Genomic DNA, 81,592 nt, shown 5'->3' with positions numbered 1-81,592 from the left:
CGTACCGTGGCGTGGAGCGTGGGGTGCTCTTGACCGTGACCGACCTTGTGGGCTTGACGCAGGAAGCGGCAACCATGCCGCTGACCGTTCTTAACCGGGCCCTACAGGACTGGGTCGATCTGCATCGGGCTGCCCTGCGGGAGAGCGCAGGGCGACTCCGCGCGATAGCGGGCGACAACGTGATCTCGACGCACACCTCGGCTGACGCCGCCGTCGACTTCCTGATGTCCCTCCAACGCTTGGTCACCGCTTATAACACCGACCCGGAGAAAGTGGGCCGGCGAGTCGCGTACACAGCGGTCATAAATCGTGGCGACCTCTTCGTCCCGGACTACGGGGTGGCTGGTCCGTTAGTCAGCGGAGCCTTTCGGATGCTCGGTTCGATTCCTGCCGGGGCGAAGGTCATCAGCCAGGCCGTCTTCAGGTCACTCACCCGGAACCAGGACCTGTTCGACGCGGAGGGAACGTCCCTCGCGGCGACACCCGGTGAACAGCGGTTCCATTCACTGAGGATCAAGCAGTGAAACTGCGACAGAATGGACCCCATGTCCGCTGAGGCCGTCACCTTCGCTGCGTCGATAGCCACCCTGTCGGTTGCGCATCAGCTAGGTGACCATATCTTCCAGAGAGATCTGGAGGCCGCGCACAAGGCTGATGCCGGATGGTCCGGCTGGCGGCGCATGGCAGTCCACGTCGGTGTCTATCACCTGGTCGCAACCATAATGCTCCTGGTTACCGCCGTCGTCCTAGACCTCAGGTTGTCTGTCGCCGGTGTCGTTGTCGGTCTAGCTTTCTCCGCCGCCTCCCATGCTCTAATCGACAGGCGGTGGCCGGTGCGATGGATTCTCCAGCACCTGGAAGCGCCCGCGTTCGCCGAGCGGCAGGTACCCGTCAGCGGGATGTACCTGGCGGATCAGGCTCTGCACTTAGGTGGGCTGTGGGTGTCCGCGCTGCTCATCGCCTGTCTCTGAGACGCCCCTCAACCGCCTATGAGTGACTAACTGGGGACGATGGGACAAGGCAACGCCTGACGACTATGGACAGTTGTGGACCGCGTACGCAGCTCCAAATACGTCCAGACATCGCTCACGCAGTCATGATTGCTCCTTGGCACGAGAGAAGAGGTTGCTGGTTCGACCCCTGCGTCGCCCGCGAGAACCTAGGCGCCATCTGTCCCCGTAGAGCGCGTGTCGCGAGCGTTCGTTATTTCTGCCCGGAGGGCTGAGTCCCTGAGCCCAACGGTGCGGTGGTTGCGTTCGGCTACATGCTGTTGAGCCGGCGCGGCAACGCTTGACTGGTCTCGCGGCTATTGCTGTTCGTTCTCTTGAATTTCGGTCCGGCGATCGGCTCGGGGAAATCCGCTTGGTCTAACAAGACGGCGACGCAAGGTCGCGTGACGCCGAGGGGGTGTGGTGGGGCGGACTGATCGATGTCGCCACCTTCGACCGTCTCCGACTCGACGCGTGCCGTCATGCTCTCGGTTAGCCGGTTCGGCTGCCCGAACGAGATGGGCCCACGCCGTGCCTATCCCGGCCGCGGAAGACCAGTTCAATGCGGTGGGGCCGCCTCGGCGACCCCACCGTCTTTCAGGCCGCCGTGCGGCCGGCGTCGACGGCGACCGTTGCGCCCGTCATGAATCCGGAGCGGTCCGAGGCCAGGAAGGCGATGACCTCCGCGATCTCCCCCGGCGCTGCGAGCCGCTTCAGCAGGGTGGTGGACGCTACCTGCGCGGCGCCTTCCTCGCCCATGGCTGTCATTACCATGTCGGTGCGGGTCGGGCCCGGTGAGACCGTGTTCACCCGAACCCCGGCCGGGCTGAATTCCGCCGCCCAGGTGCGGGTGAGTGCCTCCAGCGCGCCCTTGGTCGCGCTGTAGGTCGACAGGCCCGGCATCCCGACGCGGGCCGCCATCGTGCTGACATTGATGATGCTTCCCGCGCCCTTGGCCACCATCGCCGGAGCCAGCGTCGCGGTCAGCAGGTACGGCGCCCGTACGTTCGCCGCGAACGCCTCGTCCAGCCCGGCAACCGTCTGCTCGGCTGTCGGCGCGATCGGGAACAGGGCGGCGTTGTTGACCAGAACATCGACGTCGCCGGCCGCCGCGGCCAACTTGCGCAGTGATTCCACCTCGGTCAGATCGGCGGAGACGAACCGGGCCACGCCGCCCGCCTCGACGATCTCCTTGACCAGCGACGCACCGCGCTGCGGGTCACGGCCGGACGCGATGACCTGAGCGCCCCGCGACGCCAGCAGTCGAGCGGTTGCCCCGCCGATGCCGCCGGTGGCGCCGGTGATGAGTGCGATCTTCCCAGTGAGTTCCACGGACGGACCCTTCCTCGAAAGCGATTGGATCACGTGCTCCACAATCACGGGCAAAAAATGGATCGTCCAATCCAAAACGGGGTAGTGTGTCCCGCGTGACAGGGAAACGGCTCACCGCCAAGGGCGAAGCAACCCGCCGCCGGATCGTCGCGGCGGCCGCCCAACTCATGTACGAGCAAGGCATCACCGCCACGACCATGGAGGACGTCCGGGTCGCGACCGGCGCCAGCAGCTCGCAGATCTACCACTACTTCGCCGACAAGCAGGCCCTCCTGCTGGCCGTGATCGACTATCAGACCGAGGCGGTCCTCGATCTGCAGGCACCACACCTCGACCACCTCGACACGATCACCGGCCTCCGCGCCTGGCGCGACCTGCTGGTGGAAAACCAGAAACGACTGCAATGCCGCGGCGGCTGCCCGATCGGAACGCTCGGCAGCCAAACCGCCGAAACCAACCCCGAAGCCCGGCTCGCCGTCGCCTCCGGCTACCTGCGCTGGGAAAACGCGATCCGCGCCGGCCTCACCACCATGCACAGCCGCGGAAATTTGACCGGGAACCCCGACGACCTGGCCTTGGCGTTACTCACCGCGCTGCAGGGCGGGCTGCTCATGACCCAGATCCACCGCAACGTACGACCACTGGAAGTCGCCCTGGATACCGTTCTGGATCACATCGCGTCACTGTCCGGTGGATCGCGTGAGTAGATGGCGCAGCCCCGCTCTTCGCTGCCAGGATCGAGCGCATGGACGAGAAGATCACGCCGATCCTTCGGGTGGACGACGCTCATGTCTCGGCGGGCTGGTACGCCCGACTGGGTTTTGTCAGGCAGTGGGAGCACCGTTTCGAGCCGGGCTTTCCGTTGTTCCTCAGCATCGCGCGGGGACCGATGCAGATCTTCCTGTCGGAGCATCGCGACGACGCCCGGCCCGACACACTCCTGTACCTCAACGTCAGTGATCTCGAGGCAGTGGCCACCGAGTTCGGGGTCGCCCTGCGGGAGGCCCCTTGGGGACCCGAGATCCACTTGCTGGATCCGGACGGAAATCGTCTCCGGATAGGGCGCACCTGAGCACCCGGCTTGCACTCAGGCTGTGGTGGGGGTGCGGACGGTCGCTCGCTGGGGCCAGACGCAGCAGACGACGATCGCGAGGATCGGGAGCAGCGACAGGATGGCGAGCGGCTCGGCTCCGAAGAACACGAAACCGCCCCAGTACACCGACGGGCCGTGGCCGTTGCGGTTGGTGTTGGCCAGCAGGGAGCCGGTGGAGGTGGGGATGTTGCCCAGGCAGGCCGGCGCCAGCATCAGCAGGGTGGCAAGGCAGAGTCTTGCGTACGCCCGCTGCCGGCCGGGACCGTAGCGGCGCATCCGCTTCGAGGTGTACAGCCCGAACAGGGCGCCGAGCAGAGCGCCGGCCAGGCCGCCGAGGACGGTGTCGCGCAGTTGGCCGGACGGCTCGGCCCACATCAGGTCGAAATTCAGGGCGGACGGGGTGGATTCGGCCACGGTGATCTGCACTGCGGCGAGATAGCCGGTGCGCGTGCCGGTCACCTCGGCGAACTCGCCGGGCGCGGTCGACGGACCGATGTGGCGGACCACGGTGCGCACGTCCTGCCAGCCGTGTGCGCGCATCTGCCGGGTGACGGCGGCGGCGACCTGCTCCACGCCGGTCTGCGGGGGCATCATGCCGGTCACACTCGTACGGCCGGCACGTACGCCGGTTCCGCCCTGCAAAGTGTTCTCGCTGTACGGGTTCCAGAAGGTGTGCCGCCCGTACTGGTAGGCCTGGTTGTCGAAGGGGACCGGCAGCACCGTGGGGGCAAGGCTGATCGCTGTGCTCCGGTCCGGCGTCATCGGGTCCACGTCCCGCCAGGACAGCCACGAGCCGAGCGCGATCCCGCTCAGCCCACCGAGCACGGCCGCGACGGCCGCGATGACGAACGCTCTGCGCCCGAACTCGGCGAGACGTCGGCCGAGACCATGCCCCAGCAGCAGCGCGGCCTCCCGCGGGGCCGGCCGCGAGCGGCCGGGATCAGCGGCGTCGAGCAGGGTCGCGAGAATCTCCGGACCACGCTCCCGCCGGTACGGTCGGGGGTAGGCCAACAGCCACCGCCGGTACCTGCGGGCCAGCCGCGCGGTACGGATGTCGTCGGGCATGTTGATCCCTTCCGGGGTCGGCGACGGCACCGTGGGCCGATTCACGCGGTGCGGGGAGCGCGGGCGGGCCGGGCTCCGCTCAACCGTCGGGTGACCATCCGCGCGTCGCGGCGCATCTGCTCGGCCTCGGCGGCCAGTGCGGCGATGCCCGGCTCGGTCAGCCGGTAGTAGCGGCGGAGCCGGCCGTCGACGGTCTCCTCCCGGTCGACCTCGACGAGGCCTTCGTCGTCGAGCCGGTCGAGTGCCGCGTACAACGTGCCGGCGGCGAGGCGTGTCCGGTCCGCCGACAGCCGCGCTACTTCCTTGATCACCGCGTACCCGTGCAGGGGGGCCGGAGCGAGCGCCGACAGGATCAGAAAGCTCGGTCGCCGCATGCTCGCCATGGCCGCGAATATACAGTTGATCGTCCTATCAGTGAACCCGGGCGTCGATGAAGTCGGCGTGGTGATCGCGGGCCCACTGGCGCAGGGTGCGGCCGGCTCGCCCGGTCAGCTCGCGCACGCCGGACCTGACCCGGTCGGGCTCGGCCACTGTGTCCGACCAGTAGTCGAGCAGCATGGCGAGGATGTCCTCGGGGATGAACCGGCCGACGTCCGTGCGGAACTCGTCCGGGCTGATCTCGACGAGCGAGATGTCGCGGCCGACGGCGGCGACCTGCTCGGTCCGGGTGAGGGCCCGCGGGCCGGTCAGCGGGTAGATCCGGGCTCGGTGCCCGTCCTGCAACAGCGCGGCGGCAGCAGCGTCGGCTACGTCGGCCTCGTGGATCGGGGCCTGGGCGGATCTGAGGTACGGGGCCCGGACGGGCAGGCCGGCTTTGATCGGCCGGGCCCACGAGAGCAGGTTGTTGGCGAAGGTGCCGGGGCGCAGGATCGTCCAGTCGGTGGCCCGGGTGGTCACGGCCCGCTCGACAGCTGCATGGTGGCGGTTGCTGACCGACCCGAGGTCGCGGGGGAATTCGCCGGCGGCGGCGAGGGAGGACAGCACGACGAAGGTACGGACCCCGCCGGCGATCGCGGCCGTGACGAGTTCGTCGACACCCTGCTCGACCGGGAAGACGAACATCCGTTCCACGCCGTCGAACAGGTCCGCGGTGATCGTCGAAGGATCAGCGAGGTCGGCACCGACCACCTCGACGCCGTCGGGCAGCCTCGCGTCCGCCGGCTTGCGACTGACCGCGCGCACTCGTGCGTCGCCGTCGAGCAGAGCGTCGACCAGGTGACGCCCAACCGCGCCGGTGGCTCCGGTGACCAGAATCGGCATGGTGATCCACTTCTCTTCGCAGCCATGGCCGATGTCCCCGGCCCGCCGCGACGCTATGGCCCGGGTGGAGCTGCGCGGTCGGCGCCGCGCAGCTCCCTCCGGCCACGGGCTACAACGCTCGGAAGCCGTCGCCCTCCCACACGTAGGCGGCCGAGTCGGTGGGTAGCGTGAGGACGGCGGCGCCCACGGCGTCCGGGTCCGGGCCGCCTCGCCGGCCGTACGCGGCCATCGCGATCTCCCCGACCCCCGTGCCCGGGGTGATCGTCGGCAGCACCGTGGTCATCGTGATGCCGAGATTCCTGGCCTCGGCCGCCGCGTAACCCGTGATCATGCGAATGGTGGCCTTCGCGCCGGCGTAGCCGCCGCTGAGCGGTGAAGCACCCAGCAGTTCGGCGGCGCTGCCGAACACGATCACCCGGGAGCCGGGCGCCAGGGGCAGGCGCATCGCGGCGCGCAGCCAGCCGAAGGCGATCCGTACGTCGGTGTTCCAGTTGGTGGCGAACGTCTCCCAGGTGTGCTCGGTCAGCGGCCGCATCACCGGCACCGCCCCGGCCGTGACCACCAGCAGGTCGGGTCGGTGTTCGGCCAGGACCTTGTCGGCGAACGCCTCGTCGGTGGCGTCGCCCGCGACCGGACCGGAGCGGGCCACGGCGGTCACTCGCGCGCCGGCCGTGCGGGCCGCGTCGGCCACGGCCCGGCCCAGGCCGCGGCTGCCGCCGACCACCATGACGTTTTTCTGTTCCATCGGTTCCTCCACTGCATCGGTTTCAGTGGTGGAGATCCGGCTCGGCGGCGAGACTCACCGGCTGCCCGAAAATCGGGAAGAGTTCCGGCTGCAGGAAGATGTGGATGTGCCGGATTCCGTCCGGGTCCACGTCGAGCACCTGGATCGCGTGGGCGTGCGTCCCGGCGTAGAGCGCGAGGGTCGGCTGTCCGTTCGCCGGCGGGGTCACCGGGTGCACCGTGAACCAGCCACTGCGCCGCAGCACGCGGGTGTCCAGGAAGCCGAGCACCGCGTCCCGCCCGGCGAACCAGGTGGCGTGCGGCGGCATCTCCAAGGTCACGTCGGCCCGCAGGACAGCGGCCAGGGCGCGTACATCAGCCTGCTCGAACGCTGTCACGTAGCGAAGCAATCGGGTTTTGATCTCGGGGTTCTCGGGGTCGCTCAGGGCGGCCGGGTCGGGCGCCTCCCGCGCCATGCGTTCCCGGGCCCGCAGCAGAGCGCTGTTGACCGCGACCGTCGTCGTGCCCAGCGCCGCCGCCACCTCGTCGGCCGGCAGTTCGGCGACGTCCCGCAGGATCAGCGCTGCCCGCTGCCGCGCGGGCAGGTGCTGCAACGCCGCGACGAAGGCCAGCCGGACGCTCTCCCGCTCGCCGGACACCGCCGCCGGGTCCACCGGCAGCGGACCCACCCAGCGCGTCCCCGCGCTTGCGGACCGCGCCGGCCGGTGCCACTCCAGCTCCGGTTCGCCCAGACCGGCGGGCAGCACCCGGCGTGCCCGCTGCTCGACGAAACGCAGGCAGACGTTGGTGGCGATGCGGTACAGCCAGGTCCGCACCGACGAGCGGCCCTCGAACTGGTCGAACCCGCGCCACGCCCGCAGGAACGTCTCCTGCACGGCGTCCTCCGCGTCCGCCGCCGAGCCGAGCATCCGGTAGCAGTGCACCAGGATCTCCGGTCGCAGCGGCCCGGCGGCCTCGGTGAAATCCATGTCCATGCGCAGACCTCCTTCACCCGTACCGATCCGGCCGCGCCCCGGAAATCACCGGCCCGCCACCCGGTGGATGCGATTAGCCTCCTCGGGTGGACTACTTCTTCTACGGCCGGGACCGGGACGGTGCCGGGGAACTGCGTTGGCAACTCGTCGAGGAACACTGGTCGTTCATGGACCGTTTCGCGGACGGGATGATCGCGCGCGGCCCGACACTGACCGACGACCTCGACCGGGCCACCGGCAGCGTGCACATCGTGGACCTGCCCGACGCCGAGAGCGCGCGCGTCTTCGCCTTCGAGGAGCCCAACTATCTTGCCGGGATCTACCGCCACGTCCTGGTCCGGCGCTTCGTCGACCTGCTGGGCCGCACCATGTGGGACTTCCCGGGCGGCCGGGACGACGACGGTCGCCGCCACCTGATCCTGGCCCACGCGAAGCCGCTGACGGACTGGCCCGGAGCCGAGCGGACGGAGCCGATCCTGGAGCGCGACCAGCTCATCGCCTTCGGGCGGCTGCTCTCCGAGAACGGCGAGGACTGGGAAGGCATCGCCGCGATCGGCGAGTTCCCCGACCCGGAGGCTGTTCGCGCCCGGTTCGCCGCGACCGGCGCCTACGAGAAGATCGAGGTGCTTCCCTGGACCTTCGGCGGCCGCCGTCCGGTAGCGGCGGCGGTAGATTCAAGTCTGTGACTTTGCCTGCGGGTGGCGCGAGGCACTGCGCCGTTTTCATGCCGATGCTTGCCGGCTTCGAGGAGGCTCGGGCCGGCGTGCGGCGCGGAGTTCGAGCCGGCGGTGCCGTCATGCTCCGCCTCGAGGAGCTGCTGCCCGACGTCGAGTGGCAATTGTGGCTGATCAGCACTCTTCGGCAGGCCACCGCCGCTGTCGTCGACATCACGGACCACAATGCCTTCGTCATGTACGAGCTTGGGCTCGCTCACGCTCATCGGCTTCCCACGCTGTTGATCGTCGACTCCCGCAACGAGCGGGTGACGCCCACCGTCCTCGGCACGCCCTTCCTGCCGTACGACGTCGACGATCTCGGGTGGTTCGAGAAGCAGCTCGCCTCGGCCGTCTCGCGGCTGTCGACCGGGTCGGTCTTCTCGCCCTCCTACGAACAGGCGCTGTCACTCGCGACGAAGTTCTCGGCCACCACCGGTCAGGCGGTGGACACCGTCTCGCGGCGGGAGTTCGCAACCCGGCTCGACGTCGCCACCGGGCGGGGTGACCTTCCTCGCCGGCCGGTCGGGGTCGGTGACGCGGGACCCACCGGTGCGGGTGCGGCGCTCCATCTTCTCGCCCGGGTCGTCAAGAACGCCGACGACGTCCGCCTCATGCGGTCGCTGTGGGACTGGTCGACCCGCGTCGACATCCAGCGTGCGTGAGCATGTCGAGCTCACCGCAGGTGTATGACCTGCTCGTCGACCACGCGTCGACCGACGGCGTGGTTGCCGCCGCGTTCGCGGACCGGCTGCGCCACGCGGGGATGCGCCTCTGGCTGCCGGGGCTCAGCACCGCCGACGCGACCCTTCCCGGCACGGAAGTCGAGTCGGCCCTGCCTTCCTCGCGCGCGGCCGTTCACCTGGTCGGCGCCTCGGTGCCGGCATCGGAAGTGCTCGCACCTCGGCCGATCGTGGTGCTGGCGCCGGGGTCGCCGGTCTCACCCCGAGTGGTCGGTCGGTCCGTCCCGGACGGGATCGTGGTTGATTTCCGCGACGGCTTCGACGTTGCCCGACGCTGGTCGGAGCTGGCGGCGGCGATGCCTGCTCGATCCGGCCCGCCGCTGCACCATGCCGCGTTGAAGGACCGGACCGCGGCCTCCTACGACCGGATCGCCGAGAAATTCGCCGCTCGCTGGTTCGACCATCCACCCGTGCGTCCCCTGGAGATGTTCGCCGGTCATCTGCCGCGGTCCGCGCGTGTCCTGGATGCCGGGTGCGGACCCGGACATCATGCGAAGTGGTTCGCCGAACGGGGCCACGACGTCGTCGGAGTGGACATTTCCCAGGGCATGCTGCGCATCGCGCGCGCCCGAGTGCCCACCGCCGCCTTTCTCCGGATGGACATCCAGAACCTGCGGTTTCCCGCCGCCACCTTCGACGGGATCTGGTGCGCCGGTGCGGCCATGCATGTTCCGCGCGAGGAGATCGTGGCTGTCTTCCGCGGCTTCCGGCGGCTGATCCGGCCCGGCGGGGTCGTCGGCATCAACATGCAGATCGACCGGCGGAGCGAGATCGTGAAGTACGACGGCGACGTCCGGTTCTTCGAGTACTACCGCAGCCATGCCGAGCTCACCCGGCTCGCCGCCCGGGCCGGGCTCGACGTGGTGGCCGTCGATGTGGGCGTGACGAACCGCAATACGCATGGCTTGGACATGCTGCTGACCTGGGCCACTTTGGTCGCCGTTCGTGCGCTTCCGCGACCACCTGGCCTGTAGTAGATTGACGGAATTCGCCCATCGAGGCCCCACTCCTCCACCATGTGAGCACATGATGAATCAGGAACAGCTCGATGATCGCCTCGGCGAGTCCGCTGCTCTGATCGCTGCCGGTGACTTCACCCGAGCGCGGACTCTGCTGGTTGAAATCACTTCGATCTTCCCGGGCTCGGCCGAAGCGTGGAAGAGCCTGGGAGTGGCGGCGGAAAAGCTTGGTGATCCGCTGGTGGCCGAACGGCACCTGAAGCATTCGCTGGAGCTCGATGAGGCGGACGGCGACGCCTGGTCGGTGCTCGGTGGTTTGTATTTTTACGATTTGGGCCGGCACGAAGATGCGCTCAGGTGTTTCCGGGCAGGTCTCGCCATCGACCCGGCCGACACCTACCCGCTGATGAACTATCTCACCGTCGAGGCCGTCCGCAGCGGGGGTGACTCACTGTTGCGAGATCACGGTGTCGCGCTGAAGGAAAGCGAAACGCGCTGCATCGACCAGATCGAACAGGGCGTCAACCTGCCGTGGTGCCATTTCGATCTCGGTCAGGCGCTGTTCTTCCAGGGGCGACATGAAGAATGCCGGTCGGTTCTGCAGGCGGCTTTCGGGCACGCCGGCAGCTGGCAGGTCACGTCCGCGAGCTTGCCCTACGAGCGACTGAGCGGAACCGCCGAGTTCGCGGCTCCGGCGCGCGCGGTTCTCGCCCTGTTCGCGGCAGCTCGGCCTGCCGAGACGACGACCTGATGCCGTCGGCCGACAGTCGGGCCTGTTTCGTCATAATGCCTTTCGGACAGAAGACCGACGTCGGTGGCCACCGCGTCGACTTCGACCACATCTACGACGATTTCATCGTTCCGACGATCACCGCCGCCGGGCTGACCAGCGAGCGCTGCGATCGCATCGACGAGGCCGGCAACATCCACCGGAGGATGTTCCAGTTGATCTGGGCGGCGGAGGTCGCTCTGGTCGACATCAGCCTGCTCAATCCGAACGTCTTCTACGAACTGGGGATCCGCCACGCACTGCACCGCTCGGTCACGATCCTGATCAGGCGCAAAGGCACCGGCGTTCCGTTCAATGTGTCGAACTTGGACGTGATCGAGTACGACGAGACCGATCCGAGCAGCCTCGCCGCCGCGCGCCAGAAGATCGTCAACTCGATCAAAGCCGGTTACGAGCGGGGGCACGTCGACAACTATGTCAGTGAAGTCCTCGACCTCAGCATCGCTGACATCCCGAAGCGCATCTCGGAGCGCCGGAAGTTCTGGTACAGCATCGACGGACTGGACACGAAGCGGCTCTGCGTCATCACCGGGGACCTGCGCAACATCCAGGGCATCGACATCTGGGTGAACTCCGAGAACACCAATATGCAGATGGCCCGCTACTACGATTTCTCGGTGTCCAGTGTGATCAGGTACGAAGGGGCCGAGCGGACAATCACCGGGCAGGTGAAGCAGGACCTGATAAACAACGAGCTGCAGGATCTGATGAACGGGGAGTACAGCGTTCCGCCGACGCACGTGATAGCCACGTCGCCCGGAATGCTCGAGTCGAAGAACGGTGTCAAGAAGGTTTTTCACGTGGCCGCCGTGGAAGGTGGGATCGGCCAGGGATACCGGGTTGTCGAATCGGTTGAGCGATGTGTGGTGAACGCCCTCAGGATGGCTGACTCCGCGGCCGGCGACGAGGAATGGCGGAGCATTCTCTTTCCGCTGCTCGGGATCGGCACTCGGCTCGCCTCGCCCCGCGAAACGGTGCGGTCGCTGATCGCCGCCGCCCACAGTTATTTGCGGGACTATCCACAGTCCCGCATCGAGGAAGTCTATTTTCTCGCCTGGAGTGAGGCGGAGCTCGAGCTCTGTCGCTCGGTCCTGGCCGGCGACCGCCGCGTCACGGCGGCGGCGGGCCGGTGAGCGGGCCGGACAAGCCGCCGGGCCGGCCTGGCGGCCGACCCGGCGGGGTGGAGCGATGTTGTCAGCTGCAGGCCGCCCCGTTGAGGGTGAAGCCGGTGGGGGCGGCGCTGTTTCCGCTGTGATTGGCCTGGAAGCCGATCGTGGTCGAGCCGCCGGGTGGGATGGCTCCGTTGTAGCCGGCGTTGGTCGCGGTCACCTGGCCGGAACTGGGGGAGAACGAGGCGTTCCAGCCGGACGTGATGGTCTGGCCGGAGCCCAGGTTGAACTTCAGGGACCAGCCGTTGATCGCCGTCGAGCCGGTGTTGGTGATCGTGATGTTGTCGGTCAGCCCGGAGTTCCAGGCGCTCACCGAGTTCGTCACCTTGCAGGCGCCCGCGGTGCCGCCGGGAGTCGTCGGCGGGGTCGACGGCGAGGTGGGCGGGGTCGACGGCGAGGTGGGCGGGGACGACGGCGAGGTGGGCGGTGAGGTGGGCGTGGTGGGCGACGTGCCCTCGCTCACGGTGATGTTGGAGCTTCCGCTGCTCTGGTAACCCTCGGTGGCGAGGATCTGGTAGTCGTGCTGGCCCAGGGTGAGACCCAGCCGCGACCACGCGTTGAAGTGGTTGGCGGTGGTGATCGTGCCGCCCGTACGGTGTTGCTGGCGCACGCTCCAGTACTGGTAGAACGTGGCGTTCCCGATGATCGACGGCTGGTTGACCCGCTGCGTGCGGTAGATGTCGTAGGTGCTGCCGTCGGTGGTCACCGAGCCCAGCCGGGTGGTTCCGGAGCTCGGGTTGTAGTTGCCGAAATTCTCGACGATGTAGTACTCGATGAGCGGGTTCGTCGTCCAGCCGTACAGCGCGAGGTAGCCGTTTCCGTTCGGGCTGAAGGAGCCCGAGTAGTTGACGGTGTGGCTCGAGCCCGGCTTCCAGCCCTTGCCGACGACGGTGTTGTTGATGCCGCTCCACTGGACGGAGTACGAGCCGCCGGCACCCAACTTCATGGTGACGTTGCCGTTGTCCTTCCAGTACGAGAAGAAGTAGCCGTTGTGCGTGCCGGTGAGGTTCGACGTGATCGTGCGGTCGGCCTCGGCGTGGGCGACGCCGGCCAGGTTGATCGAAGCGACAGCCAGCAGGACGACGCCGGCGGCGCAAATAAGGAGCCGGCGGAGCGAGGGGACGGTGGAGTCGTTCACGCGCGTGCACCTTCCTCTGAGAAGAATAGATGGAGGTGGATGCAAGCAGTATTGGGTGACGGTCAAAACGAGTCAACAAGTTACGGCCAAAACCCGTAACTTTCAGACCCGGAACTGACCGACCAGCGTACGCAAGCCGTTGCTCAGCGCGGCGAGCTCCTGGGTCGCCGCCTGGATGTCGATCACGCCGCTCGTGGTGTGCTGGGCGCCCGACGAGATGGTGGCGATGCTTGTCGCGATGTCCGCCGAACTCGTCGTCGACTCCCTGATCGTGCGGCTCATCTCGGTCGTGGTGGCGGTCTGCTCGGCCACCGCCTCGGTGATCTCCGACTGGAACGCCCCGAGCCGTGCCGTGATCTCCACGATCTCGCCTATCGACCCGGTGGCCGTCGCGGTGTCCTGCTGGATGCTCTGCACCTTCGCCACGATCGCGTCGGTGGCGCTCTCGGTCTCCTGGGCCAGCTCCTTGACCTCGCCGGCGACCACCGCGAAGCCCTTGCCCGACTCGCCCGCCCGGGCCGCCTCGATGGTCGCGTTGAGGGCCAGCAGGTTGGTCTGCTGGGCGATCGCGGTGATGGCCTTGACGATCTCGCCGATCTCCTGGCTGGAGCCGGCGAGTCGGCTGATCAACTCCTGGGTGGCCCGCGCCGCGGTCACGCTCTGCTCGCAGACCTGGCCGGCTTCGGCGGCGCTCCCGGCGATCCGGGCCAGCGAACCGCCCATCGCCGAGGTGCCGGCCGCGACCTTGCGTACGTTCGCGGCCACCTCGTCGGCGGCCAGCACCACTTCGCCGGACTGCCGGGACGTGGCCTTGGCGTCGACCATGATGTGGATCGCGGTGGCGGTCAGCCGCTCGCCGGCGTGCGCGACCGTCCCGGCGCCGGCGCCGATCTCGCGTACCGTCGCGGCGATCTTGTCGACGAACTTGTTGAACGAGCGGCTGAGATCGGTGAACTGGTCGTGCCCGGTGATCTCGAGTCGCCGGGTCAGGTCCCCCTCGCCCTCGGCGATGTCGGCCAGGCGCTCCTGCAACGCGCCGAGCGGCCGGATGATCGACAAAGCCATCACCACCGCGAGTACGGCCGAGGTGAGGACGGTCAGCAGACCCACCAGGGTGGCGACGTGGCCGGCCCGGTCGGCGGTGCGGTCGGCTCGGCTGTGCGCGACCTGCTCGTGCTTGCGCGCGCTGGTGAGCAGTCGGTCGACGCCACCGGCGATCACCGCGTACAGGTCGAGGCCGGGCCCGGCGACCAGGTCGTTGGCCCGGTCGACCTGGTCGGCGGTGCCGGCCCGGTAGGCGGCGATCACGACCGTGTCCATGTCCTTGAACTTCTCGAACGCCGTGCGGATCGTCACCACGTCGGCCTGCTCGGCCGGGGTCAGCGGCAGTGCCGCCGTCTCGGCCAGTTCCCGGTCGAACGCGGCGGTCGAGCTGAGGAAGGCGGACCGTTCCGGCGCCGAGTCGCGGGTGGCGCCGGTGGCCCCGCGCACGATGTTGAACGCATAGCCGGCCTGCCATCCGCTCACGTCGGTGACGCGGTACTTGAGCTGTTGGACAGCGTTCAGCTGGGCCTGGGACCGGGCCAGGGCCTCGGCCGTGGTCCGGGTGGTGTGCGCCGACCAGACGGCCGCGACCCACATCACGACCACGCACATCGCCAGGATCAGCGATCCTGCCACCAGTCGGGTGGTGACCCGCATTCGCCGGAGCATGCTCACGTCAGGTCACGCTATCGGTATGGATGCGGCTGAAACCGACTAATCGCCTAGAGGGCGGGTGCTGGAGCCAGAGAGCGGGTGCTGGAGCCAGAGAGCGGGTGCTGGAGCCAGAGAGCGGGTGTTGGAGGAGATGGCGCGAAGGCAAACACACTCCCCGCCACTTCTAACGTATATCGCACATGGGGGCTTGCGGCAAGACCCCGGTGGTGACGGAGAATCGTCGGCCTAGGTCTGAAATCTGCCTAAAACGGGAGCTGATGACGTGAGTCCGGTTACTGCCAGTGTTTTTGATCTTCAGCAGCACCCGGCCAAGGCTGACCCGGCGCTGGTCGCCGACGACGAGCGGCACTTCGCGGACATCGCGCAGAGTCTGGCGGGGCTGGTGGCCGAGCTGACCGACCGGCTCGACGCCGTCCGGAGAAGTGCCGCCGGCAAGGGGCGTCAGGCGGTGGATCGCGACCAGGAGGTGCGGCGGCTCAGCGCCCGGCTGCGCACCCTGCGCCGCTTCAGCCTCGACCTGTGCCTCGGCCGGATGGTCGGGGCGGACGGCCCGATCTACATCGGCCGGCTCGGACTGACCGACGGTGCCGGCCGCCGGCTGCTCGTCGACTGGCGCTCGCCGGCCGCCGAGCCGTTCTTCGCGGCCACCCACGCCCACCCGATGGACCTGATCACCCGTCGGCGCTACCGCTGGAACCGCGGGCGCGTCACCGATTACTGGGACGAGGCGTTCAGCGCCGACGCGCCGGAGAGTGCCGCCCTCGACTACGAGTCGGCGTTCATCACCAGCCTGGGCAACAGCCGCGAGCCCCGGATGCGTGACGTGCTCGGCACCATCCAGGCCGACCAGGACGCGATCATCCGGGCGAGCTCCAGCGGCGCGCTGATCGTCGACGGCGGTCCGGGCACCGGAAAGACCGTCGTGGCCCTGCACCGCACGGCCTACCTCCTCTACACCGATCCGCGTCTGCACCAGCGGCGGGGCGGGGTGCTGGTGGTCGGCCCGCACCAGCCCTACCTCAACTACATCGCCGACGTGCTGCCCAGCCTCGGCGAACAGGACGTGCAGACGTGCACGCTGCGGGATCTGGTCGCCGAGGGCGCCGCGGCCGGGCCGGAGAGCGATCCGGCGGTGAGCCGCCTGAAATCCTCGGCCGCGATGGTCGGGGCGATCGAGGCGGCGGTCCGGTTCTACGAGGAGCCGCCGACCACGACGATGACGGTCGGCGGCGAGGAGGCGGACATCCGGGTGACGGCCCGCGAGTGGGCCGCGGCGTTCGAGGCGGCCGAGCCGGGCACCCCGCACAACGAGGCGCGCGAGCAGGTCTGGGCCGAGCTGATCGAGATCCTGGGCGACCCCTCGTTGAGGCAGAACCAAGATTTGCGTACGGCGTTCAACCGCGCCTGGCCCCTGCTCGAACCCACCGATCTGGTCGCCGACCTGTGGACGGTCCCGGCGTACCTCCGCAAATGCGCGCCCTGGCTGAGCCCGGCCGAGGTGCGGCGGTTGCAGCGGCCGGACGCCCGGGCGTGGACGATCGAAGATCTCCCGCTGCTCGACGCGGCCCGGCAGCGCCTCGGCGACGCCGAGGCGGCCCGGCGCGGCCGCCGCGACGCCGCCACCCTGGCCGCCCAGCGGGAACGGATGGACCATGTCGTCGACGATCTGCTCGCGGCCAACGCCCACGACGACGGCGAGGGGCTGTGGTCGATGCTGCGCGGTGCCGACATGCGCACCTCGCTGGTCGACGAGGCGGAGATCAGCCGGGTCGACCCCGACCGGCTGGCCGGCCCGTTCGCGCACGTCGTCGTCGACGAGGCGCAGGAACTGACCGACGCGCAGTGGCAGATGTTGCTGCTGCGCTGTCCGTCCCGCAGCTTCACGATCGTCGGCGACCGCGCCCAGGCCCGGCGCGGCTTCCCCGAGAGCTGGCCGCAACGCCTGGCGCGGATCGGCCTCGACCGCACCACCCTGGCGTCGCTGACGATCAACTACCGCACCCCGGCCGAGGTGATGGCCGAGGCCGAGCCGGTGATCCGGGCCGTCCTGCCCGACGCCAACGTGCCGACGTCGATCCGCGGCAGCGGCATCCCGGTCCGGCACGGTTCCACGGCCGAGCTGGACAAGATCCTCGAGGAGTGGCTGGCCACCCACGACGAGGGCACCGCCTGCGTGATCGGCACGGTCGAGCGCCCGGGACCCGGCCGGGTCCGCCGGCTCACCCCGGAGCTGGCCAAGGGCCTGGAGTTCGACCTGGTCATCCTGGTCGACCCGGAGAGTTTCGGCGACGGCGTCGAGGGCGCGGTCGACCGTTACGTCGCGATGACCCGGGCCACCCGCCAACTGGTGGTGCTGCGCGGCTGAGCCGGTGGCGGCCGCCCGGGAACGCCGGAGGCGCCGCTCAGCGGAAGCTCACGGCGGTCAGGTCCTCCGCCGCTGCCCACAACCGGCGGCCGATGGCCGGGTCGGCGGCCTCGCGGCTCAACCGGGCCTCGGTCACCCGGCCGCGCGTCTCCCGCAAGCCGGCCGGTCCGAAAAACTGTCCACTGTGTACGTCCGGGCCGAGCGCGGCGCGCAAGGTCGGCTGCGCGCCCCGCTCCACCGGCTGGGTCACCAGCAGGCCGGCCGACGCGAAGATCCGGCCGAGGCGGCCGCGGTGCGCCCAGGCGCGCGGGGTCAGGTTGGTGCGGGTCAGACCGGGGTGGGCCAGCAGGCTCAGGATCGGGGAGCCGGTGGCGCGGAGCCGGCGGTCGAGTTCGACGCCGAAGAGCGTGGTGGCCAGCTTCGACCGGCCGTACGCCGCCGCGGCCCGGTAGTCGCGCTCGAACATCAGGTCGTCGAAGTCGAGGCGGGCCCGCTTGTGGGTGATCGAGCTGAGGCTCACCACCCGCGCCGCCGGGGCCTTGGCCAGCCGGTCGAGCAGCCGGCCGGTGAGTGCGAAATGGCCGAGCATGTTGGTGCCGAGGTGCAGTTCGAAGCCATCGGCGGTGGTGCGGCGTGGACCGAGGAGCACCACGCCGGCGTTGTTGATCAGCAGGTCGATCGCCGGGTGCGGCAGGTCGGCGGCGAACGCGCGTACCGAATCGAGCGAGGCCAGGTCGAGCTCGCGCACCTCGACGCTCCCGCCGATCCGGCGAGCGGCCTGGCGGCCGGCGGGGACGTTGCGGACGGCCAGCACGACGTGGGCGCCCTGCCGGGCCAGTTGCGTGGCGGTGACGAAGCCGATGCCCGAGTTGGCGCCGGTGACGATGGCGTTCAAGGTGGTCATGGGGCGACGTTAAGGCTGATCACGATCGGTCCGGTCGTACCGGCCAGCCTAGGAATGGCAGACCTACCCACCCGGTCCGGCCAGGCGGCACACTTGCGGCATGACCCATCCGTACGCCCGTGAGCTCGGCGATTTCCTGCGGGCCCGCCGTGCTCGGTTGCATCCGGCCGACGTCGGGCTCGAACCGGGTGGCCGGCGCAAGGTGGCCGGGCTGCGGCGCGAGGAGCTGGCCCTGCTGGCCGGGCTGAGCACCGACTACTACCAGCGGATGGAGCAGGGCCGCGAGGTCCGCCCGTCCGACGACGTGCTCGAGGCCCTCGCCGGCGCGCTCGGCCTCGACGACGCCGAGCGCCGGCACCTGTTCACCCTGGCCCGCGCCGCCCGCCGGCCGATGCCCGCGCCCGTCGACCGCACCCCCGAGCGGGTGCCGCCCGGCACCCGGCGGCTGCTGCGGGTGATGGACACCCCGGCCGTGGTGCTCGGCCGGCATCTCGACCTGCTCGACTGGAACCCGATGGCCGAGGCGCTGCTCGGCGATCCGGCGGGCCACCCGCCCGACCGGCTCAACATGCTGCTGCTGATGTTCGACGACACCATGACCGCCCAGCGGAGCTGCCCCGACTGGGAGCAGCAGGCCCTCGACTACATCGGCATGATGCGGGCCGCCGTCGCCACCGACCCCACCCACCCGCGCGCCACCGCGATCGTCGGCGAGCTGAGCATCCGGAGCGCCGAGTTCCGGCGGCTGTGGGCAAGGCATGACGTACGGGCGTCGGTCAGCGGCTCCAAGACCTTCCGCATCCCCGAGGTGGGCGAGCTGGTGCTCGACTGGGACACCTACCCGCTGCCCGGCGATCCCGGCCCGGTGATGCTGGTCTGGACAGCCGAGCCCGGCGGCCCGCACGCCGACCGGCTGCGCCTGCTGGCGAGCCTGCGGGCGGTCAGTGCGGATAGGCGCGCGGGACCCGGGTCGAAGTCATCTCCGCGCGAAACGCCTCGAGCCGAGTGATCACCTGCCGTCGCCCGACGGTGTTCTCGATGCGGTCCAGATAGAGGCACCGGGCGGCCAGTTTGTCGAGGTCGACAGTGAAATAGACGGCCATCAGCGGGTTGACGAACAGCGTGCTGCCGCTGGTGCGCCGGGTGAACTGCACGTTCCCGAACGCCCCGCTGGTCGCCGCCGCGATCTGCCCGTTGACGATGCTCGGCCGGTCGGGCGTGGCCGCCGCGGCATGCGCCACCGCGTCCCGGTAGAGCACCGCCTCCCGGCCCGCGCCCGGGATCGACAGCGCCCCGAGATAGCCGCCGTCCCGGTCGAGCGCCGCGAGGTTCTCCAACACCTGCACGTGGTTGACCCCGTCGTTGGCGTCGATTCCGAAGCCGAGACTGGTCACGAGTTTGACCGGCACGTCGAGCGCGGTCACCGCGGCCACGCTGGTGAGGTCCTCGACGGGCGTGCCGAGCGAGTTCTCGTCACCGCGGAGCAGAATGTCGGTCCCGCCGTCGACCAGCACCACCGCGTCAAGATTCAACTGCTCGATCAGATACCGGTACGCCGCCCGTAACGGCTGCACGCCCGACGGCGGGAACGCGTAGACGGTCGACGGCAGGTCATGCTCGGCGAGCCAGCGGGACAGCGCCCCCTCCGGGAAATACCAGTCCGGACTGGTCGTCCCGGGGGTGATCGCCACGACGTTGTCGGACGGCCACGACTCCCGGCCGACGAGTTCGAGTTCGGAGAACGACAGGCTGGCCAGGTGCACCTCGACACCCTGGTCCCAGAGCGCGATGGCGAGCGGCAGCCCGGCGTAGACGTCGAAGCCCCCGCCGGCCCCGGCGATCAGCACCCGGCGGGCCGGCGCGAGGGCGGCGAACAGTGGGGGAGTGGCCAACGAGAACACCGGTCAATGATGAGTCACCTCGGCCGATCTCGCGGACCTGCGCGCCGGCTCGGCCGGAAATGCGTTTCGGCGATTCCGCGCGTTCCCTAAGATCTGCCCTGATCAAGGGGGATGACAGGGTGAGCGGTTTCCAGCAGTTCGTGACGGACGTGACCACACGTCTGTCCGCGATGTCCAAGGGCGAGTTGTTCGTCGTCGGCGACGGCCTCGACCGGGACTCGCTCTGGCTCACCTTTCTCGATTCCTTTCCGGCCGGCTCCAATCTGCGCTTCCGTGAGCGGTCCGAGTACGACTGCTCGACCTGCCGCGTTTTCGTCAAGCACTTCGGCAACGTCGTCGAGATCCACGACGGGCAGGTCCGTACCCTCTGGTCCGGCGTGTCCACATCGGACCCGGTCTTCTCCGTCGTCGCCACCGCGATGGACGAGTTCGTCGGCACGCTGCCGCTGTCCGGCATCTTCCGGTCCACCGAGGCGCAGTACGGAGCGAAGACGACCCGGACGCTGCGCGACGGGCAGGTCGAGGTGTGGCACCACCTGCACGGCCGGGTGGAGAAGCGGCACCGCACCGGCGACGTCGGTGCGGCCCGGGGCGACTTCGACGCCGCGGTGCAGGTGTTCCAGCGTGGCCTGGCCGAACTGAGCCGGCCCGCGCTGGACACCGTCGTCGACCTGATCGACGACAACGCCCTCTACCGCGGCACGGAGCATCGCCGGGCGGTGACCGAGTTCCGGTCTCTGCAGAACCGGTGGACGCAGGCAACCGACCGGGAAGCCTTCGTGTTCGCCAACGCCCTGAACCCGGTGGCCCGGTTCCGTAACACGGTGCTCGGCACCCTCGTCCAGGATCTGTCCGCGGGTGTCGACCTGGAGCAGGCGGTCCGGTCGTTCGAGACGAAGGTGGCACCGCAGAACTACCAGCGCCCCACGGCGCTGATCACCCCGGCCATGGTGAAGGCCGCCATGAAGACCATCGACGAGCTGGGCATCGAGGAGTCGTTGCAGCGCCGGTTCGCCCGGCTGTCCGACGTGTCGGTCAACAACGTGCTGTGGGTCGACAACGACACCCAGTCGCGGATGAAGGACGGCATCGAAGGGCTGCTGATGCGGGCGGCCACCACCGGATCGGCCGGTTCGCGCCGGGACGCGAAGCCGGAGCAGGTTCCGGTGGTCACCTTCATGAAGGACGTCCTGCCCGGCGCCGCGGCCATCGACCTGTGGGTCGCCACCAGCCACGAGCCGAACTTCGTCAGTCTCACCACCGGCCGGAACCCGACCGCCCCGCGGCTGTTCACCTGGGACAACGATTTCGCCTGGTCGTACGGCGGAAACGTGACCGACTCGATCAAGGAGAAGGTCAAGCGGGCCGGTGGCAACGTCACCGGCAAGCTGCGGGTGAGCCTGTCCTGGTTCAATCACGACGACCTCGACCTGCACGTGTTCGAACCCGACGGCACCCACATCTGGTACCAGGAGAAGCGCGACAAGCTGGACGTCGACATGAACGCGCACGGGCCGTTCTCCCGGGAGCCGGTGGAGAACGTCACCTGGGCCCACCAGGTCGCCGACGGCGAGTACCGGATCGAGGTGAACCAGTACCGCAAGCGGGACAGCTCCCCGATCGGCTTCATGATCGAGACCGAGAGCGACGGGAAGGTCGAGCATTACCGCTACGAGCGGGCGGTCGGCCACAAGCAGACCGTCGAGGTGGGCCGGATGACGGTGGCCGGCGGGGTGATCACCGCATTCCGGCCGGGTAAGGACATTCAGCCGGGAAACGCGAGCAAGGACCTGTGGGGCATCACCACCGAACAGTTCGTGCCGGTCTCCACCCTCATGTACTCACCGAACCACTTCGACGACAACGAGATCGGCAACCGCCACTACTTCTTCATGCTGAAGGGGTGCGTGAACGACCAGCCGACCCGGGGGATCTACAACGAGTTCCTCCGCCGCGACCTGCAGCCGCACCGCAAGGTGTTCGAGGTTCTCGGGGACCGCAGCAAATGCGAGCCGTCCCCGGACCAGCTGTCCGGCCTCGGCTTCAGCTCCACCGTCCGCAACTCGGTGGTGGCCAAGGTGACCACGACCGGTGGCCGGCGCCGCCTGCTGAGCATCCAGTTCTGATCCGTCACCCCGACCACCGAGGAAGGCGACCGTGACCATTTTCGAGAAGGCCACCCGGGAGAAGTTCCGGTACCCGTCGACCAAGGGACTGCTGACCACCGAACAGCTGTGGGAGCTTCCGCTGACCGCCAAGTCCGGCTTCAGCCTCGACGACGTGGCCAAGGCCGTCAACGCCGAGCTCAAGACCGTCGACACCGAGTCGTTCGTGGCCACCGAGGCCAATCCGGCCAAGGCGACCCTGGAGGCCAAGCTGGCGGTCGTCAAGCACGTCATCGCCATCCGTCTGGCGGAGGACCAGGCGGCGAAGGCGGCGGCGGCCAAGAAGCTGGAGAAGGAGAAGCTGCTGACGGTCCTGGGCCGCAAGCAGGACGCGGTCCTGGAGAACCTGACCGAGGCCGAGCTGCTGGCCCGGATCAACAACCTGTAGCCCGACGACGCGGATCAGCGCCGCGAAGCGCTGATCCGCGTCGCCCTGATCAGGCGGTTCCGCCGTAGACGCCGACCTCGACGGTGTCGACGAAGCCGCAGCCGGAGAGCTGGCTCGGGCAGGTGCCGCCCTCGTCGGCCACCTGGGTGCCGAGCATCGTGTAGCGCACGAACCGCACGGCGGCGGTGCCGGCGGTCAGCGGGACGGCGTTCATCCGGTCGCGGTCGGCCGGGCCGAAGTGGCCGGTGGCCGCGGTCGTCCAGGTGGTGCCGTCGGTGGACGTCTCGACCCGGTAGTCGCCGGCCGACGAGCTCGGGTCGTCGCCGCAGTTGCCCGTCGGGTTCACCGCGATCGACGTCACGTCGACCGCGGTCGGCAGCTGGATGGTGACGAACCGGGGGTCGATCGCGGTTCCGCCGGTCAGCACCGCGTCCGAACTCCACCCGGTGCCCTGGGACATGTCGATCGTCTGGGCGGGGCCGCAACCGTAGTCGCTGTAGTCGTCGCCGTTGAAGTCGGTCAGCTGGGCACCGCCCCGAGAGGCCGCCCAGTCGCGCCGGACGGTCCAGTCGACGGTGGCCGGTGCCTTGCCGACGGTGACCGTCTTGACCTGGCGTTCGAAGCCGTTGCCGCTGGCCGCGACCTTCGGGTAGGTGCCGACGTAGACGTTCTTGATCTGGTAGTGGCCGTTGGCGTCGGTGACCGCCGCGTAGGAGCCGGCGAAGCCCGAGCTGTGGCCGCCGAAAGTGACCGCCACACCGGCCGCCGGCTGGCCGGTGCCGTCGTTGGTGACGGTGCCGGAGACCGAGCTCTTCGGCGAGCGCGGCGCCGGCGGGAGCGAGAAGTCCTCGGCCGGCGCGGTGTCGGAGCCGTCGACACTGGCCGCGAAGAAGCCCATGCCGCGGTTGGCGAAGACCTTCCAGATCGCCTTCTGGTGCCGGCCGGACGCGACCACCAGGTCGGCCATCAGGATCGAGTTGCGCATGTCCAGGTAGGACGGATCGGCCGGGCTGAGCTCCATGGCCCGGGTGACCAGCGACTCGCTGAGCCGGCTGCCGAGCGCGGTGCGCAGGTCCCACAGGGTCTGGGCCCAGATCTCGCCGTCGGCGTGCACTTCGGCGCCGCGGCGCGAGATCTTCCCTAAGTCACCGTACGTGTAACCGCCGGGTCCCGCCGTCGCGGTGCCGGCGCAGACCGTCGCGGGTGCACCGACCGGGCAGTCGAGCGGCTCGGTACGGATCGTGTTGGCCCCGCCCGTGGAGTACTCGAAGACGACCAGCTCGCCGGGCTTGGCGGTGTCCTTCTCCAGCCCCTTGCTCTGCAGGTAGTCGTAGGCGTACCAGTCGCTCCAGGCCTCGCCCATCGCCCCGGACTGCGGGCCGTTGAGGGTGGACACCCCGGCCGCGTCCACGACGAGCCGGTTGGACAGGCCGTGGGTGTATTCGTGGTAGACCGACGACGCCTCGTTGCCGGTGTCGGACGCCACCCACGGGTCGGTCGGGTCGTTGGCGGCCGGCTGCAGGTACATCTGCATGGTCGGCGGGGTGCCGTCGGGCGGGGTGGCCATGTTGGCGTTGTCGACGTGGTTGCCGTCCGGGAAGCCGTTGTCGGTGTCGGCCCCGTCGAGATCGTTGACCTCGACCTGGTCGCCGTCGCGGGTCTCGAAGTTGCCGGCCGCCCGGGTGAACCCGATCGGCGCCGCCTGCAGGTGGTCGTGGAACACCGAGGTGAAGTAGAGCAGCTGGGTGGCGGCCATGGCCCGGTTGTCCTGCCACGAGTAGGCCACGAACGGGTCCCACGTGCAGCGGTACTGGGCCGAGCAGAGGCCGCCGGCCTGCGCGGTGAAGTCCTTCATCGGGTAGCGGAAGTGGCCGGGCGAGCTCGGTCCGACCTCTTCCCCGGCGCCGGCGACGTTGTCGTCGTCGACGTCGGAGAACACGTGCGAGGAGTTGCCGGTGAGGGTGGTCGCGGTCGGCGACAGCCACTTGCGCAACGAGACCGGCCGCTGCTTGCCGCCGGCCGGCGCGCCCGGGTAGTTGTCCCAGACCAGCGCGTCGGGGCCGGCCTCGTGGTCGGTCAGACTCTGCCGGTAGAGGATGCGGCCGGTCTGTGCGTCGACGACGTGCAGGTAGCCGGTCTGCATGGTCAGGGTCTGGTAGCCGAGCCGCAGCCCGGCCGTGGTCGGGAAGGCGACCAGGTGGGCCTTGTCGCTGGGGGTGGTACGGGTTTCGCGGGCGTCGCGGCGGGCCGTGTCGAGCGCCTGGCTCCCGGTGAGCCGGGCGCCGGCGAGGGCGGCCGGCATCTGCCGGACGGGTGAGCCGGTCATCTGGATCAGCGCGCCGTTGCGGGCGACGTCGGCCCGGATGCCGTTGCCGAACACCGGCACGTCCCCGACCCGCTGCAGGAAGCTGAGGTGATGGGTGCCCTCGACGTCGACGTAGTCGCGGCGCGGTTCGAGGGTGGCCGGGTCGACCCCGAACAGGTCGGCGTGGGCCTTGAGGTAGTCCTGGGCGACCCGCACGGCCGGCTTGCGCGACGGGCCGGTCAGGAAGCCGTCGAGCTTGGCCACCTGCCGGGGCGTGCTGGTGAGCGGGTCCAGGTCGACGATGCCCTGGTCGCCGAGTTCGGTGCGGAGGTCGCTGAGCGCGGGCGACGGCTCGGCCACCAGGCGGGCGGCCTTGGCGGCGAGGGCGCCGGTGACGGCCGGGTCGCGCCGCGCGTCGTAGTCGGCCGGCGCCGACGGGGCGGCCGCCCGCTGGGGGGCTGCCCGGTGCGGGGCCGCCAAGGCCGGCACGGCGGGGGTGATGCCGACGGCCAGCACCACACTGCCGGCGACGGCGAGGGTGCGTCTGATGTGTGTCTTCACCCGGCCAGACTGGCAAAGCCATTGATCAACATCAACTGTTGTGATTACTTCGATCGATTTGCCGGGGGCCGGTCGCGCACCACGTCCCACACCGCCTTGCCGCTGGCGAGGTAGTCGCGGATCCACTTGTTGGTGGCGAGGACCCAGCCGCAATGGCACGGGGCGACCACGCCGTCGGCGTCGATGCCCAGGTGGCGGCACAGCGTGACGGCCCGCCGCACGTGGTACGACTGGGTGACCACGAGCGCCCGTCGCACGCCGTACACATCCCGGGCGCGGATGCACGTGTCGTACGTGTCCAGGCCGTACGGGTCCGGCACGATCTTCTCGGCCGGGACCCCGAGGGAGACCAGATAGTCGGTCATGGCCGCCGGTTCGTTGCCGGAGGCGCCGTTGCCGTCACCGGAGACCAGCAGCGTGCGGGCCCGGCCGGTGGACACGAGCAGGGCCGCGGTCTCGAGCCGGCCGGCCAGCCGCGGGGACGGTGCACCGTCGACGACCTCGGTGCCGAGCACGATCGCCACGTCGGCGACGGGGGCGTCACTTTCCGCGTACACATGGCCTTGGGCGGACAGCGAGGTCCATGCCCAGGGGGAGCTGACGGCAAGCAGCGCGGCGGCAGCCGCGACAATGACGCGGCGACGGATGATCATCATGACGGGGTTCAGGGTAAGACCCACGGGCGACCGAATGGTGCTATACATCGATCTCATGGGGGAGCGATGACCGACATCAATGTTCTGGCCGTACAGCAGTGGGTTAACGCCACCTACCAGGCCGCACCCGGCTATATTCGCTGCCCGGAGGACGGGCTGACGGGTTGGGCGACCGTGCTGTCGCTGACCCAGGCCCTGCAGTACGAGCTGGGCATCCGGCCGACCGTGCAGAATTTCGGGCCCGGCACGTTCACCGCGGTCAAGAAGCGCAACCTGCTGCCGCTGGCCGAGACCAACACCAACCTGATCCGCGTCTACAACGCCGGCCTGTGGTGCAAGGGTTACTGGGCGTCGACCGACCTCGGCGTGTGGAGCACCCAGTCGCAGTCGTCGCTGGCGCAGCTGTTCACCGACGCCGGCATCGCCTACGGCAACCAGGGCTGGCCGCACATCTGCAAGGCACTGATGCGGATGGACCAGTTCCGCCTGGGCGGCAGCGGCGATCTGACCGTCCAGAAGCTGCAGCAGCGACTCAACTCGCGCTACACGGTGGGGCTGGGCATCCCGGCGATGAGCCTGGCCCCGTGCGACGGCGTCCCGTCCCGTGACCTGCAGAACGCCCTGATCATGGCGGTGCAGTACGAGATCGGCGTCGACATCAACTCGATCAACGGCTACTTCGGACCGGGCACCCAGGCCGGCCTGAAGACCAAGGGCTCGGTCTCGCCGCTGCCGTCCGATCTGCGCTACCTGTTCCGGTCGGCCTGCTACCTCAACTCCCCGGTGCCGCCCGGTGTCGCCTACCAGCCGATCGACATCGAGACCGGCGACCCGACCCCGAGCCACCTGGCCTGGCTGCGGGCCTTCCAGCAGTTCACCCAGATCCCGCAGACCGCCACCAACGACTTCGCCACCTGGGCCGAACTGCTCATCTCGACGGGCGACTCGACCCGGCCGGGCGCGGCCTGCGACGGCATCGCCGAGATCACCGCGGAGCGCGGCCAGGCCCTCTACGCGGCCGGTTACCGCATCGTCGGGCGTTATCTCGACGAGCACCTGCCGCCGACCGACCCCTATTACCTGGGCAAGGCGCTCAAGCCGGGCGAGCCGCAGACGATCCTGAACGCCGGGCTCCGGCTGTTCCCGATCTTCCAGTACAACGGCACCGTCCTCGCCAACTTCACCTACGACAAGGGGTACGACCAGGGCGCCGTCGCCCACAACAAGGCGGTCGAGCACAAACTCCCGGCCGGCACGTGCATCTACTTCGCGGTCGACTACGACGCCCTCGACGCCGATGTGGACAGCAACGTCAAGCCGTACTTCCAGGGGGTGCAGGCGGCGCTGGCCGCGGCCGGCAACCGCTACACGTTCGGCGTCTACGGCGCCCGTAACGTCTGCACCCGCATCTCCCGCGAGGTCGGTGCGAAGTGGTCCCTGGTCGCGGCGATGTCCTGGCAATACTCCGGGAACCTGGGCGTGCGCATGCCGGAGAACTGGGCGTTCGACCAGATCCGCGAGTACGAGCTCCAGCCGGGCTGGGGTCTCGACCACGATGTGTGGCGCGCCGACGGCGATCCCGGTGTGTCCAGTCTCGACGAAGGGATCTGATCTTGGTTACCCGACGTACTCTCTTCGGTGCCGCCGCGGCCGCCGCGACCGGTGCCGCCGTCCTGGGTCCGGTGACCACCGCGGACGCCGCCGGGCGCACCACGTTCAACGGCTGGCGGATCGACCCGGCCACGGTCGCCGAGCATCGGATCGAGGGCTCGACCGCCACGGTCACGGTGCGCACGGGCGCGGTCGCCGCCGTACTCCTGCATGTGGCCCGCCGTTGGCACTACGAGATCGCCCCGCTCGACACCGGCGAGGGTGGCGGCGTCGCCGCCTTCACCCACGAGACGATCGTCGGCGCCAACTTCGAGACGGCCTATCTTTCCGGTACGGCCATCGCCCTGCACCCGCACGCCTATCCGCTCGGTGGCAGTGAGCAGCTGTGGCCGCACCAGGAGGCGATCGTCCGCGACATCCTCGAGGACCTGGCCGGCACGGTGGCTTGGGGCGGCGACCTGAAACCGGCCAAGGTCGGCCACTTCCACCTCGCCGTCGGTCCGGAGAGCGAAGCCCTGGCGGAGGTCGCCGCGCGACTCACCCGGGCCCGCACGGCCGGCGCGGCTAGCCGTCTCTGAGCCGGCCCTTGTGGTCGCCCAGCAGCGCCGCGCCGAGCGGGGTGATGGTGTGCAGCACCGCCTTGCCGACCCGGCTGGTGTGAATCAGCCGGGCCGCACGCAGCACCGCCGTGTGCTGGCTGACCGAGGCGGCGCTGACCCCGACCCGGCGGGCCAGCTCGGAGGTGGTGCTGCCGTCACCGATCGACTCGAGCACCGACGAGCGGGTCGGCCCGATGAGCGCGGCCACGGCGCTCGCCGTCATCTTCCGGTCGGCGACGAGCTCGGGGTCGCGCGGCACCGGATAGACGAGCACCGGCGGCAGCGAGGGGTCCCGGAGCACGTCGGGCTGGCCCCACGAGAAGTACGACGGGACGAGCCACAGCCCGCGCCCGTCGAGCGACAGGGTCTGGTCGAACGGGGTCTCCACCTCGAGCACCGGCGAGTTCCACCGCATCATCGGCTTGAAGCCGGCGAGCAGGCCCTCGTAACCGTCGTCGAGCAGCGCCCGCGCCCGCCGCGACCGGTCGGCTTCGACGTGCGCCTGCGCCTCGGCCCAGAACGGCTCGACCACGGCGCGGTAGTGCGAGTGCATCGCGCCGGCCAGCCGCTCGAGCATCGGCACGTCACCCTCGGCGAGCTCGCGCATCCACGACGGGGTCGGCTCGCCGAGCCGGCTGAGCTCGATCATGTCCTGCTTGAGCCGGGCCTTCGGGGTGCGCAGCAGCGCCTCGAGGCCGTCGGACAGGCCGCTCCGGCCCTCGGCGGGGGTGAGGAAATCGGGGTAGTAGCGCCCCCGGATCAGCGGGACCAGCAGATCGAGGTCGGCCCGCCGGCTGGCGCGCACCGCGTGCTCACGCCACCGACCATAGATCGGCGCCGGGCCGGGCCGCTGGAGGCGGAAGACGCTGAACACCGTCTCCCACATCGGATCGGGCGCAGCGGCGATCCGGACGCGGCCGATGTCCTCCGACGTGAAGAAAATGCGCAACACAGCAGGATTTTACTCGCCGCCCTCGGCAAGGCCGAGCCGCCGCCGCGCGTGCCCCGGCCCTGACGGTCCCCCGTACCTAACAACCGCCGTGGCAGTCAGCTCGCCCGGTGGCCGGCTCGACCGGAAAACCATCGCCGGGCCGAGGTGCCGGTAACAAGTCCTTTAACGTGTCGCTGAATAGTTAAGAGTGCAAACTGTGGTAGTTCGTGCACTTCAGGAGCCGGATGTCCGATCTCACGGAGGCAGCGATGTCGACCGCCCGGAGCTACGCGGAGTTCGCCGCCCGGGAGGCACACCGCAGCTCCCCGGCCTATGCCGAACTGTCCGTCGCCGTCGCCCGCGACCCGGGTGTGCTCACCCTGCTCGACTCGCTGCCGCCGGCCAAACGCCAACCCAATCTGCTGTACGCGGTGGTCACCTACCTCGGCGGCCCGGTCACGTCGGCGCCGCCGTTCCTCGACTTCGTGCGTTCGAACTGGCCGCGGATCGAGCCCGAGATGCGCACCCGGGCGACCCAGACCAACGAGGTGGGCCGGTGTGCGCTGTTGTTGCCGGTGCTCGCCGCGCTGCCCCAGCCACTGGCGCTGCTGGAGATCGGCGCGTCGGCCGGCCTCAACCTCTACCCCGACCGGTACGCGTACCGATATGGAAGTTTTGATCTCGGGGAGAGCACCGTGGTGCTGGACTGCGAGCTGACCGGCGCGCCGCCGCCGACGACGCTGCCGCGGGTCGGGTGGCGGGCCGGACTCGATCTCAACCCGCTCGACATCACCGACCCGGACGACGCGCGCTGGCTGGAATCGCTCATCTGGCCCGAACATCACCACCGGCGCGACCGCCTGCGGGCGGCGGCCCGGATCGCCGCCTCGGCGCCGCCCGCGCTGCACCGAGGCGACCTGGCCGAGGACCTGCCGGCGCTGGCCGCGCAGGCGCCCGCGGACGCCACACTCGTCGTTTTCCACACCTCGGTGCTCTATCAGGTGCCTTCCGACCGGCTGAGTGCTTTTTCCGATTGCGTACGCGATCTGCCGGGCCACTGGATCTCCGTCGAAGGCCCGGCCACCGTCGCGTTCGATGGTCTCCCGGACCCGCCCGACGAGACGCTCTTCAACGTTCTCGCGCTGGACGGGCGCCCGCTGGCGTGGGCGCACCCGCACGGCCAGGGCCTGCACTGGTTCGCCTGACGCCGCCTTCGCCGGTCTACTTGATGCCGCTTTCGCTGGTCTGCGTGGTGCCGGCTTCGCTGGTCTGCTTGATGCCGGCGATGATCAGGTCGATGCCGGCCAGGAACTGCTCGCGGTCGTCGTGGTCGCGCAGCTGGCCGGCGATGGCTCGCGCGAACGGGAACTCGGCCGGGTCGAGGCTCGCCCACAGTTCCGACTCGGCGCCGATCACCTCCGACCGAGTGGTGCCCCAGGTCTGCGCGCGGGCGTTCGCGGCGTTCTGCCCGGCCACCCCGAGGATGTAGTTGAGCAGCGCGGAAGCGGCGTAGAACAGGGCCTCCGCCGGCACCCCCAACGCCTGCACCTGTTGCCCGAGCCGCTCGAGGATGCGCAGCGTCGTGCGTTGTGAGGTGAGACGGGCGAGCTGTCCGCCGATCCACGGGTGCGCGTCGATCGCGTCGAACACGTCGATCGCGACCGCCCGGATCGCCTCCTCGGGTGTGCGGCCGGCGGCGGTCACCCCGGCGAGGGCGCCGTCGGTGGCCGCCGCGAGCAGTTCGTCCTTGTTCGCCACGTGCCAGTAGATCGCTCCGGCCCCGGTCTTCAACCGCGCACTGAGCGCACGGAAGGTCAAACCGCTCTCGCCGGCCGAGTCGAGCAGCTCGACCGCCGTCTCGACGATCCGTTCTCGGGACAGTCCGTCCGTGTTCCGCGCCATGCACCATCTTGACATGCCTGGAACGGCGTTCCACACTGGGTTCTGGAACGCCGTTCCAGGGATTTGAGGAGGTTTTCATGAGTGTTGATGTGATGCCGGCGCGAGCTACCTCGCTGCGTGCCGTCTGGCCGGCCATTCTCGGGTTGTCGGTGGTCTTCCTGGTGGAGATGCTCGACAACTCGGTCCTCAACGTCGCGCTGCCGACCATCGCCCGCGACCTCCACGCCACCGCGGCCGACCTGCAGTGGATCACCAGCGGTTACTCGCTGCTCTTCGGCGGCCTGATGATCGCCTTCGGGGCCATCGCCGACCGGTTCGGCACCCGCCGCATGATGCTCGTCGGCCTGGTCCTGTTCGCGCTGGCCAACCTGGCCGTGCTTGTCGTGCGCACCCCCGGCGAGCTGATCGCCGTGCGGGCCGCGATCGGCGTCACCGCCGCCATGACCGCCCCCGGCACCATGGCCCTGTGCTTCCGCCTGTTCGACGCGGAGAACCTGCTGATGCGCGCCACCGGGGTGATCTCCTCGGTCGGCCTGATCGGCCTGGCCGCCGGCCCGACCCTCGGTGGCCTGCTCCTGCAGGTCTCGTCCTGGCAGACTCTGCTGGTCATCAACGTGCCGATCGCCGTGCTCGCGATCGGGTGCATCGGCTTCGGCATCCCCGCCGACGACGCGACGAACCGCAACCGCACCCCGCTCGACCTGCTCGGCGCCCTGCTCGGCACGGCCACGATCATCCTCGCCCTCTGGTCCGCCACCCTGGTCGTCGAGAACGGCTGGCTCACCGCCGCGCCGGCGTTGATCGGGGCCGTGCTCAGCGCCATCGGGTTCGTCGTCCGGGAACGCACCACCGCCCACCCGCTCATCGACATCGCTCTGATCAAGCGCCCCACCGTCTCGGCCGGCCTCGCCTACCAGGCCGCGCTCGGCCTCGGCATGGCCGCCCTCGCCTACAGCGTCACGCTCCAGCTGCAGCTCGTCTGGGGCTGGTCGCCGGCCGAGGCCGCCCTCGGCAACCTCCCGCAGATCGTCGTGATGCTCGCGATCGGCCCGTTCGTGGAGAAGATCGTCGACCGGCTCGGCGCCGGCGTGGCCGGTCCGCTCGGCGCCGCCGCGGTCGTCGCCGGCCTGCTCATCTACGCCCTCCTCGGCCGCGACAGCTACGCGTGGATCGCCCTCGCGCTGGCTGTGGCCGCCGCCGGCATGCGGGTAGTCATGATCATCGCGACCGTCACCGTCATGCGTGGCCTGCCCGAGGACCAGACCTCGACCGGCGCCGCCCTCAACGACACCGGCCAGGAGGTCGCCAGCAGCGTCGGCCTGGCGGTGACCGGCACGATCGTCGCCGCCGTCCTGGTCGGCTCGCTCACCGACGTCGGCACCAGCGCCGCCGCCACCCACTCGTTCGAGAACGCGATCACCGCCGCGACGCTGTCCCTGACCGCCGTCTGCGCCGCGCTGTCCGTCTGGGCCGCCCGTCGCGCCGCCTCATGAGGTCGCGATGAACCCGGACCGAGCGGCGAGCATGGCGCAGAACAGGGCGCCCTGCTCAACCGCGTCGTCCAGGGCCACATGGCGGTGCGGCAGATCGTCGAACCACGCCCGCGGCATGCTCCGCTTGGTGGTGGCCCGGAACTCGGTGCCGAGCAGAGCCATCGCGTACGTCTTGAGGTCGAGCGCCGAATGCGAGAACGGGCTGGCCCCGGTGAACCGGATGAGATACCAGTAGACGAACATGAAGTCGAACGCCGCCGGATAGCCCACGAACACCGGCTTGCCCGGCAGTCCGCCGAGCCACTTCGCATAGCGGACCATCGCCTCGGCCGGCTCCTCGGGATTCTCCCGGCAGGCCCGCCACGCGTCCGGTTGCGTGGCCCACCAGGCCATCGTGTCGGGATGTCCGGCCGCCCCCGGCAGCGTCACCAGGTTGGCGCTGAAAGTGCCAACCAGTTCCTTCCCCGCCGTGTACGCCGCCGACGCGAAGCTGAGCATCGAATGCGGCCCGGGAATCGGCCCATCGGTCTCGACATCGGTGCTGACATAGATCTCCGGTCGTGCCACGCGTCAATCATCCTGTCCGGCGAGAGCGACCCCCGCGGCGGCAAAGCCGACGCCGAGGACGACCGTGAGAAGAACGTTCCGCGCTGATGGCCGCGCGAGTCCGCTGTAGGCCGCGGCGGGCGCATCCTCCGTGAAAAGGGGCCTTGGCGTGCTTCGGACAGCCCTTCCGCACACGAAAAAGGGCCACTCGGAGGGGTGGGCGGTGCCGGGAAGCTGGGTCAGGCGCTGGCGCGGACTCGCTCGGACAGGGCGGGCCAGAGGGCCGGAGCGGCGCCGATGGTCAGTTCGGTGGTGAAGTCGTGGGTGGGGCCGCCCAGGGTGACGCCGGCTTCGCGGGCGATCAGGGCGCCGGCGGCGATGTCCCAGAGGTTGGTGTCCAGGCAGACGCCGCCGTCCAGGCGGCCGGCGGCCTGGTAAGCCAGGTTGAGGGCGGCGGGGAGGCGGCGGATGTCGCCGCTGTGGGGGAGCAGGTCGTTGAGGACGCGGCCGGCTCGGGCCTTGGTCCGGGGGTTGGGCTGGAAGCTCACCCCGATCAGGGCCTCGGCCAGGGGGCGCTCGCTGGTGGCGAGCGTCGGCTCGCCGTTCAGGGTGGCGCCGGTGCCGGTGATCGCGCTGAAGGTCTCGTCGGCGACCGGTTCGTGGACCACCGCGACCAGCGGGCGGTCGCCGTCGTAGAGGGCGATGCAGACGGACCACGGGCCGGTGCGGCTGATGTAGTTGCGGGTGCCGTCGAGCGGGTCGATCACCCATTTTCGGCCGCTGGTGCCGGGGTGGCCGTGGCCCTCCTCGGCCTGGATCGCGTCGTCCGGCCAGGCCGCGGTGATCGCGTCGACGATCAGGCGTTCGCTGGCGATGTCCACGTCGGAGACGACGTCGTTCGCGTGTGCTTTGGGCGCGCCCACTCGCAGTGTGTCGCGTCGCTCCAGCTGCAGCCGGCCCGCTTGAACTGCCAGGGTGACTGCCAGGTCATGTGCTGCTTGGAGATCCATCCCGAGCACGCTAGCCGATTCGGCCGGCCGGGACCGGCTTGGCGAAGAAGACCCGGCGATATCCGTGCTGGGTGCCGCGTCCCGTCTCGGTGAATCCCCGGCGCGCGTAGTAGGTGAGGTTCTCGGTCATCGCCTCGTTGGTGCAGAGCCGCACTTCGGGGCGGCCCAGTTCGCGGGCGCGGTCCTCGGCGTACTCGAGGAGCTTTGATCCGACGCCGCGCCCCTGCGCCTCGGTGGCCACCGCCAGGGTTTCCACCTCGAGAAAGCCGGGGTGGGTGGCGCACTGCAGCACACCGACGATCCGTCCGTGGTCCTCGACGACCCGACAACGACCTTCCGCGACCGGTACGGCGTAGTCCGCTCCCATCGGCGCCGGTTCCTGCCCGATGCGCGGCACGTAGTGCAGGAAGGCACCGCGGACGAGGGCCTGGATGAGCGCCACGTCCGCGGTCCCGGCCGGCCGCGTGGTCACGCCGGCGGGTAGCCCTGCGCGGCCGGGTAGCCCTGGGCCCAGTGCGGCACCGCGGGGGCCGGTTTCCGAGTGAACCAGTCGCGGGTCGCGCGCGGCACGCTCAGGGTGAGCAGGGCCGTCACGGCGGCCGCGAGGATCGCCACCCCGGCGAACGGGATCTGCCCGCTCAGCGCGGTGACGAGGGTCATCAGGCTGCCGACGAGCATTGTGCTGATCAGGATCGGGAAGCTGGTGATCCACGCCCACATCCGGCCCCGGCGGACCTGGTCGGCGAGCACCAGGATGAAGATCGAGAAGATCAGCACCACCGAGTTGAGGACCAGGAAGACGGTACGGGCGCCGGCGGTCCAGTTCTCCTGGCCGAGGTTGACCACCACGCCGTAGAGCACCCGGCCGGCGCTCAGCACGCCGACGATCGCGAGCACGCTCGCGCCGATCTCCACTATCTGCGGTCGCGGTTCTGGCATCTTTCGTAACTCCCCCGTGTATCGAGCCTTGTCGTTGCGGGCCCATCTTAGGGGTGGCGCCCCCACCGGGTCAGTAAGCTCGGCTGCGGATCCGGATGAAGGGAAGCGGCACATGCGCGTCGACCATGCGGTGGTCTCCGGCACGTTCAGCCTCGACGGCCAGACGTTCGACGTCGACAACAACATCTGGGTGGTGGGCGACGACACCGAGTGCGTGGTGATCGACGCCCCGCACGACGTCGACGCGATCATGGCGGTGGTCGGCGACCGCGCCGTCCGGGCGATCGTCTGCACGCACGCCCATGACGACCACGTACGCGTCGCCCCCGCCCTGCGGGCGCGCACCGGCGCGCCGATCCTGCTGCACCCGGCCGACCGTCCGCTCTGGGAGCTGACCCACCCGTCGGTGGCCTGGGACACCGACCTGTTCGACGGCGACAAGGTCGAGGTGGCCGGCGGCACCCTGACCGTTCTGCACACCCCGGGCCACGCCCCCGGCGCCGTCTGCCTCTACGCCCCCGAGCTGGCCTGCGTGTTCACCGGCGACACCCTGTTCCAGGGCGGCCCCGGCGCGACCGGCCGGTCGTACTCCGACGCCGATCTGATCGTCGCCTCGATCCGGTCCAAGCTGTTCGCCCTGCCCGGCGACACCGTCGTGCACACCGGCCACGGCGACGACACCACCATCGCCGCCGAGCGGTGATCACGCTGCGGCTGACCGACTAGATCACTTCGCGGCCAAGGTCGAGCTCGCTCGCCGCTCTCAGGTGCCGCTGGTGAGCTTCACGTTCGGCGTACCGGATCGGGCTGTCGTCTCCGCGCCGCGGGCCGCGGGCCGTGCCGTACTCATCACGGTGACCTCGGCCGACGAGGCCCGCGCCGCCCTGCTGGCCGGCATCGGCTTCACGGCCGCCCGCCCGGCGCCGGTCGGCGAGATCGTCGAAGAACTTCTGCGCCGGTGACAACCGGAAGCTGAGCCGTCCCCGTCCAAGAGGTGACGAACCTACGGAAGGCAACGGAATGCGGGACGGGGCACACGAGGACTACGTCGATTATGTCACCGTGCGAATACCCGCGCTGCGGCGACTGGCGTACGTCCTGGCCGGTGACCCCCATCGCGCCGACGACCTGGTTCAGCAGACCATCACCACGCTGTACGTGAAATGGCGGCGTGCGCAGGCCGCCGACAACCTCGACGCGTACGTGCGAACCATGCTGGTGCGCACGTTCGTGGACGAGAAAAGGCGGGCTTGGGCGAAGGTCCGGCTGTTCCGGGAGATGCCCGAGCCACCCCCGTACACCGAGGGTGGTGCCGAGGATCGTCAGGTTGTCCGCGCCGCACTGGGCCAGGTGCCCAAGCGGCAGCGGGCCGTGCTGGTGCTGCGGTTCTTCTACGACCTGCCGGTCGAGGAGGTGGCCGGCGCGCTCGGCTGCTCCACCGGCACGGTCAAGAGCCAGACGGCGCGTGGTCTGGCCACCTTGCGGCGCCTGCTCGCTGAGCGGGAACCCGCCTTGAAGAACTGAGGAGCGTCCATGTCATCCGAAATCGAGCTACTGCGCTCCCTCGACGACGAGCCACCCATTCCCTCCACCGTTGATGTCGGCGGTGCGGTCGAGTCCGGGCGCCGCCGCAACCGGCGCCGGGGCTTGGGGTACGCCGGGGTCGCGGTCCTGACCACCGCCGCCCTGACCGGGGTGGCGGTGTCCGGGGTGTCGAGTCCGAAGACCCCGGCGAAGCTCGCGGCGAAGCCCTCGGTCTCGCCCAGTTTCCGGCCCACGTTCACGATCCCGGGCACGCCCGGCTGGACGGCCCCCGCCGCCCCCGCCCCGACCAGCTGCACAGTCGCCAAGCTGCCGATGCCGGCCGGGGTGCCGATGGCGATCGCCGGGGCCGCCGACCCGTCCGGGCAGTACGTCGTCGGCCGCACCTACCCGAAGGGCGGCGGCTATGTGGCCGCCCTCTGGCACGGCGACAAGATCACCAAGGTGGACCTGCCCGGCGATCTCGAGGAGAACCTGAGCGACGTCAACTCGGCCGGCACCGCCGTCGGCTGGAGCTTCAACGCCAAGGGCGAGGTGCCGTTCGTCTACGTCGCCGGCAAGGCCCGGAAGCTCGCCGGGCCGGCCAACGGCAGCGCCCAGGCGATCAACAACGCCGGCGCGATCGTCGGCAGCGACAGCGTGGGCGGACCGCGGGCCGCCTCGAACGCGCTGCTCTGGCCGTCGGCGACGGCGAAACCGATCAAACTGCCGGTGCCGGCCGGGGTGCGGGACGCCACGGCCAGCGACATCGACGAGGACGGCACCACGGTGGGCCACCTCGACCTCAAGACGCCGTACGTCTGGTTTCCCGACGGCACGCACCGCAAGCTCCCGTTGCCGACCTATCAGGGCAAGACCGCGGTGGCCGCGCGGGCGTTCTCGATCCGCAACGGGATCGCGATCGGGGTGGCCGACGAGATCGACGGGGCGAAGGGCCCCGGCAAGGGCCAGATGTGGGCGGTCAAGTGGAACGTGCGTACCGGTGAGGCCACCGTGCTCGACGGTTTCGACATGCGGCCGGACGCCATCAACGCGCAGGGCTGGATGGTCGGCATCGACAAGTCGGGCTACGCGATCCTGTCCGCCGGCGGTGCGCCGATCCGGCTGCCGATGATCGCCGACCACAAGCCGGGTGACCTGACCAACATCCCGAACGCGATCAGTGACGACGGCCGCACCATCGTGGGCCAGTCGGACAACGCGAACGGGGTCATCCAGGCAGTGAAGTGGACATGTCACTAGGAAGGTGGTTGTAGGACACAGGGACTGCTCAGTGACCTCACAGAAAACCGACGCACAGTAGTGGCAGCTACCCCGCTCGGTAACTGGAGGACACATGCTCGCCCTGGTCAGCTTCCTGCTTCTGCTGTTCCAGCTGCTCCTGGTGGTGCGCGCGATCCTGGACTGGTCCGTCGCGCTGGCCGGCCCGATGACGGTCGGTTCGGTCCGCTACCAACTCACCCGCGGCGTGACGGCGGTGACCGAGCCGGTGCTCGCCCCGGTGCGCCGCCTGATCCCCCCGCTGCGCGTCGGCGGCGTCGGGATCGACCTGGCCTTCATCATCGTCTTCTTCGCCGTGGTGATCCTGCGTTCGTTCATCTAGAAGCGGGGTATCCGGGCCGGCTGTGCCTCATCCTCTACGGGGGATGTGCCGGGCACGATCGGCCCGGATTTCTGTACGTCAGCGCCCGTTGTCCGCTTCGAGGGACCCCTACCACGCGGTCGCGCCCCTGATGCGTCCCGGCGGCCGGTACGGCATCTCCGACTCCACCTGGGCGATGCACCTGATCGGCCTCCAGTAGGCGCTGCCCGGCACCGGCTACCACGCGTCGTCGGTGTGCCAGCCGATGCTGCGGGCCAGCAAGGACCAGCGCGAACTCGACCGGCTGGCGGCGGCCGGGGCGGCCGCCGACTCCGCATACGGCGAGATCCTGGGCGTACGCTTCGCCGGTCGCCGCGAGACCGAGGTCGCCGCCGACCTGGCCGCCCTCCTGCGCCGGTTCGGCCACGAGCAGGTCGACTTCACGGTCGTCGGTTCCGGTCCCGACGGCCCCAGCAGGCCGCCTTCGAGGCGGTCAAGCCGGGCGTGCCCAGCGAGGAGATCGACTGGGTGGCCCGCCAGGTGATCCGCGACGCCGGCTACGGCGAATACTTCATCCACCGCACCGGCCACGGCATCGGCGTCACCACCCACGAACCGCCGTACCTGGTCGCGGGGGAGAAGCAGCCACTCGTACCCGGCATGTGCTTCTCCATCGAACCGGGCATCTACCTGCCCGGCCGCTTCGGCGTACGCCTCGAGGACATCGTCACCGGCACCGAGGACGGCGGCCGGCGCCTCAACCACACCGAACACGCCCTGGCCGTCGTCGCTCAGGCGGTTTTCGGCCGGGTCAGGTCGTAGACGGTGCTGCCGCCGACCGTGGTCGAGGTGTAGTTGTCCGCCACCCACTGACTGATCGACTGCCCGTCGCCGCTGCCACGACCGCGACCGCCGAAGCCACCGCCGATGTAGTAGCGGACCTCGCCCGCCTTCACGTAGGCCTGGAACTGGGCGAGCGTCGGTGACGGGTCGCTGCCGGTGAAGCCGCCGATCGCCATGACCGGCTTGCCGCTTCCCAGTTGGAGCGGGGCTGCTTGCATGGAGCCGTTCGTGGCCGCCGCCCACCTGTTGTTCGTCGCCTTGAGCAGCGCCACCACTTCGGAGCTGACCTGGCCGCCGCCGAAGCCGCCAGTGCGCCTGCCGCGGCTACCGCTACTCCGCCCATCGTCCGGCGCACCATCGTCCGGCGCGCCGAGGTCAGGCGCGCCAAGGTCAGGGCCACCGGCGTCGCCGCCGGGGAAGCCGCCGCCCGGGACGGCTCCACCGCCGGGGAAGCCACCGCCGGGGAAGCCGCCGCCCGGGACGTCGCCACCAGGAAAACCGCCGCGGGGGAAGCCGCCGCGGCCGAAGCCGCCGCCACCCGACGAGCCGGCCGGGCCGGAGGTGGGGATCGAGCCGCTGTGTGCGACCGAAGCGGTGCCGACTCCCCAGGCGGCGGTCGCCGCGCCGGTGGCGGCCACGGCAACTGCCGTCACCAGCACTACGCCGGCGCGGCGGAGCAGCTTGGCGGGGAGCAGGAACGCCGCGCCGGCCACGAGGCCGGCGATCAGGATGAACCAGCGCAGGCCGGGGGCCCAGGACAGCCGGCCCAGCAGGACGAAGTCCCAGACGGCGGTGGCCACGACCATCGTGGCCAGGCCGGCTCGGGCGAGGACCTGGTCCCGGCGGCCCCACAGCACTCGGGCGCCGATCGCTACCAGGGCGGCGATGCCGGGCGCCAGGGCCACTGTGTAATACGGGTGCACGGTGCCGCTCATGAAGCTGAACACCAAACCGGTGACCAGCGTCCATCCGCCCCAGAGGACGGCGGCGGCGCGGGTGCGGTCGGTGCGCGGTGCTCTGGCCGTGAAGAGCAGGAGCGCGACCAGCGCGATCAGCGCGGCCGGCAGGAGCCAGGATATTTCCGGGCCGAAGCTGGCGCCGAACATCCGGCCGATCCCGGTCTGCCCGCCGAAACCACCGAAGCCGCCCCCGAAACCACGAGCGCCGGCCCCGCCGAGATCGCCGGCCCCACCGGAGCCGAGGCCGCCGGGGCCGCGACCGCCGCCGCCACCGCCGTTGCCGTCGCCGCCGAAGATGCGGCCGAGGCCGTTGTAGCCGATCGCCAGCTGCCAGAGAGTGTTGTTGGTGGATCCGGCGATGTAGGGCCGGGAGCCGGCCGGCCACAGGGAGACCAGGAGCACGAACCAGCCGCCGGAGATGATCAGGGCCAAGCCGCCGAGGAGCAGGTCGCGCAGTCTCTTCCCGAGGCTGGTCGGGGCGGCGATCAGATAGACCAGCGCGAACCCGGGCAACACCAGGAAAGCCTGGAGCATTTTGGTGAGGAAGCCGAAGCCGAGGAGTACGCCCACCAGGGTGAGCCACTTCCACGATGCGGTCTCGACAGCCCGGACCGTGGCGTAGGCGGCGGCGACCATCAGCAGCACGAGCAGGGCGTCGGGGTTGTCGAAGCGGAACATCAGCACGGCGACCGGGGTCAGGGCGAGGGTGGTTCCGGCGATCAGCCCGGCCACCGGACCGAACCAGCGGCGTACCGCGTTGTGCAACAGCCACACGCCGGCGACACCCATCAGGGCCTGCGGGACGAGCAGGGCCGAGCTGTTCACTCCGAAGAGGCGCATCGACAGGCCCATCACCCACATGGCCGCGGGTGGTTTGTCGACGGTGATGGCGTTGCCCGCGTCGAGGGAGGCGAACAGCCAGGCCTTCCATGATTGTGAGCCGGCTTGGGCGGAGGCCGCGTAGAACTCGTTCGCCCAGCCGGAGGCGGACAGGTTCCACAGGTAGAGCACCGCGGTGCCGGCGAGCAGCACCCACAGTGCGGGCCGGGCCCAGGCGCGATCGCCGAGCGGGGAGCGGCGGGACGGCTCCGGGTTCTCGACGACCGGGTCAGGGTCGAGGGTCAACGTCATGGTGCCCACTTTTGCCCGTTGTGCTAGCCGCTCTCTAGGAAGAACCTGTGAGCAGCCTGTAGATCTTGCTTGAGGTTACGCGGTGATTACGCCCGCTTTGAGCACCCGCAGGGCCGACGACACTGTTTCGGCCATGGCGGAGCGTGCCGACGACAGGTAACGGCGTGGATCGACCAGGTCGGGCTGCTCGCCAAGCGTCGCCCGGACAGTCCCGGTGAACGCGGTGTTGAGCGCGGTTCCGATATTGATCTTCGCCATTCCGCCGCGCACCGCCGCGGTCAGCTCGTCGTCCGGCACGCCCGAGGAGCCGTGCAGCACCAGCGGCACCGGCACGGCGGCGGCCAGCCGGGCGATCAGCTCGTGGTCGAGGCGGGCGCTGCGGGTGGTCATCGCATGCGACGATCCGACCGCGACAGCGAGCGCGTCGACGCCGGTCGTGGCGACATAGGCGGCCGCCTCGGCCGGGTCGGTGCGTGCCCCCTTGGCATGGGCGCCCCCCTTGCCACCGATCTCGCCGAGCTCGCTCTCGACCCAGAGCCCGGCGGCGTGGCAGCGGCGTACGGCCGAGGCGGTGGCCGCGACGTTGTCGGCATAGGCCAGCCGGGACGCGTCGTACATGACCGATCCGAAGCCGTTGGCGGCCGCCTGGCCGAGCAGCTCATCGGACTCGACGTGGTCGAGATGCAGTCCCACCGGCACGCCGGCGGACGCCGCGATGGCCCGGGCGGCGGCCGCGATGGGCGCGAGGCGGTCGTGGTGGAAACGGACCGCGTTCTCGCTGATCTGCAGGATCACCGGCAGCCCGGCCGCTTCGGCGCCGGCCACGATGGCCTCGGCGTGCTCGATGGTGATGACGTTGAAGGCGCCGACCGCGCCGCCGCCGGCGTGCGCGGCGGCGACCAGCTCACCGGTGGGTGCGAGCACGAGGACCTCCAGGTGCGGTTTCGGGGATGACAGCGCGGGCGGTGGTGCGCGTCTGCCGGTAGACGTCGGGATCGAAGGCGCCGGCGACCGGCGCGGCGACGGCCGCCGCGCTGAGTGCGACGGCGTCGGCGAGAAGTTCCGGCCAGGGCGTGCGGTCGCGCAGACCGCGGCTGAGCGCGGCGACGCAGGCATCGCCGGCCCCGGTCGGGTTTCCGTCGAGGGGCACGGGCGGAGCGCACTCCCACACCTCGTCGGGGGTGACGGCGAGGAGCCCGCCGGCCCCGCGCGACACGACGACCGGCCCCGCCGCCAGCCCGCGCACGGCCGCGACGATCGACCCGGTGGCGGGCCCGCCCGGTGGTGCCGGGGCGGGCCGGGAAGCGGGTGCGAGGGCCGCCAGTTCGTCGGCGTTCGGTTTGGCCAGGGCCGGGGCGGCCAGCAGGCCGTGGCGCAACGCCGGGCCGCTCGTGTCGAGCACGGCGGGGACGCCGGCCTGCTTGGCGAGAGCGACAAGCGTCGCGTACGCGTCGAGCGGCACACCCGGCGGGAGTGAGCCGCTGAGCGTGACCACAGTGGCCGGACCCAGCAGTTCGTGGAACTCGTCGAGGAACAGCGCCCACTCGGCCGGCGTGACCGTCGGGCCGGGCTCCCAGAAGCCGGTGGCGTCGCGGCCGTCGACCACCGCTACCGTACGGCGGGTCTCGCCGCCGATCCGCACGAAGCCGGCCGGTACGCCTTCGTCGTACAGCAGCGCGGCGACCCGGGTGCCGGTCGCGCCGCCGAGCAGACCGGTGGCCAGGACCGGCTCACCGAGGGTGTGCAGCACGCGGGCCACGTTGAGGCCTTTGCCGCCGGGGCGCTCGGCGACTGTGGCGACGCGGTGGGTGCCGTGCGGGACGAGGGCGTCGACCGCGTAGGTCAGGTCGAGGGCCGGATTCAGGGTGACAGTAACGATCATGATGATTGCCCCGTCTCATGCCGGAAAATGACCGAACGTGCCGGTGCCAAGCGGCAGCCGTACGCGTACCGTGCTGCGGGATCGGAGAGACTGGAGGCGGTCATGGCCGAGTTCGATGTCCTGGTGGTCGGCGACGCCAACCCCGACCTGCTGCTGCGCGGTGACGTGCGCCCCCGGTTCGGCCAGGCCGAGCAGTTGCTCACGGCGGCCGACCTGGTGCTCGGCGGTTCGGCGGCGATCACCGCGGCCGGCTGTGCCCGGCTCGGGTTGCGCACCGGGCTGCTCGCCGCGGTGGGCGACGACGTGTTCGGCGGGCTGGTGCGCGCGCAGCTGTCCGCGCTCGGGGTGACACTGCTGGCGGTCGACGGCCGGGGCGCCCCGACCGGCCTGACCGTGGTGCTGTCCGAACCGGACGATCGCGGCATGCTCACACTGCCGGGCACGATCGCGGCGCTGCGTCCGTCCGATGTGAGCGACGACCTGCTGGCGTCGGCCCGGCACCTGCACGTGGCCTCGCTGTACCTGCAGCCGGGCCTGGCGTCGGGCCTGGCCGAGGTGTTCGCCCGGGCACGGCGGGCCGGACTGAGCACGTCGCTCGACACGAACTGGGACCCGGCCGAGCGCTGGGAGTCGATCGCGTCGATCCTCGAGCACACCGACGTCTTCCTGCCCAACGCCAACGAGCTGCGCGCGATCGCCGGCCTCGACGACGTCGACGAGGCCGCCTCCAAACTGGTCGCCGGCGGCCCGACCGTGGTGATGAAGAACGGCGCGGCCGGCGCCAGGGCCTGGTGGCCGGGCGGCACCTGCGACGCCCCGGGCCGGGCGGTCGAGGTGGTCGACACGACCGGGGCCGGGGACAGCTTCAACGCCGGTTTCCTGGCGGCGCGGCTCGGCGGCCTGGCCATCGCCGAGGCGATCGGCTGGGCCGCGGTGGCGGGTTCGCTGAGCACCCGGGCGGCCGGTGGCACGGCCGCCCAGGCGACGCGGGCGGACATCGTCAGCCCTTGATGCCGGTGAAGGTCATCGTCGCGATGAACTTCCGTTGGGCGAACAGGAACGCCAGGATCAGCGGCATGGTGGCGAGCACGTTGCCGGCCATCAGCTGCGACCATTCGGTGCGGCGCATGCCCTGGAAGTTGGCCAGCCCGACCTGCAGCGTGAACGTGTGGTCGTCGGAGATCGCGACGAGTGGCCACAGCAGGTCGTTCCAGCTCCACAGCAGCGTGATGATCGCCAGGGTGGTCAGGGCCGGTTTGGCGAGCGGCAGCACGATGCTCCGGAACGTCCGCCACGGCCCGGCACCGTCGATGAGCGCGGCCTCCTCCAGTTCGGCCGGCAGACCGAGGAAGAACTGCCGCATCAGGAAGATGCCGAACGCCGAGGCGAGCCACGGGACGTAGGCGGCGGCCAGGGTGTCGACGATGCCGATCCGGGCGAACATCAGGTAGGTCGGGATCATCAGCAGCTGGATCGGGATCATCACGGTCGCCAGGATCAGCACGAACGCGAGTCCGCGACCGGCGAACTTGAGCCGGGCGAAGCCGTAGCCGGCCATCGAGCACAGGGCCAGATGGCTGATCACTGCGATGCCGGACACAAGCACCGTGTTGGCGAACCAGCGCAGCGCCGGCGTCTCGGCGAACAGGTGACGGTAGCCCTCGAGATGCAGGCTCGTCGGGATCAGTTTGGGCGGGAACTGGTTGATCTCGGCACTGCTCATGAAGCTGGTGAGCAGCATCTGCACGAGCGGCAGCACGAAGATCAGCGCGAGTGGCATGAGCAGGAGATGCCAGGGGCTGAACGGGAGTTTCCAGCGCATCAGAACACCTCCGACCCGCGGCGCCGCGAATACCAGATGACGAGCAGGGACAACAGCAAGGTCACCAGGAACAGCAGGTACGCGGCGGCCGCCCCGTATCCCAAGCGCTGGGTCTGGAAGGCCAGCTCGTAGATGTAGTAGACGATCGTCTGGGTGCTGTTCAGCGGCCCGCCGCGGGTGGTCGTGTAGATCAGGTCGAACAGCTGCATCGCGGTGATCGTCTGCCAGATCGCCGCGAACACCGTCACCGGCCGCAGCTCCGGCAGCGTCACGTGCCGGAAGACGCGCCACTTCGAAGCACCGTCCATCCGCGCCGCCTCGATCAGATCGCGCGGGATGTCCTGCAACGCCGCCAGGTAGATGACGGTGGTGAAACCGACCTCGCCCCAGAGCGCGATCAGGCAGATGATGTAGATCGCCTGGTGCGGGTTCTCCAGGAACTGCTGCTGCGGCAACCCGAGGTTGCGGAGCAGGTCGTTGGCCACGCCGAACTGCGGGTTGAAGACGAAGCCGGCCAGGATGCCGGTGGCCGCCGCCGACGCCACGTAGGGCACGAAGATGCAGGTGCGGTAGAAGCCGATCAGCCGGATCTTCTGGTTGAGCGCGATCGCGATCACCATGCCGAGCCCGATCGAGCCCGGCACGAACAGCGCCGTGAGCAGCAGGGTGTGCTTCGTCGCCGCGATCATGTCGGGGTCCTGCAACAGCAACCGGTAGTTGCGCCAGCCGACCTCGGTGGCCGGCGCGATGCCGTTCCACTTGGCCCGCGAGATGAAGAACGCCCACACCGCCGGGAAGATCGACAGACCGATGACGATCAGGGTGGCCGGGCCGGCGAAGGCCCAGCCGGTGAGATTACGACGGACGGCGCGGCCACGCGGCTTCTTGACGGCGGCCGAGGAGCGGGGAACCGCGAAGGTGAGCGCCATCAGTTGGTGATCGCGTCGACGGACTTCTTGGCCGCGGTGTCCAGCGCCGCCTTGGGCTGGGCCTGGCCCTGGAGCACGGCGGCGATCGCGTCGCCGACGTTGCGGGACAACACCTCGTAACCGGGCGCGGTCGGCCGGGCCTGCTTGGCGTTCTCGAGGTTGGCGAAGAACTTGTCGCCGCCCGGATAGTCCTTGACGTAGGCGGCGAACTCCGGCGAGTCCTTCTCCGACTGGCGCAGCGGCAGGTTGCCGACCGCGAGGTTCCATCTCGGATCGACCGAGGCGCTGGTCAGCCATTTCACGAAGTCGCGGGTGGCGCCGGCCCGGTTCACGTCGCCGTGGTCGAACAGCACCCACAGGTCGGGGCCGGAAACGGTCTGGTGGTCGCCGTGGTAGCCGGGCAGGTTCACCACCCCGTACGCCAGCTTGGCCTCCTTGATCTCCAGGAGGGACCAGGGGCCGGACATCATCATGGCGACGTGTCCGCTGTTGAACAGGGGTGCGTATTTCTCGTCGGTCTGGTCGAGGTACATCGACTTGTCGTCGACCGCCATCTGGCGCAGCGTCTCGAGCGCGGCCACCCCGGCGTCGGAGTTGAAGGCCGGCTTGTCGCCGTCGAGGATCTTGCCGCCGTGCTGCCACAGGATCGGCCACAGATGCCAGGTGGTGTCCTCGCTGCCGGAGACGGAATAGGCCGTCCCGTAGGTGTTCGTCGACTTGTCGGTGAGCTTCTTGGCGGCCGCCCGGAAGTCGTCCCACGACCAGTCGTCGGTCGGATAGGCCACGCCCTTGGCGTCGAACAGCTTCTTGTTGTAGACCAGCGCGAGGTTGTCCACCAGCGCCGGGACGCCGATGACCTTGCCACCCGAGGTGGCCACGGCACGAGCCGCGGGCGGGAAGTCGGTCCAACCGAAGGACGGATCATTGACGTACGAGGTGAGGTCCTGCGCCTTGCCGCTCGCGCCCAGATCGCCCGCCCAGTTCCCGTAGGCGTACGAGATGTCGGGGTAGCTGTCGCTCGTGAATCCGGCGGAGAGCTTGGTGAGCAGGTCGTCGGTCGTGGGCGCGCCGGGCGACACCTTGATCGTGACGTTCGGATGGGCGGTGTGATATTCGGCCGCGAGCTGTTCGGCGACCTTCTCCTGCTCCTCGGGCTGGCCCGTCCACCAGGTGATCGTGACCGCCGCCTTCGGGTCGTAGCCGGCCGCGGCGTCCTTGCCGGAGTCGGTCGTTCCGCCCATGCAGGCGGAGAGGGTCATCGCGGCACCGAGGCCGCCTGCCAGCAGCCGGAAAGCCCGGCCGCGCCGAAGGTTGGTCATCTCAAAGCACCTCGTCAGGGGGTTAGGACGACGGATCGGGTGAGCAGTCGGGGGTGATCGGGATCGAGGCCGCGGTGCGCGGCCATCGTCAGCGCGAAGCGCTGCGCGAGCACCAGCTGGGCGAGGGGGTCCTGTTTGCTGCGGTACGTGGTGGCCCCGGCCGCGCGAGCCACCTCGTCGAGGGCGGGGTCGGTGTCGCCGAACGACCAGACCAGCGAGTTGCGGCCGGCCACCGCGACCGGACCGTGCCGGAAATCCTTTGCCGGGTAGGACTCCGAGTAGGCCTGGGCCGCCTCGCGGACCTTGAGCGCGGCCTCGTTGGCCAGCCCGACGGTCCAGCCGGTGCCCAGGAAGACCAGGTGTTCGATGTCCGCGGGGTCGGCCGGCAGCGACGCTTCGAGCGCGTCCCGGGCCTGCTCGATCGCTTCGGTGAGGTCCTCGCCGAACGCGTGCCGGGCGAGCGCCAGCACGGTCGTCGGGAACCGGGTCTGCACGACGCTGCGCTCGTCGGCGAAGTCGAGCACCAGCTGGGTGTCGGTGAGGTTGTCGACCGGCTCGCCGCGGACCGCGGTGATCGCGACGGTGCGGGTCGACGCCGGGACCAGCCGCAGTGCTTCGAGCACCTCGGTGGAGGTGCCGGAGCGGGTCACCGCCACGATCCGGTCGTAGCGGCGGTGCGGGCGGAACTCCGACGCGCAGACCGCGTCGGTCTCCCCGAAGCCGGCCCGCTCGCGCAGCTCGGCGAGGCTCTGCGCGACGAACCACGAGGTGCCGCAGCCGAGCAGGAGCATGCGTTCGCCGGGGGCGATCAGCTCGTTGGCCTGGTCGGTCAGGGCCAGGCTTCGCTGCCAGGTGTCGGGCTGGCTGGCGATCTCGGCCGCGGTGTCATTCATGTCCGAGGATTATGCTCGTTTGTTTTCGCTTCACAAGATGTGCGCATCAAACGAGCATTCTCAGATGAGCGCTTCCGGCATCAGGCTTCCGTGCGCCGCGGTCAGTTCGTCGCACAGCTCCCAGATCTGGTCGACGGTGAGCGTCGCGGCCGTGTTCGGGTCGAGCATCGCGGCCTGCCGGACCATCCGCTTGTCGCCGGTGATCGCCGCCCGCACGGTCAGCTGCCCGACGTTGACGAAGCCCCGGTTGACCGCGGCGCACTGCGCGGGCAGAGCACCGACCCGCTCCGGGCGTACGCCGAGCCGGTCGACCACGCACGGCACCTCGACCGCGTAGTCCTCGGGCAGATTGCTGATCAGGCCGCGGTTGGCGACGTTGCCGTGGATGCGGCGCATGGTGCCGGTGACCATGCTGTGGATAACCTGCGGGGCATATTCGGTGGCGTCCCGGGTGAGATCGAGCTTCTCCTTGTTGATCATCGCCTGCCGGACCGCCCGGTACTCGGCCACGTTGTCGGCGCTGATGCGCAGGTAGTCGCCGACCGGGAGGCGCAGCCGCTCGATCTCCGCGTCGTGGTGCAGATACCACGGGACGTACTCGGCGGAGTGCTCGCTGGTCTCGGTCGGGAAGTAGCCGAGCCGTCGGTACATGTCCATGCGTACTCGTCGGCGCAGTTCCGGGTCCTTCGCCAACAGCGCGTCCAGCTTCGGATAGAGCGACTCGCCACGGTGTTCGAAGCGCAGCAACCAGGCCTGATGGTTGACGCCGGCGCCGGTGTAGTCGATCTCCTCGAGCGGTACGTGGAGCAGCTCGGCCAGGTCGTGCACGGTCCAGAACACCGAGTGGCAGAGCCCGACCGCCTTGACCCGCGGTGCTTTGGCGGCGAGGTAGGCGATGTTCATGGCCATCGGGTTGGTGTAGTTGAGGAACCAGGCGTCTGGGCAGATGTCCTCGATGTCCCGCGCGATCGCGTCGAGAACCGGGAAGGTCCGAAGTGCTCGGAAGATGCCGCCGATCCCGAGGGTGTCGGCGATCGTCTGCCGCAGGCCGTACTTCGCCGGGATCTCGAAGTCGCGCACGGTCGCCTCGTGCATGCCGACCTGGATCGAGTTGATCACGAAGTCGGCATCCTCCAGCGCCCGCCGCCGATCCCGCGTCGCTTTGATCATCGGGTGGCAGCCGAGCTGGTCAGCGGTCTGCCGGGCGATCGCCTCGGCGGTCTCCAGACGTTCCGGATCGATGTCGTGCAGGGCCAGGGTCACGTCGCGCAGCTCGGGGAAGGACAGGATGTCGGCCAGCAGTTCGCGGGTGAAGACCACGCTGCCGGCGCCTAGGAAGGCGATCACAGTCATGGGCGGATTCTTGGCGTAGACGCCATAAACGCGCAAGACGATCTGGTGTATCGCTTGGAAACGGACTATGTTGACTGCTCGTTTGATCAGCACCGATACGAGGAATTCATGAGTTCGCTCCGCCGGGCCGACCGCGTTTCGGCCATCCTCGAACGCGTCGCCAACCACGGGTCGGTCGACGCCGGCCACCTGGCCGACGAGTTCGCGGTCTCGCCCGCCACCATCCGCCGTGACCTGCAGGTCCTCGAGGACCAGCGGTTGCTGTCGCGCACCCACGGCGGCGCGATCGCCGTCGACGTCGCCTACGAGCTGCCGGTCCGCTACCGGGTCGGCCAGCACCGCGAGGAGAAGGCCCTGGTGGCCAAGACGGTCGCCGCGCTGCTGCCGAAGGGCCCGCTGACCCTCGGCATGACCGGCGGCACCACCACCCACCTGCTCGCCCGGCTGCTGGCCGAGCGGGTCGACCTGACCGTGGTGACCAACGCCCTCAACATCGCCGCCGAACTGGCCCTGCGGCCCCGCCTGAAACTGATCATGACCGGGGGCGTCTCCCGCACCCAGTCCTACGAGCTTGTCGGCCCGATCGCGGACCAGGCCCTGAAAGGCCTGAACATGGCGGTCGCGGTGGTCGGTGTCGACGGCATCAGCGCCCGCGGCGGCCTGACCACCCACGACGAGATCGAGGCCAACACCAACGCCACCATGATCCGCCGGGCCGACCGGGTGATCGTGGTGGCCGACGGTTCCAAGGTGGGAAAGATCTGCCTGGCCGGCATCTGCCCGATAACCGACGTATCGATGCTGGTCACCGACTCGTCCGCGGACGCCGCGGGCGTGGAGGCGATCCGCCGGGCGGGCACCGAGGTGGTCGTGGCCGGCGCCTAGTCGGCGCGCTTGTCGTCGCGGTTGCCCACGGAGACCCGCCGTTGATCGGGCCGGTTTTCGCCGGGCTGGATGTCGTCGGGCTGGATGTCGTCGGCCGGTGGGGCGGTCATGCTGTCCTCGGGGCGGTGCCGGGGGCTTGGGACACGCGCCCGTTTCTCGCTCGGCAGCAGCCGGCCCAGTCGTTGCCCGGGGATCTCGATGTAGCGGTGGGTCAGCCACGACGCCCCGAGCAGAGCCGCCATGAAGGCCGCCGCCGCCGGGATCTCGGCGAGCCCGTGGATGTGGTCGCGCAACCACGGGCCGGTGAGCTGGATGACCGGCACGTGCAGCAGGTACAGCGAATAGCTGACCAGTCCGATCCAGGCCAGCGACCGGGGCACGCGCCGGTGGCGGCAGGCGAAGCCGAGCGCGAACGAGCCCCCGATGATCACCAGGGTGAGCACCGCACGGGTCAGGTAGATCGGCGTGAGCGCGTCGAGCGAACGCAGCTCGGCGGCCCAGTTGACGAGGCAGGCGACGCTGACGGCGACGATGGCGACGACCGCGTGGCGCCGGCGGATCTGACCCTTCTCGGCGCGGTAGATGGCGGTACCGGTGAACATGGTCGCCGGGATCAGCAGGCCGTCCCACACGTGCGACGGGTGTTGGTTGCTCAGCAGCAGGGTCAGCACCAGGGCGATCAGCGTGAGAGCCCCGGCCACGACGGCCACCCGGCGTCTGCTGAGCAGCGCGGCCAGCCCGGCGATCAGGACGCCGGCGATCACCACCGGCAGTGCCGGCGTGATCATCTGACGCGGGGTGAGCGGCACCGTGGCCACCGCGGCGACCGCGAAGATCACCGCGATCAGGGCGCTGGCCCGGTGCAGGCCGAGCGCGAACAGGGCGGCCACCAGCAGGTAGAACGCCATCTCGAAGGTGAGCGTCCACATCACCGGGGTGACCAGGTCGAAGCCGGTGAACTGGGGGAGCATGGTGAGGTGGGCGACGGTGCCGGCGACGGGATGCCGCTCGAGGTACGGCGCGACCGGCAGCACCACGACCACGGCCAGCCCGACCGCGAGGTAGAGCGGGTAGAGCCGGGTGAGGCGGGAGATCCAGAAGCGCCGCAGGTCGCCGTGGCGCTCCAGGGAGGCGGGCACGATGTAGCCGCTGACCAGGAAGAAGAGCATCACGCCGGCGACGCCCGCGTTGAGCCAGTCGGTCGTCGCGGCCCGGACGTCACGCAGCAGGTAATGGGTGAAGTGCGCGTAGACCACGAGCAGGGCGGCCACCGCGCGCAGCGCATCGAGCCAGGCCATTCGGTGATGCGCTGCGGCGGGCATCCGCGAAGGATACTCAGTAACCCACTCGGAAGGTCGCGTCCTGTTTTTCGGTGGCGGTGCTGATCGGGTCGATGCGCAGCACGTAGTTGTAGTGCCGCAGGTAGCGGTCCGGGTAGTTGTACGACCGGAACGACGTCCACGAGCTGTCGGCGAGGCCGGCCACCTTGTAGAACGTGGCGTCACGGGTGAAGGCGGTCGTCCCGTCGCTGGTGGCGAGCTGCACGGCATAGTCGTAGTGCCGCAGGTACCTCGTCGGGTAGTTCACCGACTGGAACGACACGCCGGCGCTGTCGGCCAGGCCCGGCACGATCTTCCACTGCTGGTCCGGCCACTGGTCGAACGGGTATTCGTCGATCCGGGCGACGTTGTCGTAATGCCGTAGATAGCGGCCCGGGTAGTTGTACGACTTCACCCGGTTCCAGGCCGGCGAACCCCACTTGGTGGTCAGGTTCGACATCTCGGTGGCGGTGAGCGGCGTGATGCCCAAGTGCTTGGAGTTGAGCGGCTGGGTGTAGGCGCGGTCGTTGAGCAGCGACCAGCTGCCGGTCGACAGCGCGCTCGTCGACCAGGCGAAGAACCGACCGTTCGGGCTGTACGTGTCGCCCCACAGCGTGTAGCCGTTGCCGGACAGCGCCGGTACCAGTTGTGGCGCCTCCACGCCGCGGCCCGGGTTGATCACACCGGTGTACGTGGTGAAGCTCTTCGGGTTGAGCGTCGACGACCGGGCGCCGAACAGCCCGCCCGTACCGCGGTAGTAGAAGTAGTTCACCCCGCCCTGGCTGACCAGGTTGCCGTCGATGACGTCGGTGCCGTTGTCGAAGAACACCTGGCCCTCGGTGGCGGTCCGGAAGTCGGTCGTGTAGCTCACCATGATCACGTTGTGGCCGCCGACCACCGCGGAGTAGATCACCCCGTACTGGTTGCGGCTCGCGTCCCAGTACGCCTCGGGCGCCCACGAGTGGGTGGCGAGCGAGTGCACCTTCATCCGCCGGTAGTTGGTGAAGGTGCGCAGGTCGGTCGAGTCCCAGACGTGGACGTACTGGCTGTTGACGCTCCAGTCGGTGCCGTTGAGATCGGTGGCCAGCACCTCGAACGTGCCGTCGGTCTTGCGCAGGATGTACGGGTCGCGCAGCCCGAGCGTGCCGGCCGTCGGGGTGGCGACCGGGTTGTTCTGGTTGAGCGGGGTCCAGTTGAGGCCGTCACCGCTGACCGCGATGTGCAGTCCGTAGTTGGCGGCGGACATGTTGGGGGACTCGGTGAAATACGCCATGGCATAGCCGGCGTAGGTGGCCGCGGCGGCGGGGGAGGCGGCGCCGAAGACCACCGCGAGCAGGGCGACGAGGACGAGGCCGCCGAACTTTCGCGAGGTCGACATGGATGTTTACGTTAACAACGATCATTATCAATGGAAAGAGGCGACCGATTCCATCCCGGTGTCGTACCTCTTCCACGTGCCCTTGCCCGCCGACTTGGCGGCGTACATGGCCACGTCGGCCCGCCGGATCAGCGCCGAGACCCCCTCGCCGGGCTCGGCGGCGGCGGCACCGATGCTCGCGTTCGCCGTGATCGGGGCACCGGCCACATCGACCGGTTCGGCCAGGGCGTCGAGCAGGCGCTGAGCCGTCTCCTCCGCCTCCGGGCCGGTGCAGCCGCGCAGCAGGATGCCGAACTCGTCACCACCGAACCGGGCCGGCAGGTCGCCGTCGCGTACCGCGGTCCGCATCTTGTCGGCCACCGAGATCAGCAGTTCGTCCCCGGCCGCGTGCCCGAACGTGTCGTTCACCTGCTTGAACCCGTCCAGGTCGAGGAGCAGCACCGAGGTCTGCACCGGGTCGGCCGCCAGCGCCGCCTCCACCTGCTCGTGGAAGTGCGTGCGGTTGGCCAGCCCGGTCAGCCCGTCGGTGAGCGCCTGGCGGCGCAGCCGCGTCTCGTGTTCCCGCAGCTGCTCGATCAGCTCGGTGTTGTCGTGGAACGCGACCAGCTGCCGCCCGGCGACCAGGGCGCAGATCAACCCGAGTCCGACCACCACGCCCCACAACCGGAAGTCCACACCCTGTGGCATCACCACGACCAGGGCCACGAAGGCGAGCGCGATCGCGCCGTACGGCAGCAGGCTGTAGGGCTTGCGCCGGCGATCGGCGAACGGGGCCGGGTCGAAACGGGCGATCGTGACCTGGATGCGGGGGCCGAGCGCGATCAGCATCGACGGCATGAGCCGCACCAGGTAGACGTACGGCGGCAGCTCCGCGCCCGCGGCCGGCTCCATGAACACGCCGATCGCGGTGACGGCGCCGGCGAGCATCATCGAGATGGCGGCGGACCGGCGCATCGGCGCGTTCCCGCTCAGGATCAGCTTGACCGCCGCGAAACAGGCGGTGATCGCGGCGGCCGCCAGTCCCAGCGTGGTGAACAACGCCTGTCCGGGCCGCACCGCGAAGCACCAGGCCATCACCGCGCCGGCGACCAGCACCGAGGCCGAGTCCAGCCAGAACGCCAGCCGGGCCCGCCCGCTCCGGCCGGGATGCGGGTGGAGGAGCATCGCCACCACGACGACCACGAGCCCACCCGCGAAGAAGGTCGACTGCACAGCGCCGCCGGCCGTCGACCAAGTGCCCGGTTCGTCGACGAACGTAAGGACCGTCTGGAAGGTGTCGCCGATCAGGAACGAAGAGCTCACGCCGGTCAGGATCAGCCAGAACCGGCGGACCGGCCCGGTCGCGATCCGCGACACCCGCCACGAGCAGTACGCGAACAGAGCGTCCAGCGGCAGTTGAAACGCCCAGAACGTGCGTACCTGCCAGACCGTCCAACTCTGCAGGGCGAAGAAGAGGATGGCCGCGATCACCATCCACGCCACGGCGGCGCCGATGAGCGGATCGCTCCGCAATCGCTTCGCACCCCCCACGGCGTCCCCATCGACAGTTGGGCGCCCGGCTTGAGGACGAACTCGATAAATCCGATCTTTGCCGGGCTTTCCGGCGGCCGGCCCGGCGGCTGCCGTAGCCGCTCGTGGCCCTCCCGGGGTGTGACCGGCGTGGCCGGCGCGGCAAAATTAACGAAGGGTTATTGTGACCGCATGCGTGCACGTCTCTCGGATATCGCCCGACAGGCGGGCGTCAGCGAGGCGACGGTGTCGCGGGTCCTCAATGATCGCCCCGGTGTCTCGGCCGACACCCGCCAGGCAGTTCTGACCGCCCTTGACGTTCTCGGCTACGAACGTCCCGAGCGCCTGCACAAACGCAGTGCGGGCCTGGTCGGCCTGATCGTTCCCGAGCTGGAGAACCCGATCTTCCCCGCGTTCGCCCAGATCGTCGAGTCGGCCCTCGCGCAGACCGGCTTCACCCCGGTGCTCTGTACCCAGACGCCGGGCGGCGTGACCGAGGATGAATACCTCGAGATGCTCCTCGACCGCCAGGTGAGCGGCATCGTCTTCGTGGCCGGGCTGCACGCCGACACCACCGCCGACCATGATCGTTACCAGCGCCTGATCGACCGCCCGTTGCCGGTCGTCTTCGTCAACGGCTTCGCCGACGGCATCTCCGCCCCGTTCATCTCCTGCGACGACAAGCAGGCGGCCGAGACGGCGGTCGCGCACCTGGCCGCGCTGGGTCACGAGCGCATCGGTTTCGTCTCCGGCCCCCAGCGGTTCCGGGCGGTGCAGCGAAAGCTGGACGGCTACCACAGCGCCATGCGCCGCCATGTCCCGTCGTACGGACACCGCCCGCCCGACGAGCTGGTGGCGCTGACGCTCTTCGGCGTCGAGGGTGGCGAGGTGGCCGCCGGTCAACTGCTCGACCGCGACGTCACCGCCCTGGTCTGCGGTTCCGACCTGATGGCCCTGGGGGCGATCCGGGCCGCCCATCGCCGTGGCCTGCAGGTGCCGCGCGATCTGTCGGTGGTCGGCTTCGACGATTCCCCGCTCATCGCCTTCACCGACCCGCCCCTGACCACCCTCCGGCAGCCGGTCGCCGCGATGGGCAACGCCGCGGTTCGGGCCCTGGTCGACGAGATCCACGGCCACGCGGCCCCCCGCTCGGAATACGTCTTCCCGGCCGAGCTGGTGGTCCGCGGTTCGACCGCTGCCGCCCCGCCGCGCCGCCTGCCGAAGCAGACACACATCCCAGCGGCCTGACCGTTCGCCCGGCCGCCGCCGAGGACGTGGGAGTGGGCTGGGATTTCGCATGATCGAGCTTGGGTAAAGAGGGAGTGAGGACGGCACCCGGTGGCGGCCGAGTGCCGTCCTCCCGTCGGTCAGGTGAAGCGGGCGGCGATCCACGTCGCCACCGCGTCCGCCGACTGGATCACGGATGAGTCGTGGGTGGCGCCGGCCAGTTCGGTGTAAGTCACCGGCTGGGCGTAGGCCTGCAACTGCGGCAACAGCAGATCATGCGTGATGAAAACCGGCACCGCCTCGTCGTCGGTGCCCTGCACGATCAGGATCGGTGCACTCGGGGAGGTCTGAGCCGGGTTGTCGTAGTGCGCGAGCTTGGTGACCACCGCGTCCGGCAGCGCCCCACCGACCAGGAGCTGCTCGGCCGTCAGGTTCTGATAGGCGGCGAGGATCTGCTCGAGGCACCCGGTGTTGAGGCTCGACGTCTTGGTCTTCGCCTGGGGTGCCAGCACCGAGTTGGGGCTGAACGTCGGGTCGACGGCGGCCAGCCCGTACAGGCCCATCACCAGGTAACCCTGTCCGGGAGTGCCCGGGATCAGCGGGGCCAGGGCATCCACGTTGGAGGCCGGCGCGATCGAGGCGGTGCCCTTGAGCACCAGGTTGCCGTCATAGGACGGGGCGATCTGGCTGGCGAACAGCGCGGCCTGCCCACCCTGCGAATGCCCGTCCACCACGTACTGCGTCGACAGCGCGGAGTCGAGGTTACGCGCGGCCTTCACACTGTCGATCACCGAGCGGGCCTCGCTGCCACCGACCAGGTAGGGGTGGGCCAGCGGCGTGCCGAGCCCGGGGAAGTCGGCCGCGGCGACCGTCCAGCCCTTGCCGAGCAGGGCGGCGACCGCGACGCGCGCCTCGGGCCAGAAGACGCCCTGGTTGTTCGACGGCGCGCACTGGTCGGCCAGGCCGGTCGAGCCGTGCGCCCAGGCCACCGTGCGGTTCTTCTTGTTGCTCTTGGGCGTGAGGATCAGTCCGGTGGCGGGGATGAGCAGGCCGTTGAGGTCGGTCGTGAGGTATTGGATCCGCTTGCCGGTCGCCAGCGGGCTCAGCTCGGCCGGCAGGGTCGCGGTCGCCGAGGTGAGCACCGTGCCGGGGAGCGAGCCGGCTGCGGCCGGCCCGGTCGGGGCGACGGCGATGCCGCAAACCGCCAACAATGCGACCAGTAGTAAGCGCGAGCGTGTTTTCACGCGCACTCCATTCCCGTGAGTAGGGTTGATGATCAGAGCCGGGGCAAAGCGTATGGGGATTACCGACGCCGGTTGAAGTACGCAGATGCGTAGTCCTTCTGGTACTGGTCTCGAAGTACTGATCGGTGCGACGACCGAAAAGCGAAAGAGCCGCCCTCGATAACCCATACCATTCCGAGTTATTCGAGCCACCCGAATTCAAGATCAGGCACCCGTCCGGGTACGCCGTGAGCACCACGATTCCGCAGGCCGGGACCCTGTCGGTGGGGCCGGGAAGGGCGCCGTACAGCCCGCACGCAGAGCCACCAAAAGTGGCCGTTTCCTCGACTGGTGACCGCCGAGTACGACCGTTTCCGATCAGTGACACGTGGATACCTGCGGGGTGGCAGAGATGGCCCGCTAGCTGCTCGGACCCGGCTTTTCGCAGGCTGGGAACCCTCCTGCGGTTGCCAAGGATGCATTTTGATCGACCGCCGGTGACCGCGCTCGAAGTCACGGTGCGTACTTGCACCGGTTTTCGGTCACCTTACGGGAGGATTTGCGAGCCTTCACGCCTGGCGGAAACCGCCGCCACGGCTGCCGAATGCTCCTTTTCGCAGGTGGTGGCGGTGCCGTCGGCGACGACCGTCGGGTTAGGACGACGGCCGGTTCGGCAAGCGCTCCGTCCCCGCCCAGCAGGCCCGTGCGAGGGGTGCGCCGGGCCGGCCGGAGCCCTCGATCCGGGGCCGGAAAGCCCAGGTGAAAAGCACCGCCGGCCGCCATGGGGGCGGCCGGCGGCGGGGGCGGTCAGCGACTCTGCCGGAAGATCTGTGCGACAATTGATCACCGGAGTTCGATCTTCTCGGAGCTGCCCGGAATCGTCGCGTAAGGGCATTGGCGGATGCCCGCGGTAATTGACTCCCGGCCCGCAACTTGCACGGTTCAGGGCACAGTGGAGCGTCTCCCCGGCGATTGGCACACCCAATCAGCGAACACTCATTGTGTTTGCGGCGTCACTGTTCGTACTCTGTGGGTCAATAGATCATTGATCGGTATGAGTGCGAGCAAGCGGGCCGCGTCCCGCGGGGGAGCAAAGCATGCTAATCAAAGTTGTCGACCAGATCATCGATGGTGATCTGCACAGCGCTGCATGGCGCCTCTACCAAGACGCGTTCGACGAGCTGAACACGCTGGCGGTCCAGCGGCACATGATGTTCCCGTCGGAGTTCGACGAGGTCATGCGCGACAGCCGAGTCAGCAAGTATCTTGCTCTCACCGACGAGGGCCAACTGTGCGGGATCGCTACGTATACCAACGACCTCGATGCGGTTCCTCTGATCGCACCTCAGTACTTCGAACGCCACTGGCCGGAGCACTACGCGTCACGGAAGATCTGGTACATCGGCTTCGTCGCCGTCAGCCCGGAGCACCAGGGACGCGAGGCGTTCGCGCAGCTGGTGGAGCAGATGTACCTTGTCGCCGCCACTCAGAACGGCCTGGTGGGGCTGGACATCTGCAGCTACAACGACGATGTCCGGCACATGTCCCGCATCTTCCGGCTGATGATCAGCCGGGTCACGGCGAACATGCGCTTCAGCCGGATCGACCAGCAGTCCTTCTGGCTCTACGAGTTCCCGTCCGCTGCGTGATCTGGTCGTTCTCAGTCCAGGGGCGGCCTCCACATCGTCCAGATGGGTGGTCCGTCGGGTAGCTCGATCACGGACCGGACCTGATATCCGTGTCGCCGGTAGAGGTCGCGGTTACGCGGGTCGTTCGCCTCGAGATAGGCCGACAACCCGGCCGCGTCGAGCCGGCGATGGTGCCGGCGGAGAAGCGTGCTGCCCAGTCCCCGATTTTGCTGGTCGGGGTGGACGGCCAGGAAAGCAAGATAGTGATGCGGTCCGACGGGGTGTTCGTTCTCCAGTGCCGTGTCCAGCAGGCACATGCGGTCGTGCGCCTCGCCGGCGATCTCCTTGAGCCTGCGCTCGTAGTCGATCGGTGACGGCAGTGCGACCGTCAGCGGGAACCACAGGGCGGCACCGGTCAACCGGCCGGTGCCGTCCTTCGTCGCGTACACCTCGCCCCACCGCAGGGTGTGCTCCACGAAGATCGCGAAGTAGTCGGGGCCGGCCGCATGCCGCACGCCGTCGTCGGGTTGCAGCCATCGGGCGACCGGCCCGTCGTGCATGGCTGCGGCGACGAGATCGGTGAGCTCGTCCGCGTCGACCGGCGCGACGCTGCGAGTCACCAGATCATGGACGGCGTGCGTCATTGCTCGCGTCTCCTTGCTGCAGGTGCTAGTAGGGATAGCCACGGGCCCCGACCGGGTCGCCATGGAGTTGCTTGGTCGGCCACTGGATGTCGGACAGGATGCTCGTCCGGCCGTCGGCGCCGCGGCCGATCTGGGCGTAGACCTCCGGGCGCGCGGCCCGCATGATCAAGGCCCAGATGAAACCGAGCAGGGCCACACCCAGGTAGAGCACGGGGATCAGCCATTGGAACGGCGAGTCACCGTCGACTTGGAGCAGTTCGCCGAAGCCGATCACCGTGGCGGTCAGCACGATGGACAGCAGAAGGAAGGAGAGGAACGGCGCGATGTAGGCGCGCCACGCGTTCTCCGTCCGGCGTCCACGAGCGAAGAAGCCGATCACGGCGGCCGAGGTCGCCCACATCAGAATCAGCACGCCGAGGCCGCCGATCGTGGTGAGCCAGGCGAACACGTAACGCACCGGCTCGAGACCGGAAACCGCGTAGGCACTCAGGACCAGGATGGCCAGCACGCTCTGGGTGATCGAACCGGCCAGTGGAGCGCCGGTGCGCGGGTGAGTGCGACCGAATACCGCGGGCAGCACACCCTCGCGACCGAGGGCGAACTGATAGCGGGCGACCGCCGCGTGGAACGCGAGCAGGGCCGCGAACACGCTCGTCAGGAACAGCAGGTAACCCATGTTGACCAGGGGTGCCGGCAGGTGCTTGCCGACCAGGAAGAAGACCAGGTCGGTCTGGTGCTCGGCGGCCGTCCCGGCGATGTTCGACGGTCCGGTGCTCACCGCCATCGCCCAGGCGGAGACCGCGCACAGCGCGCCGGCCAGCAGCACGGCCCAGTGGGTGGCCCGGCCGATGGTCTTCTTCGGGTCCTTGGTCTCCTCGGAGAGGACGACGGTGGCCTCGAAGCCGACGAAGCCGGCGACGGCGAGTACCAGCAGTGATCCGACGACCGGGGTCAGCAGCGGGGCCGGGTTGAAGGGGGTGAAGTCGACGTGCCCGCCGGCCGGGTTGGCGACCATCACGACGTCGTAGAGCAGCACGATCGAGATCTCGGCGACCAGCAGCACGGCCAGCACCTTGCCCGAGAGGTCGACCCAGAGCATGCCGAGCACCGTGACCACCAGCCAGGCGGCGATGGCGCACACGTACCAGGGGGTGACGAGGCCGAACTCGGCGAGGATGCCGGACGCGGCCGAGCCGAAGAGACCGAACAGCCCGATCTGCATCAGCGAGTAGGCCGGGAGGGCCACGAACGCCGCGCCGACACCGATCACCCGGCCGAGTCCGTGACTGATGTACGAGTAGAAGGCGCCGGAGTTGACGATATGCCGGCTCATCGCCACGAACCCGACCGTGAACAGCGAGAGAATGCCCGCCACCGCCACGTACGCGATCGGCACCGCGGTGCTTCCGATGATCGCGTAGATGGTCGAGATCGCACCGATGATCACGGTCAGCGGTGCGGCCCCCGCCACTCCGAAGAACACCACGGACGGTACGCCCAAACGGTTCTTGGCGAGCGCACGGGCCACGATGTCCGGCTCGGCGGGTTCCTTCTGATGCATCAACATCCTCCCGGCCCATTGATCAGAGTTGTTGCGCCGGAGGTGGTGCCGCCCGATGGCGCTCACCGCCGACCGACGGTCAGGACCGAGCCCACGGAGGCCTCGGTGAATTCGATCAGGTCCCGCAGGTCACCGGAGAGTGCGCTCATGGCGCTCGGCAACGAGTGGAACGCCTGCCGGTGCATCTCGAAGTCGTAGAGCACGTGCCGGGTCAGCCCGGTCGCGGCCACGAGTCCGACGAGGACCCGGTCGGTCAGGCTCAGCTCGATGCCCCGGACCAGCAGGTTGGCCAGCCGGGCGGGTGCCCACGCGGCCGCGTTGCGCTGTTCGGCGCTGTTCGGTAGATAGACGGTCTCGGTCGAGAGCATGCGCCGGCGGGTGACCAGATCGACCGCGCCCAGACGGACGAGCCGCTCGCCGACCCGGACTTCGGCGTCCTGCGAGAGGAACGCGAGCCAGGTGCGGACATCGCGGTGTTGCGGCTGGGCGATGAGCAGGTCGAGAATGTCGTGCGCCAGCGCGTCCGCCGGGGGATGCCGATCCAGGATGATGAGGTCGCCTTCGGCGATCCCGATCCGTCCTTCGAGGATCAGCTCACCCAGCAACGCTGCGGCGAGCCCCAGGCCCGTCGCGCGCGGGTGAAGTCGGGACCGGCCTGTCCGGTCCTGATGTGCGATCAAGAAGTACTGGTCAGCCAACACGCTGCCACGCCCCTTAGACCCGTATAGACCCAAGTTTTGAAGGATCACTGTGAGTACAGGAAGTCAATACTCGATGTCTGGCGCATCATGTACCCAACATCAAGGTCAATACAAGGAGTACTAGACTTCTTGTTCAGGGCTTGAGTCCACGTTGGATCATGACAGGCCTGGCCGTAGGATCGATTACCTGAGGAAACCTGAAGGCCAAGGGGAGTCCAGGTGTCCGTAGATGAGGGCCCCACGCTGCGACGGCGACGACTGGGTGCTGAGCTGAAACGATGCCGCGAGTCGGCCGGATTGACGCAGGAGAATGTCTCGCGTCATTTCGAGTGGCACGCTGCCAAGGTCACCCGAATCGAGACCGCGCGTGTCGCGGTGACCGCCCGCGACGTGCGGGACCTTCTCGATCTCTACCACGTCCGCGACGAGGCATACCGCGAGGCGCTCATCGAGCTCGCCCGCATGTCGCGCGAGCGCACCTGGTGGAGCGACTACCGCGATGTGATCCGGCCGGGCAATTTCGTCGGCCTGGAGGCCGGTGCCTCGTCGATGCTGACCTGGGAGCCGACGATCGTGCCCGGTCTGCTGCAGACCGAGGCGTACATCCGGGCGCTGATGCGCACCGGCCGCTCGTTCGACCCACCGCACGAGATCGACCGCCGAGTGGCGTTGCGCCTGACCCGGCAGGGCCGGCTCACCGAGCGCCGCCCGCTGGAGCTGACCGGGTTCATCGACGAATCGGTCGTGCGGCGCGTCATCGGCGGTTCCGAAGTGATGGCGGAACAGCTTCGGCACCTTATTGAAATGGCTCAATTACCGAATGTGATGTTGCGCATCCTACCGTTCGGAACGGGCGAGCACGCGTTCCTCGGTGGACCGGTGGCGCTATTAGAGTTCCATGGTGTAGACGCGCAGATGAACCATGGGATATCCAGGGCGGAAACCACCCATCTGGATGTTGTCTATCTTGAAGGTCTTGCGGGAGACTCTTACGAAGAGCAACCTGCCGAGGTTGCCCGTTACCGAAAAGAGTTCGAGCGATTGAGCGCGAAGGCGCTCGACCATCGCCAGACAATCAAGATGATCGAGAGCCTGCTGGTCGCTTAGGGCTCCGAGACAACCGCATATTCGAAGGGGGGTGCTTGGGGTTGCTCACGCACCATCTCAATGGTGCTGTCTGGAAAAAAGGCAGCCGCAGCAACGGCAGTGGCGGCAACAACTGTGTAGAGGTCGCAATCCTCGACGCAGGCGTGGCCGTCCGTGACAGCAAGGACCGGTCTGGACCGGCTCTCATGTTCACGCAGGCGGAGTGGTCCGCCTTCGTGGACTCGGCCAAGGATGGCGAGTTCGACATCGTTTCCTGACTTGGGAGCCTACCGATAGCCACGCACCGATGGGAAGTGCTCACGCAAAGTCAACTTCTCCCGGTGTCGACTATCGGGGATTGCCGCAGCGCCCCTCACGGGGCGTTGCGGCGCCGCCACTTCCCGTATTCGTGGCATGCATTTGCCGAGGTCCGGACACTCGGCGGGATGAGCTTGTCGCGAATGGACAGCCTCAGATGGCCGAAATTAACGTGCAAGTGCTTTCGGAGAAGCCGGGACGACTCTAGGTTCGCTGTGTGGAGCTGGAGTTGCGCCATCTTCGAATGGTGCTGGCCATCGCCGAGGCCGGCAGTGTCACCAAGGCCGCCGCGGCGCTCGGCCTCGCCCAGCCCGCACTGACCACCCAGCTGCAGCGCATCGAGCGAATTCTCGGCGGGGTGCTGTTCATTCGCGACCGGCGCGGAGTTCTGCCGACGCCGCTGGGCGATCTCGTGCTGGCCCGCGCCCGCGTGCTCATCCCGGCCGTCACCGGCCTGCACGACGAGGCCAGCGAGCTCATCACGGCCGGTGGCACGGCCCGATATCGCCTCGGCGCGACCAACGGCCCGATCGTGGGCGGCCTGGTCCGGCGGCTCAACGACGCTCATCCCGGCGGTCCGGTCTCGATCCACTCGACCTGGTCGGAGAACGAGATCGCCCAGATGGTGGTCGATGGGCGGCTCGACTATGCCCTGCTCGGGGCGTGTTCGGCGCTTGCCGGTCTGCCGCCCGGGCTGGTCTGGCAGGCCATCTCGGTCGACGCGGTCTGGGTGCTGCTCAACGATCGGCATCCGCTCGCCGGCGAGGACGAGATCAGCCTCGGTGAACTGGCCGACGAGGCGTGGATCACCTCACCCGGCGACAGCTGTTTCCACGAGTGCTTCGCCGCCGCCTGCGCCCGCGAGGGCTTCGCACCCAGGACTCCCACCGAGATCGACGCGAGCAGCGCGTTCGACCTGGTCGCGGCGGGTGGGGCGGTAGCCCTGGCGCAGGGCAGCGTGCGTCAGGTGCAGGGCACCATCGCGATTCCGTTGCGCGGCGTGCCGCTGCGCTGGCGTCATCTGCTGGGCTGGGACCCGGAGACGCCGGCGGCCGATCAGGCGGCCGAGCTCTATGGGTACGCCGTGGAGTCGTACCTCGAAGTGTTGCTACAGCGGCCGCGCTATGCGCGATGGCTGGCCGCGCACCCGGAGCTCGGGGTGCAGAAGGCGGTGTCGCTCCTGCCCGGCCGCGGCCTGTCGGGCCGCCCCGGCCGCAGTGGCCGGCGCGACCCGAAGATCGCCTGACGTTTCCTCAGCAGGTGCCGAGCATGCTGGTCAGGCTGGTTTTCTCGGCGCTGGTGACGGTGAGCGCCCAGACATATTTCACCCGGACCCACGCCTTGGCATAGGTGCAGTAGAAGCTGGACAGCGGCGGCTTCCACGAGTCCGGCGACTGGTCGCTCTTGGACTGGTTGACGTTGTCGGTGACCGCCCACAGCTGCGGGTTGGTCACGTCGTTGGCGAACGACTCGCGCTTCGACGTGGTCCACGCCCAGGCGCCGGAGATCCAGGCGTTCTTCAGCGGAACCATGTGGTCGATGTCGACATCCGAGGCGGCGGTCCAGGTCCCGCCGTCGTACGGGCTTTTCCAGGTGCCGGAGGTGGCGGTGCAGGCCGAGTTGACGACGACACCGGTGCCGTCCCGCTTGAGCACGGTCTCCCGGGTGTTGCACGTGCCGGAGATCGTGTCCCAGGTCGGGAACAGGTCCCGGTCATAGGTGGTGGTGTGCGTCGAGGCCGTCACGGTCAGGGCGGCGAGCTGGGTTTTCGCCGCCGACGTGGCCGGGATCCCGGGCGGGGTGGCCCAGGCCGGGGTGCCGAGACCGAACTGCAGCAGGGTGGCGAGCAGGAGCGAGGCGAGCGCTGAACGAAGGAGTGTCTTCAACGGGGGCCCTCCGGTTGGTCGCGAAGCGCGGCTGTTGCAGAGGAGTCTCCGGTCGGAGATCGACAAGCGTCCAATGCCAAAGAATATATTCAAGGACAACTATGGAACGATCGCGTTTCCGCTGATCAGTGGCGCATCCACCCATCGGCTTCGGTCAATTGGGGGAGCCGGGGGCATGGTCCGGCGCGGAAGGCCGAAGTTTTTGTCAGATATATGTCTCCGCGAACCCGCGGTTCGGTCAGATCCGGCCGAAGTCCTGGGTCCAGTACGGCGCGCCGCCACCGGTGTAGGCGACACCCACCCCGACCGCGACGCTGCCGCAGTTCAGGATGTTGGCCCGGTGCCCCGGGCTCTTCATCCACCCGCTCACGACCTGGGCCGGGGTGCGGTAGCCCCACGCGATGTTCTCGGCCGAGGCGCCCTTCCTCGGGTAGCCGGCCGCGGCCTCGCGGGCCACGAACGTGCTGCCGTCGGAGCCGGTGTGGTCGAAGAACCGCGCCGCCACCATGTCGGCGCTGTGCGCCCGAGCCGCCCTGCTCAGCCGGTCGTCGATCCGCAGGGCGGCGCAGCCCTTCGCGGTGCGCTGGACGTTTGTCAGGCGTACCACCTCGGTCTCGAACCGCGCCGTCGTCCCCGCGGCGGTCTTGGCCGGCGTGCTCGGCGCGGCGAAGGCCGGGGTGCCGGCCGGCGTCGGCACGGCGAGCAGGGCGGCGATGACGGCGGCTCGGCGAACGAAGCGCTTCAAGTGGTGACTCCCTCTGCGATCGGCGGCTTGCACCGGTCCGATCGGGCTCGGGCGCCAAGCGGTGAGCCGGTGAACCAACACGCACCCCGGGCGCACCGGACCGCAACCCCGGTCAGCTCTCCTCGGCGAACCACCCGTCGGCCGGCCGGGCCGGAGCCGGGGGTTCGAGGTGCTCCTCGGGTGGCTGCGGCGCCCAGAGCTCCCGGGCCTGCCCGGCGGCGGCGCGGATGGCCGCGCCGTCGACCCCGGTGCGTGTTTCCGGCAGGCCGGCCGAAGGCCAGGCCAGCACGAACGTCACCGGCCCCGGCGGCGGAAGCGGGGACACCCAGTAGGACTGGTCGTGGCTGCGGTCGTCGCCGCTTCCGCTCTGCTGCCGGAACACCAGCTCCGCACCGTCGTCGGGCCGGCCCATCGGCTCGTCCCGCAGGGTCGAGGCCCGCCGCCCGTCCGGGTATTCCAGGCCGAGCAGAAGGCGGTCCTGCACCGGGATCTCGAGCCCCAGGTGGGCGCGCCGGCTCAACAGCATGTGCAGGTGCGGGCCGGGCCGGGGGCGGCGCAACCGGACGGCGAGCGTGAACCGCCACCCGGTGGAGAAGCCCTCGACCTGGGTGACCGCCACCGCCGCGTCGTCGGTGTGCCCGAGCAGGAGCAGGACGCCGGCCGCCCCGGGCAGTTCGTTGTCCGGCGCCGACGTCCGCCGCTGCCACCGCTCGATCTCCTCCGGCGTCGGCCCGGCACCGCCGCGACGGTCAGCCCACATGTCGAACTCCTCCGCTCAGCCCTGGTAAGGGGGTGCGACTCCCCAGCCCCATTGTGGGACCGGAGCCTCCCGCGGTGGGGTCGCGCCGGGCTGCGAATTGGCCAGTGCCAGCCGGGTGCCCCACTCGATGTAGCCCATGAACGCGGCCCGGAACTCGGGGTCGTCCGGCAGCTCCACCTCGTCGGCGGCGTCGACCAGCAGACTCACCCAGCGCCGCCGTTGCGGTTCGGTGATCGCCTTGCCGAGATGGTGGGCGAGCATGTGGGCGTAACCGCCGCGCTCGCTGGTGTAGTGGGCCGGCCCGCCGAACACCTCGGCCAGCCACATCGCGACGTGCCGGGGGTGGGCCGGGTCCATGTGCGCGAAGAGGGGGCCGATCAGGTCGTCGGCGAGCACCTTGCGATAGAAGTTCTCGGTCAGCCGCTCGAACGCCTCGCCGCCGCCGGCCCAGTCGTAGAGGGTGGGAACTTGCTCGTCTGTCATCTTGTAATTATGTAATCATTCGGCTCGACGCGGGGGGCGCCCCGTCGGCTCACGGCTCGATCTCGGCGATCGCGACGCCTGTCGTGCCGGTCGGCACCTCGGCCACCACCCGGCCGGCCGGGTCGAGCACACAGGTCGGGCCGAGGCCGATCCGGTCGTCGCGCACGCCGGTGACGTCGGCCGAGACCAGCCACATGCCGGTCTCCTCGATCCGAAGCCGGCGGATCTCGTTGTGCCGGGGCTGCCAGTGCGGCGCCCGGTCGCGGGGCATCATGTTCTGCGCCGGCAGCAGCAACACCTTCGCCCCGGCGGCGGCCACCGCGGCGGCCGCGGCCGGGAACTGGGCGTCGTAGCAGATGTTGATCCCGAACCGGACGCCCGCGCACTCGAACACCGGGGCGGTGTCGCCGGGGGTGAAGACCGACTCGCCGGCGGTCAGGAACCGTTTGCGATAGGCGCCCAGGACACGGCCGCGGTCGAGGACCACGGCGGTGTTGAAATAGCGCGCGCCGGACCGCTCGATCAGGCCGAGCACGAGCGTGTGCGGCACCTCGGCGAGCCGGACCGGCAGCTCGTCGAGGGCGAGCGCGTGGTCGCGTACGAAAGAAGGGGTGGGCAGGTAGCCCTGCAGAAAGCACTCCGGGAAGAGCAGCAGGTCGACGTCCGCCTGCTCGGCGCAGGCCAGGATGACGTCGACGGCGGCGTCGATGTCGCCGAGGATCTCCGCGGTCTGGCAGGCGCCGACTCTCACTCGAGGTGGCCGGTGTCGTTGAAGGCGACCAGGGCCGGCGGGCGGGTGGAGTCCCAGCGAAGGATGGTGATGCCGCAGTTGGCCTGGTCGAGGCCGAGCCAGCGCCAGTCGGGGGCGTCCAGCACGTGGCGGACGAACCAGCCGATCACGAAGTTGTGGGTGATCAGCAGTTCGGTGCGGTCGTCGTCGCCGGTGCCGCCGAAGTGGTCGACGGCCTTGCGCAGCGCCGCCGCGTCCTCGTCGCGTTCGTCGTCGGGGACGTCGTCGAACCAGGAGTGCCACCGCGCCGGGTAGTCGTCGAGGTGGCCGGCGGACGGGACCGGGGTGCGGTCGGCGACCAGGTCGCAGCCGTGCCGGGGCACCTGCGGGAGGTGTTCGCCGACGATGAACGCGGTCTGCTCGGCCCGGGGCAGGGGGCTGTGGTGGATCGCCGCGAACGGCACCCGGCTCAGTCGCCGGCCGAGCCGGGCGGCTTGCGCGCGGCCGAGCGGTGACAGGCCGGCGTGATCGAGAGCTTCACCATGGCGTACGAGGTAGAGCTGTGTCTGAGCCATCGATGAAGACCTTACCGATTTAAGGTTGTTTAAAGTTCTCCGCCGGGTTTGGGGATTACCGTTAGCCAACTTGCCAATTCCCCCGAGATGGCTGAAGAGGTATCCCCATGCACAGACGGAAGCTGTTCGCCGTGGCCCTGTCCACGGCTGTGGTCGGAACGCTCGGCGTCCTCGGCATCACCAACGCGAACGCCGCCACCCTGGACCCCGCGCTGCCCCCCGGTGGCAACTTCGACCTGGCCATCTGGCAGCTCCAACTGCCGACCGGCTCGCCCGGAAAACCCGACACGATCTCCCCGGCCCAGCTCAAAGGCACGAGCGGCTACAGCAACCCGGCCTTCTTCTGGACCGACAAGAACGACGGCTCGATGACGTTCTGGGCCCCGGAGAAGGGCGTGACCACGCCGAACTCCAACTACGCCCGCTCCGAGCTGCGCGAGATGAACCGCAACGGCAGCGCCGCCGACTGGCCGCTGTCCGGCACCCACACGCTCAGCGCCCAACTGCGCATCCCGCAGGTCACCAAGAACGTCTGCGTCGGCCAGGTGCACCTCGGGTCGGGCGGCTCGTCGACGAAGCCGTTGCTGGAGCTCTACTACCGGCCGAACGGCGACATCTACCTCGGCACCGAGAACTCGCCGGCCGGCGGTCAGACGCTGCACAAGGTCGGCAACGTGGCACTCGGGGTGAAGTGGACCTACGTCATCAACGTGACCGGCAACAAGATCAACCTGACCGTGAACGGGTCGAAGACCTCCTACTCGATCCCGAGCTCGTTCAACCCGTACAAGCAGTACTTCAAGGCCGGCTCCTACAACCAGTCCTCCTCGGACAGCACGTCGAACGGCGCGAAGGTGAAGTTCTACAGCCTCACCGTCTCGCACAGTTAGAGGCCGCGGATCAGCTTGATCACCGGGGCGAACTCTGCCATGAACATGGAGCTCACCCCGATGTAGGACACGTCGAACTCCGCTCGGCGCCGGCAGAGCAGGTCAGCGATCCGCTCTGCCGAGCCGACGAGGAAGGCGATGCCGCCGTTCCAGGCCATGTCGCGCGGGTCGCCGCCGACCATCCGCGACAGCCACGACGGGATGTCTTCGACGGTCGCGGCCACGGCCGCGACATTCAGGTGCAACTCGAGCTCACCGAATCGCTCGCCGGCGGCGTCGCGCAATTGCGAGACGGTACGGGCGAGAAGAGGCTCGGTGGTCTCCGGGGCAAGACCCAGCGCCACGATGTCGGCCTGTTCCGCGGCCAGCCGCAGCATCCGGGGCCGGCTGGCGGCGACCAGGACCGGCGGAGCGTTCTCCACCTTGCGGACGGCCTCGATCGTCGCGGCGACCCGGTCGATCCGTTCGGCGGGCGTACCGAAATCGGCCCCCAGTGCCGCCGCGTCGTCCGCCGCGTCCGGTCGCCCGCCCCCGATGCCCAGCTCGAACCGGCCGTCGCTGAGCTCCTGCAGCGACGCCGCCTCCCAGGCGACCAGCCCGGGGGAGCGGTTGGGGGCGCTCAGCACATAGGTGCCGACGTGCAGCGTCGTGGTGACCGCGGCCGCCGCGGCCAGCGCCGGGAACGGCGCGAAGGTGTGCCGGGTGTCGGGGATGAGAAGGGTGTCGTACCCCAGTTCCTCGGCCCGCCGGGCGGTGGCGGCCCACTCCGCGCCGGATGGCGCCCGGCCGGCCACGACGCCGAATCGGAATTCACGCTCAGTCATGACGGCATCGTTTCGCCTATCCCGCGCGCAGTCGTCCTACCAGGGACTTGTCCAGTAGTACGACCTAGGGAGTATGGCCTGGAAAGCGCTCCCACGCCGGGCGCAAGGGTTTTCCCTGTTTCGGAGATACCCATCGATGCCTAGCGTCTCACTTCAAGTCGTCTCGGTGTGACTCATCGTCAGCCGGACCTTGAGCCTGCCCAAACCCCCGGGCAGAAAAAGGAGTACCCGCGTGAAACGTCGAACCCCCCTGATCATCGCGCTGGCGGCCGGTACCGTGGCCGCCTCGGCGATGGTCGCGGTTGCCGGGCCGGCCACCGCAGAACCGATCGATCCAGCGGCCTCTGCCAAACTCGCCGCCCAGAAGGCCGACGCCCTCGTCGCCGGCAAGCCTGCGGTCCTCCAGGCCGGCGCGAACGACACGTTCCAGCGGCACACCGTGCAGTCCTCGCACGGCCTCAACTACACCCCCTTCACCCGGACCTACAAGGGCCTGCCCGTCAAGGGTGGCGACTTCGTCGTCATGTCCGACGCGAGCGGCGCGACCAAGTACACCTCGGTCGCGCAGAGCAGCCCGATCGGCGAGCTGTCCACCACCCCGAAGATCACCGACTCGGCGGCCCAGGCCACGGCCAAGGCTCAGCTCAAGTCGGTGTCCAAAGTGGAGGGCACCAACCTCTCCGTGGTGGCCGACGAGGGCAAGGCCGCGCGCCTGGCCTGGGCGACCACGGTCAACGGCATCGGCGCCGACGGCGTCAGCCGGCTGACGGTCTACGTGGACGCGCTCACCGGCAAGGTGATCAGCACCCAGGAGCACGTCATCGACGTGACCGGTACGGGAACGGGATGGATCAACGGCTCGGTGTCGATCGACACCACGCTGTCCGGCTCGACGTACTCGATGAAGTCCTCCACCCAGGCCACGATGCAGTGCCAGGACGCGTCGAACAACACGACGTTCAGCGGCACCGACAACGTCTGGGGCAACGGCACCGGCACCAACAAGGAGACCGGTTGCGTCGACGCTCTCTATGTCGGCGAGGGCCAGACCAAGATGCTGTCGTCGTGGCTCGGCCGTAACGGCCAGAACGGCTCCGGCGGCGCGTGGCCGATCCGGGTCGGCCTGAACGACCAGAACGCGTACTACGACGGCAGCCAGGTCCAGATCGGCAAGAACACCGCCGGTCAGTGGATCGCGTCGGCCGACGTGCTGGGTCACGAGCTCGGCCACGGCATCGACGACACCACCCCCGGTGGCATCTCGGGCAGCGGCACCCAGGAGTTCGTCGCCGACACGTTCGGCGCGGCGACCGAGTGGTACCTGAACAACCCGAACGACCCGCCGGACTACCTGGTCGGCGAAGAGGTCAACCTGGTCGGCTCCGGCGAGATCCGCAACATGTACAACCCGTCCGCCGAGGGTGACGCGAACTGCTACTCCAGCAGCACCCCGGGCAGCGAGGTGCACTCCGCCGCCGGTCCCGGTAACCACTGGTTCTACCTGCTCGCGCAGGGCACCAGCGGCAACGGCCAGCCCGCGTCGACCACCTGCAACAGCACCACGGTCACCGGCCTGGGCATCCAGAAGGCGATCACCATCATGTACAACGCGATGCTGCTGAAGACCTCGTCGTCTTCGTACCTGAAGTACCGAACCTGGACGCTCACCGCGGCCAAGAACCTGTACCCGGGCGACTGCACCGCGTTCAACACGGTCAAGGCGGCGTGGACCGCGGTAAGCGTGCCGGCCCAGTCGGCCGACCCGACGTGCACCGGCGGAACCACCTCGCCGACGGTGTCCCCGACCATCACCACCTCGCCGACCAGTGGCCCGACCGGTGGCACCTGCACCTCGGCGCAGCTGCTCGGCAACAGTGGCTTCGAGAGCGGCGCCACCACCTGGGCGCAGACCTCGGGCGTCATCTCGACCGCGTCGGGCACCAACACGCCGTACGCGGGCAGCTACTTCGCCTGGCTCAACGGTTACGGGGCCACCCACACCGATACGTTGTCGCAATCGGTGACGATTCCCGCGAGCTGCACGAACGCGACGCTGAGCTTCTACCTGAAGATCACGTCGTCGGAGACGAGCACGACAACCGCGTACGACAAGCTGACGGTCAAGGTGGGTTCGACGACCCTGGCGACGTACTCCAACCTGAACAAGGCAACCTGGGCGCAGAAGTCCTTCAACCTGGCCGCCTACAAGGGTCAGACCGTTTCGATCTCGTTCAGCGGCGTCGAGGACACCTCCCTCGCCACCTCGTTCCAGGTCGACAACACCGCCCTCAATGTGAGCTGAGCTGACCGGGGCGGGTCCGCGCTGGTGGTCGGCGCGGGCCCGCCCTATTTCTCGATCTCTTTCGCCCGCAGCGTCGCGCCGGCGACCACCGGGCTCACGCCCGCGCTCGTCAGGAACTTGCGGCCCTCGGCCAGCTCGAAGTGCATCGGATCGGAACCGCCGCGCCAGGCCATGCCGGGCTCGAAACCGTGCTCCACCATCGACTTGATGAACGCCAGCCCGTAGCCGTGCTCGCCGCTGAACTTGCCGGCCTTGGCCTCCTTCTCGCCGCCCTCCTCGTCGGGGGTGAAGAAGCCGCCGCGCGGCATCTCCGGCATCAGCCCGAGCAGCTGATCGACGGCCGGGTCGTTGACGTCCAGCTTGGACCGGAAGACGAAGCCGCCGGTGTTGTGCTCCAGGCCGTCCTTGAGGCCCTTGAGCGTCATCAGCTCGAACTTGTCGTCGATCAGCGTGTCGATCTTCTTCTTGCCCTCGGCGCCACCACCCAGCTCGACAGTCTTGTCGGCGCGGTACTTACGGCGCTTCGCGAGGTCGTCCTTCAACTCCTGCACCTCGGCGCGCAGCCGGGTCGCCTCGTCACCGGTCGCCTTGCCGGCCTTGCGGTTCTTGGCCTGGATCTTCTTGTTCCGCTCCGCGAAGCCGTAATCGCTGGTCAACAACTCGACATCGACGCCCGCCTCGGTGAACTTGCGGTCCACGACGGCGATCTTCTCGTCGACCTTCGCGATCCACGGTTCGAACAACTCGGGCAGCTCGGCCTCGACCGCGGCCTGCAACTTCGCGTGGCGCTCCTTGGCATCGGTGACCGCCTTCGTCGCGGCTTCGATCTCGTCCTTGGTCGCCTTCGGCCGGCGGGCACTCAGCTTGGTCAGCCGGAGCTGGGCGGTGCGGGCCGCGACCCGGGCCTGTTCCAGCTCGCGCAATCGGTCCAGAGTCTTGACGGGCAGGTCGGTCTTGAACTTCTCCGACCCGTCGGCCAGTCGCTTGTACTCCGACTCCACCGAGTCGAGCAGCTTCTTCGACTCGACCGCGTCCGCCGTACCCTGTCCGATCTTGATCTCGAGGTCGATCCGCTTGTCGCTCTCGACGCTTGTCCGCATGTCCGGCCGCCCGCCGGTGACCACCTCGAACAACGTGATCAGCTTCTGGTCGGCGATCTTCGGCGTCGAATAGGCCCGCCAGTCGACGGCGAACCCGACCGCGTGGGTGAACCAGCCGCGCCCCTTGTCGCCCCGGTCGAGGTGGTCGCCGCGCATGCCAAGCCCGACGGTGGTCTGCGGCATCGGTATGCCCTGGGCCTCCAGGTCGGCTTTCACCTCGAGCAGCCGCTCCCGGGTCGACACGTGTCCCCACAACTCGCCGCCGCCCACGTTTATCGGCTGGATCTCCTCGAAGTGCTTCCGGATCACCGCTTCGTCGTTGCCCATCGCCCACCGCATGGTCTGCATGAACGTGACCCGATTGCGCTTCCGCGCGTCGATCAGCCCCTGGTTGCCGGCGTCGGCCAGCTTCTCCTGCCCCGGGCTGAAGTTGTCGATCTGCTGCTTGACGTGCCCGGGAAGACTCTCGATCCAGTCGATCGGTGGCAGCGGCGGCGGGGCTGCCGCGGGCGTACTCGCCTCGGGTTTCAGCCAATGCGTCACCTGGCGGTTTCCCGCCAAGCCGGAGAGATCTCGCACCTCCTGGGGCCCCTGCGGCCCGCTGCGCAGTTTGTCGGCCGTCGCCCGATTGCTATGAATCGTGGGCCTGATGATCGGCGCCGCGGGCGCCTGGTCCGCTGCTGCCTCCTCCGCCGCGCGGAGCCGGTCTCCCATGCGGGCACGGTAGGCCGCCGCGGCCGGAGATGGTGTCGGCTACCCGTCGATCAACCGGGCGAGCGGAATGTCGCACCCCAGGAGCACAATCCAGAGGTGGCGAGTCAGGCGCTGGTCGGCAAGGTGGGCACGGTGATCACCGCGATCCGGGGCGGCGAGCGCGCGGGGGAGGTGCGCCTGATGCTGGGAGGGATGGCGCACTACTACCTGGCCTACGCCGCGACGGCCATCGCCGCGGGCGCCCAGATCCTCGTCATAAACAACCGTGGCGCACGCCAGATCGACGTCGAGCCATGGCCCGTCGAAGAAGGGTCGTAACAGTGTTCGGTTATCGGGTGCCCGCCCCCAACGAGGCGTTGCTTATCAGTGGTCGCAAGCAGCGGGGTGCGGACGCGTTGCCGTTCAAGATCGTCACCGGGCACGGCGTTTTCGTCGCGCCCATCTTCTCCAAGGCGTCCCGCCTCACCCTGGCGATGCAGGAAGCCGAAGTAGTCGAGGACTGCTACACCAAGCAGGGCATCATCCTGGCGGTGCAGGCGGTCATCGCGTTCAAGGTCGCCGACGACCACGAGTCGATCGCCGCCGCGGCCCGTCGCTTCCAGGGCGACCAACGGCAGATGCCCACCCTGGTCGGGCGGATCTTCTCCGGTCACCTGCGCAGCATCATCGGCAGCATGACGGTCGAGGCCATCATCCGCGAACAGCAGACCCTCGCCGACGCGATCGTCGACGCCAGCAAGACCGAGATGGCCCGCATCGGCCTGGCCGTCGACTCGCTGCAGATCAGCAGCATCGACGACAAGGGCGCCGGCTACATCAAGGCGCTCGCCGCGGTGCACGAGGCCCGGGTCAACCAGGAAGCCAAGATCGCCTACGCCGAGGCCGACCGGGCCAGCGCCGAAGCCCAGCAGCAGAGCGTCCGCCACCAGGCCGAGTACAGCCGGCAGACGGCCATCGCCAAGGCGCGGTACCAAGCCGAGATCGACCAGGCCCAGCAGACCGCCTCCCAGGCCGGCCCGCTCGCCGCCGCCCGGGCCGCCCAGGACGTCCTGGCCGAACAGGCAGTCGTCGCCCAGCGAAACGCCGAGTTGCGCCAGGCCCAGCTGATCGCCGAAGTGGTCCGCCCCGCCGAGGCCGAGGCCGAACGCATCCGCGCCCTCGCCCGAGCCGAGGCCGACGCCACCAAACTGTCCGCCGAAGCCGCCGCCGCCCAGGACCGCATCGCCCTCGACCAGGCCATCATCGAAAAGCTGCCGGAGATGCTCCGCGCCGCCGCCGAAGGCCTGCAGGGCGCCAACGTGACCGTCCTCGACGGCGCCGAAGGCCTGAACAGCGTGGTCGCTTCCCTGGCCGCCCAGGGCATGACCATGCTGGAAACCCTGCGCTCCGGCCTGCACGCCCCGTCCCAGTCCACCGCGCTGACCCCGGTCGCCCCGAAGTCAGTCGCCTGACCCGGTTGCCGGCGCGACCTTTGCCTTTGATCGGTCGCGCCGGCCCCGCCCGCCAGTCGCCTGCGTTCCGGTCGCCTTGCGTTGCGGTCGCCTTGCGCGTTGCGGTCGCCTTGCGTCCCCGGTGGTTGCGCGGCTTCCTGCCTGCTGCGTGGCGCCTTCCCGCCTGACCTTCCGCAGCTGAGCTCGGGTCCGCCCGTCGCGCTCCAGTCAGCTTTGTCGACGCACTGTCCAGGGGGCCGGCGGGGTTGGGCGCGGTCTCCTTGGGCTTGCTCCAAGATCACGAAGCCGTGCCGAGGCTGCGATCCGTCGGAACAGCACGCGGCCGACGATCCGCGCGTTTCCATCGACGGCCCCGGGTTCCTTGACGAGGGGGCGGGCGGCGGAGGCCGCATCTTCAGTGAAGATGCGCCTCGGAGGGCCGCGTGCAGACTCTGTCGCCCTTAGCGAAGGGTCCGACATGGGGCGAGACCTGCGTGCGGTTCGGAGCGAGGGGGCTTCGTGCTGGTTGGGGGAGGCCCCGGTGTCAGCGAGGAAGGCGTGTCGGAGTGCTGTTGAGGGCCCTTCTTTCTGGAAGAAGGGCGGGCTGGCAGGGCGGGCGAGGGCCATGAGCCGGCCCCCCCCGTTCGGGGAAGGCAGGGGTTGGGCGGGACTGGTTATATTGGGCCGTTCGGATGCCGAGCAGGAAGATGTTGTTTTGCACCCCTTTATGCGGAGATTTGCCCTCGGAGGTCTGGCTGTCGGCCTAGGCCTCACCGCCGTTGCCGGCTGTGCTGGCAAGCCTGAGGCCAAGCCGGTCTGGGCCGGTTCGACGCAGGGGCTGGCGACGTCCGCCGCGCCCGCGTCCGCCGCGTCCGGCGCGCCCGCGCCCGGCGGCACGTCGACTGCGAGCGGGGCGCCTAACGCGGCCAAGGCGGCGCCGTCGAGTTCGGCGTCGACTGCGAAGATCACCTATACGTTTCCGGTGGTCGGTAAGAGCAGCTACGCCCGTACCCACCATGACTATCCGGCGTCGGACGTGATGACCGCGTGCGGGCACCGGTTCGTGGCGGTGACCGGTGGGGTGGTTCTGGCAGTGGCCAAGAAGGACACCTGGACCGCCAAGAAGAACGACGGGGCCACCCGCGGTGGGCTGTCGGTGTCGATTCTCGGCGACGACGGCGTGCGCTACTACGGCTCTCATCTTTCCGCGGTGGCCGACGGCATCGAGCCGGGCGTCCGCGTGCGGACCGGGCAGGATCTCGGCACGACCGGGGAGACGGGCGATGCGAGTGCCTGTCACCTGCACTTCGGCATCTCGCCGCCGTGCGCCAAGCAGGGTGACTGGTGGAATCAGCGCGGCACGCTCTACCCCTGGCCCTACCTCGACTCGTGGCGTAAGGACGGCCAGAAGTCGCCGGTGGCCGCGGTCAAGGCGTGGCAGGAGAAGAACGGCTGCCCCAAGAAGGCAACCGTCGACGGCTGACGGTCACCAGCGCAGGTCCGGCCCGTCGAGCGAGACGAAGCGGGGCGAGGCCGGGTCGGGGCTGTTCAGCAAGTCGACCAGACGAAGGGCGGCCTCGCCGGCCGGGGTTGTGGCGTCGGTGGCGCCCATCGCGGTGGTCAGGCTGCCGGGGTGGACGGCCCAGCAGTGGACCCGGCCGGCCGACTCCTGGGCCAAAGTGATGGTCAGCATGTTCTGGGCGGCCTTGGAGATGCGGTAGGCGTAGCTGGTCCGCCTGGTGGCGAACTCGCCCTCGGCCTGCGCGGTCAGTGAGCCCAGCCGCGACGACACGTTGACGATCACCGGGTCGGGCGCGGCGGTCAGCGCCGGCAGCAGAGCCTGGGTCAGGCGGAGCGTCCCGGCCATGTTGACGTCCAGCGCGTCGAGGATCTGCCGCGGGTCGACGCCGGCCGGCGGGGTCGCTTTCGCGCCGACGCCGGCGTTGTTGATGAGCGCGTCGACCGGGCGGTCGCCGATGGCGGCGAGGAGTTCCGTCCCGACCGGGTCGCGGACGTCCTGCACCACCACCTGGAGGCCGGCTTTCCCGGTCGCCGGTCGGGTGCGCACGCACGCCACGACCCGCCGGCCCTGGTCGGTGAGAGCCTCGGCGACGGCTCGGCCGAAGCCCCGGCCGGCCCCGGTGACCACGGCCAGCCGGTCAGCGGCGGCCACGGATCGCCCAGGCGGTCGCGGTCAGGGCGATGCTGCCGTCCGGCGGCCGGGGCAGCCGGTCCGCCAGCCGACCGCGGATCTCTTGCTGCTGATCGGCGGACAGACGAGCGAGGTACGCCGGAGCCGCGCCCTGCCCACCCAGGAACGGCTGCCAGTAGTCGGCGAAGTCGGTGAACACGGTCGGCACCGTGATCGGCCGGGTCTCGACGGAGCGCAGGCCGGCCGCGGTCCACGCCGCCGCCAGGCCCTCGGCGCTGCAGATCGGGAAGCGGACCGCCCCGTCGGGTGCGTGCGGGTCGACGGAGCGGGCCGCGTCCCAGAACCAGCGCATCATCTGCATGCCGGCCGCGTAGTCCCAGACGTAGCAGGCCACCACCGCGCCGAGCCAGCTCACGAAAGCAGCCGCCACCGGCCGGCTCCATCGGCCCACACGTCACCGGCCATAACCCGCAGGATATGTGGGCCGACCACACTGCGCCGCCCCCGCCCGCGGTGGGAGGCTTCGGCGATGGAAGAGGTCACCGTCGCCGTCCGCGGCATCTCCCTCAACGTTCTGGTCGACGGGCCGGTCGACGGCACCCCGGTGCTGCTCGTGCACGGCAACTGTTCGGCCGCCGCCTTCTGGCGGCCACTGCTCCGGCATCTGCCGCCCCACCTCCGGATCGTTGCCCCCGACCTGCGTGGTTACGGCAACTCCGAGGCCGCCCCGGTCGACGCCACGAGAGGTCTGCGCGACTTCTCCGACGACATCGCCGCGCTGCTCGACCACCCGGAGATCTTCGGTTCCGGCGGTCGGCGGATCACCCTCGCCGCCCACTCGATGGGCTGCGGCGTCGCGATGCAGTTGCTGGTCGACCAGCCGGCGAGGTGGCACGCCCTGCTTCTGGAGGCGCCGCTCAGCCCGTACGGCTTCGGGGGCACGCACGGCTTGGACGGGATCCCGCTGAAGGATTTCGCCGGCACCGGCGGCGGCGCCGCCAACCCGGACTTCGTGCGCCGCATCGCCGCCGGGGACCGCTCCGGCGACGAGCCGACCAGCCCGCTCGCGGTGCTGCGGACGGCCTACGTGGCCGACCCGGCCAGCCTCGGCGACGATGAGCAGCTGCTTCTCGACACGGTGCTGAGCACGGCGATCGGCGACGACAACTACCCGGGCGACAGCAAGCCCACCGACACCTGGCCGGGCATCGCGCCGGGCGATCGAGGCGTGCTCAACACCATGGCGCCGAACCACTTCAACGTCGCCGAGGCCCTGGTAGCGGTCGAGCCCAAGCCGCCGATCACCTGGGTGCGCGGCGACCGGGACGCGATCGTCTCGGACACCTCGTTCTTCGATCTCGCCTACCTCGGCAAGATCGGCGCGGTCCCGGGCTGGCCGGGCGAGGAGGCGGCGCCGCCGCAGCCGATGGTGAGCCAGACGCGGGCGGTGTTCGAACGCTACGGCCCCTACGCCGAGGTGGTCCTTGCGAACTGTGGTCACTCGCCGCACGTCGAGCGCCCCACCGAGGTGGCGGCGGAGCTGCTGAGACTGCTCTAGATCCGGCGGTCCCGGCCGGCGTACACACCGGCGATCAGCTGCGGGATCATCAGGAAGATCATCAGGGCGAGGGGCACCCGCCAGCCGTCGGTGTGGTCGTGCAGCACACCGACCAGGATCGGTCCGGGAATAGCCAGCAGGTAACCCACGCCCTGAGCGAACGCGGACAGCTTCACCACCGTCGCGGGGGAGCTGCCGCGCAGCCCGATCATGGTCAGGACCAACGGGAACGCCGTGTTGACGACGCCCAGCAGCACCACCCACAGCCACGGCGCGGCGGCCGGGTCCCACCACAGGCCGGCATATCCGGCGATGCCGAAGACGCCGAGTCCGGCCGCGACGGCGCTCTGGCTGGGCATGCGCTGGGCCAGCGCGGAGAGGAGCAGGCCGAGCGGCACGCCGAGCAGTGAGGTGGTGGCGAACAGCAAGCCCGCCTCGTCGGCGGACAGACCGGCGTCGCGGAAGATCTGTGGGAGCCACCCGATCAGCACGTACGCCGAGGTGGACTGCATGCCGAAGTACACGGCCAGGGCCCAGGCCACCGGGTGCCGGCTCACGCGTACCAAAGCATCCTGGGGTTGAAAAGAAGCGGTCGGGGCCGCCGAGCGGGCCAGCGGGAGCCACGACGGCAGCGCCACCGCGGCGAGCACCGCCCAGCAGGCGAGACCCAGCTGCCAGCTGCCGAAGGCGTGGGTGAGCGGCACGGTGGCGGCGGCCGCGGCCGTGGCACCGAGGTTGAGCGCGACCGAGTAGAGGCCGGTCATGGTGCCGACCTGGGTCGGGAAGTACTCCTTGACGATCACCGGCAGCAGCACGTTGACGACCGCGATGCCGGCCAGCGAAACCACGCTGAACAGCAGGAACAGCGGAACGCCGGGCAGGTAGGGGCGCACCGCGAGACCGGCCGCGAGCACCAGCAGGCCGACCAGGATCACGCGGGCGGCGCCGAACCGCCGGGCCAGGTGCGGCGCGGCGAGGCCGACGGTGGCGAAACAGAAGACCGGTACGGACGTGAGCAGCCCGGCGACCGTCGAGCTCATGCCGAGGCCGGCGCGGATCTCGCTGAGCACCGGGCCGACGCTGGTGACCGCCAGCCGGAGGTTGAGCGCCGCCAGCAGAATGGCCGCCACCGCCACCAGGGTGCGCCGGCGGGGGGAAGCGGATGTCAGCTGCTGCTCGGCGGTCACCACTTACACATCATCGGCGTTACCTGCGGGAAACGCCCGGGGTAGTGCGGGCGGTCACAAGCCCTGTTCGCGTTCGACCTGCTGGTTCCAGTCGCGCTTGGAGGTCTGCCAGCCGTCCTCGTTGAGGCCGCGCCGCCAGTAGCCGGAGATCGACAACTGCTCGAGCGGGATGCCGCACTCCTTACGCAGGAACGCGCGCACGTCCTTGACGAAGTTGGCCTCGCCGTGGACGAAAGCATGCACCCGGCCGGCCGGGAACTCGCCACCGCGGATGGTCTCGGCCAGCAGCTCGCCGACCGGGCGCGACCCGCGGTGCAGCCAGGTGATCTTCGCGTCGGTCTCGATCTTCTGTTCCTCGTCGGGCCCCTCGACCTCGATGAACGCCTTCACGAGCGCACCCGACGGCAGCCGCTCCAGGGACGCGGCGATGGCCGGCAGAGCGGCCTCGTCGCCGGCCAGCAGGTGCCAGTCGGCCTCCGGGTCGGGCTGGTAGGCGCCGCCCGGGCCCATGAACCGCACCCGGTCGCCGGGCTGGGCGCCGGCTGCCCACGGCCCGGCTATGCCCTCGTCGCCGTGCACCACGAAGTCGACCCACATCTCCGGGATCTCGGGGAGCCAGCGGCGGATCGTATAGGTGCGGACGACCGGCCACGCCTCGCGCGGCATGGTCTCCCGGATCGCCCCCATGTCGAACGGCTCCGGGTAGTCGAAGCCGGCCGGCGGGAAAATAATCTTCACGTAGTGGTCGGTGAATTCGCCCGCCTCGATCGTGCGCAGCCCCTCGCCGCCGACGACCACGCGAACCATGTGCGGGGTGAGCTGCTCCACGCGGATGACTTCCGCCTGGTGGGCGGGTCGCGCCGGCCTGTTCGGCATGCTTGTCCTCTTCCGCTTGAAATCCCCGGTAAGGCTACCCTCAGCCGACAAGATCCCGCAGACACGGCGAGGGCGGTCCGCGTACGCACGCGAACCGCCCTCGACCGGGTGTTGTCTACTGCCAGGGCGTTCCCGGGCGACGACGCCGGGTCAGCGCCATCAGGGAGAGGCCGGCGAGCATCATCACGACCGCGCCGCCGAGGAAGGCGACGGTGTTGCTGCCGGTCAGCGCCAGCACCCCGCCCTTCTTCTCGGTGGTGGTCTGCGCCGCGACCTGGTCGATCGTCGGCGGCTTCTCGCCCGAGTTGGGCTGGCCGTCGTCGTTCGAGTAGGTGTAGTCCTCGGCCGCCGCCGAACTCTTGCTCGCCTTCGGCTTCGCGGTCTCCTCGTCGGTGACGGCTTCGTCGTCGGCGGTGTCGCTTTCGGTGGTACGGGTGGAAGCAGGCTTACCGGTGCTCTTGGTGGTCGGCTCGTTCGCCGGCTTGGTGGTGGTGATCGTGGCCTTCGGCGTGAAGTCGCTCTTGGTGTTCGGCTGAGCGGCGGTGCCGGCCGGCGTCGGCGCGGTCGTGGCGTTGTTCCCGCCGTTGTTGCCCTGGCCGCCGCCGTTGTTCCCGCCGCCTTGCTGGCCACCGTTGTTGCCTTGCTGGCCGCCTTGCTGGCCACCGTTGTTGCCTTGCTGGCC

Annotated in this window: 81 protein-coding genes and 2 pseudogenes; 37 read left to right on the top strand and 46 right to left on the bottom strand. The window is 69.4% G+C overall.

Annotated features, from left to right (window positions below):
* Positions 1-524, top strand: a 524-nt coding sequence (locus Afe05nite_RS37850) for a nucleotidyl cyclase domain-containing protein (protein WP_203822132.1), incomplete at its 5' end; no start/stop codon positions are given.
* A gap of 21 nt (positions 525-545) precedes the next feature.
* Positions 546-971, top strand: a complete 426-nt coding sequence (locus Afe05nite_RS37845) for a DUF3307 domain-containing protein (protein WP_239118502.1) — start codon at positions 546-548, stop codon at positions 969-971.
* 615 nt (positions 972-1,586) lie between these two features.
* Here Afe05nite_RS37845 and Afe05nite_RS37840 read toward each other — a convergent pair.
* Complete coding sequence (locus tag Afe05nite_RS37840) at positions 1,587-2,321, bottom strand: SDR family NAD(P)-dependent oxidoreductase (RefSeq protein WP_203822130.1); 735 nt, start codon at positions 2,319-2,321, stop codon at positions 1,587-1,589.
* A 95-nt stretch (positions 2,322-2,416) separates the two neighbouring features.
* Between Afe05nite_RS37840 and Afe05nite_RS37835 the strand changes: the two genes are divergently transcribed.
* Together Afe05nite_RS37835 and Afe05nite_RS37830 are read left to right on the top strand one after the other, a co-directional pair.
* Entirely contained in the window at positions 2,417-3,028 is a 612-nt protein-coding gene (locus Afe05nite_RS37835) for a TetR/AcrR family transcriptional regulator (protein WP_239118501.1), read from the top strand.
* A 38-nt stretch (positions 3,029-3,066) separates the two neighbouring features.
* A complete protein-coding gene (locus tag Afe05nite_RS37830) occupies positions 3,067-3,393 on the top strand; it encodes a glyoxalase superfamily protein (RefSeq protein WP_203822128.1) in 327 nt (108 codons plus the stop codon).
* Positions 3,394-3,408: 15 nt separating this feature from the next.
* Here the strand turns inward: Afe05nite_RS37830 and Afe05nite_RS37825 are convergent, their stop codons facing one another.
* From Afe05nite_RS37825 to Afe05nite_RS37805, 5 genes are all read right to left on the bottom strand, one after another.
* Entirely contained in the window at positions 3,409-4,479 is a 1,071-nt protein-coding gene (locus Afe05nite_RS37825) for a hypothetical protein (protein ID WP_203822127.1), read from the bottom strand.
* A 41-nt stretch (positions 4,480-4,520) separates the two neighbouring features.
* Entirely contained in the window at positions 4,521-4,862 is a 342-nt protein-coding gene (locus Afe05nite_RS37820) for a PadR family transcriptional regulator (RefSeq protein ID WP_203822126.1), read from the bottom strand.
* Positions 4,863-4,890: 28 nt separating this feature from the next.
* Complete coding sequence (locus Afe05nite_RS37815; RefSeq protein WP_203822125.1) at positions 4,891-5,739, bottom strand: NAD(P)H-binding protein; 849 nt, start codon at positions 5,737-5,739, stop codon at positions 4,891-4,893.
* A gap of 109 nt (positions 5,740-5,848) precedes the next feature.
* Positions 5,849-6,484: an SDR family oxidoreductase gene (locus tag Afe05nite_RS37810; RefSeq protein WP_203822124.1), complete on the bottom strand. Its 636-nt coding sequence runs from the start codon at positions 6,482-6,484 to the stop codon at positions 5,849-5,851.
* A gap of 22 nt (positions 6,485-6,506) precedes the next feature.
* On the bottom strand, positions 6,507-7,457 hold the full coding sequence (locus tag Afe05nite_RS37805) for an RNA polymerase subunit sigma-70 (protein WP_203822123.1): 951 nt from the start codon (positions 7,455-7,457) through the stop codon (positions 6,507-6,509).
* 86 nt (positions 7,458-7,543) lie between these two features.
* On the opposite strand from Afe05nite_RS37805, the gene Afe05nite_RS37800 reads away from it, so the two are divergent.
* The 5 genes from Afe05nite_RS37800 to Afe05nite_RS37780 are packed head-to-tail and all read left to right on the top strand — an operon-like array spanning position 7,544 to position 11,795.
* Entirely contained in the window at positions 7,544-8,143 is a 600-nt protein-coding gene (locus Afe05nite_RS37800) for a YciI family protein (RefSeq protein WP_203822122.1), read from the top strand.
* Positions 8,140-8,835 (top strand): hypothetical protein, encoded by a 696-nt coding sequence (locus Afe05nite_RS37795; RefSeq protein ID WP_203822121.1) that lies wholly within the window; start codon positions 8,140-8,142, stop codon positions 8,833-8,835. The genes Afe05nite_RS37800 and Afe05nite_RS37795 overlap by 4 nt, the downstream gene beginning before the upstream one ends.
* 2 nt (positions 8,836-8,837) lie before the next feature.
* On the top strand, positions 8,838-9,887 hold the full coding sequence (locus tag Afe05nite_RS37790; protein WP_203822120.1) for a class I SAM-dependent DNA methyltransferase: 1,050 nt from the start codon (positions 8,838-8,840) through the stop codon (positions 9,885-9,887).
* Between the two features lie 52 nt (positions 9,888-9,939).
* Positions 9,940-10,623, top strand: coding sequence for a tetratricopeptide repeat protein (locus tag Afe05nite_RS37785; RefSeq protein WP_203822119.1), 684 nt, complete (start codon positions 9,940-9,942; stop codon positions 10,621-10,623).
* Positions 10,623-11,795, top strand: coding sequence for a macro domain-containing protein (locus Afe05nite_RS37780; RefSeq protein WP_203822118.1), 1,173 nt, complete (start codon positions 10,623-10,625; stop codon positions 11,793-11,795). Before Afe05nite_RS37785 ends, Afe05nite_RS37780 begins: the two co-directional genes overlap by 1 nt.
* Positions 11,796-11,856: 61 nt before the next feature.
* Here the strand turns inward: Afe05nite_RS37780 and Afe05nite_RS37775 are convergent, their stop codons facing one another.
* Both Afe05nite_RS37775 and Afe05nite_RS37770 read right to left on the bottom strand, forming a co-directional pair.
* Positions 11,857-12,969 (bottom strand): glycoside hydrolase family 11 protein, encoded by a 1,113-nt coding sequence (locus tag Afe05nite_RS37775; RefSeq protein WP_203822117.1) that lies wholly within the window; start codon positions 12,967-12,969, stop codon positions 11,857-11,859.
* A 102-nt stretch (positions 12,970-13,071) separates the two neighbouring features.
* Entirely contained in the window at positions 13,072-14,682 is a 1,611-nt protein-coding gene (locus tag Afe05nite_RS37770; RefSeq protein WP_239118503.1) for a methyl-accepting chemotaxis protein, read from the bottom strand.
* Positions 14,683-14,950: 268 nt separating this feature from the next.
* On the opposite strand from Afe05nite_RS37770, the gene helR reads away from it, so the two are divergent.
* Positions 14,951-17,053 (top strand): RNA polymerase recycling motor ATPase HelR, encoded by a 2,103-nt coding sequence (gene helR, locus Afe05nite_RS37765; RefSeq protein ID WP_438869580.1) that lies wholly within the window; start codon positions 14,951-14,953, stop codon positions 17,051-17,053.
* 37 nt (positions 17,054-17,090) lie between these two features.
* Here the strand turns inward: helR and Afe05nite_RS37760 are convergent, their stop codons facing one another.
* Positions 17,091-17,957, bottom strand: a complete 867-nt coding sequence (locus Afe05nite_RS37760) for an oxidoreductase (RefSeq protein ID WP_203822115.1) — start codon at positions 17,955-17,957, stop codon at positions 17,091-17,093.
* 100 nt (positions 17,958-18,057) lie between these two features.
* Between Afe05nite_RS37760 and Afe05nite_RS37755 the strand changes: the two genes are divergently transcribed.
* Positions 18,058-18,966: a helix-turn-helix transcriptional regulator gene (locus Afe05nite_RS37755; protein ID WP_203822114.1), complete on the top strand. Its 909-nt coding sequence runs from the start codon at positions 18,058-18,060 to the stop codon at positions 18,964-18,966.
* Here the strand turns inward: Afe05nite_RS37755 and Afe05nite_RS37750 are convergent.
* Complete coding sequence (locus tag Afe05nite_RS37750) at positions 18,899-19,858, bottom strand: DUF1152 domain-containing protein (protein ID WP_203822113.1); 960 nt, start codon at positions 19,856-19,858, stop codon at positions 18,899-18,901. The genes Afe05nite_RS37755 and Afe05nite_RS37750 overlap by 68 nt on opposite strands.
* Before the next feature lie 119 nt (positions 19,859-19,977).
* Between Afe05nite_RS37750 and Afe05nite_RS37745 the strand changes: the two genes are divergently transcribed.
* Both Afe05nite_RS37745 and Afe05nite_RS37740 read left to right on the top strand, forming a co-directional pair.
* Positions 19,978-21,984, top strand: a complete 2,007-nt coding sequence (locus Afe05nite_RS37745) for a DUF8224 domain-containing phage-derived protein (RefSeq protein WP_203822112.1) — start codon at positions 19,978-19,980, stop codon at positions 21,982-21,984.
* Between the two features lie 31 nt (positions 21,985-22,015).
* Positions 22,016-22,411, top strand: coding sequence for a hypothetical protein (locus tag Afe05nite_RS37740; protein ID WP_203822111.1), 396 nt, complete (start codon positions 22,016-22,018; stop codon positions 22,409-22,411).
* A gap of 49 nt (positions 22,412-22,460) precedes the next feature.
* On the opposite strand, the gene Afe05nite_RS37735 is transcribed toward Afe05nite_RS37740, so the two are convergent.
* Together Afe05nite_RS37735 and Afe05nite_RS37730 are read right to left on the bottom strand one after the other, a co-directional pair.
* Positions 22,461-25,277, bottom strand: coding sequence for a M36 family metallopeptidase (locus Afe05nite_RS37735; protein WP_239118500.1), 2,817 nt, complete (start codon positions 25,275-25,277; stop codon positions 22,461-22,463).
* 44 nt (positions 25,278-25,321) lie between these two features.
* Positions 25,322-25,933 (bottom strand): SanA/YdcF family protein, encoded by a 612-nt coding sequence (locus Afe05nite_RS37730; RefSeq protein WP_203822110.1) that lies wholly within the window; start codon positions 25,931-25,933, stop codon positions 25,322-25,324.
* A gap of 66 nt (positions 25,934-25,999) precedes the next feature.
* On the opposite strand from Afe05nite_RS37730, the gene Afe05nite_RS37725 reads away from it, so the two are divergent.
* On the top strand, positions 26,000-27,544 hold the full coding sequence (locus tag Afe05nite_RS37725; protein WP_203822109.1) for a glycoside hydrolase domain-containing protein: 1,545 nt from the start codon (positions 26,000-26,002) through the stop codon (positions 27,542-27,544).
* A 2-nt stretch (positions 27,545-27,546) separates the two neighbouring features.
* Positions 27,547-28,122 carry a hypothetical protein gene (locus Afe05nite_RS37720; RefSeq protein ID WP_203822108.1) on the top strand — a complete coding sequence of 192 codons (576 nt, stop codon included), beginning with the start codon at positions 27,547-27,549 and terminating at the stop codon, positions 28,120-28,122.
* Here the strand turns inward: Afe05nite_RS37720 and Afe05nite_RS37715 are convergent.
* Positions 28,109-29,095, bottom strand: coding sequence for an ArsR/SmtB family transcription factor (locus Afe05nite_RS37715; RefSeq protein ID WP_239118499.1), 987 nt, complete (start codon positions 29,093-29,095; stop codon positions 28,109-28,111). The genes Afe05nite_RS37720 and Afe05nite_RS37715 overlap by 14 nt on opposite strands.
* Positions 29,096-29,343: 248 nt before the next feature.
* On the opposite strand from Afe05nite_RS37715, the gene Afe05nite_RS37710 reads away from it, so the two are divergent.
* Positions 29,344-30,279, top strand: coding sequence for a DUF2332 domain-containing protein (locus tag Afe05nite_RS37710; protein WP_203822138.1), 936 nt, complete (start codon positions 29,344-29,346; stop codon positions 30,277-30,279).
* 16 nt (positions 30,280-30,295) lie between these two features.
* On the opposite strand, the gene Afe05nite_RS37705 is transcribed toward Afe05nite_RS37710, so the two are convergent.
* Positions 30,296-30,976 (bottom strand): TetR/AcrR family transcriptional regulator C-terminal domain-containing protein, encoded by a 681-nt coding sequence (locus Afe05nite_RS37705; protein WP_203822107.1) that lies wholly within the window; start codon positions 30,974-30,976, stop codon positions 30,296-30,298.
* 77 nt (positions 30,977-31,053) lie between these two features.
* On the opposite strand from Afe05nite_RS37705, the gene Afe05nite_RS37700 reads away from it, so the two are divergent.
* Positions 31,054-32,469 carry an MFS transporter gene (locus Afe05nite_RS37700; protein WP_203822106.1) on the top strand — a complete coding sequence of 472 codons (1,416 nt, stop codon included), beginning with the start codon at positions 31,054-31,056 and terminating at the stop codon, positions 32,467-32,469.
* Here Afe05nite_RS37700 and Afe05nite_RS37695 read toward each other — a convergent pair.
* The 4 genes from Afe05nite_RS37695 to Afe05nite_RS37680 all read right to left on the bottom strand — a co-directional run bounded on the left by Afe05nite_RS37695 (position 32,464) and on the right by Afe05nite_RS37680 (position 34,964).
* Positions 32,464-33,036 carry a 3'-5' exonuclease family protein gene (locus Afe05nite_RS37695; protein WP_203822105.1) on the bottom strand — a complete coding sequence of 191 codons (573 nt, stop codon included), beginning with the start codon at positions 33,034-33,036 and terminating at the stop codon, positions 32,464-32,466. The two genes, Afe05nite_RS37700 and Afe05nite_RS37695, sit on opposite strands and share 6 nt — an antisense overlap.
* Positions 33,037-33,254: 218 nt before the next feature.
* A complete protein-coding gene (locus Afe05nite_RS37690; protein ID WP_203822104.1) occupies positions 33,255-34,025 on the bottom strand; it encodes an inositol monophosphatase family protein in 771 nt (256 codons plus the stop codon).
* 10 nt (positions 34,026-34,035) lie between these two features.
* Positions 34,036-34,497, bottom strand: a complete 462-nt coding sequence (locus Afe05nite_RS37685; RefSeq protein WP_203822103.1) for a GNAT family N-acetyltransferase — start codon at positions 34,495-34,497, stop codon at positions 34,036-34,038.
* Positions 34,494-34,964 (bottom strand): hypothetical protein, encoded by a 471-nt coding sequence (locus Afe05nite_RS37680; RefSeq protein WP_203822102.1) that lies wholly within the window; start codon positions 34,962-34,964, stop codon positions 34,494-34,496. The genes Afe05nite_RS37685 and Afe05nite_RS37680 overlap by 4 nt, the downstream gene beginning before the upstream one ends.
* A 112-nt stretch (positions 34,965-35,076) precedes the next feature.
* On the opposite strand from Afe05nite_RS37680, the gene Afe05nite_RS37675 reads away from it, so the two are divergent.
* From Afe05nite_RS37675 to Afe05nite_RS44265, 7 genes and pseudogenes are all read left to right on the top strand, one after another.
* Positions 35,077-35,667 (top strand): MBL fold metallo-hydrolase, encoded by a 591-nt coding sequence (locus Afe05nite_RS37675; protein ID WP_203822101.1) that lies wholly within the window; start codon positions 35,077-35,079, stop codon positions 35,665-35,667.
* 37 nt (positions 35,668-35,704) lie between these two features.
* Positions 35,705-35,926, top strand: a pseudogene (locus tag Afe05nite_RS44275) (hypothetical protein); the annotation flags it as partial.
* 58 nt (positions 35,927-35,984) lie between these two features.
* Positions 35,985-36,488 carry a SigE family RNA polymerase sigma factor gene (locus tag Afe05nite_RS37665; RefSeq protein ID WP_203822100.1) on the top strand — a complete coding sequence of 168 codons (504 nt, stop codon included), beginning with the start codon at positions 35,985-35,987 and terminating at the stop codon, positions 36,486-36,488.
* A gap of 9 nt (positions 36,489-36,497) precedes the next feature.
* Positions 36,498-37,748, top strand: a complete 1,251-nt coding sequence (locus Afe05nite_RS37660; RefSeq protein WP_203822099.1) for a hypothetical protein — start codon at positions 36,498-36,500, stop codon at positions 37,746-37,748.
* Between the two features lie 94 nt (positions 37,749-37,842).
* Entirely contained in the window at positions 37,843-38,109 is a 267-nt protein-coding gene (locus Afe05nite_RS37655; protein WP_203822098.1) for a YggT family protein, read from the top strand.
* 244 nt (positions 38,110-38,353) lie between these two features.
* The gene (locus Afe05nite_RS44270; protein ID WP_239118497.1) at positions 38,354-38,632 is read left to right on the top strand and encodes a hypothetical protein; all 279 of its coding nucleotides are present in this window, start codon (positions 38,354-38,356) and stop codon (positions 38,630-38,632) included.
* Entirely contained in the window at positions 38,593-38,910 is a 318-nt protein-coding gene (locus tag Afe05nite_RS44265) for a M24 family metallopeptidase (protein ID WP_239118496.1), read from the top strand. Before Afe05nite_RS44270 ends, Afe05nite_RS44265 begins: the two co-directional genes overlap by 40 nt.
* Here the strand turns inward: Afe05nite_RS44265 and Afe05nite_RS37645 are convergent.
* The 3 genes from Afe05nite_RS37645 to Afe05nite_RS37635 form a co-directional block, all read right to left on the bottom strand.
* Positions 38,880-41,021, bottom strand: a complete 2,142-nt coding sequence (locus tag Afe05nite_RS37645; protein ID WP_203822097.1) for an ArnT family glycosyltransferase — start codon at positions 41,019-41,021, stop codon at positions 38,880-38,882. The two genes, Afe05nite_RS44265 and Afe05nite_RS37645, sit on opposite strands and share 31 nt — an antisense overlap.
* 75 nt (positions 41,022-41,096) lie before the next feature.
* The gene (locus Afe05nite_RS37640) at positions 41,097-41,945 is read right to left on the bottom strand and encodes a class II fructose-bisphosphate aldolase (protein ID WP_203822096.1); all 849 of its coding nucleotides are present in this window, start codon (positions 41,943-41,945) and stop codon (positions 41,097-41,099) included.
* Complete coding sequence (locus Afe05nite_RS37635) at positions 41,926-42,903, bottom strand: 1-phosphofructokinase family hexose kinase (RefSeq protein ID WP_203822095.1); 978 nt, start codon at positions 42,901-42,903, stop codon at positions 41,926-41,928. Before Afe05nite_RS37635 ends, Afe05nite_RS37640 begins: the two co-directional genes overlap by 20 nt.
* A gap of 27 nt (positions 42,904-42,930) precedes the next feature.
* On the opposite strand from Afe05nite_RS37635, the gene Afe05nite_RS37630 reads away from it, so the two are divergent.
* On the top strand, positions 42,931-43,914 hold the full coding sequence (locus Afe05nite_RS37630; RefSeq protein WP_239118495.1) for a carbohydrate kinase family protein: 984 nt from the start codon (positions 42,931-42,933) through the stop codon (positions 43,912-43,914).
* On the opposite strand, the gene Afe05nite_RS37625 is transcribed toward Afe05nite_RS37630, so the two are convergent.
* From Afe05nite_RS37625 to Afe05nite_RS37605, 5 genes are read right to left on the bottom strand one after another with little or no spacing between them, the layout of a single operon-like run.
* Positions 43,904-44,725: a carbohydrate ABC transporter permease gene (locus Afe05nite_RS37625; protein WP_203822094.1), complete on the bottom strand. Its 822-nt coding sequence runs from the start codon at positions 44,723-44,725 to the stop codon at positions 43,904-43,906. The genes Afe05nite_RS37630 and Afe05nite_RS37625 overlap by 11 nt on opposite strands.
* Positions 44,725-45,654 carry a carbohydrate ABC transporter permease gene (locus Afe05nite_RS37620; RefSeq protein ID WP_203822093.1) on the bottom strand — a complete coding sequence of 310 codons (930 nt, stop codon included), beginning with the start codon at positions 45,652-45,654 and terminating at the stop codon, positions 44,725-44,727. The genes Afe05nite_RS37625 and Afe05nite_RS37620 overlap by 1 nt, the downstream gene beginning before the upstream one ends.
* The gene (locus Afe05nite_RS37615; protein ID WP_203822092.1) at positions 45,654-46,973 is read right to left on the bottom strand and encodes an ABC transporter substrate-binding protein; all 1,320 of its coding nucleotides are present in this window, start codon (positions 46,971-46,973) and stop codon (positions 45,654-45,656) included. Before Afe05nite_RS37615 ends, Afe05nite_RS37620 begins: the two co-directional genes overlap by 1 nt.
* A 14-nt stretch (positions 46,974-46,987) precedes the next feature.
* Positions 46,988-47,866: an SIS domain-containing protein gene (locus Afe05nite_RS37610; protein WP_203822091.1), complete on the bottom strand. Its 879-nt coding sequence runs from the start codon at positions 47,864-47,866 to the stop codon at positions 46,988-46,990.
* A 60-nt stretch (positions 47,867-47,926) separates the two neighbouring features.
* Positions 47,927-49,219, bottom strand: coding sequence for an alpha-glucosidase/alpha-galactosidase (locus Afe05nite_RS37605; RefSeq protein ID WP_203822090.1), 1,293 nt, complete (start codon positions 49,217-49,219; stop codon positions 47,927-47,929).
* Between the two features lie 108 nt (positions 49,220-49,327).
* Between Afe05nite_RS37605 and Afe05nite_RS37600 the strand changes: the two genes are divergently transcribed.
* A complete protein-coding gene (locus Afe05nite_RS37600) occupies positions 49,328-50,104 on the top strand; it encodes a DeoR/GlpR family DNA-binding transcription regulator (RefSeq protein WP_203822089.1) in 777 nt (258 codons plus the stop codon).
* On the opposite strand, the gene Afe05nite_RS37595 is transcribed toward Afe05nite_RS37600, so the two are convergent.
* The 3 genes from Afe05nite_RS37595 to Afe05nite_RS37585 are packed head-to-tail and all read right to left on the bottom strand — an operon-like array spanning position 50,101 to position 54,313.
* Entirely contained in the window at positions 50,101-51,426 is a 1,326-nt protein-coding gene (locus Afe05nite_RS37595) for an acyltransferase family protein (protein WP_203822088.1), read from the bottom strand. The genes Afe05nite_RS37600 and Afe05nite_RS37595 overlap by 4 nt on opposite strands.
* Positions 51,427-51,439: 13 nt before the next feature.
* A complete protein-coding gene (locus Afe05nite_RS37590) occupies positions 51,440-52,801 on the bottom strand; it encodes a glycoside hydrolase family 43 protein (protein ID WP_203822087.1) in 1,362 nt (453 codons plus the stop codon).
* Between the two features lie 27 nt (positions 52,802-52,828).
* Positions 52,829-54,313 carry a GGDEF domain-containing protein gene (locus tag Afe05nite_RS37585; RefSeq protein ID WP_239118494.1) on the bottom strand — a complete coding sequence of 495 codons (1,485 nt, stop codon included), beginning with the start codon at positions 54,311-54,313 and terminating at the stop codon, positions 52,829-52,831.
* 189 nt (positions 54,314-54,502) lie between these two features.
* Here Afe05nite_RS37585 and Afe05nite_RS37580 point away from each other — a divergent pair, with 189 nt between their 5' ends.
* On the top strand, positions 54,503-55,558 hold the full coding sequence (locus Afe05nite_RS37580; RefSeq protein ID WP_203822086.1) for a LacI family DNA-binding transcriptional regulator: 1,056 nt from the start codon (positions 54,503-54,505) through the stop codon (positions 55,556-55,558).
* Positions 55,559-55,677: 119 nt separating this feature from the next.
* Here the strand turns inward: Afe05nite_RS37580 and Afe05nite_RS37575 are convergent, their stop codons facing one another.
* Positions 55,678-56,781 carry an alpha/beta fold hydrolase gene (locus Afe05nite_RS37575; RefSeq protein ID WP_203822085.1) on the bottom strand — a complete coding sequence of 368 codons (1,104 nt, stop codon included), beginning with the start codon at positions 56,779-56,781 and terminating at the stop codon, positions 55,678-55,680.
* Positions 56,782-57,857: 1,076 nt separating this feature from the next.
* Between Afe05nite_RS37575 and Afe05nite_RS37570 the strand changes: the two genes are divergently transcribed.
* The gene (locus Afe05nite_RS37570) at positions 57,858-58,409 is read left to right on the top strand and encodes a GNAT family N-acetyltransferase (protein ID WP_203822084.1); all 552 of its coding nucleotides are present in this window, start codon (positions 57,858-57,860) and stop codon (positions 58,407-58,409) included.
* Positions 58,410-58,420: 11 nt separating this feature from the next.
* Here the strand turns inward: Afe05nite_RS37570 and Afe05nite_RS37565 are convergent, their stop codons facing one another.
* Genes Afe05nite_RS37565 through Afe05nite_RS37555 form a run of 3 tightly spaced genes read right to left on the bottom strand, consistent with a single transcriptional unit; the run spans position 58,421 to position 61,294 of the window.
* Entirely contained in the window at positions 58,421-59,032 is a 612-nt protein-coding gene (locus Afe05nite_RS37565) for a GNAT family N-acetyltransferase (RefSeq protein WP_203822083.1), read from the bottom strand.
* 25 nt (positions 59,033-59,057) lie between these two features.
* Positions 59,058-60,599: an APC family permease gene (locus Afe05nite_RS37560; RefSeq protein WP_203822082.1), complete on the bottom strand. Its 1,542-nt coding sequence runs from the start codon at positions 60,597-60,599 to the stop codon at positions 59,058-59,060.
* Positions 60,600-60,655: 56 nt separating this feature from the next.
* Positions 60,656-61,294 (bottom strand): GOLPH3/VPS74 family protein, encoded by a 639-nt coding sequence (locus Afe05nite_RS37555; RefSeq protein WP_203822081.1) that lies wholly within the window; start codon positions 61,292-61,294, stop codon positions 60,656-60,658.
* Between the two features lie 219 nt (positions 61,295-61,513).
* Between Afe05nite_RS37555 and Afe05nite_RS37550 the strand changes: the two genes are divergently transcribed.
* The 3 genes from Afe05nite_RS37550 to Afe05nite_RS37540 all read left to right on the top strand — a co-directional run bounded on the left by Afe05nite_RS37550 (position 61,514) and on the right by Afe05nite_RS37540 (position 63,944).
* Positions 61,514-62,401 carry a helix-turn-helix domain-containing protein gene (locus tag Afe05nite_RS37550; RefSeq protein ID WP_203822080.1) on the top strand — a complete coding sequence of 296 codons (888 nt, stop codon included), beginning with the start codon at positions 61,514-61,516 and terminating at the stop codon, positions 62,399-62,401.
* Positions 62,402-62,442: 41 nt separating this feature from the next.
* Positions 62,443-62,658 carry a DUF397 domain-containing protein gene (locus tag Afe05nite_RS37545; RefSeq protein WP_203822135.1) on the top strand — a complete coding sequence of 72 codons (216 nt, stop codon included), beginning with the start codon at positions 62,443-62,445 and terminating at the stop codon, positions 62,656-62,658.
* A gap of 257 nt (positions 62,659-62,915) precedes the next feature.
* Positions 62,916-63,944, top strand: coding sequence for a LysR family transcriptional regulator (locus Afe05nite_RS37540; RefSeq protein ID WP_203822079.1), 1,029 nt, complete (start codon positions 62,916-62,918; stop codon positions 63,942-63,944).
* Between the two features lie 7 nt (positions 63,945-63,951).
* On the opposite strand, the gene Afe05nite_RS37535 is transcribed toward Afe05nite_RS37540, so the two are convergent.
* The 6 genes from Afe05nite_RS37535 to Afe05nite_RS37510 form a co-directional block, all read right to left on the bottom strand.
* Positions 63,952-64,584 carry an HNH endonuclease family protein gene (locus Afe05nite_RS37535; RefSeq protein WP_203822078.1) on the bottom strand — a complete coding sequence of 211 codons (633 nt, stop codon included), beginning with the start codon at positions 64,582-64,584 and terminating at the stop codon, positions 63,952-63,954.
* A 238-nt stretch (positions 64,585-64,822) separates the two neighbouring features.
* Positions 64,823-65,329, bottom strand: coding sequence for a CAP domain-containing protein (locus tag Afe05nite_RS37530; RefSeq protein WP_203822077.1), 507 nt, complete (start codon positions 65,327-65,329; stop codon positions 64,823-64,825).
* A gap of 112 nt (positions 65,330-65,441) precedes the next feature.
* Positions 65,442-66,089, bottom strand: coding sequence for a hypothetical protein (locus Afe05nite_RS37525; protein WP_203822076.1), 648 nt, complete (start codon positions 66,087-66,089; stop codon positions 65,442-65,444).
* 15 nt (positions 66,090-66,104) lie between these two features.
* A complete protein-coding gene (locus tag Afe05nite_RS37520; RefSeq protein ID WP_203822075.1) occupies positions 66,105-66,572 on the bottom strand; it encodes a group II truncated hemoglobin in 468 nt (155 codons plus the stop codon).
* Positions 66,573-66,621: 49 nt separating this feature from the next.
* The gene (locus Afe05nite_RS37515; RefSeq protein WP_239118493.1) at positions 66,622-67,323 is read right to left on the bottom strand and encodes a carbon-nitrogen hydrolase family protein; all 702 of its coding nucleotides are present in this window, start codon (positions 67,321-67,323) and stop codon (positions 66,622-66,624) included.
* A complete protein-coding gene (locus Afe05nite_RS37510; RefSeq protein ID WP_203822074.1) occupies positions 67,320-67,877 on the bottom strand; it encodes a histidine phosphatase family protein in 558 nt (185 codons plus the stop codon). Before Afe05nite_RS37510 ends, Afe05nite_RS37515 begins: the two co-directional genes overlap by 4 nt.
* A gap of 107 nt (positions 67,878-67,984) precedes the next feature.
* On the opposite strand from Afe05nite_RS37510, the gene Afe05nite_RS37505 reads away from it, so the two are divergent.
* Positions 67,985-68,767: a polysaccharide lyase family 7 protein gene (locus tag Afe05nite_RS37505; RefSeq protein WP_203822073.1), complete on the top strand. Its 783-nt coding sequence runs from the start codon at positions 67,985-67,987 to the stop codon at positions 68,765-68,767.
* Here Afe05nite_RS37505 and Afe05nite_RS37500 read toward each other — a convergent pair.
* Positions 68,764-69,591: an LLM class flavin-dependent oxidoreductase gene (locus tag Afe05nite_RS37500; RefSeq protein WP_203822072.1), complete on the bottom strand. Its 828-nt coding sequence runs from the start codon at positions 69,589-69,591 to the stop codon at positions 68,764-68,766. The two genes, Afe05nite_RS37505 and Afe05nite_RS37500, sit on opposite strands and share 4 nt — an antisense overlap.
* Positions 69,592-69,883: 292 nt before the next feature.
* Here Afe05nite_RS37500 and Afe05nite_RS37495 point away from each other — a divergent pair, with 292 nt between their 5' ends.
* On the top strand, positions 69,884-71,893 hold the full coding sequence (locus tag Afe05nite_RS37495) for a M4 family metallopeptidase (protein WP_203822133.1): 2,010 nt from the start codon (positions 69,884-69,886) through the stop codon (positions 71,891-71,893).
* A 44-nt stretch (positions 71,894-71,937) separates the two neighbouring features.
* Here the strand turns inward: Afe05nite_RS37495 and Afe05nite_RS37490 are convergent, their stop codons facing one another.
* Complete coding sequence (locus tag Afe05nite_RS37490) at positions 71,938-73,707, bottom strand: hypothetical protein (RefSeq protein WP_203822071.1); 1,770 nt, start codon at positions 73,705-73,707, stop codon at positions 71,938-71,940.
* A 96-nt stretch (positions 73,708-73,803) separates the two neighbouring features.
* On the opposite strand from Afe05nite_RS37490, the gene Afe05nite_RS37485 reads away from it, so the two are divergent.
* The 3 genes from Afe05nite_RS37485 to Afe05nite_RS37475 all read left to right on the top strand — a co-directional run bounded on the left by Afe05nite_RS37485 (position 73,804) and on the right by Afe05nite_RS37475 (position 76,620).
* Positions 73,804-74,025, top strand: coding sequence for an NfeD C-terminal domain-containing protein (locus Afe05nite_RS37485; protein WP_203822070.1), 222 nt, complete (start codon positions 73,804-73,806; stop codon positions 74,023-74,025).
* A 2-nt stretch (positions 74,026-74,027) separates the two neighbouring features.
* Positions 74,028-75,158, top strand: coding sequence for an SPFH domain-containing protein (locus Afe05nite_RS37480; RefSeq protein ID WP_203822069.1), 1,131 nt, complete (start codon positions 74,028-74,030; stop codon positions 75,156-75,158).
* Between the two features lie 961 nt (positions 75,159-76,119).
* The gene (locus tag Afe05nite_RS37475) at positions 76,120-76,620 is read left to right on the top strand and encodes a M23 family metallopeptidase (RefSeq protein WP_239118492.1); all 501 of its coding nucleotides are present in this window, start codon (positions 76,120-76,122) and stop codon (positions 76,618-76,620) included.
* A gap of 3 nt (positions 76,621-76,623) precedes the next feature.
* On the opposite strand, the gene Afe05nite_RS37470 is transcribed toward Afe05nite_RS37475, so the two are convergent.
* Positions 76,624-77,310, bottom strand: coding sequence for an SDR family NAD(P)-dependent oxidoreductase (locus tag Afe05nite_RS37470; protein WP_203822067.1), 687 nt, complete (start codon positions 77,308-77,310; stop codon positions 76,624-76,626).
* Complete coding sequence (locus Afe05nite_RS37465; RefSeq protein ID WP_203822066.1) at positions 77,297-77,719, bottom strand: hypothetical protein; 423 nt, start codon at positions 77,717-77,719, stop codon at positions 77,297-77,299. The genes Afe05nite_RS37470 and Afe05nite_RS37465 overlap by 14 nt, the downstream gene beginning before the upstream one ends.
* A 99-nt stretch (positions 77,720-77,818) precedes the next feature.
* Between Afe05nite_RS37465 and Afe05nite_RS37460 the strand changes: the two genes are divergently transcribed.
* Positions 77,819-78,847 carry an alpha/beta hydrolase gene (locus Afe05nite_RS37460; RefSeq protein ID WP_203822065.1) on the top strand — a complete coding sequence of 343 codons (1,029 nt, stop codon included), beginning with the start codon at positions 77,819-77,821 and terminating at the stop codon, positions 78,845-78,847.
* Here the strand turns inward: Afe05nite_RS37460 and Afe05nite_RS37455 are convergent.
* The 3 genes and pseudogenes from Afe05nite_RS37455 to Afe05nite_RS37445 form a co-directional block, all read right to left on the bottom strand.
* Positions 78,844-80,037, bottom strand: a complete 1,194-nt coding sequence (locus Afe05nite_RS37455; RefSeq protein ID WP_203822064.1) for a CynX/NimT family MFS transporter — start codon at positions 80,035-80,037, stop codon at positions 78,844-78,846. The two genes, Afe05nite_RS37460 and Afe05nite_RS37455, sit on opposite strands and share 4 nt — an antisense overlap.
* 51 nt (positions 80,038-80,088) lie before the next feature.
* Positions 80,089-80,910, bottom strand: coding sequence for a siderophore-interacting protein (locus Afe05nite_RS37450; protein WP_203822063.1), 822 nt, complete (start codon positions 80,908-80,910; stop codon positions 80,089-80,091).
* A 115-nt stretch (positions 80,911-81,025) separates the two neighbouring features.
* Positions 81,026-81,592 (bottom strand): annotated as a pseudogene (locus Afe05nite_RS37445) (hypothetical protein); the annotation flags it as partial.

This window comes from Paractinoplanes ferrugineus, assembly GCF_016862195.1.
In the GTDB taxonomy this organism is placed as follows: Bacteria; Actinomycetota; Actinomycetes; order Mycobacteriales; family Micromonosporaceae; genus Actinoplanes; species Actinoplanes ferrugineus.
The sequence above is the reverse complement of the archived record's forward strand: the minus strand, read 5'-3'. Positions and strand labels throughout refer to the sequence as shown.

Coding starts and splice junctions, on each gene's coding strand:
- Afe05nite_RS37570 (WP_203822084.1), top strand. CDS start 57,858: ATGCTAATCAAAGTTGTCGACCAGATCATCGATGGTGATCTGCACAGC.
- Afe05nite_RS37490 (WP_203822071.1), bottom strand. CDS start 73,707: ATGGGAGACCGGCTCCGCGCGGCGGAGGAGGCAGCAGCGGACCAGGCG.
- Afe05nite_RS37630 (WP_239118495.1), top strand. CDS start 42,931: ATGACCGAACGTGCCGGTGCCAAGCGGCAGCCGTACGCGTACCGTGCT.
- Afe05nite_RS44270 (WP_239118497.1), top strand. CDS start 38,354: ATGCTGCGGGCCAGCAAGGACCAGCGCGAACTCGACCGGCTGGCGGCG.
- Afe05nite_RS37635 (WP_203822095.1), bottom strand. CDS start 42,903: ATGATCGTTACTGTCACCCTGAATCCGGCCCTCGACCTGACCTACGCG.
- Afe05nite_RS37620 (WP_203822093.1), bottom strand. CDS start 45,654: ATGGCGCTCACCTTCGCGGTTCCCCGCTCCTCGGCCGCCGTCAAGAAG.
- Afe05nite_RS37845 (WP_239118502.1), top strand. CDS start 546: ATGTCCGCTGAGGCCGTCACCTTCGCTGCGTCGATAGCCACCCTGTCG.
- Afe05nite_RS37825 (WP_203822127.1), bottom strand. CDS start 4,479: ATGCCCGACGACATCCGTACCGCGCGGCTGGCCCGCAGGTACCGGCGG.
- Afe05nite_RS37595 (WP_203822088.1), bottom strand. CDS start 51,426: ATGCCCGCCGCAGCGCATCACCGAATGGCCTGGCTCGATGCGCTGCGC.
- Afe05nite_RS37780 (WP_203822118.1), top strand. CDS start 10,623: ATGCCGTCGGCCGACAGTCGGGCCTGTTTCGTCATAATGCCTTTCGGA.
- Afe05nite_RS37790 (WP_203822120.1), top strand. CDS start 8,838: ATGTCGAGCTCACCGCAGGTGTATGACCTGCTCGTCGACCACGCGTCG.
- Afe05nite_RS37460 (WP_203822065.1), top strand. CDS start 77,819: ATGGAAGAGGTCACCGTCGCCGTCCGCGGCATCTCCCTCAACGTTCTG.
- Afe05nite_RS37710 (WP_203822138.1), top strand. CDS start 29,344: ATGTCGACCGCCCGGAGCTACGCGGAGTTCGCCGCCCGGGAGGCACAC.
- Afe05nite_RS37690 (WP_203822104.1), bottom strand. CDS start 34,025: ATGGATCTCCAAGCAGCACATGACCTGGCAGTCACCCTGGCAGTTCAA.
- Afe05nite_RS37450 (WP_203822063.1), bottom strand. CDS start 80,910: ATGCCGAACAGGCCGGCGCGACCCGCCCACCAGGCGGAAGTCATCCGC.
- Afe05nite_RS37815 (WP_203822125.1), bottom strand. CDS start 5,739: ATGCCGATTCTGGTCACCGGAGCCACCGGCGCGGTTGGGCGTCACCTG.
- Afe05nite_RS37675 (WP_203822101.1), top strand. CDS start 35,077: ATGCGCGTCGACCATGCGGTGGTCTCCGGCACGTTCAGCCTCGACGGC.
- Afe05nite_RS37660 (WP_203822099.1), top strand. CDS start 36,498: ATGTCATCCGAAATCGAGCTACTGCGCTCCCTCGACGACGAGCCACCC.
- Afe05nite_RS37725 (WP_203822109.1), top strand. CDS start 26,000: ATGACCGACATCAATGTTCTGGCCGTACAGCAGTGGGTTAACGCCACC.
- Afe05nite_RS37680 (WP_203822102.1), bottom strand. CDS start 34,964: ATGCCAGAACCGCGACCGCAGATAGTGGAGATCGGCGCGAGCGTGCTC.
- Afe05nite_RS37805 (WP_203822123.1), bottom strand. CDS start 7,457: ATGGACATGGATTTCACCGAGGCCGCCGGGCCGCTGCGACCGGAGATC.
- Afe05nite_RS37505 (WP_203822073.1), top strand. CDS start 67,985: ATGCACAGACGGAAGCTGTTCGCCGTGGCCCTGTCCACGGCTGTGGTC.
- Afe05nite_RS37605 (WP_203822090.1), bottom strand. CDS start 49,219: ATGACTGTGATCGCCTTCCTAGGCGCCGGCAGCGTGGTCTTCACCCGC.
- Afe05nite_RS37510 (WP_203822074.1), bottom strand. CDS start 67,877: ATGGCTCAGACACAGCTCTACCTCGTACGCCATGGTGAAGCTCTCGAT.
- Afe05nite_RS37820 (WP_203822126.1), bottom strand. CDS start 4,862: ATGGCGAGCATGCGGCGACCGAGCTTTCTGATCCTGTCGGCGCTCGCT.
- Afe05nite_RS37830 (WP_203822128.1), top strand. CDS start 3,067: ATGGACGAGAAGATCACGCCGATCCTTCGGGTGGACGACGCTCATGTC.
- Afe05nite_RS37810 (WP_203822124.1), bottom strand. CDS start 6,484: ATGGAACAGAAAAACGTCATGGTGGTCGGCGGCAGCCGCGGCCTGGGC.
- Afe05nite_RS37645 (WP_203822097.1), bottom strand. CDS start 41,021: ATGACGTTGACCCTCGACCCTGACCCGGTCGTCGAGAACCCGGAGCCG.
- Afe05nite_RS37615 (WP_203822092.1), bottom strand. CDS start 46,973: ATGACCAACCTTCGGCGCGGCCGGGCTTTCCGGCTGCTGGCAGGCGGC.
- Afe05nite_RS37560 (WP_203822082.1), bottom strand. CDS start 60,599: ATGTTGATGCATCAGAAGGAACCCGCCGAGCCGGACATCGTGGCCCGT.
- Afe05nite_RS37755 (WP_203822114.1), top strand. CDS start 18,058: ATGACCCATCCGTACGCCCGTGAGCTCGGCGATTTCCTGCGGGCCCGC.
- Afe05nite_RS37760 (WP_203822115.1), bottom strand. CDS start 17,957: ATGACCACCTTGAACGCCATCGTCACCGGCGCCAACTCGGGCATCGGC.
- Afe05nite_RS37495 (WP_203822133.1), top strand. CDS start 69,884: ATGGTCGCGGTTGCCGGGCCGGCCACCGCAGAACCGATCGATCCAGCG.
- Afe05nite_RS37770 (WP_239118503.1), bottom strand. CDS start 14,682: ATGCTCCGGCGAATGCGGGTCACCACCCGACTGGTGGCAGGATCGCTG.
- Afe05nite_RS37500 (WP_203822072.1), bottom strand. CDS start 69,591: ATGACTGAGCGTGAATTCCGATTCGGCGTCGTGGCCGGCCGGGCGCCA.
- Afe05nite_RS37525 (WP_203822076.1), bottom strand. CDS start 66,089: ATGTGGGCTGACCGTCGCGGCGGTGCCGGGCCGACGCCGGAGGAGATC.
- Afe05nite_RS37730 (WP_203822110.1), bottom strand. CDS start 25,933: ATGATGATCATCCGTCGCCGCGTCATTGTCGCGGCTGCCGCCGCGCTG.
- Afe05nite_RS37655 (WP_203822098.1), top strand. CDS start 37,843: ATGCTCGCCCTGGTCAGCTTCCTGCTTCTGCTGTTCCAGCTGCTCCTG.
- Afe05nite_RS37610 (WP_203822091.1), bottom strand. CDS start 47,866: ATGAATGACACCGCGGCCGAGATCGCCAGCCAGCCCGACACCTGGCAG.
- Afe05nite_RS37785 (WP_203822119.1), top strand. CDS start 9,940: ATGATGAATCAGGAACAGCTCGATGATCGCCTCGGCGAGTCCGCTGCT.
- Afe05nite_RS37705 (WP_203822107.1), bottom strand. CDS start 30,976: ATGGCGCGGAACACGGACGGACTGTCCCGAGAACGGATCGTCGAGACG.
- Afe05nite_RS37590 (WP_203822087.1), bottom strand. CDS start 52,801: ATGTCGACCTCGCGAAAGTTCGGCGGCCTCGTCCTCGTCGCCCTGCTC.
- Afe05nite_RS37580 (WP_203822086.1), top strand. CDS start 54,503: ATGCGTGCACGTCTCTCGGATATCGCCCGACAGGCGGGCGTCAGCGAG.
- Afe05nite_RS37665 (WP_203822100.1), top strand. CDS start 35,985: ATGCGGGACGGGGCACACGAGGACTACGTCGATTATGTCACCGTGCGA.
- Afe05nite_RS37600 (WP_203822089.1), top strand. CDS start 49,328: ATGAGTTCGCTCCGCCGGGCCGACCGCGTTTCGGCCATCCTCGAACGC.
- Afe05nite_RS37520 (WP_203822075.1), bottom strand. CDS start 66,572: ATGACAGACGAGCAAGTTCCCACCCTCTACGACTGGGCCGGCGGCGGC.
- Afe05nite_RS37625 (WP_203822094.1), bottom strand. CDS start 44,725: ATGCGCTGGAAACTCCCGTTCAGCCCCTGGCATCTCCTGCTCATGCCA.
- Afe05nite_RS37565 (WP_203822083.1), bottom strand. CDS start 59,032: ATGACGCACGCCGTCCATGATCTGGTGACTCGCAGCGTCGCGCCGGTC.
- Afe05nite_RS37700 (WP_203822106.1), top strand. CDS start 31,054: ATGAGTGTTGATGTGATGCCGGCGCGAGCTACCTCGCTGCGTGCCGTC.